Here is a 114,454-nt window from a genome sequence, read left to right as displayed (position 1 = left end):
GCCCGACCTTTGCATCGTTGAGCGTCAAAAGGCCGGTATCAGCGCGCGCCACAAGAACGCCGCGTGCATCCGGACTAAAGTGACCTGATACGGGATTTGGCAAGGCGGGCGTAAGCATGACCTTAGGCAAGAGTGACATGACCGACAGCAACAGCGGCAGCAAAGACGACAAAACGCAGGACGGCGCACCCAGGCGCCCGCGCGATGTCACCGCGCTGAGCATCGAGGATCTGGGCATCGATACCGAAATCAGTGACCAGGAGTTTGCGGAGTTTGACACACCTGACGACGTGGATATGGGCATTGAACGCCTTATCCGCACGGCGGGTGTAACGCCTCAGCGTCGCGCGCAGACCCCGGCACCTGCCAACGTCACGCCGATTTCTGCGGTCGTTTCAACAGGCGCAACTTCAACGCCTGCCTCAAACGCACCTGATATCAAGCCGCTTCGTGCGTCCGATATGTCATTGGTCGAGCACGTTGATTTGGCTGATATAGGCTCCTCGGCGCGCACACGTCAGCCGCTCGGTGACATGCAACGCCCCATTGGCGAACGTCTGGTTGAGCTGGGCCATGTCTCGCGCACAGCACTTGATACAGCCCTTGCGGAACAGGAACGCAGCCCGCACAGGCTGCTGGGTAAAATACTCAGCGACATGAACGCGTTTGCGTCAGGGGATGCCGCCGACGCACAGACACACGACCCTCTGCATACGCTCATTGATCCCGATGCCCTGAAGCTGGCCCCGGCAGATCTCATTCGGTCTGCAAGGGTATTGCCTGTGTCAGCCGGTGGGGGCGCAATCATGGTCGCCCTCGCGCACCCCAGCCTCATCGACAAGATTGAAGAGTTGCGCCCGTATCTGCCGGTCGGCGCACGCATCGAGCCGTGCTTTTGGCCCGCGCAGGCGTTGCTCGCCACGATTGATGCCGTGCTGGAAAATCAGATGGCTGCCGAGAGTATCCTCAAGGGCCTGGCGCGCGGCACCGAGGAACGTGGCGGTGCAGCAACCGTATGGGCAGACCCGGCTGTACGTCTGGTCAATGCCGCGCTGCTTCAGGCCGTGAAGGCCGGCGCCAGCCACGCACACTTTGAGCCTGTTGATGGCTATGTCCGGCTGCGCTACCGCGTTGACGGTGCCATGCAGCAGTCATCCGCAATTGACAAGCGTTTCTGGCCGCCGGTTGCTTCCCATTTGAGAAACATTGCAAGCACCAGTGACGATGCTTCTGCCGGGGCAACCGCCGCACCGGGCGAGTTCACCATGCGTCTGGGTGACCGGATTTTTCTTTGTACCCTGAATACATTTGAAACGCTCAACGGCGAGCGCATGACCATTCGCATGGGCGAGATTGCCCGCGAGCCATTATCGCTCGGCGAACTTGGCCTGTCCGAGCATTCCGCAGCGCTGGTTCTGCGCTCACTCGTGCGTCCCTCAGGCATGATTGTGGTGGCAGGTGGCCGCGCGTCCGGCCGCACCACAACGCTCTACGGTATGCTTGGGGAAATGAAAGCAGCGGATCGCGCGATTTTCACGGTGGAACAGCGCATAGGCTATCGCCTGCCGCTGGTTAGCCAGCTGGAGGTAACGTCCGCGCAGGCGGCAAACGCACAAGACCTGATTGCCGATGTCGTGGCGCAGGACCCTGACGTGCTGCTGTTTGACAAGATCAAAGACCGTATATCCGCAGCGTCTCTTGCCAATGCGGCATCTGCAGGGCGATTGGTCCTGACCTCCATGGATGCACCGGATTCACTGTCAGCGCTTATTGAGTTGATCGGTCTGGTTGATGACCCGCGCCAGCTTGCCGGACGCCTCAGCACGCTGATGGCTCAGCGCCTTGTGCGCCGCCTTTGCTCCGTATGCAAACAATCCCGCACAGCAAGCGCCGACGAGTGTTTCATCTTTGGTTTGGATCCCTCGGACCGCCCAACGGTCTATCAGCCCAACGGCTGTCCGTCGTGTCGCAACACCGGCTATCGGGCCCGCACGGTTATTTCCGAAGTGCTGATCATTGATGACGACATGAACGACCTGATCGCCGAAGGGGCCAGCATCGCCGACCTGCGCGCAACGGCGACAGAAAAAGGATTTCAGACACTGGCCGAAGATGGTGTGCGCAAGGTGCTGCTGGGTGATGTCAGCCCCGGCGAACTTGCCCGTGCGGTTGATCTGGCAGCACGCCTCTAGCTGCCAGGCCGCCCGGCAGGCCGCCCCGCGAGCCGCCCCGCGAGCCTTTGCGCCTCCTGGGCACCTTGCCGTGCATACGTATTGCCAAGGTTTGCAGCCGCCTGCGTACAGGTGGGGTGCGCGCGTTGCTGGCGGCTGTAGGCCGCGTTAAACGACCCGATCAATGCGTCCTTTCCGCTTTGCGAAAGATCACCGGCAGCAAGCATGTCCAGCATCTTGAGCCGCCAAACCTGCCCCTCTGACGGTTTGCACAGCACCCGCAAGTAGTGAACAGCACCCAGAGTGCCTGCCAGACGTTTCAGGCCTTCATCCACAACCGGGTCGGCCCTCGTGGAAAGCGACATGCCCGTGAGGCCCAATATCAGCATGACGAGCAGGGCGGAGTGTTTGTTGGTGTAATGCCGCATACGTGTTCCGTTCAACAAGCGTGTGCCGCATAATGCCCCATGCAGCCAGTCGGCCAAACCCCCGTTGGCTTGTTTTGCCACGCTGTCACCTTGTTGGAAAGGAACACCCAATGGCCGGGATGCTGGATATTGTCGCGCTGGATCACGTAGTTTTGCGCGTGGCTGACATGGATCGCGCATTGGCATTTTATCAAGGCATATTGGGGCTTGAAGTGGAGCGCCGCCTCGATATCGGGCTGGTGCAACTGCGCGCGGGTGCCAGCCTGATAGACCTGGTGGCTGTTGACAGTGAATTGGGCCGCAAGGGCGGCGAGGCTCCTGGCACAAACGGTAACACCGGCGGTCACAACATGGACCATTTCTGCCTGTCGTTAGGTGAGTTCGACGAAGCCGATATCCGCAACTGGCTGACGGCCCATGGCGTAAGTGTTGGTGAGGTGGAGCGCCGCTATGGTGCTGGTGGCTTTGGGCCTTCGCTGTACATTCCTGATCCCGACGGCAACACGGTTGAACTCAAAGGCCCGCCAGACCCGGCCTAACAGTCGCATCTTGCTGGCAACGGTATTTTCAATTGCTCTCGCACCAAAAGTGGTTAGGATAACTTACTAAGTGGGTGCCCAAACCCCGGTTTCTTGAGCCCGGTTCCTGGAGGAAGTGTGCGTATCATGCGTTTGAGTTTTATTGTCCCCGTTGCGGGTTTCTTGTTCGCCGCCGCCATAGTGATTGGCTCAGCAAATCCGGCAACGGCCCAAAGCTACCCTTATCCGGTAGATGAAATTGCCTCTGAAATGGGAATGACCACTGAGCGGTTTGAGCGCTGGTGGTCGCAGGCACCCGCATCAATGCGAGGTGAACTGGCAGGACAGCCGCTTGCGAAGTGGGGTCCGTCAGTAATTTGCGATGTTCTGGGCTTCCGTATCGGATCAACCGAAGGCGCTGACTGCCGCGAGCAAAAATATGCTGATCGTATGGCTACCGCTGATCGCTGGAACGCGGATGGCACCTATAAAGGTCCGTCAGAGGCCTGTCTTGCCCGCAACAAAACCGACAAATGGGGCCGCCTGATCTGCGACTGACCGCAGATAGGCCGGCGTCCCTCTTACGGAGGAAACTCATATGCGTAAGCGTCTTGGACTACTGGCCCTTCTCGCCATGACAATGGCTGCAGTGTCGCCGCAGCAGGCCGCAGCAAGCGACTACACACCTGAACTGCGTGCCTTCATGACCACCATGAATGATGTCGAGCGTGAACGGTTTGAGCGCTGGTGGCGACAGATGCCCGCCTATTTCAAGGACTCGCTTCACAAAGCGAAATTCGAGGAGTGGCGTGCGGTTATCTATTGTGACTTTCTGGGCTTTCGTGCCGGTACGCCGCAAAGCGACAAATGCGTGGAGATGCGCAACAAAAGCTGGCAGCAAAATGCGACCCAGTGGAACGCGGACGGTACATTCCGCGGTCCGTCAGATGCATGTATCGCGCGCAACGAAACCGATCAGTTCGGCCGCCTGATTTGCGTAACACCTGCGCAGCGCCAGGAAGTGCAGGACTACTGGGACAGTCTGCCCCATGAGCAGAAGCTGACAGAGTTTGCGCGGCCCGGACATTTCTGGGAGGCCATGCAGCACTGCGTTGAAAGCGAAGGCTACGAAGTGGGCAGTGAGCTGTATGCACAGTGCGAACTGGCCTACGCCAATCGCAACGTGCCAATCAACTAGCACCTGGCATGACGACGCGGGCGCTGTGGCCCGCGTCGTCAGCAGGTGTTTCCCTACCTAGAAAATCGCGTATCCGCCGTCGATCACGAAGGTATCGCCGGAGTGATAGCTTGACGCGTCCGACGCCAGATAAACTGCAACACCGCCAAAGTCTTCCGGCTGCCCCCACCGACGGGCAGGCACGCGCGGAATGACTTTTTCCGCGAACGCCGGTGCGTCCTGAGCAGCGGACGTCATGTCGGTGGCAATCCAGCCCGGCAAAATGGCGTTGGCCCGGACGCCATGCTTTGCAAACTCAACGGCAACGCCCTTCATCATTGAAATGACCGCACCTTTGGTGGCGGCGTAATGTTCATTGCGACCGGCACCTTCAATAGCGGCGAGGCTGGCGACGCCCACAATCGAGCCGCCCGGATCGCCCGCCTGCGCACGCTCCTGCATGTGGCGGCACGCCTCGCGGAACGTCCAGAACACCCCGTCCAGGTTGACGGCCAGCACCTTGCGGTACATCTCTGCCGTGATGTTGAGGAACGAGTTGGCTCCATAGCCGATACCTGCATTGGCATAGACCGCATCAATACGCCCCATTTGTTTTGCGGTGTCAGCCATGGCGCGCACGACTTCATCCTCACTGGACACATCAACACGCATGGCGGCTATCCTGCCGCGCCCATGGGCTTCAAGTTGCGCTACGGCAGCCGCGTTCTTTTTCTCGTTGGTGCCCCAGATCATGATGTCTGCGCCCGACTGTGCCATGGCGTCCGCCATGCCAAGGCCGATGCCGCCATTGCCGCCGGTAACGAGTGCAACCTTGCCTGTCAGATCAAACGGATTGTAGGCCATAAGCGTTTCCCTCTTTTTTGAGTGCGTGTTTTTGAGTGCGTGTTTTGAAAAGTGTTTTCGCCGTCACTATAACCGCGAAAGCGCGTCCGCCATATTGTCTGCAAGCGCAAGCGTTGAAGCATCTTGCGGGCACACCCACAAAACGGCCTGCGCATCATCACCGGCACGTGCGTCGCCCGATTGGTGGGTGCCCCTGAAAACGGTCAGATGCGTGAGCGTCGCACCCGGAGCTGCTGCAAAGCGATAGTGCCCAAGCACGCCGGTTATGCGGGCCGTGACGCCCGTTTCCTCAAACAGCTCGCGCAACGCCGCTTCATCTGCGGTTTCGTCATCGTTTATCCGCCCGCCAGGAAACGCCCACATACCCAAGGCGGCACCCCGACCGCGCTGTACCAGCAGCACGTCTCCATCACGCATGACGGCGATGCTGGCGGCCCTGATGACAGCGGATGAAGCGGCAGCGATCATTGCGCCAGTATGGCGTCAATTTCCCGTTGGTCCATACGCAGGCCATTGCCATTGATGATACCACTGGCCATGTCGATGAGCCGTCGCAGCATTCCGGCGTACTGCGCCCCAAGGACCGCAATTTTGCCGGATGCATCTTCGGCAACAGCAGCGGCAAGTGTTTGCGTCGCTTCGCGTGCAACCCGGTTTGCCTGCGCAACGACAATATCAAATGGCTCGCGATGCTTGGTCGGTGCGTTCTCATAGGCCAGAACTGCCAGATCCCTGTCCGCAAAATGCGACCGCTCAAAATGCTCGCAATATGAAAGCGGCTCCCATGCCTGAATATCACCGATGCAGTCCGGCATATCGGCCAGCATGTCGATGAGCATCACAATCTCGTTGAAGTGATTGAGATAATCGGTGGCCAGCAGCGTTTCAGGGTTGATGTTGCGGCCAGCCGCCAGCAGCCCAAGCGTTTTGGGCCAGCCCATGCGTTGGGGGCGTCCGTCGTGCCGGTTTGCGCTGGTGCTCGTACCGCTCATCAGGTTTTGCCCGTGCCTCCATGGTGTAGACAGTGCCACCCAAGGTTGCACACTATCAACACACCCTTACCTGACGCTTACTGCCGGTTGAGTGAGGGTTATTGTTGTTCAGATGTGGGCTGTGGCGTGATTTCGTCCAGAACAGAGCAGGCAAACCGGGTCTTGTAGGTTAATGCCTGGGTATCGGGTTCCAGCGCGCAGCTATACAGCGTTGCATCCTTTACCAGCACAATAGCACCGCCCAGCATCCCCTTAACTTCGAACCCATCTTCCAGGAGTGCGCCCAGCGATGCATCTGTCATCACAAACGGCCCGCTGCGCCTTTCGTCAATCGGCGTGGACTCCTGCGCGAGAACAGGGCCGCAGGCCACCAGAACCGCAGCAATAAGGGCAGACAGTGAGATACCAAATCGCATCATGATCTCCGGAAAATAACTGGCGCTGCGAGATACCATAGACTGATTTGCCATATCCGCACCAAGGCATGGCAGTTAAAACTGGAGCGGTTAAGGAACCATCCATAAGATTGCAGCCATGTGTGGACGATATGCCCTGACCCTGCCGCCGGACGCCATGCGTGCTGTATTCGGATATGCCGAACAGCCCAATTTTCCGCCCCGCTTCAACATTGCGCCCACCCAGCCCGTGCCGATCATCCGGCAGGATGCTGATGGCCAGCGGCATTTCGTGCTGGTGCGATGGGGACTCGTGCCGGACTGGGCCAAGGAAGTGGGCACCAAACCGCTGTTCAACGCGCGCGGTGAAACTGTGTCTGAGAAGCCGTCTTTCCGTTCCGCCTTCAAGCGCCGCCGGTGCCTGGTGCCCGCAGACGGGTTTTATGAATGGAAAGCGCAGGCAACGGGCTTCCGGCAGCCCCACCTCATTCGCCGTCGAGACAGAGGCGTCATGGCCTTTGCAGGCATTTGGGAACACTGGCACTCAGCCGAAGGATCCGAACTTGAAAGTTGCAGCATCATCACCACCACCGCCAACACCACGCTGATGACGCTGCATCACCGTATGCCGGTTATTCTGGAAGCAGGAAGCTGGGACACCTGGCTCGACACGACTGAAACCAGAACTGCCGACGCACTATCGCTTATTACTCCGGCTGCGGACAATTTGCTGGACGTGGTCCCGGTGTCCCGCCGCGCGAACGCTGTTGCCAATGATGATGCCGGCATTCAGGAGCCAGCTGACACAGATGACTTTGAAGACAAAACGTCGCCCGCGCAGGCCAATCCTCAGATGTCGCTTTTCTAGTCGTCCAGCCTGCGCCCCAACTGCCGGTTCGGCTCCACAATGTATCCAAGCCGCTCGTAGAACCCCAGTGCCTGGGTGTTGTCGCCGCGGACAATCAGGTTGAGCTTGGGTACATCACGAGCCCGTAGCCAGTTTTCAGCTGCCACCATGACAGCCCGGCCAATGCCGCCTGTCTGGAGCGTCGGCGCCACACTGACGTAATAGACAGCACCACGATGCCCGTCATGACCAACCATGACACTTGCAACAATTTCAGGCGTCTTGCCGGCAGTTACCTCGCCAACAAGAATTGTTGAAGAGGGGCCTGCGAGCGCAAAATCAAAATCCGCGTCCGGGTCATTCCAGGGCCGTGTCAGTCCGCACGCTTCCCAAATCTGCGTTACAACAGCTCTGTCCGCTGGCGTTGCCTCGCGGAACCCGATAGGAGGGGACTCGGTTGGAGCGGGTATTCGGTTTTCAGCCATTTTTGCGTGCTCCTTCGCGCTTATTAGCGGGCAGGCCCGCAAAAACGAGCAAATCACGTTACAAGTGCCTATATTGATTGCATAGGGTCGGCTTGGGTTCTCGATGGCATTCGACATCATCATTCTTCTAGCGCTGGTAGGATTGAACGGCTTCTTCGCCCTGTCGGAGATGGCGGTTGTCTCGTCGCGCTCGGCGCGCCTGCAGGCCATAGCCGACGGCGACAGGCGGGCCGCAGGCGCAAAAGTGGCTGCCAGGCTGCGCGAAAAGCCAGAACGGTTTCTCTCAACCGTCCAGATCGGCATCACGATGATCGGCGTATTGTCTGGCGCGTTCGGGGCAGCCACAGTGTCGCAGCCGCTTGGCGAGATGCTGGGCCGCGTTGAGTTCATCGGCGACTACGGCGCCCCGCTGGCCCTTGGTCTGGTGGTGGTTTTTGTCACCATCCTGACGCTCGTCATCGGGGAACTGGTGCCAAAACGCATTGCGCTGGGCAATCCTGAATACATTGCCAGCGGTATCGCCCGGCCGATGCTGGGCCTGTCGCGTATCTTCAGTCCGCTGGTCAATCTGCTGTCTGTGCTGAGCGATCTCACGTTGAAAGTCTTGGGCATTTCAGCGGAGCCGGTCAGTCAGGTAACAGAAGAGGAAATCCGCCAGCTTGTGATTGAGGGTGCCGAAGCGGGGGCCATCGAGGATGTCGAACGCGACATCGTGCACCGCGTCTTCCGCCTTGGCGATAAAATGGCCTACGACATCATGACGCCGCGCCGTCAGGTGCCGTGGCTGGACTTTGAAGCCCCGCTTGCCAGGAATGCGGAGGTCATCCGCGAGGCGCAGTCCATGCGCTATGTGGTGGGGCGCGGCCCCCGGCGCGAACCCATCGGCGTCATCCGCGCGGAAGACCTGCTGGCAGCCCTGCCGGAGGAAATGGAGCTTGATCTGTTCGCAAACATGAGCGCGCCGCTTTATGTGCCTGAAACGGCAAAGGCTTTGCAGGTGCTGGGCACCATGCAGTCTGAAAACAAGTTCATGGCGCTGGTGGTTGATGAGTTCGGTGAGGTGCAGGGTGCAATCACCTTGGCGGAAATATTCCGCGCCATGGTTGGCGACATTACCAGTGACGGAAGCGCGCCGCGCATCGCCTTCACCACCCGCACCGACGGCAGTTTCCTCGTTGAAGGCGGTGCTACCGTTGATGAGTTGAAAGAGGTTCTGGGACTGCGTTCGCTGCCGGGTGAAGATAAGGAAGACTTCAACACGCTTGCCGGAGCGATGCTGCATTTCTTTGGCCGCCTTCCCACAGAAGGCGATGAGTTTATCTGGGACGGCTACCGTTTCGAGATCATGGATGTGGATGGCACCCGCATCGACAAGGTGCTGATTGCCCCGTTGCGCAATATTCCGATTGCCGGACTGCGCGGCAAAAGCGCCTAAATCAGCTTGCCGGGGTTCATGATCCCGTGCGGATCAAGTGCCTTTTTGATGGCCCGCATCGCATCCAGCGCCACGTCAGACTTGTAGCGGGTAATTTCGTCGCGCTTGAGCGTGCCAATGCCGTGTTCGGCAGAAATCGACCCGTCGAGCGACGCCACCACACCATGTACAAGGTCGTTCATGGCCTGCCATTGGTCCAAAAATGCCTTGCCATCCATGTCGCGCGGCTGACTAAGATTGAAGTGAATGTTGCCGTCGCCAATATGGCCAAACGGCACCGGACGCACCCCCGGCAGGGCCTGGGTTACAGCCTGCGTCGCCTGCGCCAGAAATGCTGGCACCTGCGACACCGGAACCGACACATCATGCTTGATGCTGGCGCCTTCCAGCTTTTGCGCTTCTGACATGTTTTCACGCAGCGCCCACAAAGCCATACGCTGCGTTTCGCTCTCTGCAATCACAGCGTCCGCCACCATCTCGTTTTCAATCGCGGTTGCCAGAGAGGTTTCCAGCACATGCCGTAACCAGCCGTCGGTCCCGGCTGTCAGCTCCGCAAGCACATACCACTCATGCGCTTGCGAGAGTGGGTCCATCGCGCCGTCGAAATGCGCCAGTACCAGCTCAAATCCCTGTCGGCTGATGATCTCGAAGGTTGAAACCAGCCCGCCGCTTGCGTCTTGTAACTGCACAAGAAGCTCCACCGCGGCCTGTGGATCGCGCACCGCGATGAATGCTGTTTCAGTGGCCTTTGGTGCCGGAAACAGTTTCAGCACTGCCCGCGTGATAATGCCAAGTGTGCCTTCCGCGCCCGCGAGCAGCGCCGTCAGGTCATAGCCGGTGTTGTCCTTGCGCAGTCCTGAAAGCCCGTTCCAGATGCGCCCGTCCGGCAACACGGCTTCCAGTCCCAGCACAAGGCTGCGCATCGAGCCGTATCGAAGCACAGCCGTGCCCCCTGCATTGGTGGAAATGACGCCGCCAATCTGGCACGAGCCTTCGGACGCAAGGCTCAGCGGAAACAATCTGTCATTCTCGCGCGCCACATCCTGAATGGCAGCAAGCGTGCAGCCTGCATCAACTGTCACCGTATTGTTGAGGGCATCCACGCCATGTACGGCTTTCATGCGCTCCAGCGACACAACAATCTGGGCGCCGGACACATCAGGTATCTGCCCGCCTACAAGCCCGGTATTGCCCCCTTGCGGCACAAGCGCTGTGCGCGTTTCGTGCGCAATACGCACGATGTCCGCCACAGCCTGCGTGGAAGCAGGGCGCAGCACCAGCGGGGCCGTGCCGCGATATATGCCGCGCCACTCAACCAGATAGCGCTCAATATCGTCGTGCCCGGCAACAAGCGCGCCGCCGGGCCCGGCGGCATGTGCCAGACGTTTGAGCGTCTCAGGTGAAGGTATGGCAACGGTCATGTCACTCACCTAGAGCCGATTGTGCCGGTCGTCAAAGGCCCTGTCGTGCAGCATGTCATGGCGCGTCCGGGCGAGGGGCCGCAGCGCGCGCAAGTCTGTCGTTTATCGCTTCGCCCACACCGTGCGCGGGTATCGGCATCACGGCTATGCCCTGAGCCGCGCGGCCATCCAGCAATCGCAGCATTGCAAACAGATTGGCCGCAGCCTCCACCACATCACCAGCCGGACTGAGGTTCAGCATCGGGCCGTCATGCGCAGGCACGTGCGGCCCGAATGCCAGCAGAGCTTCATTATCGCCGGCGCCCTTTGCATTCAACCGCACGGCAGATGTGGGTGCATAATGGCTCATGAGCATTCCCGGCGACACAACATCCTCGTTGTCCGCCGTCGCCGCCAGTTTGCCGGCAACCGCCTCGATTTCGCTTTTGGTAACAGAGCCGGGCCGAAGCAGCCGGACGGTGCCGTCAGTTACTGCGACAACCGTGGATTCCAGGCCGATTTCACATGGCCCGCCGTCGAGTATCATCCCGACTTTGGTGCCCAGCCCGGCGGCCACATGGTCCGCCGTTGTGGGGCTTACGGCACCTGAGGGGTTGGCGCTTGGCGCTGCCAGCGGTTTGCCCACGCGCTCGATCAGTCCGTGGGCGACAGGGTGGCGGGGTATGCGGATAGCAATCGTGTCCAGACCCGCACAGGCCAGCAGCGAAACAGGACAGGCGGCGTGTCGTGGCAAAACCAGCGTCAGCGGGCCGGGCCAGAAGGCGTCTGCAAGAGCCACGGCGGCGGCGTCGAAGACACCGAGCTTCCGGGCCATGCCCATATCCGCCACGTGGCTTATCAAAGGGTTGAAGGTAGGCCGCCCCTTTGCGGCAAAGATACCCGCCACGGCGGTGTCATTGGTGGCATCCGCTGCCAACCCGTACACGGTCTCTGTGGGCATGGCTACAAGGCCGCCAGCGCACACAATCTGTGCTGCGCGCGCCATGCTGTGCTCATCAGGAAGGGGTGGAGAGGCGATCATGGCCGCAACCTGCCATGCCCCGCGCTACTGCGAAAGTCAGCCAATTGCCCCGAAGGTGGATATGGCGGCCATTTCTGCTATCTGTTGCCTCATACGTCCCTTGAAAAACGAGACTCCCATGACCTACCGCCCGCCCGTTCGCGACATGTCTTTTGCCCTCAACGAGATTGCCGGACTGAAAGAGCTATGCGGCAGCAAGGCCTTCCCCGATCTGGAGCCTGATCTGATCGAGCAGGTGCTGGAAGAGGCCGGGCGCATGGCAGGCGATCTGCTGGCCCCCCTCAACTGGACCGGCGACCAACAAGGCGCCCGTCTGGAAGCAGACGGCGTCAAGGCACCGGATGGTTTTGCGGATGCCTACAAGCAGTGGTTTGAAGCCGGCTGGTGCTCTATCCCCGGTGACGTGAACTATGGCGGGCAGGGCTTGCCGCTGTCTCTCGCAGTGGCAGTTCAGGAATATATTAACCAGGCCAACATGGCCTTTGGCCTGTGCCCGATGCTGAGCCAGGGTGCGGTTGAAAGCCTCACGCAGCACGGGTCAGAGGCATTGCGCGAAAAGTATCTGCCCAAGCTCCTGTCCGGTGAATGGACCGGCTCCATGAACCTCACCGAGCCACAGGCGGGCTCTGATGTGGGCGCGCTCAAGGCCAAGGCCGAGCCGCAGGGTGATGGCACCTACAAGATCAGGGGCACCAAGATTTATATCACCTGGGGCGACCATGACATGGCGGAGAACATCATCCACCTCGTGCTGGCCCGCCTGCCGGATGCACCGGAAGGCACCAAAGGCGTGTCGCTGTTTTTGGTACCCAAATATTTTGTCAACGACGACGGGTCGCTGGGTGCGGCAAACGATGTCAAATGCATCGGCCTTGAAAAGAAACTCGGCATTCACGCCAGCCCCACCTGCGTCATGGCCTATGGCGAAAACGAGGGTGCCATCGGCTGGCTGATTGGTGAGGAAAACAAAGGCATGCGCTGCATGTTCACCATGATGAATAACGCGCGGCTCAATGTCGGTATGCAGGGCGTCGGCATTGCTGAGCGCGCCTACCAGCAGGCGCTGGACTATGCGATGGAGCGCAAACAGGGCAAGGCATTTACACCGTACACGGATAAACCGGACGGTCCTTCCGCCATCATCGACCACCCGGATGTACGCCGCATGTTGATGACCATGAAAGCCATGACGGAAGCAACCCGCGGTATCTGCTATGCCAATGCCGTAGCGCTGGACCTTGAACACAATGGCGACGATGACGCCAAACGCAAATGGGGGCAGGGCCGTGCGGCGTTGCTGACACCGATCTCCAAAGGCTTTTCAACCGATGTGGGTGTAGATGTTGCTTCCATCGGCATCCAGATTCACGGCGGCATGGGCTTCATTGAAGAAACAGGCGCCGCCCAACACCTGCGCGACAGCCGCATTGCACCAATCTATGAAGGCACAAACGGCATACAGGCCATTGATCTTGTCAGTCGCAAGCTGACGCTTGATGGCGGTTCCGTGATTGCGGATTTTCTGGATGAGATTGATGAAACTGCCAAGGCCTGCTCGGCGTCCAACGACGAGAAGCTTGTCACCATCGGTCGCGAGCTTGCGACTGCGAATGCCACTTTGCGCGAAACAACGGACTGGCTGCTGGAAGCTTTGAAGACCGAAGCAACGGATGCCCTGGGCGGCGCAACGCCCTACCTCAAGATGATCGGCACTGTAGCTGGCGGCGCTTATCTGGCGAAGGGTGCGCTGAAGGCGCACCCTGCTGCCGGAGATGACGCCTATCTGGCAGCGCGTGTGGATATGGCAGCATTTTACGCGACAAATATTCTGCCGCAGGCTGCCGGTCTCAAGAGCCCGGTGACGTCGGGGGCCGCTGCCCTTTATGCGCTGGACACAAACCTGCTGGCCTCGTGACGCGGACGTCGTGCGTTGACGCTAACGTCAACGTCACGTACCCCTGAGGCCAACAGGAGCACCCATGTCCGACACAAATCGCCCCCAATCGCCTGCCGAGATCACCTACCCCTTCGGCAGGAAAATCGCACCCGAACCCGGCGACACAGTGGAAATTGCGCCCGGTATCCATTGGCTGCGGATGCCGCTGCCCTACACGCTGGACCATATCAATCTGTATCTGATTGAGGATGGCGATAGCTGGGTCATCGTTGATACCGGGGTCAACACCTCCAAGGTGCGCGACATCTGGGAGCAGCATTTCACCGGCACCATGCAGGGCCGCCCCGTCAGCAAGGTGATTGTCACCCATCTGCATCCCGACCACGTAGGGCTTGCCGGGTGGCTGTGCCGCCGGCTCGATGTGGAATTGTGGATGTCGCGCACGGACTATCTCATGTGCCGCAACCTGGTTCTGGATACGGGTACGGAAGCCCCCGAAGAAGGCGTGCGGTTTTACCGCGAAGCCGGCTTCAACGACACGCAGATCGCTACCTACAAACGCCGCTTTGGCGGTTTTGGTCAGCACGTTTCAACTCTGCCCCAAAGCTTCAGGCGCATGGTCGGTGGTGGCGAAATCGAGATCGGCGGGCGGACCTGGCACATGGTCGTTGGCCGTGGCCACGCGCCTGAGCATATTTGCCTGTGGTGCCCTGAGGCAGGCGTATTACTGTCCGGTGATCAGGTGCTGCCACGCATCTCGTCCAATATCAGCGTCCACCCAACGGAGCCACAAGCCGACCCGCTGACCGACTGGCTGGAAAGCTGCGCCCGCATCCGCGACCAGTTGCCCGAAGATACCCTCGTCGGCCCCGCCCACAACGAGCCGTTCTATGGCCTGCGTGTGCGCCTCCAGGCACTCATTGATGAGCACGAGGAAGACCTGGGCAAACTCGAAGACATGCTGCAGCAGCCCAAACGCGCCAACGAGGTTTTCGGCGCGCTGTTCCGCCGCCCCATCACCGACGATCTGGTCCACATGGCCACCGGCGAAAGCCTCGCCCACCTCAACTGCCTCATAGGTCGGGGCGTTGCCCGGCGGTTTTTGGGCGACGACGGCGTGGCGCGCTATGAGCGCAGGGTCACAGCACGGGCCAACGCTGCTGATTAGAGTAAGCCGGAAGCAACTCACCGCTTGCGGCCTTCCGCAACTAAGGCACAATGGCTGAATGACCACGCTGCTCATTACTCATGCCGACTGCAAACAACATGCACCGCCTGCGCGCCACCCTGAAAGTCCGGCGCGATTGCGCGCGGTGATCGATGCGCTGTCACACGGTCAGTTTTCTGATCTTGAGCGTCTGCAGGCAGTACCTGCTACCGCTGAGCATCTGCTGCGTATCCATCCGCAGTCGCACATAGATGCCGTGATGGCGGCAGTTCCCGCCGATGGCTACACATTTGTGGACGAGGATACGGTCATGTCACCCGGCACGGCGCACGCCGCATTGCTGGCGGCAGGTGCCGGGGTGCAGGCGGTGGATCAGGTGATGTCCGGTGCGGTCAAAAATGCGTTTTGTGCGATCCGCCCGCCCGGCCACCATGCGGAGCCTGAGCGCGCCATGGGCTTTTGCTTTTTCAGCAACGCGGCCATTGCCGCGCGTCATGCGCAGGTCAGTCATGGTGCCCGGCGTGTGGCTGTTGTTGATTTTGATGTTCATCACGGCAACGGAACGCAGGCAGCCTTCATCAATGATGCAACGCTTTTTTATGCGTCTACCCATCAGCACCCGCTGTATCCCGGCACTGGCGATGCGGCGACCACAGGCATCGCTGGCAACATCGTCAACGCGCCGTTGCCGCCCCATGCAAACGGTGAGATGTTTCGCGCCGCTTATCAGGATCGTATTTTGCCCGCTCTTGATGCCTTTGCGCCGGATCTGATTGTCATATCTGCGGGGTTTGACGGCCACCGCCGCGACCCGCTGGCGCAAATGGACCTCGAAGATGAGGATTATGCCTGGATTACGCAGCAATTATGCAAAACCGCGCACCGCCATTGCGAAGGCCGCGTCATCTCGCTACTTGAAGGGGGCTACGACCTGAAAGCGCTTGCCAGCGCATCGGGCGCCCATGTTGCAGCCCTGATGGCTGCCTAACGCTTATCCTTCCTGACCTAAAACCTGCTGGAATAATCCAATGGCCGACAAAATCCCCGCTGATATCAAGAAGTTGTCTTTTGAGGCCGCGCTGGAAGAGCTTGAGACAATCGTCAGCGAGCTTGAAGGTGGCGACGTGGACCTCGAAAAATCAATTCAGGTGTATGAGCGTGGCACAGCCCTCAAGTCGCACTGCGAGGCCAAGCTCCGGGAAGCCGAAATGAAGGTCGAGAAAATCACCCTCGACGCTTCGGGTGCCGCCAAGGGCACCGCAGCAGCCCACATGGACGACGATTGATTTTCAGGCACACACCATTGTTGCCCGGCCCGGCCTTCGTTTCCGGAGCGCACATCCCGTGAGGCTTGATCTTCTGCTTGTAGAACGCGGACTGGCACCGTCGCGCGCCCGGGCCCAGTCAGAAATCAAGGCGGGCAGGGTTCGCGTTGCTGGTGCTGTCGTGACGAAAGCCGCGCAGGAAACAGACCCCGGCTTTGAGATATCTCTTGATGACCCCTCCATCCCCTATGTCTCACGTGGCGGTCTTAAGCTTGCCCATGCGCTGGACCAGTTTGGTATTCCCTGCAAAGACATGACCGTGCTCGATGTTGGCGCCTCCACCGGCGGCTTCACCGATGTTGTGTTGTCGCGCGGCGCGAGGCTGGTCTATGCGGTGGATGTGGGCCACGACCAACTGTCTGCCAAGTTTCGCGGCGATCCCAGAGTGGTGTCCCTTGAAGGTCAGGATGTGCGTACGCTTGCCGCCGCGCAGGTGCCTGATCCGGTCAGCCTCATCGTGTGCGACGTGTCGTTTATTTCAGCTACAAAAGTGCTGCCTGCCGCGTGTACCTTTGCGGCGCCAGTCTCGCGACTGGTGGTGTTGGTCAAGCCACAGTTTGAAGTTGGACGCGGCGCAATAGGCAAGGGCGGCATCGTCAAGGATGTTGACGCCCGACGCGCCTCCATAGCCGCCGTGAGTGACGCAGTTGCCGCCCTTGACGGATGGACCGTTACGGGATGCGTTGAGAGCCCGATTGCAGGCGGAAGCGGCAATATCGAGTTTCTTCTTGGTGCACGCCGGGATGGATAAAGTTACCATCACCGAGCTTGCCCACAAGGGCGACGGCGTTGCGCTGGTTGATGGCCAGCCTGTGTTTGTGGACGGTGCGGCCCCTGGCGATGTGGTGTCACTCAACACAGACGGTGCCCGCGCAAAAATTGTTGCCGTACACGAAGCATCCAGCCACAGGGTCACGCCACCGTGCAACCACGCGGGCCACTGTGGCGGCTGCACCCTGCAACACCTCAATGATAGGTTTGTCGCCGACTGGAAACGCGACCAGATTGTTACAGCTCTGGCCCACCGGGGCATAGACGCTGATGTTGCCAGCACCGTTTGTATGCCGCCCCGCTCGCGTCGCCGCGCGGTATTCGCCGCCCGGCGTAACAGTTCGGGCGTTGTTCTGGGTTTTCATGAGAAATCCTCCGGTCACATCGTCGAGGTTCCCGGCTGTTGGGTGATTGATCCCGCTATTACCGCCGCCATTCCTCAGCTTGAAACGCTTCTGGCCGACGGGCTGACACGGCGTGGCGAAGCACGTGTGTCTGTCACGACCACCCAAAACGGCCTCGATGTTGCTGTCGAAATGCCCGGCAAGCCGCTTGATGGAAAACTGTTGTCGCGGCTGTCTGCCGCCGGTCAATCAGCAGGTCTTGCACGACTGACGTGGAACGGTGAGCCGGTGGCTCAATGGCTGGATCCGGTAATTTTGTTTGACGGACTTGCCTGTACGCCTCCTGCGGGCGGCTTTTTGCAGGCGGTTGAAGCAGCCGAGGCCGTGTTGCGCGGCAAGGTGATGGAGGCGCTGAAGGGCCTCAAGCGCCCAAAGAGAACTGTTGATCTGTTTTCAGGATGTGGTGCATTCGCCCTGCCGATGGCGCGCCTTGCCAAAGTGGACGCCTTTGACAGTGATGGCGGTGCTGTTGCATCGCTCGATCAGGCAGTGCGCAACCTTCAGGGCCTAAAGCCGGTGGTGTCCAGCCGCCGTGACCTGTTTCGCCGCCCGCTTCTGCCGCAGGATCTCAAAGTCTATGACTTTGCCGTGATAGATCCGCCCCGCGCCGGTGCTGCCGCGCAGGTGGAGCAGTTGGCAGCGTCCAGCGTTCCGGTCATCGCGTCTGTATCCTGTAACCCGGGAACATTTGCCCGAGACGCGCGGACATTGATCGACGGCGGTTATGAAATGGGTGAGGTCACGCCGGTAGATCAATTCCGCTGGTCACCTCACGTTGAACTGGTCGCGGTGTTCAAACGCGCCTAGATTAGAGGTATGAGCGACGTATCATCCAGCATCGGTTCCAAACGGGCCTTACGCCTCGCCTACGGATTGAGCCAGGGCGCGCGGGTGGCGTGGTATCTGGGGCACTATGCAGCAACCAGACGTATCGTCGGCCCGCTGCGGGATAAAAATACACCGCCCCCAGACTCAACGGCCAAGGCACCCAATCGTCAGGCACTGCTCAAGGCCGTAACGGACCTGTTTGCCGCTGACTGGCGCAACGTGGAGGCCGGCGTTTACGCCGCCCCACACGACCTTGCGCCAAAGCCCCTTAGCGGCCTTAGAAAAGCGCGTGCCTATCTCAAGGACGTGCCGCAGGTGGATGGCCGCCGCCGCAGCAAATCACATTCTGAAGTGCTGAACGACGAACGCCGCAGCCGCTTTCCGCGCTATTACCTGCAAAACTTCCACTACCAGACCGGCGGCTGGCTGGATGACGCTTCCGCTGAAATCTACGACACTCAGGTTGAAGTGCTGTTCTCTGGCACAGCGGACGCCATGCGTCGGCAGGCGCTCGTTCCGCTGGCACAAGCTCTTGCCGGGCGCGATCAGCGCGACGTTGCCATGCTGGATGTCGCCTGCGGTACCGGACGTTTTTTGACTTTTGTGTGTGATAACTATCCGCGCCTGAACCTCACCACAGTGGACATGTCGCCAAACTATCTGGCGAAGGCAAAGAGGACGCTGCGGCGCTGGCGTAACGTCACGTTCATCAATGCAAATGCAGAGCACCTGCCGGTTGCGGATGGCAGTCAGGATGTCGTGACATGCGTTTATCTGTTCCACGAGTTGCCGCCCAAAATCAGGCGTGGTGTGGCCGCAGAAATGGCCCGCGTGCTGAAGCCAGGCGGGCGGCTGATCTTTGTGGACGCGCTGCAAAAAGGCGACGCTGCCGACATGGACGGGCTTTTGGACTTTTTCCCGTGGGCCTTTCACGAGCCGTATTTTGGCTCATACACCAAGGAAAATCTGGCAAAGCTGTTTGCAGGCACAGGCCTTGTGCAGGTTTCTGAAACGCCCGCGTTCCTGTCCAAGGTCCTGACGTTTGAAAAAGCCTAGGTAGCTTGCGTTAAGTCGTGCGCATATAGCGACGCATGGCACCAATGATGGCTTCCGGTGTGGCTGAAAGTGGCTCCAGCCGAATGACCACAAGGCGGTTTTTGTCACCATCGCCAGTGCGCTTCAAAGACCAGACCGTGGTCATCATGCTGCGGATGGCATCCGGTTTTCCGTCGTCTTTCAACACCACGTCGTCGGCAGGTGCGGCAAGTGTCAATTCCAGGTGTGCATTGCGGATCGTCCGCACGGCCCTGTCATACATCCTGACAGAGCTGATAGCAGACCAGGGCAACCAGCCCATCCCATCCAGATAAAACCCACGCGGTTCCACACGTAGTTGCGCCCGTTCGGTGCGGATCATCGGAAAGAAATAAAACGCTGACCCCAGCATGGCGCAGGCCAGAAGCAGGAAGGCGATGGTGCCGGACATGATGCCGCCGAGCAAAAAAAACAGTCCAAAGAACGTGCCGCCATACACCATCATCTCGCCGGACTGTCGTTCGTAGGTTGCCGCCAGACTTGCCGGTGCCCCAGTGCCGTCCCGCGCGGCCTCGTTTTCAGCAAAGGGATCAGTTTCACTCATCGCTGAAAATATCTCCAAGTGGCAGGCCGGTGGCACGCCCGGTCTGTGCGCGGTGGCGCAACAGTTGGTCAGCCAGCACACAGGCCATCATGGCCTCACCCACCGGCACAGCACGAATGCCAACGCACGGGTCATGCCGGCCTTTGGTTACAATGTCAGTATTTTTTCCGGCCAGATCCACTGTCTTGCGTGGCGTCAGAATGGACGACGTCGGCTTGACTGCAAACCGGGCAACAACGTCCTGCCCGGTTGAAATGCCGCCCTGCACACCGCCCGCATGGTTGGAGGTAAACACCGGCTCGCCGTTTTTCATACGCATCTGATCAGCATTTTTCTCGCCGGTCAGTTTTGCCGTCTCCATCCCGTCGCCGATCTCAACAGCTTTCACAGCATTGATGCTCATCAGCGCACCGGCGAGCTCCGCATCCAGCTTGCCATATATTGGCGCACCAAGACCTGCGGGCACACCGAGCGCCTGAACCTCGATCACCGCGCCACACGACGAGCCTGCCTTGCGAATGCCATCAAGATAGGTTGCCCATTTTTCGGCACTTTGCTCATGCGGGCACCAGAACGGGTTGGTATTGACCAGATCCCAGTTCCAGCTTTTTCGCGTCTTTGGCAGTTTGTGCGGACCCACCTGCACGAGCGCACCGCGTATGACAACATCGCCGATAACTGCATTCAGCACTTTGCGCGCAATAGCACCGGCGGCAACACGCGCTGCGGTCTCGCGGGCAGACTGACGCCCGCCACCGCGATAATCGCGAATGCCATATTTTGCATAATAGGCATAGTCAGCATGACCGGGCCTGAACTTGTCCTTGATGTCGCCATAGTCCTTGGAGCGCTGGTCCACATTTTCAATCAGCAGGCTTATCGGTGTTCCGGTTGTTACCTGAACGCCGGATGCATCCGGGAAGACCCCTGAAAGGATGCGCACCTGGTCCGGCTCGCGGCGCTGGGTTGTGTATTTCGACTGGCCGGGACGGCGCTTGTCCATCCACACCTGAATGTCATCTTCCGTAAGCGGAATACCCGCAGGGCAGCCATCCACCACACAGCCAAGAGCCGGCCCGTGAGACTCACCCCAGGTTGTTACGCGAAACAGATGTCCAAAGCTGTTATGGCTCATGGTTGAACGTAAGCGCGCTCTCAATCAGGATACGGATATATCCGGCGCATCCTCCGCTTTCATACCAACAACGTGGTAACCGCCATCGACGTGGTGTACTTCGCCCGTGACCGCGCGGCCCATGTCGGACAGGAGATAGAGCGCCGACTGACCCACTTCATCAATGGTGACAGTCCGCCGCAACGGCGCATTGTACTCGTTCCATTTCAGAATATAGCGAAAGTCGCCAATGCCGCTTGCGGCAAGTGTTTTGATGGGACCGGCAGAAACGGCGTTGACGCGAATAGCCTTCTTGCCGAGGTCTTCGGCGAGATACCTCACGCTTGCCTCAAGCGCCGCCTTGGCCACACCCATCACGTTGTAGTGGGGCATGACTTTTTCAGCGCCATAGTAAGTGAGTGTGACCATTGAGCCGCCATCGGTCATCAGCTTCTCCGCGCGCTGCGCAATGGCTGTGAACGAGTAGCAGGAGATGTTCATGCTCATCAAAAAATTGTCGAGGCTTGTATCAACATAGCGGCCCTTGAGCTCGTCCTTATCGGCAAACGCAATGGCGTGAACCAGAAAGTCGAGCTTGCCCCACTGTGCTTCAAGCGTCTCAAACACCGAATCCATGGACGCTGCATCTGTCACGTCGCAGGGCAGTACCAGATTTGCGCCTACACTGTGTGCCAGCGGGTCAACACGCTTCTTGAGCGCGTCCCCCTGATAGGTGAACGCCAGGTCTGCGCCTGCGTCTGCAGCAGCCTTGGCGATGCCCCATGCGATGGACCGGTCATTTGCGACCCCCATAATCAGGCCGCGTTTGCCCGCCATCAGCCCCGTACCGCTCATCTAGACCTCGTCTTGTTGTTTTTGCCCGCGCCCAACCATCAATGTACCGTCCGGCAGCGCGGTGTTCGTGTGTTTTATAGCATTGCCTTAGCCGATCCGGCCAAGGCTGGCCAGCACAAGCCAATCACGACATGTGAACGATTGTGGCGGGTATTGGCGGGCTGATAGGGGGCCAGAGGCCTAACCAAGTCCAAAGGCGGCGCGCGGGTCGTGCGACTTGGCACCAGGCCACTGGCGCACAAATGCTGCCAGGTCCGCGTCACGGCCCTCTGGCAGCACAATAATCAGCTCGATGAACTGATGACCGGCGGCACCGTCGGCAGACGCAATGCCCTTGCCTGCAAGTCTCAGTACAGTGCCTGAGTTTGAGCCGGCGGGAATTGTGACCCAGACCCTGCCGTTGAGTGTGGGCACCTGAACCTTGGCACCCTCCACAGCTTCGGCAATGGAAATAGGCAATGCCAGCCGGATATCCTTGCCATCGCGGCTGAAATAGGGGTGCGGCTCAATCTCGACTGTCACGAGTGCGTCCCCGGCGCTGCCGCCGGCAGACCCAGGTGCCCCAAGGCCGCGAAGCCGCACTTGTTTTCCATCATCAATACCCGGCGGCAGGGTGACATCCACCGTGCGGTCTGTGGGCAGGGTCACGCGATGGGTGCCGCCTCTTGCAGCATCCAGAAACTTCAGGTGAAGCGAACACGCCAGATCATCGCCGCGGCGACGAAACGGTTTGATGCCGGCTTTTTTCAGCGTCTCAAAAAAATCGCCTGCCCGACCAGTGTTTTGTTTTGTTTCAGGCTTTGTTGGTTTTGCCTCGGATGGGTCTGCACTTTCCGCGCTATCAGGCAGGGGCTGCTCATAGGCCCGGGTGGCTTCAGCAGCGCTTGCGGCAATCCGCTCCTCGCTTGCTTCAAGAGCCCTGAGCGCCCGATAGGCCTCGGTGATTTCCTGAAAGCGCGAATGCGCGCGCGCGTTGCCACCCGACATGTCGGGATGGAACTGCTTTGCCAGCCGACGATATGCCTGCTTGATGGTCGCTTGGTCTGCGCTCTTGGCAACACCCAAGACAAGATGCGGGTCGCGCATGGAAACAACGCCTGAAATCAGAATGAGAACTGGTGTTCACTGTGCACGACAGGCCGATACCATAGGGTTAACGCGGTATTGGCATCAAAGGCGGTGGCCTCAAACCAGCTACTCTTCGACGGTTTGCGTGGGTCTTTCTGCTGCTGGTTCACTGCCTCGCGTGGTGCCCGTCAACTGGCCAATGAGTGCCATAAACTGTGCTGCTTCGCGCTCTGCATCGTCGCGGCGACCTGGCCCCAATTCGCTGCGCAGTTGAGTAGCAGCCACCTCTGATTTTTCATGTCCCGCTGCTGCAGCGATGCTCCACCATGCCAATGCGGCAACCGGATCGCGCGGCTCACCTTCTCCCCGGTTTCGCATCCGTGCGAGCCGATACTGCGCTTCTGTATTGCCGCGATAGGCCATGGCCTCAAAGGCCAGCAATGCATCGGTGAACTTGCGGGACCGGTACGCATCAAGCGCGGCAGCAATATCTCCCGGCGGTGCGGCCTCCTCGGTAGCGTCGGCGTCATCGTCGTTGGCATCAGCAGGCTGTTCCAGGGTAGATGCATCAGTCGCGCCGGTATCGGGTGCTGTTATCTCATTTACGGCAGTTGCATCCGCCGGTTCTTCCGGCACTATCTCAGGTAGCGTCTCTGGCTCTGGCGCTTGTTGATTTGCAGCTGGGCCAGGTAGTGTTGGCACAAGGTCTGCCAGCCGGTTGAGGGCACCTTGATGGCCGCCGCGCGCGGCGAGGGCATACCATCCAAGAGCACGGGCTGTATCTGCTTCCACCCCGATGCCGCGCTCATAGAGCGTTGCCAGGTGGTATTGCGCAATTGGGTGGCCGCCGCGGGCTGCACGATCAAACCATACGGCTGCTGCTTCCGGGTCTTCGCTGCCACCTTCGCCGTTCAGCAACATCACCGCCAGATTGGTCTGGGCTGTTACAAACCCGAACTCAGCCGAGCGCTCATAGAAACTGCGTGCGCGCTGCAAATCCTGTTTAACGCCGCGCCCCAGCCGCAGCATGTGTGCCACGTTGCGTTGCGCCGCAAGGTCACCATCGCGCGCCAGCGGCAGCCAAAGCTCAAATGCGCGGGAATAGTTTTTGGCGTCATATTCAGCGACACCCTGCTTGAACTGCGCCGCAAGAACATCGCGCGAAATATCTTCTTCGTCGGCAGTTTCCTGCGCAAGCACGGGCGAGGGCGGGAACACTGTGAAGACATTACCAGGCGCACCCCCGACCGCAAAGATGACCGCAAGGAACCCCGGGACAAATATGCGCGCAGCGAGGTGTGAGAGTGGCAGTCCCAAGCCGGAAAACCCCTTGTTCAGGTGTAAATCAACCGCCGCCCTTGTTGAGGACAACTACCGGCGTACTATATGCAGGATCATATCAGCGGTCAGGCTTTATCTGACCTTGCAAGCCCCAACCCCCGTTAGGGGCGGCGTGTAATCGGAACAATCTCATGAGTGATTCATCTTCGGCGGACGCGCAAGCCGACATCTTTTCGTCTCAGGATCCACTAAGCCTGTTTGAGGCCTGGATGGCTGATGCGACCAGGAGTGAATCCAATGACCCCAACGCCATGGCTCTGGCTACTGTTGATGAAGCAGGCCTGCCAGACGTACGCATGGTGTTGCTCAAGGGTGCCGACCGCTCAGGTTTTGTATTTTACACCAACCTTGAGAGCGCCAAGGGAACTGAACTTCTGGCCAGTGGAAAAGCAGCCTTATGTTTCCACTGGAAGACACTGCGTCGCCAGATCCGTGTGCGCGGGCCCGTTGAACGCGTCAGCGATGAAGAAGCGGACGCCTATTATGCCAGCCGTCCGCGCGACAGCCGTATAGGGGCGTGGGCATCACGTCAGTCACGCCCGCTGGCAGGACGGTTTGAACTTGAAAAAGAAGTCGCGAAATATGCCGCGAAATATGCCGTCGGACATATCCCGCGCCCGCCGCACTGGTCAGGCTTTCGCGTGGTGCCCCAGCAGATAGAGTTCTGGCGCGACCGGCCGTTCCGCCTGCACGACAGGCTTGTTTTTTACCGGGCCGCACCCGCGCACGCTCAACCGGATGCCTACCCCTGGAAGTGGACAACAGAGCATCTGTTCCCATAGTCATATCTCCGGCAGCACCGCTCTCCGGCAGCACCGCCCGGTGATGTCTGAGATTGCAACTGACTCTTAAAATAATCTAGCAAAATCAGGTTCTTAAGCCTGCGCTGCGCTTGTGATAGAACGACCCTATGAAGTCACTCGACACCCCTCGTTCGTTCCGGCGTCACGTCACGCCCGAGCGTGCAGCAACGCTGATGAAGCGCGCGACCTATGCATCGGTGGCGGTGGCGCTTGTACTCATCTCGATGAAGGCATGGGCCGTGTGGATTACCGGTTCCATGTCGTTGCTCGCCACGTTTCTGGATTCGGTTCTCGATGGTGCCGCATCGCTTGTAAACCTCGTTGCCGTGCGCGTCGCGCTTACACCGGCAGACCGCCAGCACCGCTTTGGTCACGGTAAGGCCGAGGCGCTGGCCGGGTTGGGACAGGCGGCGCTCATTGGTGCATCTGCCTTGTTCCTGACGGTTGAAAGCATTAGCCGCCTTCTTGATCCGGCACCTGTCGAGCGGTCATTTGCCGGCATCAGCATCATCGTGATTTCGCTCGGCTTTACGCTGGCCCTCGTCACCTACCAGCGTTACGTGCAGAGGCTTACCGGATCTCTGGCGATCGCGGCGGATTCACTGCACTACGCCAGCGATGTCTTGCTCAATATCGGCGTGATCGCCGCGCTGATTATTGCGGGCGTATGGGGCATTTCGTGGGCCGACCCGCTCATCGCGCTCGCACTCGCTGCATGGATAGGCCATGCCGCTTGGGAAATTGTCTCCCGCTCGACCAGCGAACTGATGGACCGCGAACTACCCCACGAAGACCGCTTGCGCATTGAGGAAATCGCGCTGGCGCACCCGCAGGTTCACACCATTCATGACCTGCGTACGCGCACAGCGGGGCGTACGGTCTTCATCCAGTTTCATCTCGAAATCCCGGGCGACATGCCTTTGCGGAGGGCACATGCCATCGCTGACGAAGTGGAAATGGCAATCGCAAGTGATTTTCCCGACGCTGAAATCCTGATCCACCAGGACCCAGCCGGGCACGAAGATGTGCCCGAATCCATGCAGCCCGAAAGCCCCATGGCGCCTGGGGCATCCAACGCTTAATGTCAGCCGCATGGAAAACCAAGATCGCCAGCGCACGCTTATTCTGACCGGGGCCAGCCGCGGCATCGGCCACGCGACCGTTATGCGGTTTTCGAGCGCAGGCTGGCGGGTTATCACCTGTTCACGCCATGCGTTCCCGGAAAATTGCCCGTGGGAAGCAGGCCCCGAAGATCATATTCAGGTGGACCTGTCGGACGCCGATGATACTCAGCGCGCCATTGCCGAAATGCGCAATCGCCTGCGCGACCAGGGCAGCCATCTTGATGCGCTGGTCAACAATGCGGGCATCAGTCCCAAGGGCACAGGCGGCGAACGGCTTGGAACCCTCAACACAGAGCCAGGTGACTGGCAGCATGTGCTTCAGGTCAATCTGCTGGCCCCGGTCATGCTCGCGCGTGGCCTGGTGGATGAGTTGCAGGCAGCGTCTGGCGCAGTCGTCAATGTCACCTCTATTGCGGGAAGCCGGGTACACCCGTTTGCCGGCGCCGCCTACGCCACATCAAAGGCTGCGCTTTCAGCGCTGACCCGCGAGATGGCATCCGACTTTGGCCCGCTGGGCGTCAGGGTCAACGCCATTGCGCCGGGCGAAATCGACACCTCTATTTTGTCTCCGGGTACGGAAAAAATAGTGGAAGACATTCCCTTGCGTCGCCTCGGGCAGCCGACTGAAGTGGCTGAAACGATATTTTATTTGTGTTCGGAACAGTCAAGCTACGTCACGGGTGCCGAAATCCACATCAATGGCGGCCAGCACGTTTAGCGCTCATGCCGCGCGTAAGCCTTCCTTTGTCACCCAATGCTCGGTCGTATCGAGCGCTCGCTCCAGCCGATCAAACATTTCGTTTATCTCGTCTTCCTGGATGATGAGCGGCGGGCATAGCGCCACAATGTCGCCGCCCAGTGCCCGCGACAAAAGGCCCTCGGATTCTGCGTTGAGTTGGCAGGTCGCACCCACTTTGTAGGCCGGGTTAAACGACCGTTTGGTGGCTTTATCCGCCACAAGTTCCACAGCGCCGATCAGCCCTTTGGCCCGCGCGTTGCCCACAAGCGGGTGGTCTGCAAGCCGGGCAAAACGTGATTCAAAGACCGGGGCCATGTGCTGAACATGCCCGACAATGTCGCGCGACTTGTATATTTCGAGGGTCTTGATGGCCACGGCAGCGCACACCGGGTGCGCCGTATATGTAAAGCCATGCCCGAATACGCCGATCTTGCGGCTTTCATCAAGCATTGCCTGATACATGTCTTCGCCCACTGTAACAGCGCCAATAGGCAGATAAGCGGATGACAGCGCCTTGGCAATCGAGATTGAATGCGGCTTCATCCCGAATGTCTGTGAACCGAACATGCTGCCTGTGCGTCCGAACCCGCAAATGACTTCATCCGCGATGAAATAGATGTCGTATTTGTCCAGTACCTTCTGGATTTTGGCAAAGTAACCGTCCGCAGGAATAAGCACACCACCCGCGCCCTGAATAGGCTCGGCAATGAAGGCGGCGACGGTGTCGGGGCCTTCGCGCTGAATGAGGGCGTCAAGTTCAGCGGCCAGACGATCCGTAAACTGATCGTCTGTTTCGCCCGGTTCGGCCTCGCGATAAGCAAACGGACAGTTGACGTGATGGATACGATCAATCGGCAGATCAAAATCCATGTGGTTTGGGGCAAGGCCCGTAAGGCTGGCGGTTGCAACCGTTACCCCATGATAGGCGCGCTTGCGGGAAATGATTTTTTTCTTCTGCGGGCGGCCACGCGCATTATTGTAGTACCAGACAAGCTTTATCTGCTGATCGTTGGCTTCAGACCCCGACCCGCAAAACAGGACCTTGGATGTCGGGTGCGGCGATATCTCCTTAATCATCTCAGCTAGTTCAATCGCCCGCTCATGGCTTTTGCCTGCAAACGTATGCGTAAAGGGCAGCGTCTGAAACTGCGCCATCGCTGCGTCTGCAAGTTCGTGCTCATTGTATCCAAGCGACGTGCACCACAGCCCGGCCAACCCTTCAATGTATTGCTTGCCCGACGTATCCCACACGTAAATGCCTTCGCCACGCTCCATCACAACAGGGCCGGTCTCGCGAAAAGCCGCGAGGTTTGTGTAGGGGTGGATCAGCGTTTCTATGTCGCGCGTCTGTGCATTGCTGAGGCTCATGGGTAACGCTCCGGTGGGCTGAAACAAGTGTCACCACACATTTGCAGGTGAGACGGGGCATCTGTCAAAGGCTTGCACATCCCGCAATACTAACTAAATGAACGGTGGTCAGTTTGTCGGCTGCAGTCAGGGAGAAAAACAAATGTCACGTTTCAAGGGAGGTAACGCCGTCATCACCGGTGGTGCCGATGGTATTGGGGCTGCCTATGCACGGGTGCTGGCGGACGCAGGTGTAAACGTTGCCGTGCTTGACGTGTTGCAGGACAAAGCTCGCGAGATTGCAGAGGCAGTTGCATCGCGGGGAGTCAAATCAATTGCCATTGCTGCTGACGTGACCGACCGCGACAACCTTGCAGCGGCTGCTGAACAAGTGGCCAGTGATCTTGGCCCGGTCTCCCTGCTGATTGTGAATGCCGGGGTTGGCATTGGCGGCGGCTATATCGGCGCCCCCCATTGCGTGGTGCCCGATGCCCGCACCCGCGAAAACTTTGACGACATGGTGCGGACACTAAGCGACGGGTTCCCCCGCAACGCATGAGGCAACGCGCGCTGACTAGAACTTTTCTTCGCCGCGCTGGCGATGCGGATCAGGAAAATCGCGATACAACGCAAATGTGATACCGGCAATCTTCTGATTGACAGCTGCGTGTCTGTTTTCAGTTTCTCCCGCGCGCGTTGAAACTTTAGCAAACGCTGCATCAAGCTGCGCCAGATCACGCACTTCGATCATCAAATGAAACTCGCCAAGTGTGGCCGGGCCAAGACCCAACTTGCGCCGCATCAACCGCCAGCTCTCTATCTTTCCGGCAGATAACAAATGGCCAAGGAAGCCTGAAAGAGCGTCTGCAAACTCAACGTCGGACTGGCCGTCCTCCAGGTCAAAAAAGCCGTGATAAATGTCCATCAGTCTGTCCCCCGGGGTTGTGGGCGCTATGCAAAATCAGGCGGCGCGACAAACCCGCCCATTTCGCGTTCCAGCACGGCAGCCAATGCAATGGTCGTGAAATCTTCAAGATATGGCCCGACAATCTGAACGCCCACCGGCAGCCCGGCCTGTGTTCTTCCAACCGGAACAGCAGTGCCGGGCAGATATGAAACCAGCGGCAACCCGGCCCAGGAAATAAGATCCAGATACGGGCGTTGCGCCCCGTTTATTGTCAGCGTGCGATCATGAAAGTTTGACTGCTGATCATGCGCAAAGGCGGACACGGGTGCCACCGCCATCAGCACCGCATCGTAAGTATCAAAAAACGCTGCCCATTTAGCGCGCATTTGCGCCTGAGCCTCTTTCCACACCTGCCACTCATGATAGGTCAGCGCCGCGCCGCGGGCCTGCATGGCCATGTGGCTCTTGTCGGTAAGGTCAAGGTTCGCAGCAACGTCACGCATCCGCGCCAGCGTCGCGGGTGGAAATCCGCGCGTGGTCCCTCCATGGAGCAGCGTCGCATACACTTCAAATGCCTCGGCGAAGTCAAAGCCGGGCCGCGCGTCGCGATGAACTGTCGCGCCGGCAGCCTCCAGCGCATCAGCCGCCTGTTCCATGATTGCGACATTCTCACTTTCCACCGGACAAAACGGATCATCAAACCAAGTTGCAATCGTCAGTTCGCGCGCTTCGCGTCCTCGCGGTTCGGGCAGCGCCGGTTGATAGGCCAAAGCATCAAAGTCGTCGCGCCCCATAATCATCGACAGGGCGATCTCAAGATCGCGGGCTGACCGTGCCATTGGTCCGACGACGGACAAATCGCCGGTAAACAACGCACCCGGAAGCCCCGGCACGTGCCCGCGTTTGGATACAAGGTCAAAGCTGGGCTTGTGTCCAAACACGCCGCACAGATGCGCCGGCGTTCGTATGGAGCCGCCAATGTCGGACCCTATTTCAAGCGGCGTAAGGCCCGCTGCAAGGGCTGCGGCTGCACCCCCCGATGATCCGCCTGGCCCGCGCGTCACGTCCCAGGGATTGTTGGTGGTTCCGTACACCTCGTTGTAACTCTGCAGATCACCCGAGAAGAAAGGCACATTGGTTTTGCCAAACACGATGGCACCCGACTCCTTGATCCGCGCCACAGCATCCGCATCACGCTGCGGCACATGAGCCGCCAAATCCGGCGTGCCGCCGGTTGTCACCAGGCCTTCGGTTTCAAGTGCATCCTTGATGGTCATCGGCAGGCCGTGAAACGGGCCCCACAACTCACCGGCAGACAAGGCGTGGTCGGCTTCCTTCGCCATGCCCCGCGCGCGGTCAAAATCCGTGGCGACGATGGCATTGATTTTGGTGTTATGTGCCGCGCACCGGGCGATGAAATGGTCCAGCAGTTCAACGGCAGAAATTTCCCGTCGGCGGATCATTGCCGCCAGAACATGGGCCGGAAGGAATGAAATGTCGCTCATCAGGCGGCGTTCCCTTTCTTTTTGGGGTGGGAGGGCGATTTGCGGATTTGAGCACGAATGCTGCGTTGAGCAGCGCGCCCGCCTCGCCTAAAGTAACCCAAGGCTAATTCGCCGCCACAATGCGGCACCCAAAAAGACCATGCAACGAAAACGGCAGCGCTGATTATTTGATCGCGCGCTGCATAACGATCTGAATCGAGGGAGACACCTAATGAAGGGTTTGATGCAGGACTGGCCGCTTCTGGTTCACACGGTCATAGATCATGCGGCGCAATATCATGGCGATCGCGAAATTGTCACACGTTCCGTTGAGGGACCGATACGCCGGACCACCTACAAGGCCGTTCATTCGCGCGCCCGCAAGATCGCCAACGCGCTGCAGTCGCTTGGCCTGGGCAAGGGCGACGTGATTGCCACCATGGCGTGGAACACCGACCGGCACCTGGAAGCCTGGTACGGCATCATGGGGCTTGGCGCTGTTTGCCACACGCTCAACCCGCGCCTGTTTGCTGAGCAACTGGTTTACATCGCCAACCATGCCGAAGACAAAGTCATTTTTGTTGACCTCACTTTTGTGCCCATCATTGAAGGCATCGCCGACCAGCTTTCGCACCTCAAGCACGTCATCATCATGTGCGACGAGGCCGCAATGCCTGACACCAAACTCAAGAACGCGTTGTGCTACGAAACGCTGGTTAATGCACACTCTGATGATTTCAAGTGGGCAAAGGTGGACGAAAACGACGCCTGCGGCCTTTGCTATACGTCGGGCACAACGGGCAATCCAAAGGGCGTGCTCTACTCTCACCGGTCCAACGTGCTACATGCGCTTGCGGCCAATAACGCGGACGCCCTGGGAATGCGCTCCATCGACAATGTGCTTCCGGTGGTGCCGATGTTCCATGCCAACGCCTGGGCTATCGCGTTTGCCGCCCCTGCTGTTGGCGCAAGCCTCATCATGCCCGGCGCAAAGATGGATGGCGAAAGCATCTATGAGTTGCTGGATACGGAAAAGGTCAGCGTTACCGCTGCCGTACCCACCGTATGGTTGATGCTGTTGCAGCACCTGCAGTCGTCCGGCAAGAAACTGCCACATCTCAACCGCGTGGTTATCGGCGGCTCTGCTGCCCCGCGCTTCATGGTTGAAGCGTTTGAAAAAGACTTTGGCGTGCAGGTTTTCCACGCATGGGGCATGACCGAACTGTCGCCGCTTGGCACGCTTGGCTCGCTCAAGGCGGGCATGGAGAACCTGCCGATCGACAAACAGATCGATATCAAGATCAAGCAGGGCCGCCCGGTCTATACGGTGGAAATGAAAATCACCGATGACGATGGCAAGGAGCTTGCGCGTGATGGCAAGGCCTTTGGTCACCTGATGGTGCGCGGGCCGGCAATCTCCCGCGAATACGTCAAGGGTGAAGGCGGCGATATTCTGGATGCGGACGGTTGGTTTGATACCGGCGACGTCGCCACCATCGACCCCGACGGCTACATGACCATCACTGACCGCGCCAAGGATGTTATCAAGTCTGGCGGCGAGTGGATTTCTTCCATTGAGCTTGAAAACGTCGCTGTTGGTCATCCGGAGGTTCAGGAGGCGGCCGTCATCGGTATTGCTCACCCCAAATGGGACGAGCGCCCGCTGCTGATTGTTATTCCCGCGCAGGGCAAGTCGCCCACCCGCGAAGACATTCTGAGCTACATGGAAGGCAAGATCGCCAAATGGTGGATGCCGGACGACGTGGTGTTCGTGGATGAAATCCCGCATACGGCAACAGGCAAAATCCAGAAACTGGCCCTGCGCCAGACCTTCAAGGATTATGAACTGCCCACGGCAAATCTTGAAAAGGGCGCGGCTGAGTAGCCGCGTCCCGTCTTTTCGCTTTGGTTTCGACAGTTAAAACAGCAGCGCCCCAGTGGCGCGCACAAATGGGGGGAGGGGCGGTCACACGTCCCGCAGCATCAAATGAGTGACACCGCACGTTCACGTATCGCAACACTTGCCCTGCGCCTTGTCGGCGTTGGGCTGATTGCGGCTGTATCGGCCGTTTTGCTCACCCGGTTTGGCATCATCAGCGCGTCCGGCGGCGTTTTTGGAACGGCCGGCTCCATGCTGGTTGTTTTTCTGGGCATGTTGCTGGGCCTTGTGGGCCTTGTTCGCGCCTTCACCGGCAAGCCCGGCATGGTACCGTCACTTGTGGCAGTGGTTGCCGGGGCGGCCATCCTGTTTGTGCCCGTCACTACAGCACTGAGCGGCGGCGACGTGCCGATGATCCACGACATCACAACAGACCTCGAAGACCCGCCGCAATTCGTAGCCGTTGTTGCCCTGCGTGGTGAAGGCACAAACCCTATCGACCGCGCAGCGCCCGACCTTGCGAACCTGCAACGCGGTGCCTACCCGCACCTGCAAACGCTGACCGTGGCAGATGACATCACCACCGTGTTTGCAGCCGCCCTTGCTGAGGCGGAGGCGAGCGGCTGGGACATTGCCGATGCACAAGAACCCGAAAACGGCGAACCCGGCCGCATCGAAGCCACCGACACCACGCTGTTATTCGGCTTCAAGGACGATGTGGTCATCCGCATCGCCGATGATGGCCCCGACCGTACGCTGGTGGATGTGCGCTCGGTCAGCCGGGTTGGCCAGTCCGATCTTGGCGCCAATGCAGCCCGCATAGATGCTTTTCTGGCTGGCCTCAGGCAGCGTTTGGGCAACTAGCCGACCCGTTGATCGCGGGTAGTCGTAGGGCGTATATCGGCCACCACCGGCAGGTGGTCTGATGCCCGGTGAGCGGAGCGCACCGCATGGGCCCCCGACAGCGCCAGCCCGCCACGGCACCAGATGCGATCAAGCCGCAACAGTGGCAGCCGGGACGGATAACTCGGCGGCGCTGCTGCGTGGTCGAATACGTTCGCCATCAGGTCGCGCATAACGGCATTGCGCCCCCACTCGTTGAGGTCGCCCATCAAAATGGTAGGTGTCTCCGGCCGGTTCAGAATGATGTCGCGCAACCGCGCAAGCTGATACATCCGCTCCCCGCGCTTGAGACCAAGATGCGTCGCAATAATCCGTATACAACCTATATCTGTTTCTGCATGGGTTTCGATTACCATGCGCGGCTCGCGTGAAGCGAACGAGATGTCGTGCAGGCTTTGGTCAACCAGCGGAAACCGACTGATAACCGCTTGCCCGTAGTGGCGGTCCCCATCAACAATCGACCACGCCTCATGCCTGTGGTCGCCGATACTTGTTAGAAGTTCGGTGCCTGGCTGCGGTGTGCCGTCAGCATCACGCAGATGTGCATCCACTTCCTGAAAGGCGGCAATGTCCGGTGCCATTTGGGCGACGTGTTCGGCGACCCTCGCAACATCGCGTCTGCCGTCCACACCCACATAGCTGTGAACATTCCATGTCGCAACGCGCAGTGTGCCGGTGCTAGTCGTCATCAGTACCGCGCAGCCGAGCCGCGATCCGCTGCATACCGTATGCCACGCCAATCCATACGATTCCGCCCAGCCCCAGCAACGCGAGCTGGCCTGGCGTTGGGTCTCGCAGCACCTGCATCACCTGGTTCCCCAGAAGGGTGATGATCACCGTGCCCGGCGCCATGCCTAAAAGCGTGCCGAACATGAAATCGGAAAACCGCACTTTGATTGCGCCCGCGGCATAGTTGACGACCGAGAACGGGGCAAACGGCACCATGCGTACGGCCGCGACCCCCACAATCCCGTTGCGCGCCAGCGCCCGGCGCACGCGCTCAAGATGCCGGCCGAACAGCCCGGAAACAAACCCGGCACCTGTTACCCGGCCCCCCGCATACGTCACCGCCGAGGCAAGCAGCGTACCGGCCAGCGCGTAGGCCAGGGCCGCAAGTGGTGAAAACAGGATGCCTGCTGCAATGATCAGGATGGTGACAGGAAATACGATCAGTCCGCCGACCACAAACGCAGCCATCATGATGACAGGTAACCACACACTGTCGCGGACTGTCTCAACCATGGTCGCAAGGGTCGCCGGGTCTGCATAGACTGACAGCGGGCTGTAGCGCCAGACCGCGACCAGCGCCCCGATAGCCACAACAGCGCCAGCCAATCGGCCAGCCGTGCGGGCGGGCGACTGCCCGGCCATTTTTCCGCCGCCGAAAAAGTCGCCGCTGAAACTGTCACCTAGCAGGTCCTGCGGTGATACCGGCCGCTCGGGGTCTGCAAGCACATGAACCGTCTGTGCGACATTGCTGTCGGGTACGTCGTCCAGCCTGATGGGCCTTAGCGCCCTGTCACCCGTGCTCATGGCTGTAACCGCCTCAATGAACGAGCCGTGGGAGGAAAGCGTTTCGAGCACGTGCTCAGGCGGCAAACCAAGATGCTCCGCCAGAAGCCGCGCCCGGACCATGGAAATGACGGACATGTGTTCGTCCGTAGACGCCTCAATCGTAAGGTCGCACTCGGTGTCAAGACCCATTGAGCGATTGTTGGTATTTGCCGACCCGACGCGAAGCAGACGGTTATCCACGATCATGAGCTTGGCATGAACCATTACACCCTGGTCCGTCTCATCGTCGGGCAATGAGGGATAAAGCAACGCAACGCGGTCCGCCACGCCCTGCTGCTCAAGGAGGCGCATGAAATTGCGCCGACCCGTATTCATCGACCGCTCCTCAAGCCATGTGTGATGCACATTCGGGCCGACCAGCACCACTTCCAGATCAGGGTTTTCACGAAGCCTTTCCGCCAATGCATGGGCAATGACGTGAGCAGAGAAGAACTGATTCTCTATATAGAGAGCTTTTTCCGCGGCCTTGATGGCATCAACGAACAGCGTCTCCACTTCCCTGATTTCAGGCTCACCCTGATAAGCGGCCATTGTGCGCGATATGCCGACCTGTGCATGACGAAAGTCAGGCTCGACATCATCCGGCCACGGAACGGTATTGGGTGTGTGCAATGGCCGATCGTACACGCGGTTTGCCCCCAACGTCTTCCATCGCGCGCGCGAAAGCAGCGCCAGGTCGCGGGCGGCCTCGCCGTCCACAACTATCTGAATATCGTGGAACGGGTGATAGCGGTTACCTGAAGGCCCCGTCCGGCGGCTGTCATCCATGCTATGCCCGGGTGTATCCCACCTGTTCACGGTGAGATCGATCCCGCCCGAGAAGGCAACCGCATCATCCACGATCACAATTTTCTGGTGGTGACTTGCGCCGAAGGGCAACGCATCGTCGAGGCAGACTGATATCTGTTTTGGCGTCATCCAGTTCAGCGTTACCGTCGGCACCGGCTCACGCTCAAGCGCGTACAGCAACGAATAATCCCACAGCAGAATGTCGATTTTCAGATGCGGCTTGCGGCGTACCAGATGGGCCAGAAAGTCGCGCAGGGCTTCCGGTGCATCGTCATCAGCCTCATTCGACGCGCCCACCAGCCGCGTGGCGCTGTGCATGTCCCAGCCGATGATCTGGATCGAATGATCAGCACGCAGCAGCGAGGCGCGCAGCGCCGCGAAGTAGTGGGCACCGTCGATCAATATTGCTGCCCGGTCCGCCCGCGCAATGCGCCAGCAATTGGACCCGGCTTTCAGCAGGGAGGGTGTGTGCCTGGATGTTCTCTCGGTCAAAAAATCCTCTACGCGTTGGGCACAAGCCAGTATGCCGTATTTCTTGGCGGCTGCTGCCTGCAAGGGCCTAGTCCAGCCAGTATTCACCGCTGATGCTAGGCGTGCCGTGGGTCTGCACGCGGCCTTCTTCGGCCAGTTGTTTCATATGGGCAAATACCGAGCGGGCAGCGGCGGGGTGCAGGCGCTTGTCGGTTTGCGCATACATTAAGGGCACCATATCGGTGATCCTGCGGTCGCCGGCTTCAAGCCGTTTGAGAATCTGGTCCTCGCGGGCCTTGCGGTGGGCAATGTAGCCGCGCACCAGCGAGTGCGGCTTTGTCACGGGCGAGCCATGTGTGGGGTAGTACACCTCATCGTCACGCTCCAGCAGCTTGCGCAGCGAGGCCATGTAGTGCGCCATGTCGCCATCCGGCGGCGCAATGACAGCCGTTGACCAGCCCATCACATGATCACCGGTGAACAGCGCCTTTTCCTCGCGCAGGCCAAAGCACATGTGGTTTGAGGTATGGCCGGGAGTGAACACGCACTCAACCGTCCAGCCGTTGCCCTCAATCACATCACCATCGCGGATGGCGTGGTCGGGCACAAACGCCATGTCGCCGCCCTCATCCATTTTGGCACCTTCCGGTGCAGGGTGTCCTGAGCCGTGCGGTCCGTGGCCATAGGTGGGCGCGCCGGTTGCGTCTTTCAGGGGTGCGGCCGCAGGTGAATGGTCGCTATGGGTATGCGTAATAAGAATATGGCTGATGGTTTCGCCTGCGAGCCCATCCAGAATGGCCCTCACATGAGCCATGTCGAGCGGGCCGGGGTCTATCACCGCAACAGTGCCGCGACCGATGACATAAGTGCCCGTACCTTTAAACGTAAATGGACTTTCATTTGGTGCCACCACGCGCCGCACCAGGGGCGTAACCTCAACCATCTCGCCGTATTGAGGGTCAAACTGCCGGTTGAGTTTCAGGTCGGCCATGACAAGTCGCTCTCCACTTTTGCATTCCGTTTGCGGCGCACGGCGTCAACAAGTGCCCTGGTACGGGTACGCTTGAGACTTCGCCCGATCCAGCCTGGCACTCGCGTTTCAACAGCACCCAGTGCCACATCAACCGTCGTATGCCGTGCCCGCACCCGCTGAACCAGCCGCCGCATGGTTTTTGAGTATGCCACTAAAATGGCAATGCCGGGCAGCACCATGAAAATGCCAAACGCGAATGGCGGCGGCAGAACAACGAAAATGAGGCCGGGAAGCAACAGAGCCCAGCCCAACGCAAGCATTGCAAGTCGTGTAGCCCCATGGCGCGTCAACTGCTTGTCCTCACCGCTATCTGTGTTCCTTACATGGCAAGTCGCCAGCACGAACACAAGCGGTGCTGGACCTTGGCTTGGGCGCACGCTATTGCCCTATCCATCTGAAATGTTGACGAGGGAAACTCCCATGAAGTTTTACAATTCAATCGGCCCGAACCCGAAAATGGTTCGCATGTATATGGCTGAGCGTGGTCTGAGCATTGACACACAGGAAGTTGACATCATGGCGGCTGAAAACCGTGGTGATGAATATACAAAGCGTAATCCGCGCGGCCAGATTCCCTGTCTTGAACTGGACGACGGCACCGTACTCGCCGAAATCACCGCGATCTGTGAGTATCTTGATGAGATCAACGGCACGTCTGCTCTTGTCGGCACCACACCTTTAGCGCGAGCAATAACGCGCATGTGGATGCGCCGCGCCGATCTGTATGTCTGCGAGCCGCTTGCCAACGGGTTCAGATTTGCGGAAGGCCTGCCGATGTTTGAAAGCCGGATGCTGTGCCGCCCCGAAGCCGCCGATGGTCTCAAGGCGATGGCAGCCAATGGCCTTGCGTGGTTTGACGCCAATCTGGGTGAGGGTGCCTGGCTGGCGGGTAAGGACTTCACCATCGCCGACTGCCTGCTGTTTGCGTTCCTTGAGTTTGGTGCAAGCGTTGGCCAGCCCATCCCGGCAGAGTGCACCAACGTGCAGGCCTGGTATGACCGCGTTGCGGCGCGTCCGTCAGCATCCGCCTGAACAGCACCTTCTTGAAACACGAAGCCCTGAAACACGAAGCCCTGAAACACAAAGCCCTGAAATTCACAAACGGCCCGGTCAGCGCATCGCCTTGTTGGATGCGCCGCCGGGCCGTTCTTTTTGGTCAACCGTTCTGGTTGCGTGACCCTTAATAGGTCAGCAGCACATTCACCGTCGCGGCCAGCCCGTAGGCGGCAAACGCCACCCACATGGCATTGATAACAAGATCGCCCGTCTTGACGCCTCTGGCCCAGCTAACGGCACGGTCAAATGTTGAAACCGGGTGCGCGTCGGCCGCCGACGAGGATAGGGACGGGGAAACCGAGGGAGAAACGTGGGAGGAGGCCATATTGATGTTCGCGCTCATGCGATGTTCCTTCAAGGAAATCAGATGTCCAGCCGCTTGTACCAAGCCCCTTCATACGCGTTTTCCTGCCTCAACCGGCCGGGCCGGTCTTTTGCTTGTTATTCTTATTGTTCTTGTTGGCTTTGGCCCGACTCCGCAACCGCATTGCGGGACGCCGCACTTTCGCCTTGCAACCAAGATGGGCGCTTTACTGAGCACCTGCAATACCGCAAGTGCGAAGAGTATGTGAAATAGTGAACAATATGAAAAATCTTCACAAACAAAAAGTATCTAACAAAATCAACATGTTGCTTCGTTTTTCCGGCCTGATCCGCATTTAGGGATGGCAGCCATTGGCTGGATGCATGGCGCTTAGGCCAAAAATGCTGCAACGCACCCTAACGGGCTAGCCGCTGTAGCGGATTTCCTTGGCTTCTTTTGGTTCATTCGCGCCACGCACCTGCTCGGTTGCCCATTCCAGGTCTGCCAGATAGGTGTCAACCACCTCGGCATGTTTGGGTGAGAGCATGAGATGAATGCCTTTTGGCTTGGTTACAACAGACGTAAACCAGCCGCGCTCAAACAGCTTGCCCCAGATCGCAAATATGTCGCGCTCCGGATGGGTGTAGCCCACCAGCCCAAGCTGCGGTGTGCCGATAATTTCAAAGCCAAGCGCCCGCGCGCCGGCTTCAATCTTCTCGCGCGTTTCAACCACCAGGCCCTGCTTGGCGCGATAGCCCTCAACACCCAGATAATTCATCACCGCCCAAGCCGCTGCGATTGCGCCGCCTGGCCGGGTGCCTGCCAGTGTCGGCGTCATCATCCGTCCGCCGGGCCAGTCATTGGTGTCAAAGCCCATATGTTCCTTGAGGTCCGCAGACCGGAACATGACGGTTGAAGCCCCTTTGGCGCAGTAGCCATATTTGTGCAGGTCGGCCGACATGGACTTCACCTGCGGCACCACAAAATCGAACGCCGGCAGGTCCGCTCCGTTCATCCGCACAAACGGCGCAAAAAAACCGCCAACACACGCATCTACATGCAGCCAAACGTCATGTCTTTCAGCAACTGTGCCAAGGTCGGCAATCGGGTCAATCAGCCCATAGGGAAAACACGGCGCTGATCCAACCATCATAATTGTATTGCCATCAATGGCGGCTGACATGGCCTGGGGGTCGGCCAGAAAATCATCCGTACACGCAACACGCCGCAGCTCGATGTCCATCATCATCGCCGCCTTGTCGAAAGCCGGATGGCCGGACCACGGCAAAACGATGTTGGCCTGCACACCCTTGGCCAGCTTGCCTGTCGCGCGTGCATAATCCCGCGCTGCCTTGATCGCCATGGTGATGGAGTCCGTGCCGCCCGACGTAACGTTCCCCGCCCCGTCGTCGGGCGCCTGCAGCAGCGTCAGCCCCATCTGCACAATTTCTTCTTCCATGCGCTTGAGACTGGGAAACGCCATTGGCCCCAGACCATTTTCAGACATGAACCGCGCATAGGCTTCCTTTTGGACCCGCGACACGTCCTCGCCTGCGTTGAACACGTAAACAGCGGTCTTGCCATCCCGCCACTTCACATCTCCCGTTGCCATGTCGTTCATCCGGGCAGACAGCGTCTCCCAGTCAGTTCCATGGTCGGGCAGTGCGGTGCGGGTCATGGCCGTGTCTCCTCAATAAAAGCGAAGTCTCAGCGTAGCGCGTTTACACCTAGCCGCCCATCATCTCCTGCCAGCGTTTTTGCATTTGAGCGGGCGTTACCTCCTCGACACGCGATGCAAGCATCCAAATGTGCCCGAACGGGTCCATGAGGGTTCCCGTCCGGTCGCCGTGAAACTCGTCCTTGAGAGGGCGAAGTTCTGTCGCGCCAGCCTTTGTCGCCTGTGCAAAGACGGCGTCAACATCTTCAACGTAAAGATGAAGTTTTACCGGGGTTCCGCCCAACGTATCCGGGCTCACAGCACCGAAATCCGGGTACTCATCTGAGATCATGACGATATTTGTGCCTATCGAGATTTCCGAGTGACCGATACGCCCACTGTCGGGGTCTTCCAGGCGATAGTTCTCTACGGCACCAAAGGCTGCGGCATAAAATGCGATCGCGTCCGCCGCGCCCTTCACTGTGATATACGCCGACAGATGCAGCTTTTTGTTCGGTGATGGCATTTCAGTCTCCCATGTGATACAAAACGTTACGTTACGTTTTATAAATAGGCAAGCGCCGAATGCCACCACCAAAAAACAAACCATCAACGACATCTGAAACCGGAAGACAGCCGCCATCCAAGGGTTCTGGCCGCCCGCGAAAAGCGCGAGCAGAGGCAGACATCCTAAGGGCCGCGCGCGAGCTGCTGGATGAAGCAGGACCGGCACGGCTGACGATTGAAGCTGTGGCCGCCCGCGCCAAAGTTGGAAAACCAACGATCTATCGGTATTGGGCAAATGCGCGGGAACTGGCGATGGCTGCGTTGATGGAGCGCCTGCCATCCGCCGAGAAGACGCTTCGCGGCACCGTCGCGCTTGATGATCTGCGCACCCACATTCGTGGCATAATCTCCCGTTTCGCCACAACGCGCGGACGCCAGACAGCGCTCATGCTGGCGACAGCAGAGCGAGACAGCGAGTTGTTTAAGGCGTTTCGTAATCAGGTTGTTTTCAAAGGTCGCGAAGAAGGACGCGGCATCCTTGAGCGCGCGCAAAAAAATGGAGAAGTAGCAACAGATATGCCGATGGAAACAGTGCTTGATCTCCTTTACGGACCCATTTTCTTCCGTCTACTGACGGTCCACGAACCACTAACGCAGGATTTTGCAGACAGCATTGTCGCGCTGCTTCGCCGTGGCATTGAGGCCAGGCAGAGCCGCGAATAGATCATTTGCCTGAAAAAACCGGCGCTCGTTTTTCAAAGAACGCCTTGACGCCCTCTGCAACATCGTCAGACGGGTTGGCGATCATCACGGCAAGCGCAGCCTCGCGCTGGGATTGTTCAAGGGTCAAGTCGAGCCCGTTACGCATCATCGACTTCGCCAGCCGTACAGCCAGCGGCGATTGTGCTGCGAGGCGTGTGGCAAGCTCCAGCGCGGTGGCCTCAAGTGTGTCGTCCTCTACCACCTGCGTCACCAGCCCGAGCGTCATCGCCTCGTCGGCGCTGTAGGTCTCAGCCAGCAGTGTCATTTGCAACGCTTTGTCCAGCCCCATGGCGCGGGGAAACAGCCACCCGCCTCCTTCATCCGGTAACAACGCAAAACGTCCTGACGTATCACCCAGTTTTGCGCTGGCAGCCGCGATGCGAAAATCGCAGGCCAAAGCCAGCGCCAACCCACCCGCAACAGCCGGCCCGTTAATGGCGGCAATGATAGGCTTGTCCAGGTGATGCAGAGTTTGAATGACCTTATGCATCCCATCACGCATCTCACGGGCGTGGGAAAGCTGCTGCGACATCAGATGCGCGCGATCAGTATCCGCGTTTGACACATCACCTCCGGCGCAAAAGCCGCGTCCTTCGCCGGTAACTATCAGGACGCGCAGATCATCATCTTTCAGATAGGCATCAAGCTCATCGCACATCGCGTCACACATCTGCGTGGTGTACGCGTTCATTTGTTTCGGTCTGTTCAGTCGTATGCGGCGAATATATGTGGCGGGTGTTTCAATAATCAGCGGGGCATGTTCGCTCATGATCTTGCCTTCCTCGGCGGGGTAGTGCGCAATGAGGTCAAAGCATAAGGCAAAAAGCAGGAAAGGCGACGCAGATGGAAACCGGGAGTGCCAACAATATTGAGGCTGTGGCGGACAGTCTTAAGGACATAACGCTGGCGCGTGATGGCAATGTCGCGGTGATAACCCTCAACCGTCCGGACAAACTCAACGCATGGACGGCAGCTATGGAAAGCTCCATGCGCGTTGCATTGGCCACCTGCGCGCGCGACAACACCGTGCGGGCGATCGTGGTGACCGGGGCAGGCCGTGGATTTTGCGCCGGGGCGGACATGAACCTGCTGCAAAAAATTGATGCTGATGCGGGCGATGAGCGTGAGCTTGCCCAGGCCACGCGCAATGCAACGCTTGATTGGGATGTGTCTCTTGGGCCGGATATTTCAGAGCATATGGGCGGGCGTTTTGGCTATCTGCCACAAATCCCGAAACCGATCATCGCAGCCATCAATGGCCCCTGCGCCGGTCTGGGCATGGTGTTTGCCCTGTGGTGCGACATGCGGGTGGGGGCTGAGAACATGTTTTTCACAACCGCATTTGCCAAGCGAGGCCTGATCGCAGAGCACGGCATCTCGTGGTTGTTACCGGAGCTTGCAGGGCAGGCAGCGGCAATGGACTTTCTGTTTTCATCGCGCCGGGTTGAGAGCGACGAAGCGCTGCGGGTTGGCCTGCTCAACAACGTGGTGCCGTCGCAGGATCTGGTGAGCGAAACGGTGGCCTATGCCCAGCAAATGGCGCAAACCGTTAGCCCCCGCTCGGTAGCGGTCATGAAGGCGCAAGTCTGGAAAGCAAGATTCCAGCCGCTGACCGATGCCATCAAGACCGGCGACGACGAAATGCAAAAGAGCTTTGCCTCTGAAGATTTCAAAGAAGGTGTGGAACACTTCGTGCAAAAACGCGCGCCGAACTTTACCGGCCGCTAACGGCACACAACCATTGGCCTGGGTCGATCTGCATAGCAACGGCCCTGGAATCACATTCGTGATTTCAGGGCCGTGTCTTTTCTTGAAGCCTTTACCGGACGGGGGTGTATCCGGCTTCAACGTGGAGATAGCCGATGCTGGCCTTAGTCGGCCGCCTGGCCGGCAAGTTGACGCAAGGCATCATTCTTGGCGTTGATCTTGCGGAGTTGCTCAATGCCGTGCGCGGCAATCGAGTCGCCAACCATTTCATCGCCCTCCATCTGCAACTGCTTCATGTCGATGTAAGCGGCATAGTTGCCTGCCGTGCGTTTGGTAATGATGCCGCACATGAGCAGCGTTTTTACCAGTACCCGAAAGATATTGGAGGACTGCTGCATGTTCTCGCGCACCTTTTCGTCAGTCATGCCTTCCATGAACGCGCCCTGCACCCACTCCCAGTCAAGTCCTACCTGCGTATAGATGTGCTTTTTCTGGTCCGGCGATGCCAGGTTGTAGAGCAGGTTGGAAAACACCTGCCAGGCCCAGTCCTCAATCTTGTTGTGTTCTTCCTCGTTAAGGTGCGGGATGGTGCGGTCTGCCCAGATCTTGCCAAACTTGTGGTGGAAGGCTTCATCCGTCATGGCGAGTTGCGCGAGGCGAACAATCAACGGATCACGCCCGCGATTATAAAACGTTGCGAACGCACCCATCGCCAGACCTTCGATGAGAAGCTGCATCCCGACGATCTTTTTCCATGCGAGTTTGGAGTTCACCAGTTCTGTGAGTGTGTCCCGAAGCACCGGCCCACACGCCATCGGCTTACCAAAGCGTGCACGAACAATTTCAATAAAGGCAGTGACGTGCCGCGCTTCTTCACGCGCCTGGTTCGCAGCATATTCCTGAGCACCGGGATCCCGCAGGATATGGCAGAGCGATGCAGACAACGCCATCGCACCCTGCTCACCATGCAGAATGTTGGAGAGCGACCAATGTGTGTCCAGGTTTGTCAGCTTGACCCGGTCTTTCGGTGAGAGCTTGTCCCAAACTGCTGTGCCAAAGCCAACCGTCATTTCCGGGTCAACCATGAACTCGTTTTCGACATCAAACGGCTCCGAGAAGTCGATGTAGCGTTTGTCCATCGGATCCCAGAAATGGTCATGGGTAGCTGAAATGATTTTGTCGAAGGCAGATGCCCGCTCGAGATAGCGGTCGCATTCGATCATCGCCGCAAAGTCGTCCGGCTCAACTGTGTTGTAGATGTTGTCTTTGGTGATCTGGTCTTTTTGTGTTTCAGCCATGATGTCCTCCAGCGTGAGCTCTGCGGCGTGCAGATTGATGCGCGAAAAAGAATGACGGTGGCGTCATCTTTTTCCTTGATCTGCATCAATGACAGTCATCGGTCGCGTGGGTGCGACACAAAATGGCAGAAAATCGGGGCTTTGAGAGTGTTCTGGGCAGTAGAAGCATTGCTGCTCCCTTACCCGATATTAAGCACCGTGCTGCCAGACTGCGGGTTGGTCTGACGTCAGGGGATTCAGCAATGTTGCGGTATTGGCGCCGCCGGTCGTCACCGGCTATTGAGCGCCTCAAGCACGAACAGGGGCGCCAGGCGCTGCGCTATCTTTCGATTGGCGCAGGCAGTCTGTATGCGGCACTCACGGTGCTGCATCCTGTAATGCTGCCGTTTCCCGAGGCGGTTATTCTGGCGGTTGTCGCTGGCGTCTCTGCGGCTGCGTGTTTTGGTGTGCGCATTGGCCTGTCATGGGTAACTGTGACACCCGATATGACGCGGACGGTAGAGGCATCAATCGTGGTGGTCCTTGTAACCAACACGATGTTGCATAGCTACCTTTTGCCGGATGCAACACTGACCACCACAATGACGCTTGTTATAATTGCCGCCGGTTTGTGTTTGCATTCAACGGCATCAATGTTTGGCGCAATACTTCTGGGTGCTGCTGGTGTCAGCTACATGCTGCTGGTGCCCGGCACTTCACCAACGCAACTTGGCCACTATGCAACCCACTTCGTATTCGGCACACTGTTGGCATCGGTAATATTCATTGTACGGATGAACCAGATACGCCAGCGAGCGGCCGGTGAGTTGCGGCGTGCCAGGGCATTGGCACGTATGCAACGGCAGCAGGCATTGCTTAAAACCGCAAGCCAACGGGCTGAAAATGCTGCGGCGCAAGCAGATAGTGCCAATCGCGCCAAGAGCCAGTTTCTCGCCAATATGAGCCACGAACTGCGTACACCGCTCAATGCCATCATCGGGTTTTCCGAACTCATGGAGCATCGCCTGTTCGGTGAACTGGGAGACCCGCGGTATCATGAATACGCGCAACACATTCATTCAAGCGGTACGTTCCTTCTCAAGCTCGTGAATGACGTTTTGGATCTCTCAAAGATCGAAGCAGAGAAGTTCGAGTTGTTTGTCGAGCCGGTTTTGTTGTCTGACGCAGTAACAGAGTGCCGCACCATGATTGAAGCGCAGGCCGGCAAACGTGACGTTCGGTTTGACGTGGCGCCGCCGCCGGAAGGTGCCACAGTTGCAGCCGATGCGCGCGCGCTGCAACAGATATTGCTCAACCTCCTGTCAAATGCCGTCAAGTTCACTGAGCCAGGAGGCTCTGTCAGCCTTGGCGTTACGATCGCCCCCAATAGCTGGCGTATCGAGGTGACCGATACGGGTGTGGGTATCGCGGCAGACGAACTTCCCAAGGTGCTGGCCCCGTTTGGACAAGTGGCCAACGCGATGACACGCAAACAGGAAGGCACCGGCCTGGGTCTGCCACTCGCAAAGTCGCTGACCGAAATGATGGGGGGCACGTTTGCCATCACCAGCGCGCCGGGGCAGGGAACCAAAGTGTGCGTGGAGTTGCCTAAGGCCGCCGCGAACGCACAACCTGCTTTGCCGCGTATGCTCAGCGCTTGAACTGCGGTGCCTGCATCGGGCTTGACAATTACGGCCACTCCTAATGTATTGGCACAAATAATGCCAAAAGGGGCGGGTGAATGTTCAGGAAACTGGTTATTGGCAGTCTTGCCGCAGTCATTATTGCAGCGGGTGTCGCGTGGTATCTGCGCACCGATATTGTGTTGTTTTTAGCCTCGGCAACCGGTCGTGTGGACGTTGCGCCCACCCGGACAATCAACTGGCAAAAGCCTGACCCATGGTCTGCGGCACAAGGGCGGCAACAGCCACCAAACATTATTTTCATTCTGGCCGATGATCTGGGCATCAACGACATATCGACCTTTGGGGGCGGTATGGCTGATGGTGCGTTGCAGACCCCGAACATAGACAGGCTGGCAGCCGACGGCGCGAACTTCACACAAGCATATTCCGGCACAGCAAGTTGTGCGCCATCGCGCGCCATGATTATGACGGGACGTTACCCGACCCGTACAGGCTTTGAGTTTACCCCAACCCCCGACGGTATGGGACGCGTTGTATCAATGGTTTCGGCCGACATGGATTCAGGGCTTCCCGAAGTGCGGGTCAACAACGCGCGTGCCGAGACCGCGCCTGCCTATGAAGACCAGGGGCTCCCGACCTCAGAAGTCACCATCGCGGAAGTCTTGCAGGACGCCGGTTATCACACCGTACACATTGGCAAGTGGCACCTTGGCCGTGGTGAAGGCTTCAACCCGAACGATCAGGGCTTCGATGAAAGCCTGTTGATGGCAAGTGGTCTGTTTCTGCCTGAAGATGACCCAAACGTCATCAACGCGAAGCTCGACTTTGATCCTATTGATAAGTTCCTGTGGGCACGAATGCAGTTTGCCAACAGCTTCAACGGGGGAGAGTGGTTTGAACCCGGTGGATATCTGACTGACTATTGGACCGATGAAGCCGTCAAGGTCATCAGGGCAAACAAAGAAAACCCCTTCTTTCTTTATCTCGCGCACTGGGCTGTGCACACGCCGCTTCAGGCAACACGAGAAGACTATGAGGCGGTCGGTAACATCGAGCCGCATCGCGCGCGCGTGTATGCCGCAATGATGCGGGCGCTGGACCGCAGCGTCGGCGACATCATGAACGCTTTGGAAGAAGAGGGCATTGCCGACAACACTATCATTGTGTTTTCAAGCGACAACGGCGGCGCTGGGTATATCGGCCTTCCCGATGTCAACGCGCCTTACAGGGGCTGGAAGATCACGTTTTTTGAAGGCGGTATCAAAGTGCCGATGTTCATGAGTTGGCCCGGAAACATTATGCCAGGCACAAAGATTGATACGCCGGTCGCCCACATAGACCTGATGCCAACCCTTGCATCTGCTGCTGGCGCCCCATTGCCTGACGGAGTGGAGATTGATGGCATCGACCTCCTGCCGCTTGCCACGCGCGCAGTTGAAACCGTTCCGCGCGAGGCAATTTTCTGGCAAAGCGCCTTTTATCGTGTGGTGCGACACGGCGACTGGAAGCTTCAGGTCACCGAGCAGCCGAACAAGACGTGGCTGTTCAATCTTTCAGATGATCCAACCGAGCAGACAAACCTGTCGGAAGCCAACCCGCAGAAAGTTGCTGAACTCAGGGCATTGCTGGATGCACACACAGCCAGCGCGCGACCGCCGCTATACCCTCACACCATAGAGGCGCCTGTCGCGATAGATAAAACGCGCGCCGAAAGGGTGAGCTCTGATGACGAAATTATCTTCTGGCCAAACTAGGCAGGTGGGTTACAGCTCGGCATCACTGCCTCTCCAATATCGGCGTTTCGTTGTCACGTACGACGCGAAATCCGACATGGCTTGCTGAGAAATCCTTTTCCTGCGGCTGTCGCGCCGCCGGACGGAAGCGTCTGCAAAAATTGTCCGCGCACAAATAGGAGCCACCCTTGATCGTGTACGTATCATCTGTATACGGTGTATCCGTCAGTTCCCAGACATTACCGATCATATCAAAAAGGCCGGTTTCGGCGGCTTCAAAACATCCCACAGGTGATGTGGCGGAAAACCCATCCTCGGTTGCATCCGTGAAGGGAAAGAATCCCTGCCACGTATTGGCGCGCGGCGTGCCGTCTTTGCCATAGGCACCGGATGCAGGGTCCAGCGGGTCTGGCAGGCCGATAGAGGCGGCATATTCCCACTCAACCTCGGTTGGGAGGCGGGTGCCAGACCACCTTGCATAGGCGCGTGCGTCATTGATGGTGACGTGGGTAACCGGGTGCAGCTCCATCCCGACAATATCTGTGCCGGGCCCACCGGGCGTATGCCATGCAGCACCGGCAATAAGCTGCCACGGGTCCATGGAAATACCGTCGCGCTGCAAGCCAACAAAGACAGCGGAACCAGCACGTACTCCGACATCAGCGCCGCTACGCTCCGCATCCGTGATGTAGCCTGTTGCAGTCACAAATGCGGCAAATTGCGCATTCGTGACCTCGTGGACCTGCATTTGCAGGCCAACAACATGAAGGCGCAGCCCTGCAACCTCTTCAGGATAAACGGCATGTTCGCCTTTGATGAAAGATCCGGTCGGAATGCTTGCAAACGTTCCGACAAGGGAGGGCGGCAACCCGCACTGCGCTCCTGCTGACCGTGCGGGAGCATCGTCGGCCTCGCATCCAGCTACAACAAGTATTGCCGAAAGCAAGATCACAAAACGCATAGGCTAGGCACCAATCAGCTTGCGTGTCGTTTCGGCAATCACGTCACGCGATTGCCCGGCAGACAGACCCTGATCCTGTCGTAGGCTGCACCATGTATTGAAGCCGGTCAGCATCTCAAGCGTTGCAAGAAGTGTGGAGTCGGCCAAAACGCTTTCTGGCAAGATGGCCGTTAAACATGCACGCTCTATGGTTAATGACCGCTCGTAATCCTGCATCAGATATTCAGATTGAAAACGGCGCAGGTTGGCAGCCACCTTTACCGGAAGAATTGTCTCATAAATCTCGGCCCGGCGGTCTATCAGTTCAAAGAGCTGCCCCTGCCAGTCCGTTGACGTATAGGGTTCTGTGAGCACGGGAAGAATTTCCGCTTCCATCTGTGCCGCCATTTCCCGATACAGTCCGTCCACATCATCGAAATGCCTGAACACGGTACGGATGCCAACATTCGCCTTGGCTGCAAGCTGCGCAGCACTGGGGTTCATGTCGCCAGCGCGGATAACATCAAACAGTGCATCCACAATCTTTGCACGGCTGCGTTTGCTGCGTAGGTGGCGACCGTCAGCGACTGTGGCCTTGGCTGTTGTATCGGTTTTGGTACGTGTGTTTTTCATTGTGTGTGTTGTACGGGCTCCGCGGTGCGAAGTGCCTCCTCAATAACCCACAGCCTGTCCTGACCCCAGGTTGCAGTATCACCAACGCGAAAGCAGGGCACGCCCCACATGCCAAGCTCCATCATCTCAAGGCGGTTGGCTTCGGCCTCGTCGCGCCAGTCCTGCGTGTCCAAAAAATGCTGTGCGTCCTGCCAGCTCAGTCCGGCGCTTTCGACAGCAAACCGCAGGCCTTTGTTACTGCCCATATCACGGCCTTCGGCGAAGGCCCCCCGCATGAACGCAAGGGCGAACTCATATCCTCTGCCTTCACGAACAGCCCAGGGCAACAGCGAGTAGCCCCGTTCGACCGGACGCCCCACGGGGTCTGCCACCCGCCCAAAAGGCACGCTCAGGCGCCGCGCCTCACGCGCTACATCGGTTGCGATATACATCCTCTTTGTGCTGGGCACTGGCAAGCCACGCATGACCATTGGCAACACGAAACGCAGCTTGAGCTCGCAGCCATAAGCATCTGCCAGCGCCTTGACCCGCTCCGTTACGATGTATGTGTAGGGACTGCGAAACGACAGATAGAAGTGAAGCTCGCGCGCCGCCGCCTGCTGCTGAACGCTCGCATCCTTACCAGCCGTTGCCGGTTGCGCGTAAATCGGGACTGCGGGCGCGTCGTTCCGGCGCAGACCAAGGTCGGCAAGGCGGTATTCAAGGTGCTGTAGCCGATCAACCCCCCAATACCATTCGCCTGCATAGTGGAACGTTGCTCCAAGGTAATGCCCCGCCTTGCTTCTACGATTATCGCCAGCAGACAAGGCGCGCCTGACGTCGGCTTGGTCTGCACTTCCAGATGAAACCGATGTATCACCACGCCACAAGGCGCTGCTGATTGCGGGTGCATCTTCAATAAATGTGCCGTTGGCAAGTGCGTGGGCAAGCCGCGCCTGGGCATCAGAGCAGGCACCCGCATCGGGCTGTTGCCCCGGGTCGGTGTACGCCAGACCCGCCCTGCGGGCGAGGCGCGCCGCGTCAGTGCGCGAATACGTCACCAGCCGTTCGCGTTCGGGGGCTGCCCAGTCTTCAGGTGCCGAAACCAGATATGCCCGGAGTTCTATCCGGTAACGATCCATCAGGTTCGCAAGACACTGTACCGTGAGGTGAGAGTAGGGGTCATCAACCTGATGAAAATACTCAACGACGTGCGCATCTCCCTGCTTCACACGCCTGCGCTCTGCACGCCGCCGACGTGCCAGGAGCCGCGGCTCGCCGGTAAAATATGCAGATATGTTGGATGCTATCGCGCTCTTGAGTGACATGCCATGTGCCCGGATACTGCAGGACGAAAATTATGGCATGTTATGTGCCAATACGGCTATTTGTTCAAGTAACCCGAAGCCAAGGCGACAGCGATCTACGGAAACTGTTTTTGCGCTTGGTGGGAGTAACTGGCGTTTCCGGGGCCATATCCGGGGAGCAACTTCCAGGGTCTGTCGAGAAGCCGGAGATTTCAGTGGTCGGAGTGGCAGGATTTGAACCTGCGACCCCCTCGTCCCGAACGAGGTGCGCTACCGGGCTGCGCCACACTCCGATGTCACTGAAACACTTCGGGGAAGGCCTGATGGAGGGCCGCCCAGAAGGCGGGTTTATAGCGGTATGACGCCCAACGCTGCAAGCCCGCAGACACGTCGTTATCCCCCCGGCCACCCGATCACAGATCCCGGCACAATGACCAGCCGGTCAAAACCCCGCTCAGACATTGCGCACGCCCCCGCCCCCCATTATGGTCCCGCTCGCAAGCTCGTAATGAGCACATGCTGGGGCGTGGCCAAGTGGTAAGGCAGCGGTTTTTGGTATCGCCATTCGCAGGTTCGAATCCTGCCGCCCCAGCCACCCAGTCCGGTCTCTGCCGAAAAATCTCCGTATACAGAGAAAAAGGCGGAAAGCCCGGGGCTTGGCAGGGAGATCATCCGTATAGAGACTGAAATGGACTCGGGATCTCGCGTATTCTCGCTGCTGGTCTCCGGCGGCGACTTTCGGATATCCAAATTTGCATGTGGTAGCGCCCAGAGACCGCTTCGTAGTTTCGGGAGACTGGTTCATTGATTACCGAAGTAACGACTTCACGTCCTTGATCAGCAGAAACAGATGCATCGGATCGGTCGGAGAGGATGCAAAGTCGAAGTGCTCGTAGAAGGATCGCGCCTCATCGTCCTTTGCGTGGACAGCGAAGGCCCTTATGCCAGCGATGTCGGCCGCCTGAAGCGTGCGCAGGAGAGCGTCCTTGAGAAGGGCGGGGCCAACCCCTTTTCCCTGATGGCGCAGATCAATGGCCAGTCGCGCGAGGAGCATGATCGGAACCGGGTGGCGAGCAAGCCTTCTGGTCAGTCGTGCCGGCGCATCGACAGGTTCAACCGATCCGACCACAAGCGTGTAGTAGCCGACGACTTGGCCGACTTCCATCAGGACATAGGTCTGGGAAGCATTGGCCTGCTGGCTTTGGAGCGCATTGCGGATCAGGAATCGATTGAGCGGATCTTTGCCGCAGTCGAAACCGTCCACGGCGTGATCGCGCCGGAGCTTCTCGACCTCGAAAGGCGAGGTCATTCCGAACGGGTTTCGATCGCACTCGGTTCGGCAAGCAGCCGCTTCAGGCGGGGCATGGGCCGGACGGGGGCATCCAGCGCCTTCTGAAACGCATCCCAGCTGGCGGCGTCCAAGGAGAAGTGCTGCCGGTCAGGCAGGGTCTCGGCTGCTCTCGCGAGAGCGCTATCCAGAACAAATTCGCTGACAGACCTGTTTTGGGCGGTAGCGGCGGTCACAAGCGTCTGCTTTGCCTCGGCGGTCAGCCGAAGATCGAGCTTTTCGGATCTTGTTGTTGCCTTGGCCATATCAGCGACTCCTGGACGAGATGGAGGCACCATACCGGTCACGTCATGACAATGTCAAGACATATGGTGCTGGCTGGCCAAGCGGCCTGGAACGCGGCACAGGCCATTTCCGGGGAGGGGCGTAGAAATCTGTGAACCCGCCAAGGTCGCCCACGAGACCGGTTCGAGATTCGACATCCGATGGTCCGGATCCTCCTAGCCCCTTCAAGGAGTTTATCGAACGGATGCTTGGAAGAACACGCGGCATGTAAATTTGAACATGGATGAAGTACGCAATTTGCGTGTTTTCTTCGGGTCCAACTTTTTGGTTCCGTCATCATCCTTGCACGCTTCGTCTTATTTTTTTTCGCTACCATCAAGTGGCTCGCCAAAGTCGAGTTTTCGCATAGCTACGTCTTCCTGGGCGCGCCGGGTTTCAGCGGCTACAGCACGTTCTAGGGAGTGGATTTCCTTTTCGGCGAACGCTCTGACACGCCCGGATGAATCATCGAGCCATGGTCTGATCGAATCCGCTTTCGCCTGATAATTTTGTGCCGCACCGAACTCTCCGGTCATCACACCGGTTTCGTGAAAAACCTGAGAAACCGTGTCTTCAATATCATCGGTTGCCACGTCAGAGGCGAGAATGGCACGCAGGGTAGGTAGCAGTGCTTCGTGTCCTTCGAACCCCTCAAGGAGAGATGCGATAAAGGAGAGCTCGTCCCTGTCCGCCCCGCCAATCCGCGCATTGAGCGCCTCTGGCAACGGCGACTGAAAATGCGGATAGATGCGGCTCAGAAAATGCGACAAATGCCACCGTGCGTTGACGTTGTCTGTATGAATCCAGAGGCGCAGTGCATCTACCAATTCATCTGGATGCGGCTGAAACACCTCGTTGACCTCGTGAAAGGAGAAGGGAATAGCATCGAAGAGTTCGCGCCCTTCTTCCTCTACACTGGCGATCCGCCGGCCAAAAAATTCCAGAACAGCAATGTGGTCCTGACGGGCGAGGGCGTGGAGAATAGCTTCAGCGTGGTAGTCGATCGTCGGCGCAGATTCCATTGCTTTGAGCACGGCCGTGCGCTGCTCGGCGCCTAGATCTGCAAAGAGAGAGCCTTTTCGAGCCAGGAACCATGTGTGATCGATCCAGATATGATTCCGTGCTGCATGAAGCATGTTGAGGCACGGGAAAAAAATTTCATCTCTCCAAAACGCCTTATCGTCGCTGAAGCGGCGGGTCGCAGCTTCCAACAACATGACGCAGGCTTGTTCGTCTTTCTTGTCTATTGAGATGTCGGCAACGCGCAACAGAAACTCGCGATCAACCGTCTTTGCGAACTTTGCAGTCGATGCGATTTCAGGCAGATAGTTGCCATCTTCCGCCCAGTTAAGCAGCGCAGCCTTAGCGTCCTCTCCTGCGTCGGTGTCAAAGAGTGCGATCGCAATCTGGTTGACGGTCCAGCGTGGGAGTAAGTCTCGGTCGGTTAGCAGCCTAATTCCGAGAGTAGGATGGCGTGTCGCGAGCTGCTGAAGAAAACGAGCCAAAGGCGGAAAGGTTGCGCCATCATTCGACTTGACCGCTGCGGCGCGCTCTAGCCGATGTTGCCAAGTCTCCCATGTCTCCTCAGATATGTTGTCGAGCAGCTTGTCCTGAAGCTCGTCTCGAATGCGCTGTTCTTCATTGAGTTCGACGCGATCCTCCTCCCACATATGAGGAAAGACAGACCGGAAGCCGACGAGCGTTTTGAAGATCACAAACTCCTTGTCTTCGTTGAGCGCATCGCGCAGTGCGATAATGGTGTCGATCAGTTGCGCCTGCGCTCTGGCGATCTTTTTATCGCTTTTGAGCTGCTCCGGCAGCGAGCAGTATTGCCGCCACAACCAAAGTATGCGTTCTTCATAGTCCTGCCGAATATCCATGGGCTTTGCCGAAAGGATCGGCTGAAGCTTGCGCAGCATGTAGGCGCAATCTTCGAGTATCATCGCCATCACATCATGGCTGTAGATCGTCTGGCGCGGCGCTGAGCCAGCGAGAAACAGATTCGAGATTGCGAGGCTTTGATCGTCTTCCGACGGCGCCACGGCCACAAGATGAACAAGTGTATCGATCGCTTCGCGACGAGCAGCCGCAAGCGCGTCGCTGTAGATGACGGCGCCAGTGTGTAATGTGACAGAATCAGAACTGGATGACGTACCGGTAATGTCCGGCTTTAGTATTTCGCCGCAAACGGTGACCGCGATCGGCGCCATATGGCCAAGGCGCGCTTCCGCCTTGAGCAACGCGGCGAGGCGTGTCTGTACCACCGGCCCGAACTCTTGCCAGACTTGCAACGTGTGCGCCGACAGTCTTTCGGCTAGATTTATCAGATGCTTGTGCGAGGCTGGATCGTTTGATTGCAGGAACAGGTCGCGGATGACCGCATAAGTTGCCTCCGGATCGATGTAACGATACCGCTCAAAAATGTCAGCAATGACATCGGCAACATCAGCCGGCTCTGCACCGGGAAAGTTTCCAAATGGGGTCTCGCGAGATTTGGTCGCGGCGCCTTGAGCTGCCAGCCATGCTTGTTTCAGTTTTTCCCTGATATCGGGATATTCTGTCTGCAGATCGTCATAATAAGGCAGCACGTCGTCGCGCAGTCGTTCGACTGCATCTTTGCGCTCATTGTTGTTTTGCGCGTCTAAGATCGCGTCCACGGCACCGCGGTCGAACAGCTCCATGCCGTCCATCAGACGTTGAACGTCGCTTGCGACTTTCTGGAAGATATAGCCTGCCGGCAGAAGGTGATTGTGCATTACCTCGCCGAGCCGACGCTCGATCATCGCCGATTCGCGATCGCCGAACCCCTTAATCTCCGGCCGCTTGTAGATAATGTCGTGAGCCATTTCCGCCCAAGCGTGATTGAGCGTCGTCTGAACCTGGACTTCGCACCAAAGGCCCTTAAAGCGATTATATTCGACTAGCGCAGTGCGGTCGGCTCTTAGCTGGACAACATAGTTGTAAGACTGAAAGAGCTTTTCGGCGTCCTGGATGCCGGGTCCAGGCTGATGAAATTTCGAGCGATCCCAGTTTATTTCAAAGAGCTCCCTCAAGAGACCTGAAGTTGCGAACCGATTTACGTCGTTGTTGGTGTAGAAGACGATGCGGCACCCGGCGAGATCTTTGCGAAAGTCCTCAATCGCGTCGGTGGCTAGCGCGTCATGTTGTTCCAGCCTTACCCTTAGAGATGCGATGTTTTTCGCCCTGTGCTGGATTTGCTGAAGGCGGTAGCCCGGCTCTTTTTCCAAGGCGCGCTTCAGCAAGTCGGCGACGACCTCGCAAAACTCAGCGTACAGCGCTTGGCCGCCGTGTTCGTATTCCTGAAGGTTCATCGAGCAACTCCACTTGCCAAGACCTGAGTGCTAGCGCGCCGATTGTATTTGCATCCGAAGGCGCGCGATTTGCCGTGTGAAGTACCGTTCGCGGAAACATCGTGACCTGCCGATATTCTGATACGATCGGGCCTCTTCAAAGGCTTTTGAAATGCGGGCCATTGTTCTGGATAGTCCATCAAGCAGGTCTCTGTTAACTGCCCGACGGGATGGTCAAGCGATGCCGCCAACCAGCCGACAAGAAGCAGGCTCCTCTGTTGAGCGCTTGGGTTTGGTCAGCGAGGCGTTAGGGCTTCCAAAATCCGTAGCGAGTACGCGTAGAGAATTTGAGGCGTATTTAGATAAAATCAATTGTATGAATTAGTAGGTGGCTGGCCAAGAATCGGGAACTATTTTAGCCATCTTGATTATAGAGATTTCGTGATTTCGGTCGCCGGCTATAATGCCATCCAGGTGTCCAGGGGAAACAAACGCCAACGGCACCAGCAGCCGAATATGCCGCTCGACCTTGCCTTCCCGTTCCGCGATCTCAGCGAAAGAGCCGACGCGACCGTTGGCCAGGTCGTCTACCCAGGCCCGCGCCTTGGCGATGGCGGTAAGCAGTGCATCTCGCGATGCGGGCGTCATGGGCTCATGCCCTGAAGGCGCTCGTGAAATTCCCTTCTCCGATCGGAATGCCGGCCGGACCCAGGGCACCACAATCTCCTCGACCGCTTCGCCCGAGCCGTCCTCGTTTGAAGAGTCGCGTTCGTGCTCGCGCACTGTGTCTGGACCTGGCTCGGACACAAACGCGATCACGACCTCTGCGTCTCCAACAGCCACACGCCTGAGGTGACGCCGGACCACCTCGCGATCATCCAGGTCTTCGCCTGCAGCCCACTCATCTGATAGCCGCTCTCTGATCGCCGCCACGACGAGCGCCTCGGCCTCCGGCGCGGGCACACGCAACGGTGGACATTGGGCGCCGGCCGATCGCTGCAGCGATGCGTGCGAGACGTAGTACCGATACCGGACGCCCTTCTTGGACGTGTGCGACGGCGTCATACGGTTCCCGTCGGCATCAAAAATGCGCCCGGTGAGGAGAGCAGGCGATGCTCTCAACCTGTGCTGACGCTCGACAGCGTGGTCGGCGAGCTTCTTCTGAACGGCGTCGAACATCTCGCGGTCCACGATGGGCTCATGATCGCCGGGAAAGATTTCGCCGCGATAAACCACCTCGCCGATATAGAAGCGGTTCTGCAGGAGGTGGGCGAGGGCACCGACACCGAACGGGCCGCCGCCAACCGTCCGCCCCGTGGAGAGTCTTCGTTTCTTGGTGTGGATGCCGAGCTTATCCAGGCGTCCTGCGAGGTCGCGGACAGACTTGGCCTCCAGGTACAGTCGGTAGATGGTCCTGACGGCTTCCGCCTCGTCCGGCACCACGTGGAGTTTCTTGTTGATACTTTGGTAGCCGAGCGGCACCGGTCCGCCGACCCACAGACCCTTGCGCTTGGAGGCGGCGATCTTGTCCCGGACACGCTCGCCGATAACTTCCCTCTCGAACTGGGCAAACGAAAGCAGGACGTTGAGCGTGAGGCGCCCCATGCTGCTCGTCGTGTTGAAGGATTGGGTAACAGATACGAACGAGACCTCGTGGGCATCGAACAGCTCCACGAGCTTGGCAAAATCCGTCAGCGAGCGGGTCAATCGATCGACCTTGTAGACGACCACCACATCGATCTTGCCGGCCTCGATGTCCTGCAGGAGCGCCTGCAGGGCAGGGCGCTCGAGGGAGGCGCCCGACAAACCGCCGTCATCGTAGTGTTGCGGGATCAAGCGCCAGCCCTCGTGTGCCTGGCTCTTGATGTAGGCCTCGCAGGCCTCCCGCTGGGCGTCGAGGGAGTTGAATTCGAGATCGAGATTATGCTCGGTCGATTTTCGGGTGTAGATCGCGCACCGCAGCTGTTTCGTGGCGGGCATCACAGTTGCCCCGGTCGTCCGGCATCGCCCTTGCCCTTGGCGCTGCTGCTTCGACTTGGCGCTGATGAGGGCTTTGGATCGGTCTGGCGAAGCCCGAAGAAGCGGGGGCCATTCCAGTTGGTCCCTGTGATCTCTTTCGCGATCGTGGTGAGGCTGCGATAGACATTGCCCTCCCACATGAAGCCGTCCGGGACGACCGTCACGATGTGCCGCTTGCCCTGGTACTCGCGGACAAGTTCGGTGCCGGCCTTGAGGCGTCTTAACCGGTCACTCTCGTTGGGTTTGCCCCTGGCGTAGCTGTCGAGGAGCTTCAGCGTTGCCTTGTCGTGGCCACCGAAGATCCTTGCCTGCATCTCCCAGATGAGCATGCGGGCGAGAAGGTCCTTCGTGAGGGCCTTCGGGACGGGCTTTTTGAACGTGGCCCGCCACTCGGTCCGCAGTGCTTCTTTGTCCAGGGCGCGGATGCGCGCGATCTCGGCTTCAACGTCGTCGGCCGGGAGCTTTCGGGAGGTACGGCTTGTGCGAGAGTCCATCGCGCTAGCCCTCCACGATCCGGTAGCGGCGTTCACCGTCGGCATCGCGCTCGGACGTGAGGGCAAGGCCCATACGCTTCTTGATGGTGCCTGACAGAAAGCCGCGGACGCTGTGCGGCTGCCAGCCGGTCGCCTGTTGCAGTTCCGCGAGCGAGGCGCCGTCATTACCGTGGAGAAGACCCACGATCGTACTCGCCTTAGACGGTGTCCGCGATGATGGACGTTTCGAAGCGGCGGTCGTGGATTTACGATTCTTGTGGGTCTTGGGCTGATCCGCCGTGGGCCGCGGCGATTTGGCGTTCACTGCTTTGCGATCGGCGGATGCCTTGGCCTTCGTGCGCGGCTTTCGGGTCGTGTTTCGGGCCTTTGTCATGCTGCGTTCCTTCGGTTGGGCGGGCGCCACCATGGCTCCCACTGCCCGAAGGCCCGCTGACGAAACGTCCCGGGATAGCGCTGAGGGTCGGCTGGGTTCGCGCCTAGACCCGTCGGGGCGACTCATGCTGCGCCGCACGCGGTGTCAGCCCTTGCTACGCCACATGCATGCTTCCTTTGCGCCACAAGTCCAGGCGTTCCATCGGGCCGAGGCGGGCCTATCACCGCCGTCCCGCGGCAGCCAGAACCGATCGGGCGAAGAGGGCGGCATCTTCCGCGTGGTGGACCAGGGTTCGTGCGTGGTCCTCGTAGGCGTTAGGGCCACGGTCAGGTGCCTGCCCTGCGACAGCGGCTGTGTGGGCGTCTTCAAGGCGTTCTGTCGCCAGGACGAAAAGCTGGCGCATCAGTTCATGCCGGTCCGTGGTGTCCATGCCATGGCCCTCTCTCAAGGTTGCTGCATGCACGCTCGACAGGGCGCAGAAGTCCAGTCCCGAATAGCACGACAGACTCCGGCATTGGATGCCGCCGATACCGGCGGCGGAGCCAGCCTTGCCGAAGTTAAATGTCATTGCCTAAGACGGATCGGAATCATCTCCGTGAGAACCTTCGTGGCGCGCAATAATTGCCTCGATCTCCTCATGGCTCTTCTCCTGAAGCTCGGCCTGCTGCAACGCCGCACGGAACTGACTGACTGCTCTGCCCCCTGAAATTTGGACCATTTGTGGTTAGAGTTTTTGGTCTTAGATTTCCTTGGCTGGGCGAGGAAAATTGGCCTGAAGCCATCGACGTTTACGGACGCGCAGAAGGCATTTGTCATCAAGCAGGGTGAGGAAGGGGCGCCGGTGGCGGAGATCTGCCGCAAGGCGGGGATCAGCCAAGCGACCTATTTCAACTGGAAGAAGAAGTACGCTGGCCTGATGCCGTCCGAGATGCGACGGCTGCGGGAGCTGGAAGACGAAAATGGTCGGCTGAAGCGGATTGTTGCGGACCTCTCACTGGACCGCGAGATACTGCAGGACGTTATCAAACGAAAGCTTTAATGCCGGATCGGAAGCGCGAGATGATCGACGCGGTTCGGCAGGACTGGCAAGTGACGATCCGCAGGGCATGTTCAGCTTTGCAGTTCGATTGATCAACTTATCACTGCCGTTACCGTCGCACTGATCTTGTCAACCTTGCCTTAGCGCATAACCCAGATGCGGATTAGGCAGGCTTCGTTGTCTTTTTCAGAATTAGGCGACCTTAGAGGGAACCGATTAGCCACTCTTATTGTTTGTCGTTTGAATGTTCCATCGACGTGAAGGAGCTTGAAGATGCCAGCCAAATCGAAAGCACAGCAGAAAGCGGCAGGGGCAGCCCTCTCAGCAAAGCGTGGTGAAACAAAAGTGTCAGACCTCCAACGTGCCTCCATGGAAATGTATCATTCGATGAGCGAGGAGGAATTGGAGGAGTATGCATCCACCAGCCATGAGGGGTTACCTGAACAGGTGGATGAGGACTGAAAAGGATATGATGATGGAAACGCCGCAAAAGCAACCAGGCGACGAACATCGGATGTCGCCTGAGCCCGACTACATGCCACGGTATCCCGGATCGGGGAGACTACGTGGCAAGACGGCACTGATCACCGGTGGCGACTCCGGCATCGGCCGCGCGACTGCAGTTCTGTTTGCCCGTGAAGGTGCAAACGTCGTGATCGCATATCTTGATGAAGACCGGGACGCGGAAAAAACACTCGAGTTAGTCCGGAATGAGGGAGCCGAAGGATTGGTTCTGCGGGGTGACGTAGGCAACAAATCACTTTGCGTCGAAATTGTTCGGCAGTCTGTTGAGAAGTTCGATGGCCTTGACATCGTTGTCGCGAACGCTGCTGAGCAACACGCTGTGGGAGAATTTGAGGACATCCCTGAGGAACAGATCAAGCAGACCTTTAAAACCAACATCTTTGGCTATTTTTACATTATCCAGGCCGCTCTACCCTATCTCCACGAGGGCGCTTCAATCATCTGTACAACATCAGTTACGGCATATCGCGGCCAAGACTTGTTGATTGACTATGCATCGACGAAAGGTGCCATTCTCGCCCTTGTCCGAGCGCTTGGATCCAAATTTGCGAAAAAGGGGATAAGGGTTAATGGGGTTGCGCCAGGTCCAATCTGGACGCCGCTAATTCCCGCATCTTTTCCGCCAGACAAAGTTGAAGAGTTCGGCCAGCACTCTCCCTTGGGCCGACCGGGTCAGCCGAACGAAGTAGCTCCCTGCTTCTTGTTTTTGGCGTGCGAGGATGGGAGCTACATGACTGGGCAGGTTCTGCACCCTAACGGAGGCGACGCAATTTCCAGTTAATGCCGCTATCTTTTTTCCGTCAGTTTACTAACGATCGTCGCGTCCCATTTGATTACGTTGTGGTGGTCGGACAATGCTGGATATACGGCTACCGTCATCATAATAGTACCGCGCTGAACATGCCCTTGGTTCTTTCTTTCATTTGGTGAAAAGACAGCACTGACCTGAGAACCATTTGGTCCCGCATTTGAATGGAGAGTCTGTCGCAACGAAGACAGACAATGCGCAAGAGCAAATTCACCTAAGAACAGATCATCGCAATCATGGCTGAACAGGAAAGGGGCATGGCGACGGCGGATGTATGCCGACGTCACGGCGAAACGGCTTTCGACAAGCCAGGACAATAAAGCTTTGAGAGACGCGCGTCGCTGAGGCGCCGTCGTAAAATGCCTTGCTATGCGTCATTGAGCCGGAGCAAAGACTTGATCCGTTTGGCTGCTACATGCTGAGCTCGCGGCGGGGCCATAACCTTTCGGATAGAAACTGAGCATAATCTCGAGACTGAACATGGAGATGTCGAATGGACCTGAACGAAAGGCAAATCGCCCTATGCGAGGACAACAAGGCCAGTTTCTCAGACCTGCGGGCCGTGTTCTTCAATTGCACGCTGAAGGGCCCCGGCCAGGCGTCCCACACCTCGCTGCTGATGGGCACATCTGCCGAGATCATGCGTAAGAGTGGTGTTGCCGTGGAAGAGATCCGCATGACCGCCTACAAAGTCGCCTTCGGTGTGCAACCGGACATGCGCGAGCATGGCTGGGGCCATGACGATTGGCCCGATCTGTGGAGCAAGGTGGAGGCGGCGGAAATTCTCGTTGTCGGCACGCCTATCTGGCTGGGTGAACAATCCTCGGTCTGCAGGCTTCTGATCGAGCGCCTTTATGCCATGTCCGGGCTTCTGAACGACAAGGGTCAATCCATCTTCTACGGTAAGACCGGCGGCGCCGTAGTCACCGGCAACGAGGACGGGATCAAGCATGTGGCGATGAACGTTCTCTATTCCCTCTCGCACCTGGGTTGCGCGATTCCGCCGCAGGCCGATTGCGGCTGGATTGGCGAAGCCGGACCCGGCCCAAGCTATGGCGACGACGGCGCAGGGTTTGCCAACGAATTTACGCAACGCAACACGACGATCATGACCTGGAACCTGATGCACATGGCGCGGATGCTGAAGGATGCCGGCGGGTTTTCTAACCATGGGAACAACCGCAAGGCATGGTCGGCGGGATGCCGTTTCGACTTTGAGAATCCCGAACACCGGAGCTAAGGCCGAAGGTAATCTTCACATGATCTGCCCTCTCTGAAGCTCTAGCCCGTTGTGCTGGATGCTTTCGTGGCCGTGACCGGTCCCCACTTAACGCAGCCATGTTGGATTAAACGCGGGCATACTGAAGGGAGCGGTCCGCGCAGTTCGGATCGCTACTTTTTTGGAAACACGCCCGGATTGCATTTCGAACAAACGGCTATCTCTATGAGGCTCTATGCGCAATTTGTTCGGAATGAGCTTGGGATTCCAACAAATCGTGCGGACTCTTAATCAGCGGGTCCAAGGTTCGAATCCTTGTACGCCCACCAAGATTTTCAATGAAATCGATTGTTCTGGTGTTCGTTGACGGTTGAGTTCCGTCATTCTGATTTCCAAGCTTGGGCTTGAGATACCACCTTGAATGATCGAGCGGCCCTGAATCTGCGTTTGCGGCATTGCAGATATTGTGTTTTTGATAATAGAACATATCATGAACATATGAGATTGCATCCACGACTTACAAAACACGATCCGGCGCGCCTGACAGGGCTTTGTGAGGTTTTCTGCGATCACCATGACGCCGCTGGTGCGGGTTTTGTGTTGGCTCGGCTGATGCAAACGGCCAGCCCCCAACGGCCTGTGATGTGGGTGCAGGACGCCATGTCTGCCCGTGAAACGGGTGTGCCGTCGATACGGGGGCTTGAGGGCTGGGGCGTGCCAGACGGGATGATCCGTGTGTGCGTTCGTAATGCCGCCGATCTGTTGTGGGTGGTGGAGGAGGGATTGAGATGTTCCGCTTTGTCGGCTGTGGTTGCAGAGGTCTGGGGCACGCCCGGTGCGCTCAGTTTTACAGCCACCAAACGGCTTGTGTTGAGCGCGGCATCCAGCGGTGTGCCCGCCTACCTGCTGCGGGTTTCTGCCAGTCCTTCGCTCTCTGCCGCTCACGAACGCTGGCGGGTTTCGTCCCTTCCCTCAGCGCCGCATCCCCACGACCTCAAAGCCCCCGGAGACCCGCGCTGGTCGCTCGATCTTTTTCGGGCACGCTGGCAGCAGCGGGGCATGTGGCATGCGCAGTATGACAGAACGGCGCATCGCCTCGATCTGGTTGCCAAGACTGGCAATGGAGCGCTGGACCCGGCAACACCGGCACGCGGGTACTCTGCCGCCCAGTGACACGCCTTTGGTGTTGGCACGTGAGGGAACACACGGGCCGGTCATTCACGCCGTGAGCCATGCGGCCCGCAAAGGCGGCGTGCAGCACGGTGCGCGCGTGGTGGATGCCCGTGCCATATGCCCGGCCCTCATTGTTGAGCAGGCCGACCTTGCAGGTGATGCGGCATATCTTGACCGGCTTGCCTTGTGGTGTCGGCGCTGGTGCCCGTGGAGTGCGGCTGACGGTCCTGACGGAATTGTGCTCGACATAACCGGCTCTGCCCATTTGTGGGGCGGTGAGGCGGCAATGCTTACCACCATCGAGGCTGCATTCGCGCGGCTGGGCCATCAGCCCCGTCTGGCTATCGCGCCGACGCATGGTGCGGCCTGGGCACTGGCGCATTATGGCGGTGGACGTCGGATGATCTGCGAACCTGAGCATGTCAGCGCTGTTCTTGCCCGACTGCCGGTGGGTGCTTTGCGTCTCAACACTGATGAAACAGTGCTGCTGCGGCGGCTTGGGCTTAAGACAATCGGCGCACTGGAAGGTGTGCCACGGGTGGCGCTGGCGCGGCGTTTCGCTAAGAACCGCCGGATGCTTGAAACACCGCTTATGCGGCTGGATCAAGCTTTTGGCATTCAGCCTGAACCCGTGCTCAGCCCTGCGCCGCCCCATCGTTTCCGCAGCGTTGTTTCTCTGCCTGACCCGATACCTGATCCCACGCCGCATTTGCCGGAGCTTGCAGACACGCTGTGCGCTGATATGGCCGCGCAGGGGTTTGGGGCGCGGCGGCTGCGCCTTGAAGCGTTTCGCAGCGATGGAGATGTCAGCATCGTTGAGGCGGCCACCGCGCGCCCGACACGGGCACCAGCCCATATTCTGAGACTGTTCCAGACGCGGCTTGAGACCCTCAACCCGGGCTTTGGTTTTGACGTTCTGGCACTGGAGGCAACAGTTGCTGAGCCATTGGCCGCTGCGCAGGTCAGGCTTGATGGTGATGAAGAAGCCGACGTGGCGCTTGCCTGCCTGATGGACCGGCTGGCAAGCCGCCTGGGCAGTGACGCGGTTTTGCGCCCGCGCCCCATACAAAGCCACGTGCCGGAACGTGCCGAGCGTTGGGTGCCTGCCCTGAACAACACCGGCGGGACAGATCATTCCCTTTTGCGGCACGAGCGACCTATCAAACTGCTGCCAGTGCCCGAACAGGTTCGGGTGATCTATGCCGTGCCTGAAGGTCCGCCTGCGCAGTTTGTGTGGAGGAGGCTGACCCACAGGGTTGTGCGATATGAAGGCCCCGAACGTATCGCCCCTGAGTGGTGGCGGTCACGGGCTGGTACGCGGCTGCGGGACTATTACCGCGTGGAAGATGATAGCGGACGCCGCTACTGGCTGTTTCGTGAGGGCGTATTGCACGACGGACGCGGCGGCGAACCAAACTGGTTCGTGCACGGATTGTTTGCGTGATGCCCGACAAACCGCTTACACCTGACCGCCGCAGGCTCACACAGGATGCTGACTTCCACCACAATGAGAAAAGCCCGTTCGTCGAGCTTGGGGTTACATCCTGCTTTTCATTTCTGCATGGCGCGTCAGATGCGGTTGATCTGGTGCGTACGGCTTCAACGCTTGGATATGATGCGCTGGGCATTGCTGACCACAACACACTGGCCGGTGTTGTACGCATCCACAGTGAGGCGCGGACCGCCAAGCTGAAGCCTGTTATCGGGTGCCGGGTGGTGCTGGACGATGGGCAGGCGTTTCTTGTCTATCCCACTGACCGGGAAGCCTATGGGCGGCTATGCACGATGCTCTCAAAGGGCAAGATGACAACCGGCGATGGAGAATGGCAGGCCAAGGGCGCATGTGATCTTTCGCTCGATGATCTTGCACTGCATCAAGACGGGCTGATCGTAATTGCACTGCCCGGAAACGATCTTGCGTCCTTTGGTGCACAGCTTCCCGCGCTGGTAAATGCCCTGCCCGCGATGAGCCACATCGCTGCCAGTTTCTTGTATCGGGGTGATGACCGGGCTCGCATCACCCGGCTTGACCGGATGGCTCAGGCGCATCGGCTCAACCTGCTGGCCACCAATGACGTGCACTATCACGCCCCTGACCGCCGCCCCCTGCAGGATGTGATGACATGCATCCGCGAGAAAACCACAATTACCCATGCAGGGTTTCTGCTGCATGCCAATGCCGAGCGGCACCTTAAAAGCCCGGCTGAAATGGTGCGTCTGTTCGCTGAATGGCCGCATGCGATTTCCGCAAGCCGTGAGATCGCCGATGCCTGCCGGTTCTCACTTGATGAACTGCGCTACGAATACCCGGAAGAAACGGTGCCCGGTGGCAAGACTGCCGATGAGTGGCTGGCTGACCTTACATGGGCGGGCACAACCCGGCGCTATCCGCAGGGAACGCCACAGCGTGTGTCTGCAACGATTTGCAAAGAACTGGCGCTGATCGCAAAGATGGGGATTGCGCGCTATTTCCTGACCATCCACGACATTGTCGAGCATACGCGCGCACTGGGTATTTTGTGCCAGGGGCGCGGGTCGGCTGCCAACAGCGCGGTCTGCTTTTGTCTGGGCATCACATCTGTTGATCCGGCAAAGCATGATCTGCTGTTTGAGCGTTTTATCTCTGAAGAACGCCGCGAGCCGCCGGATATCGATGTTGATTTCGAGCACGAGCGGCGCGAGGAGGTTATCCAGCATATCTACAAAAAATACGGACGCACCCGCGCCGGGCTGTGCGCCACTGTTGTGCATTACCGCCCCAGAATGGCTATCCGCGAGGTGGGCAAGGTGATGGGGCTCAGTGAGGACATTACATCCGCACTGGCAAAAACCGTTTGGGGGTCTTGGGGATCATCCGTTGACGAAGCAAGTACAGATGAGGCGGGCCTGGACCTTGCTGATCCGTATTTACGCCGCACAATCGCGATTGCCGATCAACTTATCGGTATGCCCCGTCATCTCAGCCAGCATGTGGGTGGGTTCATTCTGACCGAAAAACCGCTTACGCAAACTGTGCCCATCGGTAACGGCGCAATGGCGGACCGCAGTTTTATTGAATGGGACAAGGACGACATCGACGCATTGGGCATCTTGAAGATCGATGTGCTTGCGCTGGGCATGCTCACCTGCATCCGCAAATGCTTCACACTGATTGAAGCTCATTATGGACGCGTGCTTACGCTTGCCACTGTGCCCCCGGAAGACCCTGCCGTTTACGACATGCTGTGCAAGGGAGACTCGGTAGGTGTCTTTCAGGTGGAGAGCCGCGCCCAGATGAACATGCTGCCCCGCCTCAAACCCCGAACGTTTTACGACCTGGTCATTGAGGTTGCCATCGTGCGGCCCGGACCCATTCAGGGCGATATGGTGCACCCCTATCTGCGCCGCCGACAGGGCAGGGAGAAAGTTGAATACCCATCGCCTGGTGCACGGTTTGGCCCACCTGATGAGCTTGAGCGAATCCTCAGCCGCACACTGGGCGTGCCGATCTTTCAGGAACAGGCGATGAAGATTGCGATGGTCGCAGCGCAGTTTTCGCCCACCGAAGCCAACCAGCTGCGCAAGGCAATGGCCACCTTCCGCGCCAAAGGCATGGTCTCGGCCCATAAAGAAAAAATGGTGAGCCGCATGGTTGGGCGCGGGTACGACAAGGCTTATGCCGAGCGGTGCTTCAGCCAGATTGAAGGCTTTGGCGAGTATGGATTTCCTGAAAGCCATGCCGCGAGCTTCGCGCTGCTTGTGTATGTGTCGAGCTGGCTGAAATGCCATTACCCGGCAGCGTTCGCATGCGGGCTGCTTAATTCACAACCGATGGGCTTTTATGCTCCCGCCCAAATCGTGCGCGATGCGCGTGAGCACGGCGTAACGGTGCTGGCCCCCGACATCAATATGAGTGATTGGGATAATAGCCTGGAACCAACAGCGGCGGGTGACTATGCCCTGCGTCTTGGTTTGCGACAGGTAACCGGTCTGGCCAAAGAAGATGCCGCCCGTCTCATGGCGTGTCGTGATGCGCCTTATGAAACGGTTGAGGCATTGCGAAGCTGTGCACGCATCAGTGCGCGAGGCATAGAAATACTTGCGGCCGCTGATGCGTTCCGCTCCATTGGACTGGACCGCCGTCAGGCCTTGTGGGATGCCCGCGCCATCAAGGAGGGGCCGGAGCTGCCGCTGTTCACATATGCCGATGCACCTGACAGTGGAGCTGACGTGCCGGTACTTTTGCCCGCCATGCCGTTAAGTGAACATGTGGTGGCTGATTATCAAACTGTGCGTCTTTCCCTCAAATCCCACCCCATGACCTTCCTGCGTGACACCTACGAAGCGCAGGGGTTTACAAAAACCACTGACCTCAGGGCAAAGGGGGACGGCGCGCGTGTTTCAATTTCCGGCATCGTGCTCATTCGTCAACGTCCCGGAAGTGCCAAAGGCGTTGTTTTCGTTACCCTGGAAGATGAAAGCGGCACCGCCAATCTGGTTGTCTGGCCGAAGACGCTCACTTTGTTCCGCAAGGTTGTGATGGGCGCACGGTTGATGGCAGTGCACGGTAAACTGCAGATGGATGATGATGTCATCCATGTCGTGGTGCACTCGATGGAAGATCACACTGCGGAACTGGGGCGGCTCTCCGACAGTATTTTCACAAGCGACGTGGCTCATGCCGACGAAGTGAAAAAACCCATTCCATTAAGAAATGGCGGGCACCCCCGCAACGCAACCATCATCCCCAAATCGCGCGATTTTCATTAGCAAACAGTTTCGGATGCAGCAGTTTTTAAAGTGAAGTCCTGTTTACCAGAGGCCATCGCGGCTTGGACCGTAATGTTCCGAACGAACAACTATCACTTAAGATCTCTGTGAGCCTCTATGCATGCCTTGTTCGGAACAAACCCAAGATGCTCCCAAATCACAGGACGCTTAATCAGTGAGCCCAAGGTTCCAATGCTTGTGCGCCCAACATACGAATCCCTTTGAACGCAGACATGTTGGATGAAACGTTGGCCTATTTGTTGATGCGCACGTCACAGAGCGGGGAGTTCGGGTAATGGAAATTCGACAGCAATTTGGGCCAGAAATCTGGACGATGGATGGCGACAGTGTCCGCATGTTTGGAATTGTGCCCTTCACAACAAGAATGACGGTAGTTCGCCTGGAGTCTGGAGGCTTGTGGATCCATTCTCCTATTGCGCCAACGCAAGAGCGACTGCACTTCGTCAACGAGTTAGGTCCTGTCGGACACCTAGTTGCCCCCAACAAGATCCATAGCCGTGGTATCGAACCGTGGAAGGCTCACTATCCTTCTGCAAAGGTCTGGGCGTCGCCTGGCTTTTCTATGCGGCACCCAAACATCGCTATCGATGAGGTGCTGAAAAACGGCGTCGAAACCGATTGGAGCGGCGAGATCAGTCACTGCGTAGTTGATGGACATGCCGTTCTTGACGAGGTGGTGTTTCTGCACAAGCCCTCCAGGACGCTAATCATCACGGACTTTATCCAAAAGCATGAGGCCGCCAGAGAGTCTTGGTTTTGGCGCGGCGTGAAGAGCGTGGCTGGTATCTTAGGCAACGGCGGAGGCGTTCCGCTGGATGTAAAGCTAAGCATTCGAGACAAGGCTGCGTTTCGGAGGAGCATTGGCACCATTCTCAAATGGGATTTTGAGAACCTCGTCCTAGCGCACGGACAATGTTTGCGGGGCGGAGCGAAAAAAGACGTGAGCCTCTCTTTCAGCTGGATAATGAAGAGCTCGAGTCTCGAAGAGTAGGCTGCAAGCCATCGTTGCTCTGCAACTGCTCTGCCCCCTGACTGGATGAACGTTGGGGCTCAGGTGAGAGGGTATCCGGTCACTTAACAAAAAAAGCGACCCAAGCTGGGAGGATCGTTAGACGAGAGCTAGAGAAAAGCCTGACTGGTATTACGCGCCACCTTACGCGCCTGACCAGCTGCGTAGATGGATTCGAGCTCCTCTGCATGCTCTAAAAACGCGCGCAGTACTTTGTCATCAAACATGCAAGGCGAGATACGGCTATCGCCTTCCTCAAGCAGATGACACGCAATCTTGTGGCTCATGCCCTTTTTGTACGACCGCGTATCTCTCAGAGCATCATAAACGTCGCACACGGTGACAATCCGTGCCGCCAAACTGATTTCATATCCGCTCAGACCATGCGGATAGCCTGAGCCGTTTATGTATTCATGATGTTCCAAGGCAATCGGTGCAGCGAGCCTCATCAGCAGATTTTGTGTTGCCTGCAAAATCTGAGCACCCGCCTGCGAATGAACATGCATGATACGCTGTTCAGCTACTGTCAGAGGTGCCGACTTATGAAGTATCGACGATGGCACCGCCAGTTTGCCAATGTCGTGCAGGCGGGCGGCGTAGCCAAGGGCCAACGCATCATCTTTCGGTAAACCCAAAACCAAGCCCAGATGAGATGACAACTCACCAACGGCAAGTTCATGGTCTGCTGTATGGCGATCCGACGCATCCTGCGCGCTGTGGACGCAGTCCACAGCATCAAGCTCTATTGCATTCATAATCCCGGTGACAGCCAACTGGCATCCTCCTGACCTCAAATACTCTATCAAGCAAACTATTTAGTGGCTGTTACCAATACTTGTATAGGGATTGTGGCCAATAGAGGGTAACACTCGGAGAACAAATGAAGCGCAGATTTAGACCGCCGAAAAGGCGTTCTGGACGCAGCAATACAATGCAGTGTTATTGTGCTGGTTATTCGCAGCTTGACACTTAGATGAGAATTTATTCAGACAACGCCCTACGCGCGATCTTTGACACCACAGAAACCATTGCCCTTGTGGGTGCGAGCGATAAACCTCGCCGCGCCAGCAATTCGGTTGTCGCGTATTTGCTGGCTGCATCACGGAGGCTCGTCACCCTCGGAGCAGCATGAGGTTTACTGGATCCGTGGGCGAAGGTGCGATCACAGTGCTCTGAGAAGGCCCGCGCTGCGGTCATGTCAAATCTTGCCTGACCTGAAATCCATTTGGTTTACGGGTGCACTTGTCGAGAGGTGTTGGGGCGCTGTGCCGAACTAGCCAACTGTGGCGCACACCCAACTGTCGGCCGCGCTGTCTTAGTCGCGCCGCAACCAGTCGGCTATCTGCCGATAAACAGCTGCATCATTCAGCAAATCTAAGTGGTTCAAGCCCATGCCGACCCACGTGTTCTCCTCTGAAAACCCGAGGTCTCGGTTCGGATGATGGCTCTTACCCAGCGCGCTTGCCACGGGTACAAGGCCGTCGCCGATAGTCTCGTCAAGCCAAGGTCGTGACCTCTCGTTCAAAGACGCCGCCACAGCGAAACAATTGATACTCTTTGGAAGCGGCACGGTTTCGGGCAATGCAGTTCGTTTTGTAAAACGATTTACATCCCTCCAATCGTCCTCCAGTAAACTCCCATTACTAAGGTCTGTGATGCCCGCGCTTCGGACATTGCCAATTCCAGCGATAGGGCTTGAATAGGGGCTCTTGTCCAGAAGGTTCAGCAGCCAGTTGCCACCTCGCTCCAGCGGCGCGCCGTGATGTGGTGTGCCGAGGAAAACGACAGAACGCAGAAGGTTAGGCCAAGACTTTCGGTCAAGAAACGCATGATGAATAGCGCTTCTTGCCACCAGACCACCCATGCTATGGGCCAGAATTATTACGTCCTCGAGCGGTTCTGGCCACTCTTCAACCAGACTCTCAATCTGGTGGGCCAACTCCTGACCGTTCTGTGAAATATGTCGGCCAGAATTGTATCTCAGATAGACGGGTACGAGGCCCAGTTCCTCGCTTAGAACGGTCCCATGGTCATGCCCCTGTCGCAGCCAGGCCAAGTCACTCATGCACAGGCCGTGAATCAGGATAAGCAACCTGTTCTTGGAGGTTGCAGCGTTGTTTCGTGCTGGGCCGCCATCGGTACCAATTGGCCGCCCCTGCGACCTGAATTCCATCTTGAGAGCGAGAGGGTTGCGCCTTGCCTGCAGGTGATCGCCGCATACACCGTTCAACGCAGATATGAATCCGTCAGTTAGCCAATTTGGGTCGGCAGGCGCTACAGCATGTTCCAGAGTCCTGAGCGCCTGTTCAATGGTAAACCCTGTTGCCTGAATCGTGCCCCTAACACAGCCATATACGAATCCCGCAATGCCTCTGGCATTGCGTGGGGGGCTGTGGCCCAAGGGAGGAGAAACTGCAGCAATATTCGCGTGCATCTTCTCCACGACATTGACCACGGCAAGGGCACCATCTGCAGTGAGCTGGGAAGCGCCTAGCGTAGAATGCAAATTTGCAAGGGCGTTTTTCATTGGCGAAACAGACACCTCTATTGATAGCTCAGTCTATAGTGAATGGTGTAGTTATCCAAAGGCTACTGACATGAGGCGTACAAGGTTCACGGAAGAGCAGAAGGCGCTTGTCACCTAGCCTTAGTGTGAAAAGTTGACCTCGAATTATCTGCAATAGGAACGCGAATGTTTGACACATGGCTGCCACTTTTTGGGGGGCTTGCTTTGCTTGTCGTCGGCGGAGACCTTCTCGTGCGCGGTGCCGTACAGATCGCGAGCAGATTCGGGGTGTCGCCGCTGATCGTTGGTCTCACGCTCGTTGGCTTCGGAACGTCCACACCAGAGCTGGTGACGTCGGTTCAGGCCGCACGTATTGGGGCGCCCGGTATCGCGTTCGGCAATATTGTAGGATCGAATATTGCCAATGTACTCTTGATCGTCGGCGCATCCGCAATCCTATATCCGATTGTCGTCACATCCTCGGCTCTCAAACGCGATGGGGTGGTGATGGTTGCAGTCTCAGCCGCCTTTGCTGCACTTTCGACCGTCATGGAGATGGGGCGATGGCTCGGAGCGATCTTCATCCTCGCCTTGATTTTCTACGTCTACACAGCATTCAGGCAGGAGCGTCAGGTTCAGCGCGCCGTGGATCACGGTGCGGTCTATGATAAGGCTACCGCTCTTCAGGCCGCTGACCCAGGCACAGCAATAGCTGCCAACAAGACGCAATCTATCCTCTTGCCAATCATGATCGCGGTCGCTGGGTTGGTGCTTCTTGTGGCCGGGGGCACTTTCCTCGTGGACGGAGCTGTCACGGTCGCCCAGTCCTTCGGGATCTCTGAGACGGTCATCGGCCTGACTATTGTCGCAGTTGGAACGTCTCTCCCGGAATTCGTGACGTCCGTCCTCGCTGCAGTCCGTCGTCTGGGCGACGTTGCTTTTGGTAACATCGTAGGCTCGAACATCTATAATATTCTCGGCATTGGCGGTGCCACTGCCTTAATTGCGCCTAGCGCGGTTCCTTCGGAGATACTGAACTTCGACAACTTGGTGATGATCGGAGTATCAGCACTTCTGATTGCTTTCGCTTGGACCGGCCTCAAGATCGCTCGATGGGAGGGAGGGGCGCTTCTGCTCGGTTACATGGCTTACGTCTTCGTTATCTGGCCTTGAGTTGATGCTGTTCATTGAGCGGGCAACTCAAATGGTTACCTCACAGAGGGTTTCGTCATCTGGGCTCAACAATGTTTACAGGTAGCTTTTGGACTAGGGTGGATTGTTTCGAGATTGATGTGAGCGCGCCCCCAACTTGGCTGCAAGTGAAGACAGAAACGGCCTCAGCGGAAGAAAAGCGCGATAGGCAATCTCAAGAAGAAACATGACACCGGGCAAACTTGTAGCGCTGGCGGCCCATCGCCATCCTGATACTCGGTTCCATATGGCTGCGAATGCTCGAGCCCCCGAAACCAGTTCACCATTCGGCAAGCGGACATGAAGCCGCTTCATTGCCTCTGCAGAAGATAGGTCTGCTCCAATGTCGTTTTGGCCTCCTGCCACATCTACCAGTGTTAGGCTTTCGCCGCCGCCAAGCCGACTGTAGTGGCTGATCTCGAGGGTACACAGGGGACATGACCCGTCGAAGAAGACGGTAATGCCATCGTCGCGGACCTGTTCTACCGGGCATTCAGCATGCCGCTGGTTCTCAGGCGAACTGACACGACTCGCCGATGTTTCTTGCATCGCTTTCCCTCCTGGTCCTCGACACCTTACGTTGCCAGCCAACAGGCGGATGAGCGGCGCGGCGTTCTGTCGCTCGCCCTCTCGCCGCGTACAGCTGTGTTGACTGCTACGGCTTTATGCAAGCTGCTCCGCTGAATGGTCCGTGTGCGGGAGTTGGAAGAAAGTCAGAGCGCCTGAAGATTTCGTGTTTGGGGGCTTGGGCCAACACGCGGATTTTGACCTCGATTGAGAACCAGAGAAGAAAGGCGCTGGTGTTGGGAGAGCCAAGGTGTAGTCCAAATTCATCCCGTGTCCGTACAATTTATGTAGTTGCAATCAGCAAGACCCTTAGATCGGGAGAAGCCGCGTGAAAATCAAAGAGCGAGCGGAATACGCATCAAAACCCAAGCCGTTAATCGGTCCGCCAGACCAAGATGTTCTCTCTGCGGTCAAAGCAATGAGCGCGAAGAATTTTGGATCAATCGTGGTGGTCAACCCTGATCACACCGTCGCGGGATTGGTCACAGAAAGAGACATATACCGTCGTCTAGTCGCGGAGGGTCGTGATGCAGCGACGACGAAACTCTCCGACATTATGACAACGAGCATTCGGGTCGCGAGCGAAGATGACGAATTGCTCGATTGGCTGCGCATCATGTCAAACGAGCGGTTCCGACGGCTTCCAATCACAGATAAAGACGGAAAACTTGTCGCCATGATGAGCCAAGGAGATTTTGTTTCATATACTTGGCCAGAGCTAATGACCCAAGCCACGACACTTGCACGATCGGGCTTGAAGGATGCGTATTACCCTATACTGATCGCATTGGGTATTGGCCTTTATACAATCGCTATCACTCTAATTCTGTGAGAATGGCCCAACGTTTTAATGACATCTGCTCCTCCTTCCGCGCTTAATGACCTGAGAACCTCCGGTCCCTCAGTTATTTCGAGAGTCTGCCCATTTCATAATTGATGTTTTGCAGCGTCGCGAGCGCGTCGGGAGCGGAGCCCCCAATACGCTCGAGCGACCGGCGTGCTGCGGGCGAAAGTGAGACTGTCTGGGACGTTATACTTTCGGGAATTATCAGGCGGCCGGGCGTTTAAGCCTTCGATGCAACCATTCCGCTAAGGCGTTTCCGTCACGACTCCGCAGAGTTTGAATTTGCGTAAGGCTGCTCGCTGATACCCCTATTGTTTTCCCAGTTCCTAAATCGAAAATTCCCTGTTCCATGTTTGCCGAAGTTATGAGAAACGGCTGATGCCAAGCCATTTTTGTGCTCTTTGTGCCCCAGCCCGCAGGCAAAATGACGAAATTTCCCTGCAAATTCCCGTTTAACAGGGAATTTGTGGAGGAGACCGGTTCTCGTTCTTGGCTCTGCACAGCCAGCCATCCAAGTGGTCGTCTTAACAGGTATGAAAATTTGTGTTTTGTCCGAAACTACAATCGGATAGCAGGCAAATGGTCAGTATAGAGACAATTTGGTGGCACTTTTTGCTGCCGAGATTGTCCAATAGTCCCGAGAATCTCCGCTAGGTGTTTTGAGACATCCAAATTTCCAAGAAATTTGGTGTAGAGACTAGTTCGAGAGTGGCTGAGACTGTTTCGAGCCCCGGCTGCATAGTCATTCCTTTGGAGGCGGCGCGCGAGACAGATAGTTGCCATCGGTCATAGGTCGGCTTGTTCTTGATACCTAGGCAGATGTAATGGGCTTTAGGGGGAAAACGCACAGCAATGCGTATTCTGGGCCGCCTTGGAAGGTCTTACTAGCTAAACAATCAACTCAATCAATCCCGTCGGCGCTGACGGGCAACATCCTTCCATAAGGGAAAAACTCTAATCGAACTTGGCGGGAAATCAGGGGGCCACGTCATAGGCGTTCAAGTCGCCCATGCAGACATACTTCATCTCAAGATAGTCATCGAGGCCGTATTTAGATCCTTCGCGCCCCTGACCGGATTCCTTTACACCACCGAAGGGGATGACATCGGATGTGATTGCCGTTTCGTTGACGCCGACCATGCCGTATTCGATGCCTTCCGCGACGCGCCACACGCGACCGATGTCACGAGTGTATACGTAGGACGCGAGACCAAACTCGGTATCGTTGGCAAGGGCAATGGCCTCTGCTTCTGTCTCGAACTTGAAGATCGGGGCAACGGGACCGAATATTTCCTCGCGTGCCAGCCGCATGGTCTGATTGACATCGGTGAGAACTGTTGGCTCAAAGAAGCAGCCACCAAGAGTGCTGTGAACGCCGCCGATCTTTATCGTCGCCCCCTTGGCAACGGCGTCCTCAACAAGGGCTGTCACGTCTGCCACTGCCTTTGGATTGATGAGCGGGCCGTGAGTGCTTTCCTTGTCGCGCCCGTTGCCAAGACGGTAGTCGCCGACGGTCTCAACCAGTTTTTCAACGAAGGCGTCATAGATGCCCGCCTGTACAAGAATGCGGTTGGCGCAGATGCAGGTCTGGCCGGAGTTGCGGAACTTGGAGCCGGCAGCACCTGCCACAGCTTTTTCAAGATTGGCGTCGTCAAAGACGATGACCGGGGCATTGCCGCCAAGTTCCATTGATGTGCGCTTCACGGTATCGGCGCATTGCTTCATCAGCATTTTGCCAACCGGTGTGGAGCCGGTGAAGGACAGCTTTTTGACTATTGGGTTCTGCGTCATCTCATCGCCCACGTCTTTGGCATGACCTGTCGGCACGATATTGAGAAGACCAGCAGGCAGACCGGCACGCTGCGCCAGTTCGGCAATCGCCAGTGCTGACAAGGGCGTTTCCGCGGCAGGCTTGATGACGATGGCGCACCCGACAGCCAATGCAGGCGCTGCCTTGCGGGTAATCATGGCAGTGGGAAAGTTCCACGGTGTGATGGCTGCGACCACGCCGACGGGCTGCTTGAGGACCAACGCCCGACGATCTGTCTGGGGCGCTGGAATGATGTCGCCGTAAACGCGTTTGCCTTCCTCAGCAAACCACTCGATGAAAGATGCGGCATAGGCAATCTCGCCACGCGATTCAGCGAGCACCTTGCCCTGCTCGGCAGTCATGATGAGCGCCAGGTCTTCCTGATTTTCCATGATGAGATCAAACCAGCGCTTTAGCACTGCTGACCGTTCGCGGGCGGGCAGGGCCTGCCATGCGGGCATCGCCTTTTGGGCAGCAGCTATTGCCTGGCGCGTGTCGTGGGCGTCCAGGCTTTCAACTTCGGCAATGCGCTGACTGGTCGCAGGATTGCGGACTGCAAATCTTTCCTGCCGCGCGCTGTTGATCCACTTGCCATCGACGAACCCTTTGCACTTCAAAAGGGAGCTGTCCGAGAGATCGCGTAGCATCGGCTGTGTCCTGATAATATGGTCCGGGAGGACGGGTCTACTGGCGTGCGTCCGTCAGCGAAGCATCCAGAATATCCAACCCCTCTTCCAGCACGTCGTCCGACACGGTGAGGGGCACGAGCACGCGGATGGTGTTGCCATGCACGCCACACGACAAAAGGATGAGGCCCTTCTCAAGCGCTGCTGCTGTCACGCGCTTGGTGGCATCAGCATCCGGCTCGTCGCTACCGGCAGATTTGACAATGTCAAAACCGACCATGGCGCCGGGGCCGCGAATGGCGGAGATCGGCAATGTGTCATTGCGCTTTGACGTCTCGTGCAGACGCGCCTTAATGCGATCACCAATCGTGTTGGCGCGCTCAAGAAGATTTTCTTCTTTGATAACATCCAGCACGGCAAGGGCCGCGGCGCAGGCAAGCGGGCTGCCGGCATATGTGCCACCCAGTCCGCCGGGGTCGGCCGCATCCATCACGTCTGCTTTGCCGATGACGCCGGACAGCGGCAGTCCGCCTGCCAGAGATTTGGCAACCGCAATGAGGTCTGGCTCGATATCATAGTGTTCGACGCCGAACATCTTGCCGGTGCGCGCAAAACCAGCCTGCACTTCGTCGGAGATGAGCATGATGCCGTTCTCGTCGCAGATACGGCGTAGCGCCTGCATTAGCTCGGCAGGAGCCTGATGGAAACCGCCTTCGCCCTGCACGGGTTCGATGATGATGGCGGCTACATCCTTTGGCCCGACGTCTGCCCGGAATGTGAATTCCAGCGCCTTCAACGTGTCGTCAACGCTGACACCGTGCGAGGCAATGGGGAACGGCACATGGAAAATGCCGCCGGGCATCGGGCCGAACTTGTGCTTGTACGGCAGCACCTTGCCTGTGAGCCCCATGGTCAACATGGTGCGCCCGTGAAAACCGCCCGTGAATGCGATCACCGCACTTCGGCCGGTGGCAGCGCGCGCCAGCTTCACAGCGTTTTCCGTGGCTTCCGCGCCGGTGGTGAAGAGGATGGATTTTGTCGGGCCTGAAATAGGCGCAAGATCGTTGAGCCGTTCGGCCAGCTCTATGTAGGGTTCGTAGGCTGATACCTGAAACGCTGTGTGCGTAAAGCGTGCGAGCTGGGCCTCGACGGCAGCAACCACTTTGGGGTGGCGGTGCCCGGTGTTGAGCACTGCAATGCCGCCAGCAAAGTCGATGTAGCGTTTGCCCTCAACATCAAACAGCTCGGAGTTCTCCGCACGGTCTGCAAAGACCGGCGTAGCGGTGGCAACGCCGCGTGCGACGGCAGCGGTGCGACGGGAGAGAAGGTCTGCATTGTTGGGCATGATCGGGCACCTGGACATGAGTTTTCACGGCTGCATTTACAGCGCGGCCAACCCGGTTTCGGGTGGCGCTTCATGTCTGAATAGCAATGCCTGTGCCAGTGTCTCAAAAATGCTGAAAGCCAGTGTTTGCATGGCTTTCAGCAACTTTTGCGATCTGTGTTCCTATACAGTCTTGAATAGAAAACACCTCAGCGGGTGAGTTGAATGCCGTGTTTTTTTAACAGGCGTGCGACGGTGGGCTGTGAGACGCCGAGCGCTTTGGCGATTTCAGTCTGTGTACCAAAGTGCTTTGCCGTCTGTTCAATCAACGCGCGCTCCGTTGCCGACAGCGCATCCGCTAGACGCGCAGGTAGACGAGCGCCGGTTCCCGCGTGCGCCCGCAAGGGAACTGATGCCCGCACTTCTGCGGGCAGATCATCAGGCCCGATGTCGTCTGTGCGACACAGAACATAGGCGCGTTCGACGATGTTTTGCAGTTGCCGCACATTGCCGGGGTACCGGAACCGCGTCAGCAGATCGAGGGCTGCCGGTGAGACGCGCCGGTGCTTTCCATACCGCTCCTCCAGCGAGGTCAGCGTGCGGGCAATCAGGGGTGCAATGTCGTCGGGACGTTCATCCAGGGGCGGCACTGCTATGGTCAGGACATTGAGCCGGAACCATAAGTCTTCACGAAATGTGCCTTGCTCGATGCGCTCTGCAACATTTGCGTTGCTCGCAACGATAATCCGCACATCCGCCTGCCGCTCCTTGGTGTCGCCAACGCGGAAGTAGCGCTGGGTATCCAGAAAAGTGAGCAGCTTGACCTGTAGTGACGGTGGCAGCGCGTCGATCTCGTCGAGAAATAATGTCCCCCCGTCGGCCGCTTCAATCAGGCCGGGTTTGCCTCCCTTGCGGGCACCGGTAAAGGCCCCGTCTGCAAACCCGAACAGTTCTGCTTCCAGCAGTGTCTCGGGAATGGCGGCGGCATTCAGGGTCAAGAACGGTTCTGGCTGGCGGTTACTTGAATCATGAATGATGCGCGCGACCATGGTTTTGCCTGAGCCGGTTGGCCCGGTGACAAAAACGGTGGTGTCAAAGCCGGCTGCGGTGATGGCGGTCTCCAGCACCATCTCCATTTCTTCGCTCGCACATACAATGTCAGAGATATCGCTGACCTTGCGGCGCATGGCGGCAAGTTCATTGCTCACGCGCTCGGCGCGGGCGCGTTCGTTGTCGAGTTCGCCGCGCAGCAGATCAAGTTCGGTGACGTCACGCTCATTGCCAACGACGTAGGCCACATTTCCGTTTGCATCAAAGACCGGCAGTCCGCTTACGAGCAGCATGCGGTTGGATTTGACGCGCTGGTTGATAGTAGCCGGGGCCCCTGTTCGCAGAACCTGTGTTGTGACATCAGCATCGAAGTTCCCTTGGTCGAGCAGTTCCTGCACGAGACGACCACACACGTCTTCTGCCTCAATATCGTTGAGCTCTTCGCAGGCCCGGTTGATCCACAGCAGACGCGGCGTGGCATCACATACCCATACGCCGTCGCTCAGTGCATTGAGAATGTCCATCAAGGCATCCGTAGGCAAAGCGTCGTGCGCCTTGAGAGCGAAGTCCGAGGTACGGTCAGTAGACATGCGGGCGCTCCAAACTGGACCTAACGGCAGTATTCAGAATTGAAGCTCATTTCATGGAAATTCACAAATGAATATTCAGAACCGAGATGATGGGCTCTTACTCGCGGAAAACCGGGCTTTGACGCGCGGCATATATTGGCACAGGCTTTGCTGAGTGAGGCCGTTAAGACGTTGTTAAGCAGAGCACCCAGGGGAGGCGTTGATCTGTTGAAGTCATGGGGAACCATCACCCGCGCGCTGTTTGGCGCTCTGGTTCTGGCTATACCGCTATCGGCTGCCGTGTCTCCGGTGCGCGCCGATACGATGGTTTATGCACTGTACGACGACATCAAGGACTGGGATCCGGCGGTCGCTTTTTCGCTTGAAGCGATCCTTCTGCGCAATGTCTATGAGCCGCTGGTGCGCTATGCCGCCCCCAAGCCTGGCGACGCAGGTGACGCACCACCAATTGAAGGTGTGCTCGCCACAGACTGGCAGGCCAGCGACGACGCCCTGACCTGGACATTCACACTGCGCGAAGGCGTGACGTTCCATGACGGCTCGCCTTTCAATGCCGCTGCTGCCAAGGCGGCACTGGACCGCACGATTTCACTGGGGCAGGGCGCTGCCTTCATCTGGGACGGCGTGGAAGAGATCACAGCGCCTGACGACACGACGCTCGTTATCCGCACCAGCCGTCCTATTCCCATTGATCTGATCGCGTCCGCTCAATACGGCGCCTACATTTACTCACCGACAGCGGCTGAAAACGGAACCGAGTGGTTCAATCAGGGTAATGCCTCGGGGACCGGGCCTTACAAAGTCGCCGGCTGGACCCGTGGTCAGCAGATTGTGCTTGAACAAAACGATGACTACTGGCGCGGCTGGCAGGACAGCCAGTTCAAACGGATCATCATGAAAGTGGTGGCGGAGGCCGCAACCCAGGCGCAGCTTATTCGTTCCGGTGGCGCAGATTTTGTCACGCTGCTTCCTGTGGATCTGCTGGAGCGCCTCAAGAACGACCCGGACATTGCGGTTGATCTGGCGCCGTCATGGATCAACACGCAAGCGCTCATCAACACCCAGAAATATCCAACCGACGACATCAACTTCCGCCGGGCGCTGACCTATGCGTGGGACTATGCGTCGATTGCTGACGAGATTTATCAAGGTACCGCAGATGTTGCGCGCGGCCCGGTGCCCACCACCATGTGGGGACACAACGCTGATCTTGCGCCGCCGGCTTTTGATCTTGAGGAAGCCAAGCGGTTGATCGATGCGTCGGGTATTCCGCCGCGGGATCGGAAAATTTCTGCCGCTTACGTCGGCACTGCGGCGGAAGTTACAAACTCACTGTTGGTGTTCCAGGCCTATCTTGCGACCATCGGTGTCGAGCTTCAGTTGCGCCCGGGCCCGTGGGGCAAAATCTGGGATGACGCAAAGAACCTGCGGACTGCACCGAACATTCAGGTGTTGTCGTGGTGGCCAACGTATCCAACGCCTGCGGACTGGTTGCAGGGCATGTACCGCACCGAAGACCCGACGCTTTTCAATCTTGCGCACTACTCAAACCCTGATTTTGACGCGCTGGTGGACGAAGCCCGCACTCTGGAATCCACCGACCGGGAAGCGGCCGTCGCTTTGTACGCAAAGGCGCAGCAGATTCTGGTGGATGATGCTGTGGGTATCTTCTTTGCCGATGTGTCTGCCCGCTATGTCCACCGCGCCAACATAAGCGGTGTGGAGAAAAACCCGGCTTATGTGGGCGTTGATTTTTACAGCCTGCGGCGGGAGCAACTGTAATGCTGCGTTACGCCCTCAACCGTGTTCTGCTTTTGCTGCTGACCCTTGTTGGCGTACTCGTCATCACCTTCATCATCAGCCGTGTGTTGCCGGGCTCTCCTGTTGAGATGATGCTTGGCTCGCGTCCAACGCCTGAGCAAATTGAAGCAGCACGGATTGCGCTTGGACTGGACCAGCCCATCTGGGTGCAGTTTTGGACCTATATGCGTGATGTGCTGTCGGGTGATTTTGGCACCAGCCTGCGCACCGGCCAGTCTGTCATCTCAGATATTGGCGCCCGGTTTGCCGCGACCGCTGAACTGGTGACGGTTGGCTTCGCGCTGGCTTTGGCAATCGGCATTCCGCTGGGCATTCATTCTGCCGTCAAACCCAATGCCATTAGCGACCACGCAGCGCGCAGCGTCTCTGTCATCGGGCTTGCTCTGCCGGTGTTCTTTCTGGGTCTGCTGTTTCAGCTCATCTTTCATGGCCAGCTTGGGTGGCTGCCGCTTCAAGGGCGCATTGATGGCGACCTGATGCTGGACAATCCGTTTGATACCGTCACCGGCTTCTTTTTGATCGACACTTTGCTTGCGGGCAACCTTGCAGCCTTCGGCAGTGCGCTTGCGCATCTCGCGCTGCCAGTGTTGACGCTGGCAGCGGCCACAACCGCGTCGGTCATGCGTGTAACGCGCAACAACATGATCGAAGTGATGAGCCAGGATCACATCAAGACTGTCATCGCATATGGCCTGCCGACTGAGAAGGTTCATTACCGTTATGCCCTGCGCGCAGCGCTTGTGCCGCTGTTGACCGTGTTTGGCCTGATCTATGGCTACATGTTGGGTGGCAGTGTGATCGTGGAATATGTTTTCGATTGGCCCGGCATCGGCGGCTATGCGGTCAACTCCGTCATCACCAATGATTTTCCTGCTGTCACCGGCGTAACGCTGGTGCTGGCGACGGCCTATCTCACCGTCAATCTGGCGGTCGACCTGCTCTATCAGGTTGTTGACCCAAGGTTGCGTGTCTCATGAGCCTCCTCAATCCAGAACAGGATATTCAGCGCCTGTCGCGCAGCGCGCGGTATCGGCGCATGGCCGCGCGCAACCCATTGCTGGTGGTCGGCGGTATTGTGATTGTGCTCATTGTGTTGGTCACAGCCTTTGCGCCCTGGCTATCGCCGCACGACCCAACGGCGCTTGACCTGACGAACCGGCTGCAATCGCCCAGCGCCGACAACTGGTTTGGCACGGACGTGCTTGGCCGCGATATTTTTAGCCAGGTTTTGCATGGCGGCAGGCTGTCGCTGATCGTTGGCTCCATGGCCGTCTTCATCGCCATGCTTATCGGCATCCCTATCGGTTTGATGGCAGGATATTACGGTGGTCGTGTGGATGCGATCATGATGCGTATCTCAGACGTATTTCTTGCGTTTCCCCCGCTGCTGCTGCCGATTGCCATTACGGCGGCGCTTGGCGCGGGGTTGCTCAACACCATGCTGGCCATCGGCATTTCGTGGTTCCCCTGGTACGCACGGATTGTGCGCGCCAGTGTCATATCCGTGAAGAGCGAGCTGTACGTAACCGCCGCCCGCGCCATGGGTGTCGGCCATACCAAAGTCATGCTGCGCCACGCGCTGCCCAATGCCTCCACGCCGGTCATGGTGCAGGGGTCAATGGACTTCGGCTACACAATCCTTGCCGCTGCATCCTTGAGCTTCATTGGTCTTGGCGCGCGGCCGCCTGCGATTGAATGGGGGTTGATGGTGGCATCGTCCCGGGCGCTTTTTCTGGATTATTGGTGGACGGCTGCATTCCCCGGGCTTGCCATTTTCGTGACCGTTCTTGCGGTCAATCTGTTTGGCGATGGCCTTCGGGATGCGCTTGATCCCAAGTTTAGGGGGCGCGTCTGATGGAAACCCCAAACGTCCTTGATGTGAGCAACCTGTCTGTGACCTTTGACACAGCCGAGGGTGCGGTGACGGCCATTGAGGACATCAGCCTGACGGTTGCGCCCGGCGAAGTGCTGGGTCTTGTTGGCGAATCCGGATCCGGCAAATCTCTTACCGCAGCGGCCTGCCTTGGCATGCTGCCGGGCAATGCGCGCGCGACGGGCACGGTGGCCATGAACGGCCAGTCGTATGAAGCATCGGACAAGGCCAACATTGCGGTGTTTCGCGGGCGCGCGGCCATGGTGTTTCAAAACCCGATGGTCGCCCTGCATCCGCTGATGACCGTAGGGCGGCAGATGGCGGACATTATTCAGGCGAATTCTGATCTCAGTCGCACTGATGCTTTGGCCCGAGCACAAACCGAAATTGAGAACGTGCGGCTGCCCGAGGCCCATGCGCAGCTCGACAAGTTTCCGCACCAGTTTTCAGGCGGCCAGCTGCAACGCATCATGATTGCCATCGCCTTGACGCTGGACCCGGACCTGCTGATTGCGGACGAACCCACCACTGCTCTTGATGTAACGGTACAGGCCGAAATCCTTGATCTCATCCGTGATCTGCAACGGCGAAAGAAACTGTCGGTTCTGTTTATTACCCACGACCTCAGCATCGTCAGCGAACTGTGCGACCGGGTGGTTGTTGTGCGCTATGGCCGTGTTGTTGAAACCGGCACGGTGCGGGAGGTCTTTGCCGAACCCCAAAACGATTATACCCGCGCATTGCTTGATGCTGTGCCCGCGCTTGGGGATGGTGGTGTTGCCGCCAATGATGTTGAAGAACCCATTTTGGAAGTCCGTGGACTGACGAAGCGCTACGGTGACTTTGAAGCCGTGCGTGATGTCACATTCTCAGTTCGGCGCGGCACGTGCGTTGGTCTGGTCGGCGAAAGCGGATCGGGCAAAAGCACCGTTGCCATGAGCCTGCTGCGCCTAAACGATCCGGTGACCGGCGCTGCCTTCTTTGAAGGGGATGACATTCTGGCCATGTCGGAGCGCACCTTCCATCCGTTGCGCAACCGCATCGGGGTTGTGTTCCAAAACCCTTACTCGTCGCTCAACCCGCGTATGCGCGTGCGTGATATTATTGCCGAGCCGCTGGAGACACATACGGACATTCGCGGCGCCGCACTGGCGGCTGAAGTTGAAAAGAACATCAAGCGCGTCGGCCTTGATGTTGAACATCTGTCACGATTTCCGACGGATTTTTCTGGCGGGCAGCGCCAGCGCATTGCCATTGCCCGCGCGCTGGCTCCAGCACCGGACCTTCTCATTCTGGATGAGCCGACGGCGGCGCTGGACGTGTCCGTGCAGGCGCAGGTGCTTGACCTTCTGGAAGAGCTTCAACGCGACCTGTCTTTAACCTATCTGTTTATCACCCATGATTTGGCTGTTGTTGAGCGGCTGGCGAGTGATGTCATTGTGATGTATCGCGGCGGCATCATGGAGCAGGGGCCGGTGGCTGAGGTATTTGCCCATCCCAAAACCCAATACACGCGCAAGCTGCTGGCATCCGTACCAAAACTTGTTCGCGTACCTGCCTGATTTCTTGCTCACATGCCATCACACACGATGCCCCCAAATCGATGCCTAAAGGACGACTGATCCCATGACCAAGTTCAACATTGCAGGCCTTCAACTCAGCCTTGGTGTCGGTGACAACATGGCTGAGATAACCAAGCAACTGACGGTTATGAAGGCGCGCTTTCCCTGGGTCGACATGGCGGTACTGAGTGAGTTGTCGCCGCACGGTCCCCTTGCAACCAATGCGGAGGCCATACCGGGGCCGACGGAAAACAAGTTTTGTGATCTGGCGCAGCGGCTGGGCATTTGGCTCGTCACGGGCTCTATTTACGAGAAGGCCGGCGACAAGATTTACAACACTGCCAGTGTCATCGATCCCGACGGCAATGTCGTTGGGCGTTACCGCAAGATGTATCCATTTTTGCCATATGAAAAAGGCATCGCGGCAGGTGACGACTATCTGGTTTGGGATGTGCCGGGGTTCGGGCGGTTTGGGTTGTCCATCTGCTATGACATGTGGTTCCCGGAGACCACGCGAAATATGGTTTGGATGGGCGCTGAGGTGATTATTCACCCAACACTGACCAACACCATTGATCGCGATATGGAACTGACGCTTGCGCGCGCCAATGCCATTTCCAACCAGTGCTATTTCTTTGACATCAATGGTGGCGGAGATCTTGCCTACGGCCAGTCAATTATTCTGGGACCGGAAGGCGACATTCTTCATCAGGCGGGGCGGGGCACGGAGATCATGCCGATCCCCGTCGATTTTGAACGGGTTCGGCACGTGCGCCGTGAGGGCAGCAAAAACTTCGGCCAGCCCCTTAAGTCGTTCCGCGATGGCCCCACTAATTTCCCGGCCTATTCAGAAGGTCCGGCAAGCTCGCTCTCACTGCGCGGGCTTGGCAAGCTGGAAATGCCGGGAGCCGACAAGGCAAAATCGTCAGATGCAACAGATGCCGCAGGTGGCGACGCATAACGCGCCGTCACCCGTAGCTCTTTAACCACGCACCGCGAACGGCGCCTCAGACCTTACTGCTGAGGCGTTTTGTGTTCGTCGAGGAATGCAAACACGATGTCCTGCACTTTTTTGACATAGAGCAGATAGTGATCGTCGTGCAGACGGTCCGGCGAGGTATAGACAACGGACGTGCCCTGGGTGTGTTCATCCATGAAGTCACCGCAGTGGCCGTCAAAAATCGGGTCTGGAAACCACGGATCGTTTTCACCATAAAGTGCCAGCACGGGCTCATCCTTGGGTGAGTTCAGGCCAATATACTCCTCCCACCCCGCATGACATGGCCAGCCTTCGATGATGCGGCCGGCAACGGGCTGACCTACATAGGTCGCCGTTGTAATCGCGCCTTCGCTGTGGCCTGCCATGAAGATGTTTTCGGGCTGGACCCAGTCGAACTTCCTGACATTGGTCAGAGCGTTGTCGGCCTCTGCCTGACGCCACCCCAAAACTTCGCGATGCAGGCTGCCGCGTGGTATCAGCGGGTTACAGCTTGTGGGTTTATGCTCGCGGGCAAAACTGTCTGGCAGGAAGACTGCGTATCCGGCGGATGAAAAAATAATCGCAGACCGTTTGGGAACGCTTCCAAGACCATCGCAGCCATGCAGTTGCACAATGGTTGGCAAAGTGGGGCCAACACCTTCGGGCAGCGTTGCACCAGCTGCTTCAAACGCGCTGATGGTCTGTTTGATATGCCCGCCATCACCATCAGGCAAATAGACCAGGCCGTTTGTCCAGGTGCGGTCGATTTCCTCCTGCGGACCACCTTCAAAATCATTCGCTGCCGCCGTGCCGGGCGCAAAGGTGACGCCCATAAGGGCGGATGCCAAACCTGCCATACACGCGACAGTCAGCTTTCGTCTCAGGGGTATATGACGCATCACAGATCCTTGTTCTAGATTGTCGACAATCCACCCAAGAAGGTTAAATCGCTTTGTCTAGCTGTGTCCATCAAGATCGGTGGAATAACCGCATCGGCGCATCAGCTTGCCTTGTGTTTCGATGATGCGGTCAATCTGCGCCTTGCTCAACTGTGCCGCGCCACTTCCAGGTTTTCCGTGGTTGAAAAACCGATCTGTATGGGTGCTTCGCTCGGCAAAACCTGACGCCGCTTCCTGCTGCTGCAACACGCCAAACGACGACCGACGGATGGCCCTGTTCAGGCGCGCGCGCGGCACTTTGATGCCGAGGTAACGGGTGACCAACCCAAAGGTATTAACGGTGTCGGTATACATGTCTTCATATCGCACCACCTGGGGTATCTGTTGTCCGGGTTGGGGCGGTTTATCCGTGCCCTCAATCCACCTGCTGAGATGTGCATGCCAGGGGCCAATGCGCTCTGGTACATGGGCTGCTGTGTTATCGCTGGCAAATGTATCTGACGCCATAAGGTCAATCATTGCATCAAGGCTGACGCCGTAGTGCCGCGCTGCAGACGGGACGATATCCAAGGGATTGCGGACAATATAGAGGGCGCCGCGCGTCAGGTCTGGCGGAATGAGGTGCTGTGTTGTGGCCTGACCCCATGCTGCCAGTGGCGCATGGGTTTTGACAAACACCATGTTCGGCGACTGTTCGCTCATCAGCTCTAATGCCCGATGCCGCAAGCGCAAGAGTGCGGATGCATCAAGACCGGATGTGTCGCCGCCGAAGGCCAGATCGTACCATTGGCGCCCGGTTGTACTCGCAAAATAGGTTCCAAGATCGGCAAGGGTGAGGGAGCGTTCCTCACCCCACAGGAGTTGCATCAAAAAGGCCCGCAGCCAGGTATTGCCAGACTTGGGATACGACGCGATCCAGATGGTCTTCATGGGTAGTCCTTTTGCCTGCCAACCTGAGGTGTAGATCCCGACTTCCTGCACGCTGCGCGCGCATCTCTGACACCATTTCGTTGCGGATTTGACACATTTTAGGCTTTACCGACCATTAACCAACGGTCCGCGTTGATGACAGTGCTTTGGGGTGTAATTATCGGAGAGTAATTGTCGACAATATGCAAACAGGCAGTGCGTTGATGTACGGTCTGTGGTCGCCCAGTCAAGTGCGCCTGGTGGGGGTGTGAGAAGGGCGACAGGCACATGGTTCACCGGGGGCTACTATGACACGCACACATCTGCTTGGAACAACGATGCTTGTTGGCGTAGCCCTTGCGGCGCTGCCTGCGGCGGCACAGGATTTTCAGCTGACAGATCGTACATTCCTGGAACTCGAAGGCTATGCCGCACCCTCGACGTCTTTTGGCGGCGACAATTCAGGGTTTTTCTTTCTGGGCGAAGGGCAGGGCCGGGTCACGCATCTTCTGGGTAACGGATATGCTGTTGGCGCGCAGACCCGTATTGAAGCCAAAACCGCTGAGAATGATTTTTCTTCGGAATTTGAAGTCGATCAGGGCTGGGCGTTTTTCTCCACACCTGTGGGTGATGTTACGACTGGCATCACGGCTGGTGCTGCCACCGTGTTTGGTTTTGGCGCGCCATCGGCGATCGGGCGTGGTTATGGTGTGAACTCGCCGGAGTTCGTGCATTCGCAAAACCCATTTCTTGCACCTTTCGCTGCCACCAGCTCTCCAACATTTTTTGACACCAATTTCCGCGTTGGGGTGAACACACCCGTCAGCAATGACTGGATCATTGCGGCGAGTTGGGCGCCGCGCATGGATACCACCAACAACCAAACGCAGGACCTGCTGGACGTCACCGAGATTGCCGGTCTGTATCGCTTTAATGTTGGCAATGTGGATGTTGGTGTCAGCGCCGGTGTCATGCAGGCGAATGTCAACAACGGCAACACGTTTCCGGCGATCGCGTTCAACGACAAAGTACGCGCCTATAACGTGGGCACCGAGATCAAGTATGGCGGCTTTACAGCCGGCGGCTCGTTCATGACCTACAAAAACCTTGAGGGTTTTGATGACGTCGATTTTGAGTCAGTCACTGCGGGCATAACCTACCGCACTGACCCGTGGATCTTTGGTGTGTCGTATGGCTTCTCCATGACAGACCTGCCCCAATCGGGCACCAGTTTTAATGTGCTGCTGGGTGATGCGACAGCAGACATTCTGGAAGTCGCTGCGACGTATGCCTGGTTGCCGGGCGTTGATATTGGCGCCGCCATTGTTCATACCGACCGTCAGGATAACCGGTTTGGCACGGGCCTGAATAACACCAACACTTATGGCGTTTTGCAGACTACGTTCAAGTTTGGCGAAGCTGATTTTCTTGCTGCACCGGCGCAGGCCGTGTTTGGCCCGGAAGGCAAGTATCGCGGTTACTTTGAAGGCGAATACAAGGGTGGCAATGATCGCCAGCTAGGGACGGGCAACATTTTTGCCCCGCTCTGGCAGGACGATGACTCGCTGTTTTACACCGACCTTCGGTTCCAGAACGACGATGCCGGGTCCGGCGAATACAACCTGGGTCTTGGCTTCCGCCAGATCGTAGCGGACAGCGTGGTGGTTGGCGCTTATGGCTTCTTCGACCAGCGCACCACACAGGCCGACAATACCTTCAATCAGGCGACCATCGGCGTTGAAGCGCTCACCGAAGACTTTGACTTCCGGGCCAATGGGTACATTGCTGAAAAGGATGCCAAGGCCATTGTCGGCGCAGCAGGTACAGCCGTCATTGTGAACAACCAGATTTTTGTGCAAGGCCAAGCTGAACGCGCTCTGTCCGGGTTTGACGCTGAAATCGGTTACAAGCTGCCGCTCGCATTTGAAGATACCGAAGTTCGTATTTTCGGTGGTGGGTATCACTTTGATGCATCGGGTACAAAGGCGGTTTCAGGTCCACGCGCGCGCGCTGAAATGCGCTTCAACGATATTTCGTTCCTTGGTGATGGATCTCGCCTGACGCTTGGCGCTGAAATCCAGGACGACTCCGTGCGCGGCGAACAGTTCTTTGGTGTGGCGCGGTTGCGCGTTCCCTTCTCCACCTTGCTTGGCGGGCGTCGCTCCGACAACTTGTCGCCACTCGAAGAGCGCATGACGGAGCGCGTTCAGCGTGACGTGGATGTTGTAACGGGAGCACAGGCAGGCACACTGGAAGCAGCGGTAAATCCGCTGACCGGCCAGCCTTACGGCAACATTGCCTATGCCAACGCAACCGGCGGCGGCAGCGGCAGCAGCCTTGCAGATGCAACTGATGTTCAATCAGCCGTTACGCAAGCCGGACCGGGTGGCATTGTGGTGGTGGATGGCACCGCCGGTGTGGTCAACACAAACGGCACAGTGACGCTTGCCTCAGGCCAGACATTCACCGGCGCTGATGCTGCATTGTCTGTACCGGTTGTTGGTTTAGAGAGTGGTGCCACCGCATTGGCACCCATATCGGGTGGTGGTGCACGGCCAACAATCAACTCTGCCAATAATGCGGTGGCCAATCTGCAGGTTGCAGCAAACACAACGGTGCAAAACGTTGACCTTGTCGGCGGTTTCATGGGCGTCACTGCGGATAATGCACCCGGCCTGACGATTGACAACGTGAACATCAGCGGCACCAACCCAGGCAACCTGGCTGGGTCAGCGGGTCTTTCAATCGTCAATACCGTTGGTGCAACGGTCAATAACACCACCATCGGCACCAACGGCGGCGCAGGTGCCCGCGGGCTGTTTGTGAACAATTCCGGCGTGATCAATGTCAACAACATGACCATTGGTGCGATGACTGGCGCAGCCTCAACAGGCGCACTGGTGCAAAGCTCGCTCACAACCAACCTGACAAACACAACGGTGACGGCGGTAACAGGAACCACCGCGACCGGCATTGCCTATAACTTCTCCACCGGTGTGGTCAGTGGTGCGGAAGTTCTGCAGGTCGGCAGCGTGGCAGCGGCGGGTCTCAACCGGGGCATCAGTTTGTTCGACTCGATCGTAACTGTTGAGAACTCGACCATCGGCGGAAACGCTGCGGGCCAGGGTATCACTGGGCAGGCATTCTCATCGATCTACATTTATGTCGGCGGCAGTACCGCAACCTTGAACAACAACCAGATGATTAACTCGGTTGGCTTCAATAACAATGAGTTCGGCATTCAGACTGCGTCTGGCACCGGCCCCGGTGTTGCGTTGGGTGGCACCGGCAACACGACAACGAACATAGCTACTCCGTGTGGCAACAACTTCTTCTTCCCGGCTGCGCCGATTATTGGCAATACCGGTCTGAATGGCGGTACCTGCCCATAAGACTATGAGGTGATGCGTCTTGCGGTTTTGGTGTGGTGGCAATGCTGATATTGTTGCCACCACACCAAGTCGATTGTGTTCACGCAAGGACCGCCAATAAGGTCCGATACTCAGACAAGACGGGACGGTTCAGATGGGCGGGTACGGCGATCCAGATGCGCTTCTAAGGTCAGCATTTGAACCAGTGCCCGGACAGGGGCTTGTCGAAGAAGTGTGTCGTCAGCTGAGAAATGCCGTTTTTGATGGCCATCTGCGCCCTGGCGACCGGGTGGTTGAAGCCACCATTGCCAAACAGCTTGGGGTCAGTCGCGCCCCGGTGCGTGAAGCGGCGCGGATGCTGGCGCAGCATGGTCTGTTGCACCAGGAGCCAAGGCGCGGTTTTTTCGTGTCCACGCTGACCCTCGGTGATGTCTCTGACGTGTTCGATCTTCGCAGATGCCTCATAACCCATGCAGTTACGAAGGCTTGCGAGCAGCCCAACATGGCTGTGATGTCGGACCTGCAGGGGTTCTTGAAAGCCATGAGCGCGGGTGACGCCGTGAGTGCGACGTCCAATCTCATATCGGATGAAGTGATGTTCGGGCGCTATCTAGTTGGTCTTGGCAACAATCGGCGGGCTATTGAGGCATACGATCAGGCCTCCATGCTGCTGCCGCTGCTTTCAAGTGAGGTGGCAGCGCCGGCGACATCCGCCAGCAAGCTGGCAGCGAACTTCAAATCCATTGCCAAGCACATTATGCGGCGGGATTCCATGAAGGCGCTGGCAGCCATTGATGAGATGCTTGCCGAGCGGCGAAATGCTTTCATGGAGGCTCTGGCTGACGAGGAATGGCAGGAGATGGGCATAGACGGCGACACTGTGAGTGAGGTCGCCTAGAACCGGTGCCAGATCACGATTGCCTAGCGAGGCGCCGCTGCATTGGCTGTGTAGGTCGTATCGCTTACCAGATTGTTGGACGTATCAAAGAACTTGATGGTGTCGCCGTCCTTGACGATTTTGAAGCAGGCCGGAAAACCTCCAAACCAGGTATCCCATTCGCGGCACCAGACATCGTTCCTGACCCACCAGCGACCGGTATCGCTTTCCAGCAAAATACCATCCGGACTGATAGCGTCGCCCGTCATGTCGCCCCCCTCATAGAGGTTGCTGACGTAGTCGTTGCCGAACTCGTTGATGCCGGTAAATGTCGCATCGGCAAACAGTGAGCGCATATCGCTTCCACGCAGCAGATCACCGCTTTCAGCTGTCAGACGCTCCGCATTGGCGGATGTCAGCGTCACAGCAGAAACAACCATTGCTACGGCAAACCCCAAAACCTTGTTCATCCTACACTCTCCAAATGCACTGACGCCCACGTGTAAAAGTGTATCAGGAAATTGAGGATTGTCGACAATCTAGAGGCTGACAAATGTCAGCGCGTGAAAGTTTGAATCGGTGGGGTTTGAAAAATCCCGACGCGGACCTGGGAAAGGCGGAAAACTCCAGATCTGAGTGGTCCAAGGTTGGGTAGCAGTGCAAAAACGTGGCTCGGCTCTAAACACAGCTGGGGGAAAGCAAGGGGTCACGTCAGTGACATTGGCAGGTACGTTATACTTTCGAGAATTGGTCAGGCTGCCTGTCGTTTAAGCCTTCGCTGCAACCATTCCGCTATGGCGTTTCCGTCACGACTCCGCAGAGTTTGAATTTGCGTAAGACTGCTCGCTGATACCCCTATTGTTTTCCCAGTTCCTAAATCAAAATTTCCCTGTTCCATGTTTGCCGAAGTTATGAGAAACGGCTGATTCCAAGCCATTTTTGTGCTCTTTGTGCCCCAGCCCGCAGGCAAAATGACGAAATTTCCCTGCAAATTCCCGTTTAACAGGGAATTTGTGGAGGAGACCGGTTCTCGTTCTTGGCTCTGCACAGCCAGCCTTCTTAGTCGCCATTGACCACCTTCCTCGGGCTCAAATTGCAAAAACAACCCAATAGGTTGCGAGGTATTCGTCTGTGTAGAGAATAAAATGCTAGTAGATTTGAAGTTGGCTGACTTCGAACTCTCCGAGCGTCTCTGACTCAACTTTACCGATATTCGTTTTTGTTGGCTCTCTGCGGCAGAGACTTGTTCGAAACGGTCGGAGACCAGTTCGAATGTTCGGGGTCGGCTGGAGGCTGATATCGCATATGTCAGCACGTGACCTGACCCCTTGCTTTCCCCCGGTTGGGATTAGGGCCGAGCACCGCAGAGTGCTCATCGCTCGCTCAAACAATCCGGACACCAGCGATTTTATCTCAGCTCAAAAACAATGGGTATCGTGACTTCAAACCTGGTGCGCGGCGGGGCAGGAAATGGCGCTGATTTTTGCACCATACGTTTGGCTGTGCGGTCCAGCGCGAAATGGCCTGAGCTCTGTATCACGTGAAGCTGCGTCAGCGTGCCATCGGCTGTGATGGTCAGGCGCAAAGATGCAACGCCTTGCTGACCGGCTCTGCGGGCGGTAGCGGGATAGGTTCTTTTGGCCTCAATCCTGGCGCGAAGCATGGCCAGATAGGCATCATGCACGCTCGTCGATTTTTCTGTGCCGCCGCTGTTTCCTGGCGACGATGCTGCGGCCCCACTCCCCAGTGTGGGCGTTGCATTGCGGGCGTGACTGGCCGTTGCCGAATCCGGTGGCATCTCTAAAACAGGTTCAGGGGCGGGCTTTGACGGGCTGGCGGGAACTCTTTTCGCCAGTACTTTTGGAGGCTTTCGTGCGTCCTGTGCCACCGGTTCGCTGGGTGTTTCGGTATTCTTCATCTTGGATTTAGGTGCGCCGCTGCCTAAGGCGACGCTAAGCTTCCCCAGCACTTTGCCACCACCACCAGAACTCGGTTCAGGTTCGGTGCTGAATAGCACCACGGCAACAGCCACGTGACCGATCAAGGCGACCATCATCATCCATGGCCAAAGCGTAGCAAGCCGGGGAATACGCAAGCTGTGTGTCTGACTTGTCGTCACAGCTGTGCCTCGATGGTCATGATCACAGCGGTCTTGACGCCTGCATCTTCTGCTGTTGCAAGCAGCTCAATCACCTTTGATGCAGGCGCGCGGCTATCAGATTTGATCCTGAGTTTTTTGTCTTCTTTCCCCAATTCGCTGAAGAGTGCTGAAAGCGTGTCGTCAGACGTAACAGCGCCAAGATGAAACACGTCACCATTCTGGCCGACCATGATGTCGATGACGTCAGCTCTCTGCGTCTCAGGACCGGCCTGCACCACGCGAAGCGGATCAAACTGGTCTGGCAAGGGCACATCTACTGTTCCAGCAATCATGAAAGCCAGAACAAGAAGCAGGACAATGTTGATCAGCGGCAACGTGCCATCCGGTCGTCGCTCGGTGCGTGGATGTCTTAAGGGCATCATGTATCGCTCTGAGGTCTTTCGACCGTCACGTTGGGTACGTCAGCTCCGGCGAGGGCTTCCATCAACGTAATAACCGGTTGTATGGCCACACCGTCCAGCGGCCGCACCACTATGGGTTCGCTTACGAGTGATCTGGCCTTTATGACTCCTATAGCTTCGCGTGTGTTCGCCATAGTGCGGCCCTCGATTTGAATCGTACCGTCAGCGGTCAGCGTTACCGTTAGCGTAGCTTGGTCACGTGTCGAGTCGCCCAATACGGCACTGGGAATGAGATCGATTTCACGCCAGTTGGTGAACTGAGATACCAGCATGAAAAACACCAGCAGGATGAATACAACATCAATGAGTGGTGTGAGGCTCAGAACAACACGCGGCCTTGGTCGTTTCAGGCTGAGGACGTTAGTGCTCATGGGAAAACGTTACTCAGCGGCTATGCGCAAAGTATTCGCGCTTGGTGCTGCATGAGCCAGAACGTGCCCAATCAGACATTCCGCTTCATCGGCAAAGCGTAACAGGCGTCCTTCAAACCAGCCATGGGCAAGAGTAGCCGGAATGGCAACGACGAGGCCTGCCGCAGTGGTAAGAAGTGCTACCCAGATGCCGCCGGACAGCAGACTTGGATCAACCGCGCTGGAGGCGGTCTCAAGCGCCTGAAAGGCATCAATCATGCCAATGACCGTCCCAAGCAGGCCGATCAACGGGCTGAGCATGGCAATCATGCCAAGCGTTCCAAGCCCGCGCTCCAAGGGCCGCATGATCCCGCGAGCAGCCCTGCGACCTGCGTCCTCCACAAGCGCGCGATCCTTCGGATGGCTTTTAATCGCAGTGGCCGTGGCAGACTTTATCGCGCCCAGCCCGCCTGACCTCAATTTGCTGTTCAAGCGGGCAATTGAGAATTGAACCAGCTTGGCGAGGACAAGAGAGAGCGTTACGACAGATAGTCCGGCCAGCACCCACAAGACGGGACCACCAAGTAACAGAAAATCAACAAGCGCATGAGCGGGCTGCTCAAGGCCGTCAGGCGCCATCACAGCGTTGTTTGTATTTGGAATGGCTTCAACAGCGGCGGGCTGCGGAATGCTTGTATCGTCCATATTGCTACCTGGTTTCTGATGAGCCTGCAGTTATTGAGCCGCAGCGCTGTGTGAGATCATGATTTCAGCGTGTCGGTGGCCTGTGGGCAGCACGAGATGTCTGCAGCTGTCCTCATCAAAGATCCGTTTAACCCGAAGACCGAAAATGTCCTCGATCAAGGGTGGCATCAGCACCTCTTCGGGTGAGCCAAGGGCTGCAAGCTCTCCTTTTGACAGAACCGCGACCCTGTCGGCGTAAAGCGCTGCTAGATTGAGATCGTGCACTACGGCAATGACGCCAGCTCCTGTCTCTGCGAGTTCTTGTGCTAGATGTAGCGTGGCATGTTGATGGGCGAGATCGAGGCTGGCGGTAGGTTCGTCGAGAAGCACATAGTGCGGCGTAGTGCTCCCGGCTGCACGCCAGCTTTGTGCCAGGACGCGGGCCAGTTGAACACGCTGCTGCTCTCCACCTGACAGCCTGGTGTAGGGACGCTCAGAAAGGCCCGAAACATCCGTCGCCGTCATGCCCCACCGTATCGCTGTGCGATCCGCTTCATGGTCTGCTTCACTGCGAAACGGCTCGCGGCCCATGGCCACGACGTCACGCACCTTGAAAGGGAAGGTCAAGGACGCGTGCTGAGGCATCAACGACCGGTGATGGGCAAGTTCTGCGGCTGAAAGATCGTCGATTTTGAATCCGTTAATTGTGACCGAACCTTCGTTTGCTGACACCTCACCACTCAAGGCACGAAGTAATGTGGATTTACCGGCTCCGTTGGGACCAACAATGATCAACACCTCACCGGGGTTCGCGGAGATGGAAACATTCTTGAGCACGCGGCGTCCGGACAGGCTAATGCTGAGATTGTGCGCGGCAAGGGCTACCATGCCGCACCATCCCGGCCAGCGCGGCGCAGAAGCCAGAGAAAGAATGGGGCGCCGAGAAGCGCTGTCAAAATCCCGATAGGCAGTTCTGCGGGAGGCGCCATGTTTCGTGCAGCCACGTCGGCCCACAGCAAGAGAGCGGCGCCACCAATCGCGGATGCCGGGAGCAGAACTCTGTGATCAGGGCCGATGACAAGCCGAAGCAAATGCGGCACGACGATACCGACGAATCCAATCATTCCACTGACCGCCACAGCAGCGCCGACACCTGCGGCAACGAGAATAACGGCCATGTTCTTGAACCGATCGACAGTCAGCCCAAGTGAGGCCGCCTCGCGTTCGCCCAGCAGGATCAGATTGAGGTTGCGGGTCAGCGTCGGCACAGTGGCGAGCATCAAACCCATGAGGATAAGCGCGGGAATGATAGCCGCCCATGTGGCACTGCCCAGGCTGCCCAGCATCCAAAAGTTGATGGCACGCAGTTGCTCATCATTGCTGATGAACATCATGAGCCCCATGAGCGCGCCACCAATAGCGGTGACGGCAATGCCAGCCAATAGCATGGTCAGCACCGGTGTTTGTCCACCAACGCGCGCAACCGCCATGACTGCGAGTGTAGCTACCAGACCACCGAGAAATGCCGTTAGCGGCAAAATGTAGAGCAGTCCGACGCCAATGAATGACACCATGCCACCAAGTGCGATGGTGGCAACCGCAGCAGCACCAGCGCCAGCCGAAACACCAATGATAGACGGCTCTGCAAGCGGGTTACGAAACAGCGCCTGGAGCATAGCACCCGCAACGGCCAGCGTTGCCCCAACCGCAATACCAAGCACGACACGGGGGGCACGAACATCCAAAAAAATGGTCCGAGCCACCGGATCATCGGGTTCAGCACCCGAGAAGCTGCCCCATAACTCAGAGGCAAGTGTCGTAAGGGACAGGTCGGCCGAGCCAGAAGTCAGCCCTGCCACAGCGCCCGCTGCCGCCACGAAGGCGAGCAGAGGTAAAAACAGCGCGCCCGTCAGCGCTGTGGTTTTGCTGTCTCCATTGGCGTGGACCGCGAGCGTCATGCTCAGCTCCCGGTGAAATACATTTGCCCGGATGGAGCCTGCGCACGCCCCGCAAGAGGTATGTCCGCATCCGGATGAAACAGCTCCGCCAGATCAGCAATGGCTTGTGGTGTGCGAGGGCCAAAGCCGAGCAGGTAGAGACTGTCGGCCACGATGATGCGGCCTTCACGTCCGGCAGTGGTTTTGGAAATCACGTCGATGTTTGCAAGAGCTTCTTCCCCACCCAAAGCCATGACAACGTGATTGGGTATCAGGATGTAATCAGGATCAGCAGTCAGCACGGGTTCCAGCGACAGTGGCTTGTACCCATCCAGTGTCGGGAGAGCGAGGCGTCCGCCGGCCATTGTTATGATCGCTTCAGCAGCGGTGTTTGTGCCTGCGCCGAAAAGAGGGCCCGTGCCGGCATTGAGAACGAGCAAGACTGATGGTTGCTCTTTTGTGGGAATAGCTTCCTTTAGTTCGCTGAACTGAGTTGCAACCGTTATGGCAAAGTCGGCTGCCCGTGCGGCGTGGCCGGTGGCGTTGCCCACGGTCTCAATGAGTGAGCCAATACCGTCTGGCGTCCATGGTGAGCCAATTTCGATAACATCCAGATCAGCACTCTTGATCTGTTCAACAGCCGCCGCGGGGCCTGCTCCTTCACCCAGCAGGATGAGGTCGGGGCGCATGCCCAGCACGCCTTCGGCGGACAGCTGGCGCAGATAGCCGACCTTGGGCAATGCGCGTGCTTCCGCTGGATACATGCTCGTTGTGTCGGCAGCCAGCAGCTTGCCACCAAGCCCAAGGGCATAAAGCGTTTCGGTGACGGCTCCGCCAACGGACACAATTCTTTCAGGGGCTTGCAGCGCTTCTGCCCGGGCATCCGGAGAGGTTCCGGTCAGAGGCGCTGCGCCTCCCCCAAAAACAAGTGCGGCAGTGAAGAAAAATGTCCTTACACCAAGCGTAGATATGGTCATCAAGCCGCCACTCCCTGGCCAAGCACGCCGTCTGCGATCAACTGGCGCCAGTCGTCACGTTCGGTCTGTCCAGGTTTACGCTCGCCGAAGAACTGCACCATCATGTTGCCATCGACGTCATAGACTTCGACGGATGTAACGTCACCATCCACAGTCGGCTTGCGAACAACCCAGGCGCTAGCGACGAGATCCGTGCGCAGATGAAGATTGAAACCATCATCCAAAACGTTGATCCATGGACCTATGGGCTCAATGCGGACCACCGGACCGGTATGGATCTGGATGCACCCCTTGTTGCCGACAAACACCATAATTGGTGCGCCACGATCGGCTGCCGTGTTCAGCACGCGCTGAACAGAATCAGAAGGGGCCTGCTGGGCAAAACGACCTTCTGCAAGCCTCAACGCCTGCTGCCGCCCTACTTTGTATTTACGCAGCAGCGGGAAGAAGTCATGAGTGTCCTTGAGCCGGCTCCACTCCTGCAACATAGCCTCGTGGTTGATTTCACTGTCAGGCTTGTCAGCGGCAGTCCCCGGAACCGGTCGTGTTTCAATCAGGTTGGACTGGTCTTCATGAGAAAAGCGTTCGACCAAAGCATCATATGCCGCGTCATTGCTCTCTGATCGCATGTACACCTTGTGAACAGCAGTACCGTCAATATCGAAGAACTGAAGGCTGCGCCTTGAACCCGAGCGCGTGTCTTCGTTGACGGCGAAGCCGAAGTGCCAGCGGCCCAGAAAGAGGCGCAGGTCAATATCGTGGTTCAAGACAATGCCGCCATGGGCGCCGAAATCCATGTTGGCGTACTCACCCACCTTTTCATGCACCACACCTTCGTTGCGGGTGAGGGCCATGACCTCGCCCAGATCACCGAAAGCCGTAATCACTGCAGACCATGATCCGCTAAGCCGGGTTGCTGTCTTGCCAAGTCCGGAACAGACCAGTTCGGCTTCTGAAATGCCAAGCTCGGCAGCAACGTCGCGTGCCCGCAACTTGGGCAATCGTTCTCTAAGCTCGGCAACACGAGAGTGGAGTCCAGAAACAGAGGTGTCCGGCATGGTGTTTCTCCTGAAGTGTGACCGCTGGGGTCGTGTTGTGTGGTTACCAGGCAAGGCGATAACTGACGTCGACCAGAACGCTGCGGCCTTCTTCAACTGTGTCTGAGGAAACGCGCTGGTATTCTTCGTCGAAAAGGTTTTCCGTGGTGACGCCAACGCTGAATCCCGCAAGCGCGCCTTCTTCTGCCTGCCAGCGGCCATACACTTCATGCAGCTGATAGGAGTTGCGATCATTGGCCCGAATGGTTCCGCCATTGTGTTTGTCAGCGAGCGTTGCCTGCCAGCCAATAAAGCTGTCGACTTCAGGAAGCTTCAGGCGAAGGTCGGCAGTGATCTGGTCTGGCTGCTCAACGCCGATGGGGTCGCCGGTTGCCTTGTTCTTGGTGTCCATGGTGGAGCCGGCAAGTTTGACCCGGAAGCGGGATGACTCGTAGCTGGCTTCAAGCTCGAAACCATCCAGCTCTGCGTTGGGGATATTGACGATTTGCGTCGTACCGCCACAGCCATTCGGGTCAGCAGTGATTGAGATGAATGCCCGGCACGTAAATCCGGGAACCAGGAAGGGTGCAGGGAAGAATTGCGGATTTGTCGTGTTCGCAGTTTGCGTCACCTGCGTGGTGAGGAAGTTTTTGCCTTTGATGGAGTAGTAACCGGCTTTCGCCTGCAGCACATCGCCGTCACCAAACACATCATCAAACTCGACACCAAGCCCACCTTCCCACGTGTCCGTGGACTGCGGTTCAAGGGTGGTATTTGTAATAAATGTGTTGAAGTCAACAACGGCATTCGTTGCTGTAAACACAGGGAAGTGGGTTCCTGTGGGGAACAGTTCATCGAGACGCGGCGCGCGAAATGCTTCCGCGTATGAGCCATAGACAAAACCCCATTCAGTCGGGGCAAATCTCACACTCACTTTTGGTGAAAGCTGATTGTCTTCAGTATTGTTGCCGACATTGTCTGCGCTGTCGAAATTGTCATAGCGGAAGCCTGGCGTGACTGTCAGCTCAGATCCTTCCAGTCCAAACAGATCGTATAAGCTGAAAGCAGACTGGGCGAATATGCCGTAAAACTGCTGATTACCCGTTACCACGCCACCGCGCAGGCCACCATTGAGCAAGCCCTCAGCATCTTCGCGATAAAAGTCGATACCCAGAGTGAGCGAGAGGTCAACGTTGTCGGTAAGGGCAAAGTTGCTGGTGTTGTCCGCATTGAAGCCGAAAGTTGTCAGCTTGCGTTCCTGTAACAGGTTGGCTGAAGCTCCTGTCAGGTTGGTTTCGTCAACGCTGCTGACAGTTCGGTACACGGTTACTTCCGCGTCCAGAACAGGATTGGTTGGCGGGTTGAAAAAGAAGCCGCCTGAAATGGTTTCGGAGTCGACGTTCTTGTCGGCAAGGGTGCCACCGGCTGCCTGGCCATTGTTCGGCTCACGCGCGTCATTGCGAAAGCGGTTCCAACCCAGACGAACGCCAGAGCTTTTGTTCTGCCGGAATTCGCCACGAACGAAGCCGGACAGAATGTCGTCTTCAGAATCCAGCTTGACGTCATTGCCCAGTCGTACGTCGTATGATCGGCGACGAACGATACCAGCAGTCACGTCAGTCATATTGCTGGGGCGCCAGGCACCAACAATGCGCTGTGCGAATTCGTCATTGCCAGAGCGATAAGATAGACCAACTCGACCGCTAACCGTCTCATCACCTTTGAGCAGGTCATCAGCCGTGAGAGTACGTAGAGCAATAATGCCACCTGTACCGCCGGACCCGTAAAGAGCCGAGCTTGATCCGCGGACGACCTCCGCTTCACCAAGAAACGCAGGATCAATAAAGGCCCGGCCATCGTGACCGGAAACAAAGTTCTGGCGCGTGCCATCAAGCGTCACGATTACATCCGGACCGGAGAACCCACGGATCGTCGGCATCTCGCCGGTACGGCGCGGACCGCCAAAGCTGGTTACGCCGGGGATGTCATCAAACAGGTCATCAAGACTGGCCGGGATTTCGTCCGCGATGTCTTCAGCGCCTTTGACCGTCACTTGTCCGGGCACGCTGAACGCTTCCATTGGGTTTCGGGTGGCCGTTACACTGATTGGAGCGGCTCGCAAACCATCGCCAGACGTCGCACCCTCTGCACCCTGAGCGGCAATGCCGCTTGTTGTGCTGACAAGCATTGCAGACGCCAGCATAGCTGCTGCTGCCGACCTGGCCAGGAATGTGGATGCTTTCAAATTTGCCTGAAAGCTTTTTTTGGAAGCCACGACGCTGCAGTCATCACAAACACCCTTCGACACTTTTGACCTCTTCAGCAGACAAAAAGAAAATAAGACTCAGAATCATTCGCAACTAGGTTAAACGCGTATATCAGCGAAACCCCGGTAAAGCGCTATTTTGTAGTTTGTATATTGAGAGTCATTTGCAATAACAAGAAAAATCTTGGCTGGGGGGCGTATTTTCTCGTTCAGCAGAAAGCATCAGAAATTACCACGTAGAGACCGGTTCGAAACGAACACCCTGCGGTTATGTGACCCGTCTCCTTCAAACAAGCCGGTGTTTCATTCAACATGGATGCATTCAAAAGGGGTGGGTCATCGGCGGCCACCATCTGCATGTTGTACAGACGGAAAATATGAATCTCGGCATTGGGCGCCATCTCTCGAATGGCGCGGTAGGCACCAAAGCCATGCCGGGTATCCATCACTGCTTCAGGAGCACTCTACTCACCGAAAATATGTGTTTTTGACGCTTCGTCGGGATTGGCCGCAAGCCACTCTGCAAGTCTGGTGAAACGGTATCCATTCTGGAAAGTTCAGGTCGGCGCGAATCTGCTCAGCAGTGCAAAATGATCAAAGGGCTCTGCTTTCCGCTGGATGATCCTTTGGGCTCTCGTCATTGGCTGCGAAGGGCTGCGAAAAAATCCAACCCGCTATGAGGGGGATCAGTATGCCCGGCAGGCCTTCATAGATGCTGGTGTGAAAGCCAAAACCAAAGCGCCATGTCAGGGCAATCGCGACGCCCGCAACCATCAATGCGACCGCTGTTGTCTCCGTAACCCGTCTCCCAAGCGCGTAGAGCACTAACAAGGGTGCGAACGCGCAGGCAAGTGTTGACCATGACAGGATCACCAGGTTGAAGACGCTTTGGCTTTCCAGCAACGCAAGCCCAAGGGCTGCCAGCGTCACCACAGCGGTTGCGGTTTTGAGAAGGACCGGGGATTCCAGCCGGTTGGGTGCCAGGTCATGGGTGATGGCAGCGGAGCACGACAGAACCAGCGAGTCCGCCGTGGACATGGTGGCCGCGAAAATGCCCGCCAGCACAAGTCCCACCAGCACCGGCGGCAGCAGTTCAACCGCCATTCGGGGCAAGGCGAGTTCCGGATCGATCGATGCCAGATCGGGAAGGTAAATCCGCGACAACATACCAACGCCCGTAGCCAGCAGATAGAACATGATGAAATAGCTGTAGTACCAGACCCGCGCCTTCACCATCTGGTCTTCACGTTCAAGAGCCATGAAGCGCACCATAACGTGGGGCTGGCCGACAACAGAAAAACCGGCAAACATCCAGCCCAGGACAAACAGTCCCATGCCTGCGGCCCCGGCCAGAATCAGGTCATCGGGAAACAGATCGAGAAAACGCGGCACCGCCTGCCATTGCTCTATTGTTCCCTGCCACCCTCCCAGCCCCTGCACGCCGACGACCAGCATCAGTGTCATTGCGGCCAGCATGACAAATGACTGCGCCGCGTCGGTCCAGATGGAGGCGCGGATGCCACCGGCAATGGAATAGGCGACAACGACCAGTGCAACTGCGATTGCCCCCAGCCTTGGATCGAACCCCAGCACACCCTGCAGCGCTTTGCCGCCCGCTGCAATTTGGGCCGCAGCATAGGCAATGAGAAACAACACGACGATGACAGCACCTATGCGCTGCCATGTGGCGAAACCATCCCCGTACCAACGGGCCAGTACCGACACATAGGAGGCCTCCTTGGTGGCGGCCGTAGCCTGTCGCAATCGGCGGTGTACGAATGTTGATCCCAGAAAATCACCGAGTATCCACCCGATCATCAACCAGATTGCCGCAAGCCCCACTTCATAGGTGTAGCCAATAACACCAATGAACATGTAGCCGGAATTGTTGGTTGCAACCGCCGAGAGCCCTACCAGCCATGGACGCACGCTGCGTCCTGCGAGGTAGTAGTCTTCCCGCTCGCCGGTTGCCTGACGTATGGAGGCCAGACCAATTGCCAGAAAGGCGCCAAGCACCGTGAGAAAACTGATAAGGATCATGGTGTGTGCCTTCCTGGCGTTCCCTGACGGGGCCCCAAGCGCCGCAGCGCTTTATGCGGTCTTGTTGCGGCTACGCGACCTGACGGATTGTCTGCGGAGGCGTATTTGCTTCAATAAGCGCGCGATGCAGAGCAATGACGGCCCGCTCATAGTCGCTGTTGTGGACGATCAGTTGAAGGTCGGTGTTGCGCGTGAGCTGATGCAGGCCAATCAGGGCAACGCCGGCTTCGAACAATGCGCCTGTCGCCTGTGCCGTAACGCCCACCGCATCCAGATCCGCACCGATTGCTGATACGATCGCCACATCGCGCACATCAATTTCCGCAAGCGGAAAGTCGGCCTCGATGTCCGAGGCCACACGCTTGATTGTCTCGCGCGAACAATCGACGTAGTGGGTAATTGTATTGGCGTTTGAACCCTTGCTAATGATCCGAACGTCATGGCGGGTCAGCGCTGCCAGGATTTTCGCATCGTAGCCCTTCACGCCCACCATATCCTGCTCGAACACCTCAAAGGCAAAGACCCCCGTGAGGCCGGTAATGATTTCCGCACGCGGTTCATCGGGCAAAAAGTCACCGCGAATGATTGTACCGTCGTCGCGTGGATCAAAGGTATTTTTGACACGCAGGGGAATGTCAGCCTGTCGCAGATACTTGGCCGCGTTGGGGTGGATGGCTTCCATGCCCATGTTGGAAAGCTGGTCAGCCACATCGTAGTTTGTTTCGCCGATCTTGCAGACTTTGTCCTCGCCAACCAGTTTCGGGTCAGCACTTGATAGGTGAAACTCCTTGTGGATGATTGCTTCTCGCGAGCCTGTGACGGCGGCAAGGCGTGCAAAAGTTACTTCGGTGTAGCCACGGTCATACTGGCGCACCATGCCGTCCGCACACGCTGCATACCCGGTGATGATGGGCAGGGTAGTGGCCATGTCAATCGGATCAAGCGCTTCAGCAATGCGCTCATCCAGCGACACTTTACGCGTATCGCGCCAACCAGTGAGATCAACAAAGGTCGCATTGATCTGTTTTTGTTGCAGCAACAAGGCGGTGTTGTGCGCTGAATGCGCTTCACCAAGAGCTGCCAGCATTTCACGTACAGTCGTCAGGTGGTCGTCGAGCCGGAATTGTCCGTACGAGCAAAGGCTGTGCAGGTCGGCGAGGCAACTGCGAACGCCATCTATCCTGTCATGCACAAAAGCATCTGCTGTCGCGCAGGCTTCGGTCTCGCCAAATATCTCGGCATTCTTGGCGCACATAGCATCGGCGGTTTCTGAGAGCGCTTCGCTCCACGCCCATCTGTTTTGCGCGCTGGCAAACAGAGCATACACACCCGGGCGACCGGATTTTTTATGCTCCAGCAGGCGGTCAGTGATGCCGGCATAGGCTGAGACGACAAATGCCCGATCGTAGATCTGATCCATAGCCCGCGGGCCGATGAGAACGTTCGCCAGAATGACGTCGGTGCTGGCAATGGATGTGCCGCCTATTTTCTCGACAGTATGTGTCATTGTGAGCCTTTTTGGTGATGGGCTTTTTATGTTGGGTTTCGAACGGCACGGGCCGGCTTCAATGCGCGAGGCTCTAACGGACAGCGCTTTATCCAAACATTGCGTCCGCCTGAGCAGGATCAGGCTGCGGCATCCGAACTGGCTGGGTATGCCCCATCGGGTCCATGTACTTCCTGACCTGTGACAGGAGGGTTGAACACACACGCCATGACCATGTCGGTATCAGACGACGCACTCAAAATGTGGTGATCGTTCTTGTCCAGCGCGTACATGGTTCCCGGGCGGATTTCGTGAACCTCACCCGTCGCCAGATCCTTGATGTTGCCGGTGCCAGATATGCAGTACACGGATTCAAGATGATGCTTGTACTCCATCTCCAATACCGCACCCGCATGAATTGTCGTGATGTGAAACGAAAACCCCATCCGGTCGTCGCGCAGCAGCAGGCGAACGGATGTCCATCCATCACTTTCCACTTTGCGCTCTGTGTTCCGCGCGGCGGCAAGGTCTCTGATAATCATCGATAAATCTCCTTGCTGGTTCAGGCGGCTGCTTTGTCAGCCTGTGCATCCACTGTCTCTGCCGCCTTGGCAAGGATGGACAATCCCTCGTCAAGCTCCTCGTCACTGATGACGAGAGGACACAGCACCTTCACGACTTCATCATGCGAGCCGCTGGTCTCGATAATCAGCCCGGCCTTGAAGCACTGCTTGCAAATCTGCGATGCCTGTTCACCGGATTCAAACTCGATGCCGGCCATCATGCCGCGACCTTTGACCCGCCGGGCAATGCCGGTATCCGCCACGATGGTTTCCAGACGCTGGCGCAGATGAGCGCCCTTGCGCTCTACGTCGCGGGCAAAATCATCATTGGACCAGAACAGTTCGAGTGCGCGCGTGGCAGTAACAAAGGCATGGTTGTTGCCACGGAATGTGCCGTTGTGTTCGCCGGGCTTCCAGTCGTCGTGCTCTGGCTTGATGAGCGTGAGCGCGAAAGGCAAGCCGTAGCCTGAGAGCGATTTGGCCAGCGTGACAATGTCGGGAACAACGCCGGCGCGCTCGAAGCTGAAAAAAGAACCCGTGCGACCGCACCCGGCCTGAATGTCGTCAATAATCAGCAGGGCGCCATGCTGTTTGGCCAGGGCTGCGATCTTGCGCAGCCAGGCATCGCTTGCCGTGTTAAGGCCGCCCTCGCCCTGAACCACTTCCACCAGAAATGCCGCCGGGGCCTCAAGGCCGGACGATGGATCGTCGAGGCGTGCTTCCAACTGCTCGGCGGTATCAACATCAGAACCAAAATAGCCGTCATATGCCTCATGATCGACATCGCTCAGGGTCACCCCGGCACCATTGCGCTTGCCTGCGTTGCCGGTAGCCGCCAGTGCACCCAGGGTCATGCCGTGAAAACCGTTGGTGAAGGCAATCACGTTGCTTCGCCCGGTAACCTTGCGCGCCAGTTTCAATGCCGCTTCAACAGCGTTGGCACCCGTAGGGCCTGTAAACATCACGCGATAATCAAGGTCGCGTGGCTCCAGGATCAGCGTTTCGAAGGTCTCAAGAAATCGGGCCTTTGCATCTGTGTGCATATCAAGCCCGTGCGTCACGCCATCAGACATGATGTAGTCAATCAGAGCCTTCTTGAGCTCCGGATGGTTATGCCCGTAGTTGAGGGTCGAACAGCCCGCCAGAAAATCAATATAACGGGTGCCGTCCTCAGCGGTCATGCGGCTGCCTTGCGCGGATGTGAACACCGTTGGGAAGGCGCGGCAGTAACTGCGCACGGATGATTCCCGCCGCGCAAATACGGATTGAGGGGTCGAAGTCAGTTGCCTTGGCATTGCTGAAATCCCATTTTGTTTGATGAACTATGTAATTACGAAGGAAGTTTAGACTTCCTTAATGTCGAATGGCCCTATCGTCACCAAATGTTCGGTGTCGTGGTGACCGTCGAAGTGCTTGTCTTTCTCAAACATCACTTCGTCCCGCATATCGGCCTTGAGGTGTCGGGCGACACTTGAAAACAACCCCCAGGACGCCTGATTGTTGCGGGTAATGCTGGTTTTGAGCTGCCGCACATCCGCGCACGCTGTGCGGCTGAGAACCTCTACAATCATACGCTTTGGCAGCCCTTCGCCGCGGGCGCTCTCATCAACGGCCACCTGCCACAAAAAGTAAGAGTTCGGGTCATCTGGCAGCACATATCCGGAGACCCAGCCAATAAGAACGCCGTCTCTGCGCGCGGTAACGCAGGTTGCCTGGAAATCGCTGCATTGGAGCAGGTTTGCGTACATTGAGTTGCGATCAAGCGGTGCGCATTTCGCAATCAGTGCATGAACATCTGCACCGTCGGTCGCACATGGTGAGGCAAGCACAACCTGCCCGGGAACAGGACTGGGAACAGTCTGCGCGTCTTTTTCATTCTGTTGTGCCGCCGCGTGCATTTGGAAGCTGTCCCGAGTTCTTTCAATTGTTTGATGAACTATATAATGTCCCTCCACGCTTTTATCAAGCACAGCATCTAGAGGTAATCCCTTCCGCGTTTGAAGGTATGTGAAATAGACGCAGGGTTTTCCTTGGAAATGGCGCGTACGTACTGCAAACACCATTCGCAAATCATATGATGTTGTGCTGCAAACAGGGAGGCTGCCGGGACGAGCCACTATGGAAGATCAAACAGAGGTGGCGCTGGTCGCCCTCAGGCGCATTCTCAAGGCGACGGAAGCAAACGTAAAAGCGCTCGCCGCTGATTCTGGTCTCACAGCCTCACAATTGCTGGTACTGCAGTTGTTAAGCAGCCGTGGCGAAATGCTGAACGGCGACCTTGCTGACGCTGTTGACCTGAAACAGGCCACAACATCAATCCTGGTGGATAAACTTCAGGAGCGCGGACTTGTGGAGCGGCGGCGCGGCGAGCGTGACCGCCGCCGGGTTTGGGTCGAAGTTACGCAGGCCGGGCGCGATTTGGCCGCCGGCGCACCGGACCTCCTACAAAACATTTTTCGCAGGCGTTTCGCTAACCTGGCTGATTGGGAACAGGCGTCGCTTGTGGCAGCGTTGCTGCGACTTGTTTCATTGCTGGACGCTGAGAATATCGACGCCTCACCTGTGCTGGATGTTGGCGTAGTAACAGATCTGCCAAGGAAGTGACCGCAGGCTGACCATTCGCAAGGCCTTTGGCTTCGGTACAATAAATGACATAAACGTTTTGGCAGCAGGCGTGCGCAAGTCTTTATTGGCCCTAGACCCAAAATGCCTCAACAGCAAAGTTTTCCGCAGATGACTCATGCGACGGCAGAAGAGTTCATCCGCTATCAAAGCGATGCGCTGGTTTTGAGGCTGGCGCGTTTTGTTTGGCAGATGCACATCATCTCGGCCGGACTTGTGGTGATGGTGCTTTGGGATTGGTTTTCACCTGTACATCTTGTTGTCTGGGCCGGTTGGATGAGCAGTTTTGCACTGCTTCAGGCCTGCATCTCTTTCAAAGGGACGCAGCAATCACAACGGGCCAGGCCGATCAGGGAGTGGGGCAGGTGGTTTGATGGAACAGCCGTCCTGCTCGCTCTTGGGTGGGGGTGGCTTGGCTTCAGCCTTCAACCCGAAAACGAGCAGCTCAGAGCATTTATCGGGTTTTTGATTGCCGGCGGTATCGTGACGGGCACCGGAACCCACAATGCGCATTACCGGATGCTCGTCGTTACCTTGCTGTTGATCGTGCCGGCGCAGGCGGCGCGCGTGGTGATAGATCAGCCGGGTGAGGCCGGACTGATTTCGGGCAGCATGTTGATGCTGTTCATGGGCCTCATGCTCGGCCTTGGGTGGGTGCTGCACACCTTTACCCGAAATGGATTTGCTCTTCAGTGGGAAAAGTCGCGCCTGGCTGATCAGTTGGAGGTGCAGGCAGAACAACTGCGGCAGGCCCGCACGGCCGCCGAAGAGGCCAACTATGCAAAGTCACACTTTTTAGCGCAGGCCAGCCATGATCTGCGACAGCCGCTGCATGGCATCGGTTTGCTGGTTGCATCATTGCCTGACGGTTCGCCTGACAGATCAACAAACACCACGCTTTTGCGTGTGAGACGGTCACTGGATGGCCTGGCGAGGCTTTTTGATTCCCTGCTGGATGTGACGCTGCTCGACACAGGACAAACAAAACTGACAGCGGCGCCGGTAGCTTTGGCTCCGTTGCTTTTGGCCGCGCATGATATTTTCCGGCCAGCCGCGGCAGACAGGTCGATTGACCTGAGAATTGTATCGACGAGAGCTCACGTTCTGGTCGATGCGGACATCCTGAGCCGGATTGTCCACAACCTCATTGCAAATGCGCTCCAGCACTCCCGCGCGGATCGTATTGTTGTCGGTGTCAGACGACGCGGTGCTCAGGTGTATCTTGAAGTATGGGACAATGGACGTGGCATACCTGATGACCAGCAACGTCGCATCTTCAGGGACTTTGAACGCGTTGAAATACCATTGGCCCCGCAAACCAACGAGACCGGTCTCGGTCTGGGGCTCGCCATTGTCGCCCGGTTGGCCGCGCACCACGGGATTGAGGTCAGCGTTCGCTCCAACCTGGGTCGGGGTAGCTGTTTTGCGGTTGGGCCATTGCAGCCAACGACTGATGAACGCACTGAAGCAAAACCAGCACTGCAACATGCTGCGAAACCGGCAAGCCCTGCTTCAGGTCATGTTTGGATAATTGATGACGATCAGGATGCGCGCACCGGCATGACGGCACTCCTCGAAAAGTGGGGGCACACCTATCAGGCGATGCCCATGTGGAGACGCGAGGACAAGACATCGTTTGCCGCTCCGGATCTTGTCATTACAGACATGCACTTGTTTGCGGGGCACAGCGGGCTTGATGTCGCTGCTGAAATCCGCAGGGCGTATGGAAAGCATGTGGCCGTCATACTGATTACAGCCGATACCGCGCCCACCACCCGACAGCAGGTGTTAGAGGCCGGGCACACTCTGCTTCATAAGCCCGTTCGTCCCGGTCAGCTTCGTGCTGCAATCCTGTCTGAACTGGCAAGCCGCATCCCTGAAAGGGTCTCAACTGAACCCTCGTGAAGAGGCCAGGGCCGCCGCCGCCGCTCGTCCGGATACGTTGAGTGCCCTGAACAATGCAGACGTATGAATACGGACAGTGTGGGGTGACAAACCAAGGTCGCGTGCAATCTCTTTGTTTGTCGCACCCCGACAGATGAGACGCAGAACGTCTAGCTGACGTGACGACAATGCATCAAGCGGATTGCGCCCATGGTCCATCGCGGCAGCGCTTGAGCCCGCGGTGCTCCTGAGAACAACAATCTCGCCATCCCGCACGCTCATGATGGCACTTACCAGATCTTCGGCTGCAACTGATTTCGAAACGAAACCGTTCAGGCCCTGACGCATGACACAGTCAATCGCTGCATCGTCGTGCGTCATCGAGACCGCCAGTATAGGCGTTGTTTTCAGGATACGTCGCAGCATCTGAAAATCACAGGTGTGGTCGAACCCGGGAAAGTAAAGATCAACGACCGCCAGCTCGAAAGCGGTTTCGCGGTCCAGCGCCGCCTTAACTTCACTCATGTCACCCGCCTCAATCACCTCGCAGTCAGGCATTTCCCTGGAAATGATCTGGCGCAGGCCATTCCGGAAAATTGGATGGTCATCAGCAATGAGAACCGGGTCAAACATGCAGTCTTTCACTCAATCACATCGGCGGCCACTAGCTCATATGAGCTAATTGCCGATTTGGACTGAGGCAGCTTAGCTACTGTCAGCAGACGGTTGAAGCGCTGTATGCCCACGCTTGTCCGGATTTTCTGCGGCATGTCGTGAGGGCAACATAGGAGATGCACCCCGGATGAAAACACAATCCACGGCGGATACCGGCCTTCCGCCTCCTTCCAGCAAGTTGTTTTGTACAATGCGCTGCGCGGTGTTTGCAGTCGCCATGGTGCTGACAGGCTGCGCAACGGCGGCAGAACCTGCTCCCGGTATTTCGGGCATTGAAAACATGTCGTGTGCGGAACTAAACGCCAAAATGCAGGAAGTTACCCAGTATGAACAGCGGGTGCGCGCAGGCGGACGGCTCAGTCAGCTTCTGACAGGCTCCGGCGGAGCAACGGCGAATGAGGTCGCCGTTGCCACCTCCAGCACGCGCAAAGCCGTGCGTGATGCACAGATCGCGGGAGGCTGCTGAAGCCATGAAAATCAAATCTCTATTGCCGGTCTTTTTGCTCGCATCAAGCGTCCTGCTCGCAGCGTGCGGCGGTGATGCAAACAACGCTGCCGATGTATTTGCTGATGAGATGAACCGCATCGCAGATGCTGTAGAGCAGGTCCAGACAGCCGAAGATGCCCGAAACGTGGCTGAGATCATTACTGACGCACGCGCAAGGATGGATGTCGCGACGGCTGAAATCGAAGCGATGAGCGATGTGGAAAAGGCGATGATGAGTTCTGCTCACGCCTCCAAAATTGCTCAGGCACAGGCACGCATTGCAACGTCCATGAGTATGCTGGCAATGCGTGATCCCGAAGCGTTGAAAATCATCAGCGCAGAGTTTCGCAAGATCAAAACACCGGGATAATCAACCGGGGAAACCCGCCAGGGCCAGTATATGACAAACGCAAGATCGACATTTCTGAAAGCGCTTCTGGCGGGCGCTGTGCTTTTTTTCGCGCATGGCGCTGGCGCACAAACACCATCGCCGCAGGAAACTGTTCAACAGATGCTTGAGGCTCAGGGCCTTGGAGCCATGCAGGTTCCCGGCATGGCTCCGATTGAAACGCAAAGCGGCACATGGGTCTATCCGGTCAGGGCCAACACGCTGGTTGAAAGCGTGCTGGCGGACCGGGAGTTTGGCGCCGCAGACGGCATTGATGCCGACTTCATGGCGAATGCCTCTGTGCATCTCACAAAAATTGTTCGCGGACCTGATCTGTGCAGGTCCAACGAGATGGGCGTTTCTGAAATGCGGATTATCGCCATGCGTTTGTTCTCGAGCGACGCATCCTACATGACCGGCACCCAGGAAAGCCGACTTGTCGTCAATCAGGAACTCGAACGGGCCGTTTTGTACGCGCGTGGCGATGTGCGCGAATGGGTTCCGGGGCCGACATTCTGTGATGATCAGCAGATGGCGCTTGGCTCAAGTGGGCGTGGTGCGATGCGGATGGAATATGAAACCAAAGCGCACTTCGCCCCACTCAGTTTCACTGCTTATCCCAAGCCGTGGAAATCAGACCTCACGGCGGTACAAAACAACTGCGACATTTTTCAAAAACACGTCGCTACTATGTATGCACAATTGCACAAGCGCTGGTCCGTCATCCCCATTGCAGCTTCGCCGGAGCCTTTGAGTTGGGGCGTGATGGGTCCATCCGTACGCGAAGGAATGAACAACGGAAAAGAGGCCAGTTTTGCCGATGGCACGTTCAACATGCGTGACGCGGTTGATGCGGCGGCCGATACAAGTGCAATAGCTGATCTTTCCGGCGCAATAGCACCGCTTTTCCGTAAAGCCCCAAAACTTGCGGCGGGCCTGGGTGGAGTAGCCTCATGGGCACTTGAGCAGGTGGTTGGGGAGGTGGCCGGCCAGAGCCTTGATGATACCGCCAACCAGATGATCGATATGATGGCCGTCGCCAATCAGGCTTTTCATGGCGGTGACCCCAAGGCGAAAGCCGTCGCCGAGTATGCCCGCCAACCGGTAAATGACGGGCAGTCGCAACTCCACGGCATCAACATTGATTATATGGCTGCAAGTCTGCTGAGTGCCTGCGATGCGCTCACCCAACTGGAGCAGCCCGATGGGTACGCGGCAGGATACATCACCTGGCCCGGCGGCTCGGTCGTGCTGACCGGACGCGGGGCTGTACCTGGTGTGCCAGCGGCTTTTGCCAACGCGCCGGTTGGGGGCGTTTCGGTGGCAGATGCACTCGCCATGGCCCAGGCAATGTCGGGCGAGGCAAAAGTGCCCGGCATGGAAGAACTGCAGGCCCAAATGCCGGACGGAATCTCGCTGGATGCCCTGCCGATCAGCATGACGGGGCAGGCAGTCTCCGGCGCTGCTATCGCAGCGGGCGCTCACGAATGGACGCTGAACTACAATGTGGAGCTTGTGGACCGTGGCGAAAAAATTGCCGAGCTTTGGTTCGATCCACGGCGCTGATACCTGTCATGAACATCGCAACTTTAGGAAAAAGCCGATGAAACCTCTCCTTTCCGCTCTAACCGTCGCAGCCGTTCTGGGTGGAGTATTCATTGGCGCATCCGGTTACGGACATGCGGCCGATATTGCTGATGCACAGGATCACCCGGTTATCAGCCGCTACCCGGGATCTGAGATCAAATGGTATGATGTGCAGGCCTTCGCGCCCTATTTTATTGCCACCGGCCCGGTAACCGGATATCGCAAAATAGATGACTGGCAAGAGACGCAAGGCCGCCTGACGCGGATATATTATGAACTCTCCGGAGAAAAAACGCATACAGAGGTTTATGCAAACTACAAGAAAGCGCTAACCGATGCGGGCTTCACGTTTGCCGCTCAGGGCCTGTTTGCAAACTCTGAACAGTCCGCAGAGATAGGAAGCCGCAAATGGTTGCCGGTACATTTTGCGCGTAATGATTTGCCACCTGTTGGCATTCGTTTGATGCAAGGCTCATCTACCAGCGGTGGGTCAGCTTTTCTGGCCGCCAGCAAAGAGCGTGCGGCAGGTGTTGTGTACGTCGTCATAGCGGTCACGCAATACAGCGAAGATATCGTCGCCACGATGATCGATGTCATTGAAGAAGATACTGTCGAAACAGATCTGGTAACTGTCGATGCCGAAGCGATGGGCGACGACATTGACGAATATGGCCGCGTAACGCTCGACGGCCTTTACTTCGATCATGACAAGGCAACGCTCACAGCAGCCTCAAAACCTGCTCTCGACGAGATTGCGAAGTTTCTGAAGCAACGTGGCTCCATGAACTTCTATGTTGTTGGCCACACTGACGCGGTGGGGTCATTCGACTACAATACGTCATTGGCAAAGCGCCGCGCGCAAACTGTGGCCTCAACACTTAACAACGACTACGACATTGCAACACAACGGCTTGAGCCGCACGGTGTGGGGCCTCTGGTTCCGGTTTTCTCCAACTCATCAGAAGGTGGCCGCGCCAAAAACCGCCGTGTTGAACTTGTGGAACGCCCTTAGGCATGGAGACCGGAAAGCCG

Annotated in this window: 107 protein-coding genes, 2 tRNA genes and 1 pseudogene; 49 read left to right on the top strand and 61 right to left on the bottom strand. The window is 57.6% G+C overall.

The window, feature by feature from the left end:
* Window positions 1-137 precede the first annotated feature (137 nt).
* The gene (locus tag RIB87_RS10410) at window positions 138-2,192 is read left to right on the top strand and encodes a GspE/PulE family protein (protein ID WP_502943237.1); all 2,055 of its coding nucleotides are present in this window, start codon (window positions 138-140) and stop codon (window positions 2,190-2,192) included.
* Here RIB87_RS10410 and RIB87_RS10400 read toward each other — a convergent pair.
* Window positions 2,189-2,614, bottom strand: coding sequence for a TIGR02301 family protein (locus RIB87_RS10400; RefSeq protein WP_350146278.1), 426 nt, complete (start codon window positions 2,612-2,614; stop codon window positions 2,189-2,191). The two genes, RIB87_RS10410 and RIB87_RS10400, sit on opposite strands and share 4 nt — an antisense overlap.
* A gap of 95 nt (window positions 2,615-2,709) precedes the next feature.
* Between RIB87_RS10400 and RIB87_RS10395 the strand changes: the two genes are divergently transcribed.
* From RIB87_RS10395 to RIB87_RS10385, 3 genes are all read left to right on the top strand, one after another.
* Window positions 2,710-3,138 (top strand): VOC family protein, encoded by a 429-nt coding sequence (locus RIB87_RS10395; protein WP_350146276.1) that lies wholly within the window; start codon window positions 2,710-2,712, stop codon window positions 3,136-3,138.
* Window positions 3,139-3,264: 126 nt separating this feature from the next.
* Window positions 3,265-3,675 (top strand): hypothetical protein, encoded by a 411-nt coding sequence (locus RIB87_RS10390; RefSeq protein ID WP_350146274.1) that lies wholly within the window; start codon window positions 3,265-3,267, stop codon window positions 3,673-3,675.
* A 40-nt stretch (window positions 3,676-3,715) separates the two neighbouring features.
* A complete protein-coding gene (locus RIB87_RS10385) occupies window positions 3,716-4,315 on the top strand; it encodes a hypothetical protein (RefSeq protein WP_350146272.1) in 600 nt (199 codons plus the stop codon).
* A gap of 57 nt (window positions 4,316-4,372) precedes the next feature.
* Here RIB87_RS10385 and RIB87_RS10380 read toward each other — a convergent pair whose 3' ends face one another.
* From RIB87_RS10380 to RIB87_RS10365, 4 genes are all read right to left on the bottom strand, one after another.
* The gene (locus tag RIB87_RS10380) at window positions 4,373-5,158 is read right to left on the bottom strand and encodes an SDR family NAD(P)-dependent oxidoreductase (protein WP_350146270.1); all 786 of its coding nucleotides are present in this window, start codon (window positions 5,156-5,158) and stop codon (window positions 4,373-4,375) included.
* A gap of 66 nt (window positions 5,159-5,224) precedes the next feature.
* Window positions 5,225-5,626, bottom strand: coding sequence for an NUDIX hydrolase (locus tag RIB87_RS10375; RefSeq protein ID WP_350146268.1), 402 nt, complete (start codon window positions 5,624-5,626; stop codon window positions 5,225-5,227).
* Complete coding sequence (locus RIB87_RS10370; protein ID WP_350146266.1) at window positions 5,623-6,150, bottom strand: hypothetical protein; 528 nt, start codon at window positions 6,148-6,150, stop codon at window positions 5,623-5,625. Before RIB87_RS10370 ends, RIB87_RS10375 begins: the two co-directional genes overlap by 4 nt.
* A gap of 98 nt (window positions 6,151-6,248) precedes the next feature.
* A complete protein-coding gene (locus tag RIB87_RS10365; RefSeq protein WP_350146263.1) occupies window positions 6,249-6,569 on the bottom strand; it encodes a hypothetical protein in 321 nt (106 codons plus the stop codon).
* Between the two features lie 115 nt (window positions 6,570-6,684).
* Here RIB87_RS10365 and RIB87_RS10360 point away from each other — a divergent pair, with 115 nt between their 5' ends.
* Window positions 6,685-7,413: an SOS response-associated peptidase gene (locus RIB87_RS10360; protein WP_350146261.1), complete on the top strand. Its 729-nt coding sequence runs from the start codon at window positions 6,685-6,687 to the stop codon at window positions 7,411-7,413.
* Here the strand turns inward: RIB87_RS10360 and RIB87_RS10355 are convergent.
* The gene (locus tag RIB87_RS10355; RefSeq protein ID WP_350146259.1) at window positions 7,410-7,877 is read right to left on the bottom strand and encodes a GNAT family acetyltransferase; all 468 of its coding nucleotides are present in this window, start codon (window positions 7,875-7,877) and stop codon (window positions 7,410-7,412) included. The genes RIB87_RS10360 and RIB87_RS10355 overlap by 4 nt on opposite strands.
* 103 nt (window positions 7,878-7,980) lie before the next feature.
* Between RIB87_RS10355 and RIB87_RS10350 the strand changes: the two genes are divergently transcribed.
* Window positions 7,981-9,312 carry a hemolysin family protein gene (locus RIB87_RS10350; protein WP_350146257.1) on the top strand — a complete coding sequence of 444 codons (1,332 nt, stop codon included), beginning with the start codon at window positions 7,981-7,983 and terminating at the stop codon, window positions 9,310-9,312.
* Here the strand turns inward: RIB87_RS10350 and RIB87_RS10345 are convergent.
* A complete protein-coding gene (locus RIB87_RS10345) occupies window positions 9,309-10,733 on the bottom strand; it encodes an FAD-binding oxidoreductase (protein ID WP_350146255.1) in 1,425 nt (474 codons plus the stop codon). The genes RIB87_RS10350 and RIB87_RS10345 overlap by 4 nt on opposite strands.
* Before the next feature lie 55 nt (window positions 10,734-10,788).
* Entirely contained in the window at window positions 10,789-11,754 is a 966-nt protein-coding gene (locus tag RIB87_RS10340; RefSeq protein ID WP_350146253.1) for an L-threonylcarbamoyladenylate synthase, read from the bottom strand.
* A gap of 118 nt (window positions 11,755-11,872) precedes the next feature.
* Between RIB87_RS10340 and RIB87_RS10335 the strand changes: the two genes are divergently transcribed.
* From RIB87_RS10335 to RIB87_RS10305, 7 genes are all read left to right on the top strand, one after another.
* Window positions 11,873-13,669: an acyl-CoA dehydrogenase family protein gene (locus RIB87_RS10335; RefSeq protein WP_350146251.1), complete on the top strand. Its 1,797-nt coding sequence runs from the start codon at window positions 11,873-11,875 to the stop codon at window positions 13,667-13,669.
* 64 nt (window positions 13,670-13,733) lie between these two features.
* Entirely contained in the window at window positions 13,734-14,819 is a 1,086-nt protein-coding gene (locus RIB87_RS10330) for an MBL fold metallo-hydrolase (RefSeq protein ID WP_350146249.1), read from the top strand.
* A gap of 58 nt (window positions 14,820-14,877) precedes the next feature.
* A complete protein-coding gene (locus tag RIB87_RS10325; RefSeq protein ID WP_350146247.1) occupies window positions 14,878-15,807 on the top strand; it encodes a histone deacetylase family protein in 930 nt (309 codons plus the stop codon).
* Between the two features lie 40 nt (window positions 15,808-15,847).
* A complete protein-coding gene (locus RIB87_RS10320) occupies window positions 15,848-16,105 on the top strand; it encodes an exodeoxyribonuclease VII small subunit (RefSeq protein WP_350146245.1) in 258 nt (85 codons plus the stop codon).
* Window positions 16,106-16,163: 58 nt separating this feature from the next.
* The gene (locus RIB87_RS10315) at window positions 16,164-16,895 is read left to right on the top strand and encodes a TlyA family RNA methyltransferase (RefSeq protein WP_350146243.1); all 732 of its coding nucleotides are present in this window, start codon (window positions 16,164-16,166) and stop codon (window positions 16,893-16,895) included.
* Window positions 16,888-18,126 (top strand): class I SAM-dependent RNA methyltransferase, encoded by a 1,239-nt coding sequence (locus RIB87_RS10310; protein ID WP_350146241.1) that lies wholly within the window; start codon window positions 16,888-16,890, stop codon window positions 18,124-18,126. The genes RIB87_RS10315 and RIB87_RS10310 overlap by 8 nt, the downstream gene beginning before the upstream one ends.
* Window positions 18,127-18,135: 9 nt before the next feature.
* The gene (locus RIB87_RS10305) at window positions 18,136-19,203 is read left to right on the top strand and encodes a class I SAM-dependent methyltransferase (RefSeq protein WP_350146239.1); all 1,068 of its coding nucleotides are present in this window, start codon (window positions 18,136-18,138) and stop codon (window positions 19,201-19,203) included.
* 10 nt (window positions 19,204-19,213) lie between these two features.
* On the opposite strand, the gene RIB87_RS10300 is transcribed toward RIB87_RS10305, so the two are convergent.
* The 5 genes from RIB87_RS10300 to RIB87_RS10280 form a co-directional block, all read right to left on the bottom strand.
* Window positions 19,214-19,786 (bottom strand): hypothetical protein, encoded by a 573-nt coding sequence (locus tag RIB87_RS10300; protein ID WP_350146237.1) that lies wholly within the window; start codon window positions 19,784-19,786, stop codon window positions 19,214-19,216.
* Window positions 19,779-20,921: a chorismate synthase gene (gene aroC, locus RIB87_RS10295; protein ID WP_350146235.1), complete on the bottom strand. Its 1,143-nt coding sequence runs from the start codon at window positions 20,919-20,921 to the stop codon at window positions 19,779-19,781. The genes RIB87_RS10300 and aroC overlap by 8 nt, the downstream gene beginning before the upstream one ends.
* 24 nt (window positions 20,922-20,945) lie before the next feature.
* Window positions 20,946-21,755, bottom strand: a complete 810-nt coding sequence (gene fabI / locus RIB87_RS10290; protein WP_350146232.1) for an enoyl-ACP reductase FabI — start codon at window positions 21,753-21,755, stop codon at window positions 20,946-20,948.
* A gap of 180 nt (window positions 21,756-21,935) precedes the next feature.
* Entirely contained in the window at window positions 21,936-22,841 is a 906-nt protein-coding gene (locus RIB87_RS10285; protein WP_350146229.1) for a DnaJ C-terminal domain-containing protein, read from the bottom strand.
* Window positions 22,842-22,949: 108 nt separating this feature from the next.
* On the bottom strand, window positions 22,950-24,041 hold the full coding sequence (locus RIB87_RS10280; protein WP_350146227.1) for an SEL1-like repeat protein: 1,092 nt from the start codon (window positions 24,039-24,041) through the stop codon (window positions 22,950-22,952).
* Between the two features lie 254 nt (window positions 24,042-24,295).
* Here RIB87_RS10280 and pdxH point away from each other — a divergent pair, with 254 nt between their 5' ends.
* The 3 genes from pdxH (at window position 24,296) to RIB87_RS10265 (ending at window position 26,809) form a co-directional block, all read left to right on the top strand.
* The gene (pdxH, locus tag RIB87_RS10275; protein WP_350146225.1) at window positions 24,296-24,946 is read left to right on the top strand and encodes a pyridoxamine 5'-phosphate oxidase; all 651 of its coding nucleotides are present in this window, start codon (window positions 24,296-24,298) and stop codon (window positions 24,944-24,946) included.
* A 128-nt stretch (window positions 24,947-25,074) separates the two neighbouring features.
* A complete protein-coding gene (locus RIB87_RS10270) occupies window positions 25,075-26,049 on the top strand; it encodes a cation diffusion facilitator family transporter (RefSeq protein ID WP_350146223.1) in 975 nt (324 codons plus the stop codon).
* A 10-nt stretch (window positions 26,050-26,059) separates the two neighbouring features.
* Window positions 26,060-26,809, top strand: a complete 750-nt coding sequence (locus RIB87_RS10265; RefSeq protein ID WP_350146221.1) for an SDR family NAD(P)-dependent oxidoreductase — start codon at window positions 26,060-26,062, stop codon at window positions 26,807-26,809.
* Between the two features lie 3 nt (window positions 26,810-26,812).
* Here the strand turns inward: RIB87_RS10265 and RIB87_RS10260 are convergent, their stop codons facing one another.
* Entirely contained in the window at window positions 26,813-28,198 is a 1,386-nt protein-coding gene (locus RIB87_RS10260; protein ID WP_350146219.1) for an aminotransferase, read from the bottom strand.
* A gap of 142 nt (window positions 28,199-28,340) precedes the next feature.
* Between RIB87_RS10260 and RIB87_RS10255 the strand changes: the two genes are divergently transcribed.
* Entirely contained in the window at window positions 28,341-28,736 is a 396-nt protein-coding gene (locus RIB87_RS10255) for an SDR family NAD(P)-dependent oxidoreductase (RefSeq protein ID WP_350146218.1), read from the top strand.
* A gap of 15 nt (window positions 28,737-28,751) precedes the next feature.
* Here RIB87_RS10255 and RIB87_RS10250 read toward each other — a convergent pair whose 3' ends face one another.
* Window positions 28,752-29,102, bottom strand: a complete 351-nt coding sequence (locus RIB87_RS10250; protein ID WP_350146216.1) for a DUF6614 family protein — start codon at window positions 29,100-29,102, stop codon at window positions 28,752-28,754.
* 26 nt (window positions 29,103-29,128) lie between these two features.
* Window positions 29,129-30,589: an amidase gene (locus tag RIB87_RS10245; protein WP_350146214.1), complete on the bottom strand. Its 1,461-nt coding sequence runs from the start codon at window positions 30,587-30,589 to the stop codon at window positions 29,129-29,131.
* A 211-nt stretch (window positions 30,590-30,800) separates the two neighbouring features.
* Here RIB87_RS10245 and RIB87_RS10240 point away from each other — a divergent pair, with 211 nt between their 5' ends.
* Window positions 30,801-32,453, top strand: coding sequence for a 3-(methylthio)propionyl-CoA ligase (locus tag RIB87_RS10240; RefSeq protein WP_350146211.1), 1,653 nt, complete (start codon window positions 30,801-30,803; stop codon window positions 32,451-32,453).
* Between the two features lie 102 nt (window positions 32,454-32,555).
* Entirely contained in the window at window positions 32,556-33,311 is a 756-nt protein-coding gene (locus RIB87_RS10235; RefSeq protein ID WP_350146209.1) for a DUF1499 domain-containing protein, read from the top strand.
* Here RIB87_RS10235 and RIB87_RS10230 read toward each other — a convergent pair.
* From RIB87_RS10230 to RIB87_RS10215, 4 genes are all read right to left on the bottom strand, one after another.
* A complete protein-coding gene (locus RIB87_RS10230; protein ID WP_350146207.1) occupies window positions 33,308-34,039 on the bottom strand; it encodes an endonuclease/exonuclease/phosphatase family protein in 732 nt (243 codons plus the stop codon). The two genes, RIB87_RS10235 and RIB87_RS10230, sit on opposite strands and share 4 nt — an antisense overlap.
* The gene (locus tag RIB87_RS10225) at window positions 34,029-36,206 is read right to left on the bottom strand and encodes a VTT domain-containing protein (protein WP_350146205.1); all 2,178 of its coding nucleotides are present in this window, start codon (window positions 36,204-36,206) and stop codon (window positions 34,029-34,031) included. Before RIB87_RS10225 ends, RIB87_RS10230 begins: the two co-directional genes overlap by 11 nt.
* A 67-nt stretch (window positions 36,207-36,273) precedes the next feature.
* Window positions 36,274-37,176 carry an MBL fold metallo-hydrolase gene (locus tag RIB87_RS10220; RefSeq protein ID WP_350146203.1) on the bottom strand — a complete coding sequence of 301 codons (903 nt, stop codon included), beginning with the start codon at window positions 37,174-37,176 and terminating at the stop codon, window positions 36,274-36,276.
* On the bottom strand, window positions 37,164-37,508 hold the full coding sequence (locus RIB87_RS10215) for a PGPGW domain-containing protein (protein ID WP_350146201.1): 345 nt from the start codon (window positions 37,506-37,508) through the stop codon (window positions 37,164-37,166). The genes RIB87_RS10220 and RIB87_RS10215 overlap by 13 nt, the downstream gene beginning before the upstream one ends.
* 130 nt (window positions 37,509-37,638) lie before the next feature.
* Between RIB87_RS10215 and RIB87_RS10210 the strand changes: the two genes are divergently transcribed.
* Window positions 37,639-38,250, top strand: a complete 612-nt coding sequence (locus tag RIB87_RS10210; RefSeq protein ID WP_350146199.1) for a glutathione S-transferase family protein — start codon at window positions 37,639-37,641, stop codon at window positions 38,248-38,250.
* A gap of 148 nt (window positions 38,251-38,398) precedes the next feature.
* Here RIB87_RS10210 and RIB87_RS10205 read toward each other — a convergent pair whose 3' ends face one another.
* The 3 genes from RIB87_RS10205 to RIB87_RS10195 form a co-directional block, all read right to left on the bottom strand.
* Window positions 38,399-38,617, bottom strand: a complete 219-nt coding sequence (locus RIB87_RS10205; RefSeq protein WP_350146197.1) for a hypothetical protein — start codon at window positions 38,615-38,617, stop codon at window positions 38,399-38,401.
* Window positions 38,618-39,002: 385 nt separating this feature from the next.
* A complete protein-coding gene (locus RIB87_RS10200; protein WP_350146195.1) occupies window positions 39,003-40,256 on the bottom strand; it encodes a pyridoxal phosphate-dependent decarboxylase family protein in 1,254 nt (417 codons plus the stop codon).
* Window positions 40,257-40,305: 49 nt separating this feature from the next.
* A complete protein-coding gene (locus RIB87_RS10195; RefSeq protein ID WP_350146193.1) occupies window positions 40,306-40,761 on the bottom strand; it encodes a VOC family protein in 456 nt (151 codons plus the stop codon).
* A gap of 59 nt (window positions 40,762-40,820) precedes the next feature.
* Between RIB87_RS10195 and RIB87_RS10190 the strand changes: the two genes are divergently transcribed.
* A complete protein-coding gene (locus RIB87_RS10190) occupies window positions 40,821-41,465 on the top strand; it encodes a TetR/AcrR family transcriptional regulator (RefSeq protein ID WP_350146191.1) in 645 nt (214 codons plus the stop codon).
* Between the two features lies 1 nt (window position 41,466).
* Here RIB87_RS10190 and RIB87_RS10185 read toward each other — a convergent pair whose 3' ends face one another.
* On the bottom strand, window positions 41,467-42,273 hold the full coding sequence (locus tag RIB87_RS10185) for an enoyl-CoA hydratase/isomerase family protein (protein WP_350146189.1): 807 nt from the start codon (window positions 42,271-42,273) through the stop codon (window positions 41,467-41,469).
* A gap of 74 nt (window positions 42,274-42,347) precedes the next feature.
* Here RIB87_RS10185 and RIB87_RS10180 point away from each other — a divergent pair, with 74 nt between their 5' ends.
* Window positions 42,348-43,232: an enoyl-CoA hydratase gene (locus RIB87_RS10180; protein WP_350146187.1), complete on the top strand. Its 885-nt coding sequence runs from the start codon at window positions 42,348-42,350 to the stop codon at window positions 43,230-43,232.
* A gap of 143 nt (window positions 43,233-43,375) precedes the next feature.
* Here the strand turns inward: RIB87_RS10180 and RIB87_RS10175 are convergent, their stop codons facing one another.
* Window positions 43,376-44,509: a ferritin-like domain-containing protein gene (locus RIB87_RS10175; RefSeq protein ID WP_350146185.1), complete on the bottom strand. Its 1,134-nt coding sequence runs from the start codon at window positions 44,507-44,509 to the stop codon at window positions 43,376-43,378.
* 242 nt (window positions 44,510-44,751) lie between these two features.
* On the opposite strand from RIB87_RS10175, the gene RIB87_RS10170 reads away from it, so the two are divergent.
* A complete protein-coding gene (locus tag RIB87_RS10170) occupies window positions 44,752-46,149 on the top strand; it encodes a sensor histidine kinase (protein ID WP_350146182.1) in 1,398 nt (465 codons plus the stop codon).
* 80 nt (window positions 46,150-46,229) lie between these two features.
* Window positions 46,230-47,888: a sulfatase gene (locus RIB87_RS10165; RefSeq protein WP_350146180.1), complete on the top strand. Its 1,659-nt coding sequence runs from the start codon at window positions 46,230-46,232 to the stop codon at window positions 47,886-47,888.
* Between the two features lie 22 nt (window positions 47,889-47,910).
* On the opposite strand, the gene RIB87_RS10160 is transcribed toward RIB87_RS10165, so the two are convergent.
* From RIB87_RS10160 to RIB87_RS10145, 4 genes are all read right to left on the bottom strand, one after another.
* A complete protein-coding gene (locus tag RIB87_RS10160; RefSeq protein ID WP_350146178.1) occupies window positions 47,911-48,735 on the bottom strand; it encodes an SUMF1/EgtB/PvdO family nonheme iron enzyme in 825 nt (274 codons plus the stop codon).
* Window positions 48,736-48,831: 96 nt separating this feature from the next.
* The gene (locus RIB87_RS10155) at window positions 48,832-49,440 is read right to left on the bottom strand and encodes a TetR/AcrR family transcriptional regulator (protein WP_350146176.1); all 609 of its coding nucleotides are present in this window, start codon (window positions 49,438-49,440) and stop codon (window positions 48,832-48,834) included.
* The gene (locus RIB87_RS10150) at window positions 49,437-50,747 is read right to left on the bottom strand and encodes a DsbA family protein (protein WP_350146174.1); all 1,311 of its coding nucleotides are present in this window, start codon (window positions 50,745-50,747) and stop codon (window positions 49,437-49,439) included. The genes RIB87_RS10155 and RIB87_RS10150 overlap by 4 nt, the downstream gene beginning before the upstream one ends.
* Before the next feature lie 195 nt (window positions 50,748-50,942).
* Window positions 50,943-51,019: transfer RNA gene (locus tag RIB87_RS10145), tRNA-Pro, on the bottom strand.
* A gap of 227 nt (window positions 51,020-51,246) precedes the next feature.
* Between RIB87_RS10145 and RIB87_RS10140 the strand changes: the two genes are divergently transcribed.
* Window positions 51,247-51,321: transfer RNA gene (locus RIB87_RS10140), tRNA-Gln, on the top strand.
* A gap of 213 nt (window positions 51,322-51,534) precedes the next feature.
* On the opposite strand, the gene RIB87_RS10135 is transcribed toward RIB87_RS10140, so the two are convergent.
* The 7 genes from RIB87_RS10135 to RIB87_RS10105 form a co-directional block, all read right to left on the bottom strand.
* Window positions 51,535-52,035, bottom strand: coding sequence for a GNAT family N-acetyltransferase (locus RIB87_RS10135; RefSeq protein ID WP_350146172.1), 501 nt, complete (start codon window positions 52,033-52,035; stop codon window positions 51,535-51,537).
* Entirely contained in the window at window positions 52,032-52,319 is a 288-nt protein-coding gene (locus RIB87_RS10130; protein WP_350146170.1) for a type II toxin-antitoxin system TacA family antitoxin, read from the bottom strand. The genes RIB87_RS10135 and RIB87_RS10130 overlap by 4 nt, the downstream gene beginning before the upstream one ends.
* Window positions 52,320-52,655: 336 nt before the next feature.
* Window positions 52,656-55,670, bottom strand: coding sequence for a RelA/SpoT-related domain-containing protein (locus tag RIB87_RS10125; RefSeq protein WP_350146168.1), 3,015 nt, complete (start codon window positions 55,668-55,670; stop codon window positions 52,656-52,658).
* Window positions 55,671-56,030: 360 nt separating this feature from the next.
* The gene (locus RIB87_RS10120; protein ID WP_350146166.1) at window positions 56,031-57,629 is read right to left on the bottom strand and encodes a recombinase family protein; all 1,599 of its coding nucleotides are present in this window, start codon (window positions 57,627-57,629) and stop codon (window positions 56,031-56,033) included.
* Entirely contained in the window at window positions 57,629-58,162 is a 534-nt protein-coding gene (locus tag RIB87_RS10115; RefSeq protein ID WP_350146164.1) for a DUF2924 domain-containing protein, read from the bottom strand. The genes RIB87_RS10120 and RIB87_RS10115 overlap by 1 nt, the downstream gene beginning before the upstream one ends.
* A 4-nt stretch (window positions 58,163-58,166) precedes the next feature.
* Complete coding sequence (locus RIB87_RS10110) at window positions 58,167-58,535, bottom strand: DUF3489 domain-containing protein (protein ID WP_350146162.1); 369 nt, start codon at window positions 58,533-58,535, stop codon at window positions 58,167-58,169.
* Between the two features lie 220 nt (window positions 58,536-58,755).
* Entirely contained in the window at window positions 58,756-58,965 is a 210-nt protein-coding gene (locus tag RIB87_RS10105; RefSeq protein ID WP_350146160.1) for a hypothetical protein, read from the bottom strand.
* A gap of 342 nt (window positions 58,966-59,307) precedes the next feature.
* On the opposite strand from RIB87_RS10105, the pseudogene RIB87_RS10100 reads away from it, so the two are divergent.
* The 8 genes and pseudogenes from RIB87_RS10100 to RIB87_RS10065 all read left to right on the top strand — a co-directional run.
* Window positions 59,308-59,663: pseudogene (locus RIB87_RS10100) on the top strand (transposase); the annotation flags it as partial.
* Window positions 59,664-59,847: 184 nt separating this feature from the next.
* Complete coding sequence (locus RIB87_RS10095) at window positions 59,848-60,036, top strand: DUF3008 family protein (RefSeq protein ID WP_350146158.1); 189 nt, start codon at window positions 59,848-59,850, stop codon at window positions 60,034-60,036.
* A gap of 7 nt (window positions 60,037-60,043) precedes the next feature.
* On the top strand, window positions 60,044-60,880 hold the full coding sequence (locus RIB87_RS10090) for an SDR family oxidoreductase (RefSeq protein WP_350146156.1): 837 nt from the start codon (window positions 60,044-60,046) through the stop codon (window positions 60,878-60,880).
* A gap of 520 nt (window positions 60,881-61,400) precedes the next feature.
* Complete coding sequence (locus RIB87_RS10085; RefSeq protein ID WP_350146154.1) at window positions 61,401-62,147, top strand: flavodoxin family protein; 747 nt, start codon at window positions 61,401-61,403, stop codon at window positions 62,145-62,147.
* A gap of 639 nt (window positions 62,148-62,786) precedes the next feature.
* On the top strand, window positions 62,787-63,299 hold the full coding sequence (locus tag RIB87_RS10080; protein WP_350146152.1) for an ImuA family protein: 513 nt from the start codon (window positions 62,787-62,789) through the stop codon (window positions 63,297-63,299).
* Entirely contained in the window at window positions 63,193-64,743 is a 1,551-nt protein-coding gene (locus tag RIB87_RS10075; RefSeq protein WP_350146150.1) for a Y-family DNA polymerase, read from the top strand. Before RIB87_RS10080 ends, RIB87_RS10075 begins: the two co-directional genes overlap by 107 nt.
* Entirely contained in the window at window positions 64,743-68,048 is a 3,306-nt protein-coding gene (locus tag RIB87_RS10070) for an error-prone DNA polymerase (RefSeq protein ID WP_350146148.1), read from the top strand. The genes RIB87_RS10075 and RIB87_RS10070 overlap by 1 nt, the downstream gene beginning before the upstream one ends.
* 295 nt (window positions 68,049-68,343) lie before the next feature.
* Complete coding sequence (locus RIB87_RS10065) at window positions 68,344-69,060, top strand: DUF4336 domain-containing protein (RefSeq protein WP_350146146.1); 717 nt, start codon at window positions 68,344-68,346, stop codon at window positions 69,058-69,060.
* A gap of 128 nt (window positions 69,061-69,188) precedes the next feature.
* Here the strand turns inward: RIB87_RS10065 and RIB87_RS10060 are convergent, their stop codons facing one another.
* Window positions 69,189-69,851 carry an HD-GYP domain-containing protein gene (locus RIB87_RS10060; protein ID WP_350146144.1) on the bottom strand — a complete coding sequence of 221 codons (663 nt, stop codon included), beginning with the start codon at window positions 69,849-69,851 and terminating at the stop codon, window positions 69,189-69,191.
* 200 nt (window positions 69,852-70,051) lie between these two features.
* Here RIB87_RS10060 and RIB87_RS10055 point away from each other — a divergent pair, with 200 nt between their 5' ends.
* Window positions 70,052-70,210 carry a CoA-binding protein gene (locus tag RIB87_RS10055; protein ID WP_350146142.1) on the top strand — a complete coding sequence of 53 codons (159 nt, stop codon included), beginning with the start codon at window positions 70,052-70,054 and terminating at the stop codon, window positions 70,208-70,210.
* Between the two features lie 183 nt (window positions 70,211-70,393).
* On the opposite strand, the gene RIB87_RS10050 is transcribed toward RIB87_RS10055, so the two are convergent.
* Window positions 70,394-71,605, bottom strand: coding sequence for a PGAP1-like alpha/beta domain-containing protein (locus tag RIB87_RS10050; RefSeq protein WP_350146140.1), 1,212 nt, complete (start codon window positions 71,603-71,605; stop codon window positions 70,394-70,396).
* Between the two features lie 165 nt (window positions 71,606-71,770).
* Between RIB87_RS10050 and RIB87_RS10045 the strand changes: the two genes are divergently transcribed.
* Window positions 71,771-72,757: a calcium/sodium antiporter gene (locus RIB87_RS10045; protein ID WP_350146138.1), complete on the top strand. Its 987-nt coding sequence runs from the start codon at window positions 71,771-71,773 to the stop codon at window positions 72,755-72,757.
* A 93-nt stretch (window positions 72,758-72,850) separates the two neighbouring features.
* On the opposite strand, the gene RIB87_RS10040 is transcribed toward RIB87_RS10045, so the two are convergent.
* Window positions 72,851-73,324, bottom strand: a complete 474-nt coding sequence (locus tag RIB87_RS10040; protein ID WP_350146136.1) for a thiol-disulfide oxidoreductase DCC family protein — start codon at window positions 73,322-73,324, stop codon at window positions 72,851-72,853.
* A 346-nt stretch (window positions 73,325-73,670) separates the two neighbouring features.
* Here RIB87_RS10040 and RIB87_RS10035 point away from each other — a divergent pair, with 346 nt between their 5' ends.
* On the top strand, window positions 73,671-74,174 hold the full coding sequence (locus RIB87_RS10035; protein ID WP_350146134.1) for a CBS domain-containing protein: 504 nt from the start codon (window positions 73,671-73,673) through the stop codon (window positions 74,172-74,174).
* 987 nt (window positions 74,175-75,161) lie between these two features.
* On the opposite strand, the gene RIB87_RS10030 is transcribed toward RIB87_RS10035, so the two are convergent.
* The 3 genes from RIB87_RS10030 to RIB87_RS10020 form a co-directional block, all read right to left on the bottom strand.
* Window positions 75,162-76,643, bottom strand: coding sequence for an NAD-dependent succinate-semialdehyde dehydrogenase (locus RIB87_RS10030; protein ID WP_350146132.1), 1,482 nt, complete (start codon window positions 76,641-76,643; stop codon window positions 75,162-75,164).
* 37 nt (window positions 76,644-76,680) lie between these two features.
* Window positions 76,681-77,967, bottom strand: a complete 1,287-nt coding sequence (gene gabT / locus RIB87_RS10025) for a 4-aminobutyrate--2-oxoglutarate transaminase (RefSeq protein ID WP_350146130.1) — start codon at window positions 77,965-77,967, stop codon at window positions 76,681-76,683.
* A 188-nt stretch (window positions 77,968-78,155) separates the two neighbouring features.
* A complete protein-coding gene (locus RIB87_RS10020) occupies window positions 78,156-79,586 on the bottom strand; it encodes a sigma-54 interaction domain-containing protein (RefSeq protein WP_350146127.1) in 1,431 nt (476 codons plus the stop codon).
* 207 nt (window positions 79,587-79,793) lie between these two features.
* Between RIB87_RS10020 and RIB87_RS10015 the strand changes: the two genes are divergently transcribed.
* From RIB87_RS10015 to RIB87_RS09995, 5 genes are all read left to right on the top strand, one after another.
* On the top strand, window positions 79,794-81,368 hold the full coding sequence (locus RIB87_RS10015) for an ABC transporter substrate-binding protein (protein WP_350146125.1): 1,575 nt from the start codon (window positions 79,794-79,796) through the stop codon (window positions 81,366-81,368).
* Entirely contained in the window at window positions 81,368-82,384 is a 1,017-nt protein-coding gene (locus RIB87_RS10010) for an ABC transporter permease (protein ID WP_350146122.1), read from the top strand. The genes RIB87_RS10015 and RIB87_RS10010 overlap by 1 nt, the downstream gene beginning before the upstream one ends.
* Window positions 82,381-83,262, top strand: coding sequence for an ABC transporter permease (locus RIB87_RS10005; protein ID WP_350146120.1), 882 nt, complete (start codon window positions 82,381-82,383; stop codon window positions 83,260-83,262). Before RIB87_RS10010 ends, RIB87_RS10005 begins: the two co-directional genes overlap by 4 nt.
* Window positions 83,262-84,842, top strand: coding sequence for a dipeptide ABC transporter ATP-binding protein (locus RIB87_RS10000; protein WP_350146118.1), 1,581 nt, complete (start codon window positions 83,262-83,264; stop codon window positions 84,840-84,842). The genes RIB87_RS10005 and RIB87_RS10000 overlap by 1 nt, the downstream gene beginning before the upstream one ends.
* A gap of 64 nt (window positions 84,843-84,906) precedes the next feature.
* The gene (locus RIB87_RS09995; protein WP_350146116.1) at window positions 84,907-85,803 is read left to right on the top strand and encodes a carbon-nitrogen hydrolase family protein; all 897 of its coding nucleotides are present in this window, start codon (window positions 84,907-84,909) and stop codon (window positions 85,801-85,803) included.
* Window positions 85,804-85,856: 53 nt separating this feature from the next.
* Here the strand turns inward: RIB87_RS09995 and RIB87_RS09990 are convergent, their stop codons facing one another.
* Entirely contained in the window at window positions 85,857-86,678 is an 822-nt protein-coding gene (locus tag RIB87_RS09990) for a dienelactone hydrolase family protein (RefSeq protein WP_350146114.1), read from the bottom strand.
* A gap of 99 nt (window positions 86,679-86,777) precedes the next feature.
* A complete protein-coding gene (locus RIB87_RS09985) occupies window positions 86,778-87,650 on the bottom strand; it encodes a sulfotransferase domain-containing protein (RefSeq protein WP_350146112.1) in 873 nt (290 codons plus the stop codon).
* A 287-nt stretch (window positions 87,651-87,937) separates the two neighbouring features.
* Between RIB87_RS09985 and RIB87_RS09980 the strand changes: the two genes are divergently transcribed.
* Entirely contained in the window at window positions 87,938-91,021 is a 3,084-nt protein-coding gene (locus RIB87_RS09980; protein ID WP_350146110.1) for a porin, read from the top strand.
* A 133-nt stretch (window positions 91,022-91,154) separates the two neighbouring features.
* Window positions 91,155-91,898, top strand: coding sequence for a GntR family transcriptional regulator (locus RIB87_RS09975; protein WP_350146108.1), 744 nt, complete (start codon window positions 91,155-91,157; stop codon window positions 91,896-91,898).
* 23 nt (window positions 91,899-91,921) lie between these two features.
* Here RIB87_RS09975 and RIB87_RS09970 read toward each other — a convergent pair whose 3' ends face one another.
* The 16 genes from RIB87_RS09970 to ectA all read right to left on the bottom strand — a co-directional run bounded on the left by RIB87_RS09970 (window position 91,922) and on the right by ectA (window position 107,842).
* Entirely contained in the window at window positions 91,922-92,347 is a 426-nt protein-coding gene (locus RIB87_RS09970; protein WP_350146106.1) for a hypothetical protein, read from the bottom strand.
* 938 nt (window positions 92,348-93,285) lie between these two features.
* Window positions 93,286-93,972 carry an energy transducer TonB gene (locus tag RIB87_RS09965; protein ID WP_350146104.1) on the bottom strand — a complete coding sequence of 229 codons (687 nt, stop codon included), beginning with the start codon at window positions 93,970-93,972 and terminating at the stop codon, window positions 93,286-93,288.
* 20 nt (window positions 93,973-93,992) lie between these two features.
* Entirely contained in the window at window positions 93,993-94,400 is a 408-nt protein-coding gene (locus RIB87_RS09960; protein ID WP_350146102.1) for an ExbD/TolR family protein, read from the bottom strand.
* Entirely contained in the window at window positions 94,397-94,810 is a 414-nt protein-coding gene (locus tag RIB87_RS09955) for an ExbD/TolR family protein (RefSeq protein ID WP_350146100.1), read from the bottom strand. The genes RIB87_RS09960 and RIB87_RS09955 overlap by 4 nt, the downstream gene beginning before the upstream one ends.
* 9 nt (window positions 94,811-94,819) lie before the next feature.
* Window positions 94,820-95,494, bottom strand: coding sequence for a MotA/TolQ/ExbB proton channel family protein (locus RIB87_RS09950; protein ID WP_350146098.1), 675 nt, complete (start codon window positions 95,492-95,494; stop codon window positions 94,820-94,822).
* A gap of 30 nt (window positions 95,495-95,524) precedes the next feature.
* Window positions 95,525-96,361: a heme ABC transporter ATP-binding protein gene (locus RIB87_RS09945; RefSeq protein WP_350146096.1), complete on the bottom strand. Its 837-nt coding sequence runs from the start codon at window positions 96,359-96,361 to the stop codon at window positions 95,525-95,527.
* Window positions 96,355-97,431 (bottom strand): FecCD family ABC transporter permease, encoded by a 1,077-nt coding sequence (locus RIB87_RS09940; protein WP_350146094.1) that lies wholly within the window; start codon window positions 97,429-97,431, stop codon window positions 96,355-96,357. The genes RIB87_RS09945 and RIB87_RS09940 overlap by 7 nt, the downstream gene beginning before the upstream one ends.
* Before the next feature lie 2 nt (window positions 97,432-97,433).
* The gene (locus RIB87_RS09935) at window positions 97,434-98,387 is read right to left on the bottom strand and encodes a heme/hemin ABC transporter substrate-binding protein (protein ID WP_350146092.1); all 954 of its coding nucleotides are present in this window, start codon (window positions 98,385-98,387) and stop codon (window positions 97,434-97,436) included.
* Window positions 98,387-99,445, bottom strand: a complete 1,059-nt coding sequence (locus RIB87_RS09930; RefSeq protein WP_350146090.1) for a hemin-degrading factor — start codon at window positions 99,443-99,445, stop codon at window positions 98,387-98,389. Before RIB87_RS09930 ends, RIB87_RS09935 begins: the two co-directional genes overlap by 1 nt.
* 43 nt (window positions 99,446-99,488) lie before the next feature.
* Window positions 99,489-101,732: a TonB-dependent receptor domain-containing protein gene (locus RIB87_RS09925; RefSeq protein ID WP_350146088.1), complete on the bottom strand. Its 2,244-nt coding sequence runs from the start codon at window positions 101,730-101,732 to the stop codon at window positions 99,489-99,491.
* Between the two features lie 167 nt (window positions 101,733-101,899).
* Window positions 101,900-102,136, bottom strand: a complete 237-nt coding sequence (locus tag RIB87_RS09920) for a hypothetical protein (protein WP_350146086.1) — start codon at window positions 102,134-102,136, stop codon at window positions 101,900-101,902.
* A gap of 148 nt (window positions 102,137-102,284) precedes the next feature.
* Window positions 102,285-103,730: a sodium/proline symporter gene (locus tag RIB87_RS09915; RefSeq protein WP_350146084.1), complete on the bottom strand. Its 1,446-nt coding sequence runs from the start codon at window positions 103,728-103,730 to the stop codon at window positions 102,285-102,287.
* A gap of 70 nt (window positions 103,731-103,800) precedes the next feature.
* Window positions 103,801-105,237, bottom strand: coding sequence for an aspartate kinase (locus tag RIB87_RS09910; protein WP_350146082.1), 1,437 nt, complete (start codon window positions 105,235-105,237; stop codon window positions 103,801-103,803).
* A 119-nt stretch (window positions 105,238-105,356) separates the two neighbouring features.
* Window positions 105,357-105,758 (bottom strand): ectoine synthase, encoded by a 402-nt coding sequence (locus RIB87_RS09905; RefSeq protein ID WP_350146080.1) that lies wholly within the window; start codon window positions 105,756-105,758, stop codon window positions 105,357-105,359.
* Window positions 105,759-105,778: 20 nt separating this feature from the next.
* The gene (gene ectB, locus RIB87_RS09900) at window positions 105,779-107,074 is read right to left on the bottom strand and encodes a diaminobutyrate--2-oxoglutarate transaminase (protein ID WP_350146078.1); all 1,296 of its coding nucleotides are present in this window, start codon (window positions 107,072-107,074) and stop codon (window positions 105,779-105,781) included.
* A gap of 48 nt (window positions 107,075-107,122) precedes the next feature.
* On the bottom strand, window positions 107,123-107,842 hold the full coding sequence (gene ectA / locus RIB87_RS09895) for a diaminobutyrate acetyltransferase (RefSeq protein ID WP_350146076.1): 720 nt from the start codon (window positions 107,840-107,842) through the stop codon (window positions 107,123-107,125).
* 55 nt (window positions 107,843-107,897) lie between these two features.
* Between ectA and RIB87_RS09890 the strand changes: the two genes are divergently transcribed.
* Both RIB87_RS09890 and RIB87_RS09885 read left to right on the top strand, forming a co-directional pair.
* Window positions 107,898-108,383 (top strand): MarR family winged helix-turn-helix transcriptional regulator, encoded by a 486-nt coding sequence (locus RIB87_RS09890; protein ID WP_350146074.1) that lies wholly within the window; start codon window positions 107,898-107,900, stop codon window positions 108,381-108,383.
* Window positions 108,384-108,512: 129 nt separating this feature from the next.
* Window positions 108,513-110,306: a hybrid sensor histidine kinase/response regulator gene (locus RIB87_RS09885; RefSeq protein ID WP_350146072.1), complete on the top strand. Its 1,794-nt coding sequence runs from the start codon at window positions 108,513-108,515 to the stop codon at window positions 110,304-110,306.
* On the opposite strand, the gene RIB87_RS09880 is transcribed toward RIB87_RS09885, so the two are convergent.
* Window positions 110,289-110,918, bottom strand: a complete 630-nt coding sequence (locus tag RIB87_RS09880) for a LuxR C-terminal-related transcriptional regulator (protein WP_350146070.1) — start codon at window positions 110,916-110,918, stop codon at window positions 110,289-110,291. The two genes, RIB87_RS09885 and RIB87_RS09880, sit on opposite strands and share 18 nt — an antisense overlap.
* Window positions 110,919-111,087: 169 nt before the next feature.
* Here RIB87_RS09880 and RIB87_RS09875 point away from each other — a divergent pair, with 169 nt between their 5' ends.
* Genes RIB87_RS09875 through RIB87_RS09860 form a run of 4 tightly spaced genes read left to right on the top strand, consistent with a single transcriptional unit; the run spans window position 111,088 to window position 114,434 of the window.
* Window positions 111,088-111,426, top strand: coding sequence for a hypothetical protein (locus RIB87_RS09875; RefSeq protein WP_350146068.1), 339 nt, complete (start codon window positions 111,088-111,090; stop codon window positions 111,424-111,426).
* 4 nt (window positions 111,427-111,430) lie between these two features.
* Window positions 111,431-111,817: a hypothetical protein gene (locus RIB87_RS09870; protein WP_350146066.1), complete on the top strand. Its 387-nt coding sequence runs from the start codon at window positions 111,431-111,433 to the stop codon at window positions 111,815-111,817.
* A gap of 30 nt (window positions 111,818-111,847) precedes the next feature.
* On the top strand, window positions 111,848-113,401 hold the full coding sequence (locus RIB87_RS09865) for a hypothetical protein (RefSeq protein WP_350146064.1): 1,554 nt from the start codon (window positions 111,848-111,850) through the stop codon (window positions 113,399-113,401).
* 37 nt (window positions 113,402-113,438) lie between these two features.
* Window positions 113,439-114,434: an OmpA family protein gene (locus RIB87_RS09860; protein WP_350146062.1), complete on the top strand. Its 996-nt coding sequence runs from the start codon at window positions 113,439-113,441 to the stop codon at window positions 114,432-114,434.
* The last annotated feature ends 20 nt before the right edge of the window (window positions 114,435-114,454 follow it).

This window comes from Pyruvatibacter sp., assembly GCF_040219635.1.
Lineage (GTDB): Bacteria > Pseudomonadota > Alphaproteobacteria > CGMCC-115125 > CGMCC-115125 > Pyruvatibacter.
This window is presented reverse-complemented; position numbering and strand designations above follow the sequence as displayed.

Excerpts from the sequence above, each read along its gene's own strand:
- RIB87_RS10410 (WP_502943237.1), top strand. The coding sequence starts at position 138 with ATGACCGACAGCAACAGCGGCAGCAAAGACGACAAAACGCAGGACGGC.
- RIB87_RS10395 (WP_350146276.1), top strand. The coding sequence starts at position 2,710 with ATGGCCGGGATGCTGGATATTGTCGCGCTGGATCACGTAGTTTTGCGC.
- RIB87_RS10390 (WP_350146274.1), top strand. The coding sequence starts at position 3,265 with ATGCGTTTGAGTTTTATTGTCCCCGTTGCGGGTTTCTTGTTCGCCGCC.
- RIB87_RS10385 (WP_350146272.1), top strand. The coding sequence starts at position 3,716 with ATGCGTAAGCGTCTTGGACTACTGGCCCTTCTCGCCATGACAATGGCT.
- RIB87_RS10380 (WP_350146270.1), bottom strand. The coding sequence starts at position 5,158 with ATGGCCTACAATCCGTTTGATCTGACAGGCAAGGTTGCACTCGTTACC.
- RIB87_RS10375 (WP_350146268.1), bottom strand. The coding sequence starts at position 5,626 with ATGATCGCTGCCGCTTCATCCGCTGTCATCAGGGCCGCCAGCATCGCC.
- RIB87_RS10370 (WP_350146266.1), bottom strand. The coding sequence starts at position 6,150 with ATGAGCGGTACGAGCACCAGCGCAAACCGGCACGACGGACGCCCCCAA.
- RIB87_RS10365 (WP_350146263.1), bottom strand. The coding sequence starts at position 6,569 with ATGATGCGATTTGGTATCTCACTGTCTGCCCTTATTGCTGCGGTTCTG.
- RIB87_RS10360 (WP_350146261.1), top strand. The coding sequence starts at position 6,685 with ATGTGTGGACGATATGCCCTGACCCTGCCGCCGGACGCCATGCGTGCT.
- RIB87_RS10355 (WP_350146259.1), bottom strand. The coding sequence starts at position 7,877 with ATGGCTGAAAACCGAATACCCGCTCCAACCGAGTCCCCTCCTATCGGG.
- RIB87_RS10350 (WP_350146257.1), top strand. The coding sequence starts at position 7,981 with ATGGCATTCGACATCATCATTCTTCTAGCGCTGGTAGGATTGAACGGC.
- RIB87_RS10345 (WP_350146255.1), bottom strand. The coding sequence starts at position 10,733 with ATGACCGTTGCCATACCTTCACCTGAGACGCTCAAACGTCTGGCACAT.
- RIB87_RS10340 (WP_350146253.1), bottom strand. The coding sequence starts at position 11,754 with ATGATCGCCTCTCCACCCCTTCCTGATGAGCACAGCATGGCGCGCGCA.
- RIB87_RS10335 (WP_350146251.1), top strand. The coding sequence starts at position 11,873 with ATGACCTACCGCCCGCCCGTTCGCGACATGTCTTTTGCCCTCAACGAG.
- RIB87_RS10330 (WP_350146249.1), top strand. The coding sequence starts at position 13,734 with ATGTCCGACACAAATCGCCCCCAATCGCCTGCCGAGATCACCTACCCC.
- RIB87_RS10325 (WP_350146247.1), top strand. The coding sequence starts at position 14,878 with ATGACCACGCTGCTCATTACTCATGCCGACTGCAAACAACATGCACCG.
- RIB87_RS10320 (WP_350146245.1), top strand. The coding sequence starts at position 15,848 with ATGGCCGACAAAATCCCCGCTGATATCAAGAAGTTGTCTTTTGAGGCC.
- RIB87_RS10310 (WP_350146241.1), top strand. The coding sequence starts at position 16,888 with ATGGATAAAGTTACCATCACCGAGCTTGCCCACAAGGGCGACGGCGTT.
- RIB87_RS10305 (WP_350146239.1), top strand. The coding sequence starts at position 18,136 with ATGAGCGACGTATCATCCAGCATCGGTTCCAAACGGGCCTTACGCCTC.
- RIB87_RS10300 (WP_350146237.1), bottom strand. The coding sequence starts at position 19,786 with ATGAGTGAAACTGATCCCTTTGCTGAAAACGAGGCCGCGCGGGACGGC.
- aroC (WP_350146235.1), bottom strand. The coding sequence starts at position 20,921 with ATGAGCCATAACAGCTTTGGACATCTGTTTCGCGTAACAACCTGGGGT.
- fabI (WP_350146232.1), bottom strand. The coding sequence starts at position 21,755 with ATGAGCGGTACGGGGCTGATGGCGGGCAAACGCGGCCTGATTATGGGG.
- RIB87_RS10285 (WP_350146229.1), bottom strand. The coding sequence starts at position 22,841 with ATGCGCGACCCGCATCTTGTCTTGGGTGTTGCCAAGAGCGCAGACCAA.
- pdxH (WP_350146225.1), top strand. The coding sequence starts at position 24,296 with ATGAGTGATTCATCTTCGGCGGACGCGCAAGCCGACATCTTTTCGTCT.
- RIB87_RS10270 (WP_350146223.1), top strand. The coding sequence starts at position 25,075 with ATGAAGTCACTCGACACCCCTCGTTCGTTCCGGCGTCACGTCACGCCC.
- RIB87_RS10265 (WP_350146221.1), top strand. The coding sequence starts at position 26,060 with ATGGAAAACCAAGATCGCCAGCGCACGCTTATTCTGACCGGGGCCAGC.
- RIB87_RS10260 (WP_350146219.1), bottom strand. The coding sequence starts at position 28,198 with ATGAGCCTCAGCAATGCACAGACGCGCGACATAGAAACGCTGATCCAC.
- RIB87_RS10255 (WP_350146218.1), top strand. The coding sequence starts at position 28,341 with ATGTCACGTTTCAAGGGAGGTAACGCCGTCATCACCGGTGGTGCCGAT.
- RIB87_RS10250 (WP_350146216.1), bottom strand. The coding sequence starts at position 29,102 with ATGGACATTTATCACGGCTTTTTTGACCTGGAGGACGGCCAGTCCGAC.
- RIB87_RS10245 (WP_350146214.1), bottom strand. The coding sequence starts at position 30,589 with ATGAGCGACATTTCATTCCTTCCGGCCCATGTTCTGGCGGCAATGATC.
- RIB87_RS10240 (WP_350146211.1), top strand. The coding sequence starts at position 30,801 with ATGAAGGGTTTGATGCAGGACTGGCCGCTTCTGGTTCACACGGTCATA.
- RIB87_RS10235 (WP_350146209.1), top strand. The coding sequence starts at position 32,556 with ATGAGTGACACCGCACGTTCACGTATCGCAACACTTGCCCTGCGCCTT.
- RIB87_RS10230 (WP_350146207.1), bottom strand. The coding sequence starts at position 34,039 with ATGACGACTAGCACCGGCACACTGCGCGTTGCGACATGGAATGTTCAC.
- RIB87_RS10220 (WP_350146203.1), bottom strand. The coding sequence starts at position 37,176 with ATGGCCGACCTGAAACTCAACCGGCAGTTTGACCCTCAATACGGCGAG.
- RIB87_RS10210 (WP_350146199.1), top strand. The coding sequence starts at position 37,639 with ATGAAGTTTTACAATTCAATCGGCCCGAACCCGAAAATGGTTCGCATG.
- RIB87_RS10205 (WP_350146197.1), bottom strand. The coding sequence starts at position 38,617 with ATGAGCGCGAACATCAATATGGCCTCCTCCCACGTTTCTCCCTCGGTT.
- RIB87_RS10200 (WP_350146195.1), bottom strand. The coding sequence starts at position 40,256 with ATGACCCGCACCGCACTGCCCGACCATGGAACTGACTGGGAGACGCTG.
- RIB87_RS10195 (WP_350146193.1), bottom strand. The coding sequence starts at position 40,761 with ATGCCATCACCGAACAAAAAGCTGCATCTGTCGGCGTATATCACAGTG.
- RIB87_RS10190 (WP_350146191.1), top strand. The coding sequence starts at position 40,821 with ATGCCACCACCAAAAAACAAACCATCAACGACATCTGAAACCGGAAGA.
- RIB87_RS10185 (WP_350146189.1), bottom strand. The coding sequence starts at position 42,273 with ATGAGCGAACATGCCCCGCTGATTATTGAAACACCCGCCACATATATT.
- RIB87_RS10180 (WP_350146187.1), top strand. The coding sequence starts at position 42,348 with ATGGAAACCGGGAGTGCCAACAATATTGAGGCTGTGGCGGACAGTCTT.
- RIB87_RS10175 (WP_350146185.1), bottom strand. The coding sequence starts at position 44,509 with ATGGCTGAAACACAAAAAGACCAGATCACCAAAGACAACATCTACAAC.
- RIB87_RS10170 (WP_350146182.1), top strand. The coding sequence starts at position 44,752 with ATGTTGCGGTATTGGCGCCGCCGGTCGTCACCGGCTATTGAGCGCCTC.
- RIB87_RS10165 (WP_350146180.1), top strand. The coding sequence starts at position 46,230 with ATGTTCAGGAAACTGGTTATTGGCAGTCTTGCCGCAGTCATTATTGCA.
- RIB87_RS10155 (WP_350146176.1), bottom strand. The coding sequence starts at position 49,440 with ATGAAAAACACACGTACCAAAACCGATACAACAGCCAAGGCCACAGTC.
- RIB87_RS10150 (WP_350146174.1), bottom strand. The coding sequence starts at position 50,747 with ATGTCACTCAAGAGCGCGATAGCATCCAACATATCTGCATATTTTACC.
- RIB87_RS10135 (WP_350146172.1), bottom strand. The coding sequence starts at position 52,035 with ATGACCTCGCCTTTCGAGGTCGAGAAGCTCCGGCGCGATCACGCCGTG.
- RIB87_RS10130 (WP_350146170.1), bottom strand. The coding sequence starts at position 52,319 with ATGGCCAAGGCAACAACAAGATCCGAAAAGCTCGATCTTCGGCTGACC.
- RIB87_RS10125 (WP_350146168.1), bottom strand. The coding sequence starts at position 55,670 with ATGAACCTTCAGGAATACGAACACGGCGGCCAAGCGCTGTACGCTGAG.
- RIB87_RS10120 (WP_350146166.1), bottom strand. The coding sequence starts at position 57,629 with ATGCCCGCCACGAAACAGCTGCGGTGCGCGATCTACACCCGAAAATCG.
- RIB87_RS10115 (WP_350146164.1), bottom strand. The coding sequence starts at position 58,162 with ATGGACTCTCGCACAAGCCGTACCTCCCGAAAGCTCCCGGCCGACGAC.
- RIB87_RS10110 (WP_350146162.1), bottom strand. The coding sequence starts at position 58,535 with ATGACAAAGGCCCGAAACACGACCCGAAAGCCGCGCACGAAGGCCAAG.
- RIB87_RS10105 (WP_350146160.1), bottom strand. The coding sequence starts at position 58,965 with ATGGACACCACGGACCGGCATGAACTGATGCGCCAGCTTTTCGTCCTG.
- RIB87_RS10095 (WP_350146158.1), top strand. The coding sequence starts at position 59,848 with ATGCCAGCCAAATCGAAAGCACAGCAGAAAGCGGCAGGGGCAGCCCTC.
- RIB87_RS10090 (WP_350146156.1), top strand. The coding sequence starts at position 60,044 with ATGATGATGGAAACGCCGCAAAAGCAACCAGGCGACGAACATCGGATG.
- RIB87_RS10085 (WP_350146154.1), top strand. The coding sequence starts at position 61,401 with ATGGACCTGAACGAAAGGCAAATCGCCCTATGCGAGGACAACAAGGCC.
- RIB87_RS10080 (WP_350146152.1), top strand. The coding sequence starts at position 62,787 with ATGTCTGCCCGTGAAACGGGTGTGCCGTCGATACGGGGGCTTGAGGGC.
- RIB87_RS10075 (WP_350146150.1), top strand. The coding sequence starts at position 63,193 with ATGCGCAGTATGACAGAACGGCGCATCGCCTCGATCTGGTTGCCAAGA.
- RIB87_RS10070 (WP_350146148.1), top strand. The coding sequence starts at position 64,743 with ATGCCCGACAAACCGCTTACACCTGACCGCCGCAGGCTCACACAGGAT.
- RIB87_RS10065 (WP_350146146.1), top strand. The coding sequence starts at position 68,344 with ATGGAAATTCGACAGCAATTTGGGCCAGAAATCTGGACGATGGATGGC.
- RIB87_RS10055 (WP_350146142.1), top strand. The coding sequence starts at position 70,052 with ATGAGAATTTATTCAGACAACGCCCTACGCGCGATCTTTGACACCACA.
- RIB87_RS10050 (WP_350146140.1), bottom strand. The coding sequence starts at position 71,605 with ATGAAAAACGCCCTTGCAAATTTGCATTCTACGCTAGGCGCTTCCCAG.
- RIB87_RS10045 (WP_350146138.1), top strand. The coding sequence starts at position 71,771 with ATGTTTGACACATGGCTGCCACTTTTTGGGGGGCTTGCTTTGCTTGTC.
- RIB87_RS10040 (WP_350146136.1), bottom strand. The coding sequence starts at position 73,324 with ATGCAAGAAACATCGGCGAGTCGTGTCAGTTCGCCTGAGAACCAGCGG.
- RIB87_RS10030 (WP_350146132.1), bottom strand. The coding sequence starts at position 76,643 with ATGCTACGCGATCTCTCGGACAGCTCCCTTTTGAAGTGCAAAGGGTTC.
- gabT (WP_350146130.1), bottom strand. The coding sequence starts at position 77,967 with ATGCCCAACAATGCAGACCTTCTCTCCCGTCGCACCGCTGCCGTCGCA.
- RIB87_RS10020 (WP_350146127.1), bottom strand. The coding sequence starts at position 79,586 with ATGTCTACTGACCGTACCTCGGACTTCGCTCTCAAGGCGCACGACGCT.
- RIB87_RS10010 (WP_350146122.1), top strand. The coding sequence starts at position 81,368 with ATGCTGCGTTACGCCCTCAACCGTGTTCTGCTTTTGCTGCTGACCCTT.
- RIB87_RS10005 (WP_350146120.1), top strand. The coding sequence starts at position 82,381 with ATGAGCCTCCTCAATCCAGAACAGGATATTCAGCGCCTGTCGCGCAGC.
- RIB87_RS10000 (WP_350146118.1), top strand. The coding sequence starts at position 83,262 with ATGGAAACCCCAAACGTCCTTGATGTGAGCAACCTGTCTGTGACCTTT.
- RIB87_RS09995 (WP_350146116.1), top strand. The coding sequence starts at position 84,907 with ATGACCAAGTTCAACATTGCAGGCCTTCAACTCAGCCTTGGTGTCGGT.
- RIB87_RS09990 (WP_350146114.1), bottom strand. The coding sequence starts at position 86,678 with ATGGCAGGTTTGGCATCCGCCCTTATGGGCGTCACCTTTGCGCCCGGC.
- RIB87_RS09985 (WP_350146112.1), bottom strand. The coding sequence starts at position 87,650 with ATGAAGACCATCTGGATCGCGTCGTATCCCAAGTCTGGCAATACCTGG.
- RIB87_RS09980 (WP_350146110.1), top strand. The coding sequence starts at position 87,938 with ATGACACGCACACATCTGCTTGGAACAACGATGCTTGTTGGCGTAGCC.
- RIB87_RS09975 (WP_350146108.1), top strand. The coding sequence starts at position 91,155 with ATGGGCGGGTACGGCGATCCAGATGCGCTTCTAAGGTCAGCATTTGAA.
- RIB87_RS09970 (WP_350146106.1), bottom strand. The coding sequence starts at position 92,347 with ATGAACAAGGTTTTGGGGTTTGCCGTAGCAATGGTTGTTTCTGCTGTG.
- RIB87_RS09960 (WP_350146102.1), bottom strand. The coding sequence starts at position 94,400 with ATGATGCCCTTAAGACATCCACGCACCGAGCGACGACCGGATGGCACG.
- RIB87_RS09955 (WP_350146100.1), bottom strand. The coding sequence starts at position 94,810 with ATGAGCACTAACGTCCTCAGCCTGAAACGACCAAGGCCGCGTGTTGTT.
- RIB87_RS09950 (WP_350146098.1), bottom strand. The coding sequence starts at position 95,494 with ATGGACGATACAAGCATTCCGCAGCCCGCCGCTGTTGAAGCCATTCCA.
- RIB87_RS09945 (WP_350146096.1), bottom strand. The coding sequence starts at position 96,361 with ATGGTAGCCCTTGCCGCGCACAATCTCAGCATTAGCCTGTCCGGACGC.
- RIB87_RS09940 (WP_350146094.1), bottom strand. The coding sequence starts at position 97,431 with ATGACGCTCGCGGTCCACGCCAATGGAGACAGCAAAACCACAGCGCTG.
- RIB87_RS09935 (WP_350146092.1), bottom strand. The coding sequence starts at position 98,387 with ATGACCATATCTACGCTTGGTGTAAGGACATTTTTCTTCACTGCCGCA.
- RIB87_RS09930 (WP_350146090.1), bottom strand. The coding sequence starts at position 99,445 with ATGCCGGACACCTCTGTTTCTGGACTCCACTCTCGTGTTGCCGAGCTT.
- RIB87_RS09920 (WP_350146086.1), bottom strand. The coding sequence starts at position 102,136 with ATGGATACCCGGCATGGCTTTGGTGCCTACCGCGCCATTCGAGAGATG.
- RIB87_RS09915 (WP_350146084.1), bottom strand. The coding sequence starts at position 103,730 with ATGATCCTTATCAGTTTTCTCACGGTGCTTGGCGCCTTTCTGGCAATT.
- RIB87_RS09910 (WP_350146082.1), bottom strand. The coding sequence starts at position 105,237 with ATGACACATACTGTCGAGAAAATAGGCGGCACATCCATTGCCAGCACC.
- RIB87_RS09905 (WP_350146080.1), bottom strand. The coding sequence starts at position 105,758 with ATGATTATCAGAGACCTTGCCGCCGCGCGGAACACAGAGCGCAAAGTG.
- ectB (WP_350146078.1), bottom strand. The coding sequence starts at position 107,074 with ATGCCAAGGCAACTGACTTCGACCCCTCAATCCGTATTTGCGCGGCGG.
- ectA (WP_350146076.1), bottom strand. The coding sequence starts at position 107,842 with ATGGTGTTTGCAGTACGTACGCGCCATTTCCAAGGAAAACCCTGCGTC.
- RIB87_RS09890 (WP_350146074.1), top strand. The coding sequence starts at position 107,898 with ATGGAAGATCAAACAGAGGTGGCGCTGGTCGCCCTCAGGCGCATTCTC.
- RIB87_RS09885 (WP_350146072.1), top strand. The coding sequence starts at position 108,513 with ATGACTCATGCGACGGCAGAAGAGTTCATCCGCTATCAAAGCGATGCG.
- RIB87_RS09880 (WP_350146070.1), bottom strand. The coding sequence starts at position 110,918 with ATGTTTGACCCGGTTCTCATTGCTGATGACCATCCAATTTTCCGGAAT.
- RIB87_RS09875 (WP_350146068.1), top strand. The coding sequence starts at position 111,088 with ATGAAAACACAATCCACGGCGGATACCGGCCTTCCGCCTCCTTCCAGC.
- RIB87_RS09870 (WP_350146066.1), top strand. The coding sequence starts at position 111,431 with ATGAAAATCAAATCTCTATTGCCGGTCTTTTTGCTCGCATCAAGCGTC.
- RIB87_RS09865 (WP_350146064.1), top strand. The coding sequence starts at position 111,848 with ATGACAAACGCAAGATCGACATTTCTGAAAGCGCTTCTGGCGGGCGCT.
- RIB87_RS09860 (WP_350146062.1), top strand. The coding sequence starts at position 113,439 with ATGAAACCTCTCCTTTCCGCTCTAACCGTCGCAGCCGTTCTGGGTGGA.